The sequence below is a fragment of the Deinococcus misasensis DSM 22328 genome, assembly GCF_000745915.1.
Classification (GTDB): Bacteria; Deinococcota; Deinococci; order Deinococcales; family Deinococcaceae; genus Deinococcus_C; species Deinococcus_C misasensis.
The window spans coordinates 59404-174746 of the sequence record NZ_JQKG01000001.1 but is presented as its reverse complement, the minus strand read 5'-3'; the positions used below and the strand labels follow the sequence as shown (position 1 = coordinate 174746).

General features: G+C 55.2%; 100 protein-coding genes (1 of these 100 running past the window's edge). 61 read left to right on the top strand and 39 right to left on the bottom strand.

All coding sequences use genetic code 11. The features are described 5' to 3' along the window. Nucleotides 1–1616, top strand: partial view of a ferrous iron transport protein B gene (gene feoB / locus Q371_RS00755; RefSeq protein WP_034334835.1) — the 3' portion only. Its footprint begins 550 nt before the window's first position; 1616 of the gene's 2166 nt are visible here — the last part of the coding sequence; its start codon lies beyond the left edge, outside the window; its stop codon occupies nt 1614–1616. Next, nucleotides 1613–1882, top strand: a complete 270-nt coding sequence (locus Q371_RS00750; protein WP_034334832.1) for a hypothetical protein — start codon at nt 1613–1615, stop codon at nt 1880–1882. The genes feoB and Q371_RS00750 overlap by 4 nt, the downstream gene beginning before the upstream one ends. Before the next feature lie 47 nt (nt 1883–1929). On the opposite strand, the gene Q371_RS00745 is transcribed toward Q371_RS00750, so the two are convergent. The 4 genes from Q371_RS00745 to Q371_RS00730 form a co-directional block, all read right to left on the bottom strand. Then, nucleotides 1930–2928: an isocitrate/isopropylmalate dehydrogenase family protein gene (locus Q371_RS00745; protein WP_034334830.1), complete on the bottom strand. Its 999-nt coding sequence runs from the start codon at nt 2926–2928 to the stop codon at nt 1930–1932. Nucleotides 2929–3038: 110 nt separating this feature from the next. After that, nucleotides 3039–3998 carry an NAD(P)/FAD-dependent oxidoreductase gene (locus Q371_RS00740; protein WP_034334829.1) on the bottom strand — a complete coding sequence of 320 codons (960 nt, stop codon included), beginning with the start codon at nt 3996–3998 and terminating at the stop codon, nt 3039–3041. Beyond that, nucleotides 3995–4648, bottom strand: a complete 654-nt coding sequence (mnmC2, locus tag Q371_RS00735) for a tRNA (5-methylaminomethyl-2-thiouridine)(34)-methyltransferase MnmC2 (RefSeq protein WP_245618173.1) — start codon at nt 4646–4648, stop codon at nt 3995–3997. Before mnmC2 ends, Q371_RS00740 begins: the two co-directional genes overlap by 4 nt. Further along, complete coding sequence (locus tag Q371_RS00730; RefSeq protein WP_051963038.1) at nt 4626–5639, bottom strand: PIG-L deacetylase family protein; 1014 nt, start codon at nt 5637–5639, stop codon at nt 4626–4628. The genes mnmC2 and Q371_RS00730 overlap by 23 nt, the downstream gene beginning before the upstream one ends. Nucleotides 5640–5754: 115 nt before the next feature. Here Q371_RS00730 and Q371_RS00725 point away from each other — a divergent pair, with 115 nt between their 5' ends. The 15 genes from Q371_RS00725 to malQ all read left to right on the top strand — a co-directional run bounded on the left by Q371_RS00725 (nt 5755) and on the right by malQ (nt 23261). Continuing rightward, nucleotides 5755–6762 carry a hypothetical protein gene (locus tag Q371_RS00725; protein WP_157442427.1) on the top strand — a complete coding sequence of 336 codons (1008 nt, stop codon included), beginning with the start codon at nt 5755–5757 and terminating at the stop codon, nt 6760–6762. Between the two features lie 210 nt (nt 6763–6972). Next, complete coding sequence (locus tag Q371_RS00720; RefSeq protein WP_034334825.1) at nt 6973–7677, top strand: phosphatidylserine decarboxylase; 705 nt, start codon at nt 6973–6975, stop codon at nt 7675–7677. 90 nt (nt 7678–7767) lie between these two features. Next, nucleotides 7768–8373 (top strand): DedA family protein, encoded by a 606-nt coding sequence (locus Q371_RS00715; RefSeq protein ID WP_051963036.1) that lies wholly within the window; start codon nt 7768–7770, stop codon nt 8371–8373. Between the two features lie 18 nt (nt 8374–8391). Continuing rightward, nucleotides 8392–10674: an endonuclease MutS2 gene (locus Q371_RS00710; protein WP_084571143.1), complete on the top strand. Its 2283-nt coding sequence runs from the start codon at nt 8392–8394 to the stop codon at nt 10672–10674. Between the two features lie 176 nt (nt 10675–10850). Then, entirely contained in the window at nt 10851–11879 is a 1029-nt protein-coding gene (gene rlmN / locus Q371_RS00705; RefSeq protein ID WP_034334819.1) for a dual-specificity RNA methyltransferase RlmN, read from the top strand. Nucleotides 11880–11964: 85 nt separating this feature from the next. After that, nucleotides 11965–13485, top strand: a complete 1521-nt coding sequence (locus Q371_RS00700) for a tetratricopeptide repeat protein (RefSeq protein ID WP_084571142.1) — start codon at nt 11965–11967, stop codon at nt 13483–13485. After that, entirely contained in the window at nt 13482–14510 is a 1029-nt protein-coding gene (locus tag Q371_RS00695) for an SPOR domain-containing protein (protein WP_034334814.1), read from the top strand. Before Q371_RS00700 ends, Q371_RS00695 begins: the two co-directional genes overlap by 4 nt. Before the next feature lie 4 nt (nt 14511–14514). Then, nucleotides 14515–15216: a redox-sensing transcriptional repressor Rex gene (locus tag Q371_RS00690; protein ID WP_034334812.1), complete on the top strand. Its 702-nt coding sequence runs from the start codon at nt 14515–14517 to the stop codon at nt 15214–15216. 62 nt (nt 15217–15278) lie between these two features. Next, on the top strand, nt 15279–15854 hold the full coding sequence (locus tag Q371_RS00685; RefSeq protein WP_157442426.1) for a hypothetical protein: 576 nt from the start codon (nt 15279–15281) through the stop codon (nt 15852–15854). A gap of 14 nt (nt 15855–15868) precedes the next feature. Further along, nucleotides 15869–17920, top strand: coding sequence for an Ig-like domain-containing protein (locus Q371_RS00680; RefSeq protein ID WP_034334807.1), 2052 nt, complete (start codon nt 15869–15871; stop codon nt 17918–17920). A 74-nt stretch (nt 17921–17994) separates the two neighbouring features. After that, nucleotides 17995–19554, top strand: coding sequence for an Rqc2 family fibronectin-binding protein (locus tag Q371_RS00675; RefSeq protein WP_034334805.1), 1560 nt, complete (start codon nt 17995–17997; stop codon nt 19552–19554). A 73-nt stretch (nt 19555–19627) separates the two neighbouring features. Then, nucleotides 19628–19987: an aspartate 1-decarboxylase gene (gene panD, locus Q371_RS00670; protein ID WP_157442425.1), complete on the top strand. Its 360-nt coding sequence runs from the start codon at nt 19628–19630 to the stop codon at nt 19985–19987. A gap of 54 nt (nt 19988–20041) precedes the next feature. Further along, on the top strand, nt 20042–20602 hold the full coding sequence (locus Q371_RS00665) for a GNAT family N-acetyltransferase (RefSeq protein ID WP_034334803.1): 561 nt from the start codon (nt 20042–20044) through the stop codon (nt 20600–20602). Further along, nucleotides 20599–21525 carry a D-2-hydroxyacid dehydrogenase gene (locus tag Q371_RS00660; RefSeq protein ID WP_034334801.1) on the top strand — a complete coding sequence of 309 codons (927 nt, stop codon included), beginning with the start codon at nt 20599–20601 and terminating at the stop codon, nt 21523–21525. Before Q371_RS00665 ends, Q371_RS00660 begins: the two co-directional genes overlap by 4 nt. Nucleotides 21526–21734: 209 nt before the next feature. Continuing rightward, entirely contained in the window at nt 21735–23261 is a 1527-nt protein-coding gene (gene malQ / locus Q371_RS00655; protein ID WP_034334798.1) for a 4-alpha-glucanotransferase, read from the top strand. 51 nt (nt 23262–23312) lie between these two features. On the opposite strand, the gene Q371_RS00650 is transcribed toward malQ, so the two are convergent. After that, nucleotides 23313–24089: a TatD family hydrolase gene (locus Q371_RS00650; protein WP_034334795.1), complete on the bottom strand. Its 777-nt coding sequence runs from the start codon at nt 24087–24089 to the stop codon at nt 23313–23315. A 109-nt stretch (nt 24090–24198) separates the two neighbouring features. Between Q371_RS00650 and Q371_RS00645 the strand changes: the two genes are divergently transcribed. After that, entirely contained in the window at nt 24199–24756 is a 558-nt protein-coding gene (locus Q371_RS00645; protein WP_034334793.1) for a cob(I)yrinic acid a,c-diamide adenosyltransferase, read from the top strand. Between the two features lie 57 nt (nt 24757–24813). On the opposite strand, the gene Q371_RS00640 is transcribed toward Q371_RS00645, so the two are convergent. After that, nucleotides 24814–25941 carry an N-acetylmuramoyl-L-alanine amidase family protein gene (locus Q371_RS00640; RefSeq protein ID WP_034334791.1) on the bottom strand — a complete coding sequence of 376 codons (1128 nt, stop codon included), beginning with the start codon at nt 25939–25941 and terminating at the stop codon, nt 24814–24816. Between the two features lie 96 nt (nt 25942–26037). Here Q371_RS00640 and Q371_RS00635 point away from each other — a divergent pair, with 96 nt between their 5' ends. After that, complete coding sequence (locus tag Q371_RS00635; protein WP_034334788.1) at nt 26038–26667, top strand: hypothetical protein; 630 nt, start codon at nt 26038–26040, stop codon at nt 26665–26667. A gap of 52 nt (nt 26668–26719) precedes the next feature. Here Q371_RS00635 and Q371_RS00630 read toward each other — a convergent pair whose 3' ends face one another. Next, nucleotides 26720–27925: a serine hydrolase gene (locus Q371_RS00630; RefSeq protein WP_051963035.1), complete on the bottom strand. Its 1206-nt coding sequence runs from the start codon at nt 27923–27925 to the stop codon at nt 26720–26722. A gap of 77 nt (nt 27926–28002) precedes the next feature. Then, nucleotides 28003–28845 carry a DegV family protein gene (locus tag Q371_RS00625; RefSeq protein WP_034334786.1) on the bottom strand — a complete coding sequence of 281 codons (843 nt, stop codon included), beginning with the start codon at nt 28843–28845 and terminating at the stop codon, nt 28003–28005. 447 nt (nt 28846–29292) lie between these two features. Here Q371_RS00625 and aspS point away from each other — a divergent pair, with 447 nt between their 5' ends. Further along, the gene (gene aspS, locus Q371_RS00620; protein ID WP_034334784.1) at nt 29293–30591 is read left to right on the top strand and encodes an aspartate--tRNA(Asn) ligase; all 1299 of its coding nucleotides are present in this window, start codon (nt 29293–29295) and stop codon (nt 30589–30591) included. A gap of 63 nt (nt 30592–30654) precedes the next feature. Here the strand turns inward: aspS and Q371_RS00615 are convergent, their stop codons facing one another. Beyond that, entirely contained in the window at nt 30655–31230 is a 576-nt protein-coding gene (locus Q371_RS00615; protein WP_034334782.1) for a hypothetical protein, read from the bottom strand. Between the two features lie 189 nt (nt 31231–31419). Between Q371_RS00615 and Q371_RS00610 the strand changes: the two genes are divergently transcribed. Further along, complete coding sequence (locus Q371_RS00610) at nt 31420–32154, top strand: alpha/beta hydrolase (protein ID WP_034334780.1); 735 nt, start codon at nt 31420–31422, stop codon at nt 32152–32154. A 57-nt stretch (nt 32155–32211) separates the two neighbouring features. Here the strand turns inward: Q371_RS00610 and Q371_RS00605 are convergent, their stop codons facing one another. Continuing rightward, nucleotides 32212–35124, bottom strand: a complete 2913-nt coding sequence (locus Q371_RS00605; RefSeq protein WP_051963034.1) for an insulinase family protein — start codon at nt 35122–35124, stop codon at nt 32212–32214. 344 nt (nt 35125–35468) lie between these two features. Here Q371_RS00605 and Q371_RS25025 point away from each other — a divergent pair, with 344 nt between their 5' ends. From Q371_RS25025 to Q371_RS00580, 5 genes are all read left to right on the top strand, one after another. After that, nucleotides 35469–36575, top strand: coding sequence for an Ig domain-containing protein (locus Q371_RS25025; RefSeq protein WP_051963033.1), 1107 nt, complete (start codon nt 35469–35471; stop codon nt 36573–36575). Then, nucleotides 36575–37054: a hypothetical protein gene (locus tag Q371_RS00595; RefSeq protein WP_051963032.1), complete on the top strand. Its 480-nt coding sequence runs from the start codon at nt 36575–36577 to the stop codon at nt 37052–37054. Before Q371_RS25025 ends, Q371_RS00595 begins: the two co-directional genes overlap by 1 nt. Beyond that, the gene (locus Q371_RS00590; protein ID WP_034334777.1) at nt 37051–37770 is read left to right on the top strand and encodes a dockerin type I domain-containing protein; all 720 of its coding nucleotides are present in this window, start codon (nt 37051–37053) and stop codon (nt 37768–37770) included. Before Q371_RS00595 ends, Q371_RS00590 begins: the two co-directional genes overlap by 4 nt. 169 nt (nt 37771–37939) lie before the next feature. Next, nucleotides 37940–38131, top strand: a complete 192-nt coding sequence (locus tag Q371_RS00585; protein WP_245618171.1) for an RNA-binding S4 domain-containing protein — start codon at nt 37940–37942, stop codon at nt 38129–38131. Beyond that, nucleotides 38128–38637: a DUF1684 domain-containing protein gene (locus tag Q371_RS00580; RefSeq protein ID WP_034334772.1), complete on the top strand. Its 510-nt coding sequence runs from the start codon at nt 38128–38130 to the stop codon at nt 38635–38637. Before Q371_RS00585 ends, Q371_RS00580 begins: the two co-directional genes overlap by 4 nt. Nucleotides 38638–38705: 68 nt before the next feature. On the opposite strand, the gene Q371_RS00575 is transcribed toward Q371_RS00580, so the two are convergent. Then, entirely contained in the window at nt 38706–39449 is a 744-nt protein-coding gene (locus Q371_RS00575; protein WP_051963031.1) for a DUF4344 domain-containing metallopeptidase, read from the bottom strand. A gap of 26 nt (nt 39450–39475) precedes the next feature. Then, a complete protein-coding gene (locus Q371_RS00570; RefSeq protein ID WP_034334770.1) occupies nt 39476–40093 on the bottom strand; it encodes a ComF family protein in 618 nt (205 codons plus the stop codon). A 43-nt stretch (nt 40094–40136) separates the two neighbouring features. On the opposite strand from Q371_RS00570, the gene Q371_RS00565 reads away from it, so the two are divergent. Continuing rightward, on the top strand, nt 40137–40889 hold the full coding sequence (locus Q371_RS00565; protein WP_169743759.1) for a VC0807 family protein: 753 nt from the start codon (nt 40137–40139) through the stop codon (nt 40887–40889). A gap of 56 nt (nt 40890–40945) precedes the next feature. On the opposite strand, the gene Q371_RS00560 is transcribed toward Q371_RS00565, so the two are convergent. Both Q371_RS00560 and Q371_RS00555 read right to left on the bottom strand, forming a co-directional pair. Continuing rightward, a complete protein-coding gene (locus Q371_RS00560) occupies nt 40946–41821 on the bottom strand; it encodes an aldo/keto reductase (protein WP_034334764.1) in 876 nt (291 codons plus the stop codon). A gap of 88 nt (nt 41822–41909) precedes the next feature. Continuing rightward, on the bottom strand, nt 41910–43535 hold the full coding sequence (locus Q371_RS00555) for an adenine deaminase (RefSeq protein WP_245618170.1): 1626 nt from the start codon (nt 43533–43535) through the stop codon (nt 41910–41912). Nucleotides 43536–43746: 211 nt separating this feature from the next. Here Q371_RS00555 and Q371_RS26715 point away from each other — a divergent pair, with 211 nt between their 5' ends. Beyond that, a complete protein-coding gene (locus Q371_RS26715) occupies nt 43747–43896 on the top strand; it encodes a hypothetical protein (protein WP_157442422.1) in 150 nt (49 codons plus the stop codon). A gap of 170 nt (nt 43897–44066) precedes the next feature. On the opposite strand, the gene Q371_RS00550 is transcribed toward Q371_RS26715, so the two are convergent. Both Q371_RS00550 and Q371_RS00545 read right to left on the bottom strand, forming a co-directional pair. Continuing rightward, nucleotides 44067–44738: a M48 family metallopeptidase gene (locus Q371_RS00550; RefSeq protein ID WP_169743758.1), complete on the bottom strand. Its 672-nt coding sequence runs from the start codon at nt 44736–44738 to the stop codon at nt 44067–44069. Nucleotides 44739–44815: 77 nt separating this feature from the next. Beyond that, nucleotides 44816–45349 carry a PI-PLC domain-containing protein gene (locus Q371_RS00545; protein ID WP_034334758.1) on the bottom strand — a complete coding sequence of 178 codons (534 nt, stop codon included), beginning with the start codon at nt 45347–45349 and terminating at the stop codon, nt 44816–44818. A gap of 422 nt (nt 45350–45771) precedes the next feature. Here Q371_RS00545 and pyrR point away from each other — a divergent pair, with 422 nt between their 5' ends. The 6 genes from pyrR to Q371_RS00515 all read left to right on the top strand — a co-directional run bounded on the left by pyrR (nt 45772) and on the right by Q371_RS00515 (nt 51105). Continuing rightward, nucleotides 45772–46311: a bifunctional pyr operon transcriptional regulator/uracil phosphoribosyltransferase PyrR gene (pyrR, locus tag Q371_RS00540; RefSeq protein WP_034334755.1), complete on the top strand. Its 540-nt coding sequence runs from the start codon at nt 45772–45774 to the stop codon at nt 46309–46311. Next, nucleotides 46296–47219: an aspartate carbamoyltransferase catalytic subunit gene (locus Q371_RS00535; RefSeq protein WP_034334753.1), complete on the top strand. Its 924-nt coding sequence runs from the start codon at nt 46296–46298 to the stop codon at nt 47217–47219. The genes pyrR and Q371_RS00535 overlap by 16 nt, the downstream gene beginning before the upstream one ends. A gap of 62 nt (nt 47220–47281) precedes the next feature. Next, nucleotides 47282–48535, top strand: a complete 1254-nt coding sequence (locus Q371_RS00530; RefSeq protein WP_034334751.1) for a dihydroorotase — start codon at nt 47282–47284, stop codon at nt 48533–48535. Nucleotides 48536–48716: 181 nt separating this feature from the next. Further along, complete coding sequence (gene galE / locus Q371_RS00525) at nt 48717–49724, top strand: UDP-glucose 4-epimerase GalE (protein WP_034335269.1); 1008 nt, start codon at nt 48717–48719, stop codon at nt 49722–49724. 140 nt (nt 49725–49864) lie between these two features. Beyond that, nucleotides 49865–50203, top strand: a complete 339-nt coding sequence (locus Q371_RS00520) for a PadR family transcriptional regulator (protein ID WP_034334749.1) — start codon at nt 49865–49867, stop codon at nt 50201–50203. Beyond that, nucleotides 50200–51105: a hypothetical protein gene (locus Q371_RS00515; RefSeq protein WP_034334747.1), complete on the top strand. Its 906-nt coding sequence runs from the start codon at nt 50200–50202 to the stop codon at nt 51103–51105. Before Q371_RS00520 ends, Q371_RS00515 begins: the two co-directional genes overlap by 4 nt. 207 nt (nt 51106–51312) lie before the next feature. Here the strand turns inward: Q371_RS00515 and Q371_RS27825 are convergent, their stop codons facing one another. From Q371_RS27825 to recG, 7 genes are all read right to left on the bottom strand, one after another. Then, the gene (locus tag Q371_RS27825; RefSeq protein WP_051963030.1) at nt 51313–52092 is read right to left on the bottom strand and encodes a disulfide oxidoreductase; all 780 of its coding nucleotides are present in this window, start codon (nt 52090–52092) and stop codon (nt 51313–51315) included. Nucleotides 52093–52202: 110 nt separating this feature from the next. Continuing rightward, nucleotides 52203–52916: a DsbA family protein gene (locus Q371_RS00505; protein WP_051963029.1), complete on the bottom strand. Its 714-nt coding sequence runs from the start codon at nt 52914–52916 to the stop codon at nt 52203–52205. Nucleotides 52917–52944: 28 nt separating this feature from the next. After that, nucleotides 52945–53427 (bottom strand): hypothetical protein, encoded by a 483-nt coding sequence (locus Q371_RS00500; RefSeq protein ID WP_034334743.1) that lies wholly within the window; start codon nt 53425–53427, stop codon nt 52945–52947. Further along, nucleotides 53424–56390: an excinuclease ABC subunit UvrA gene (uvrA, locus tag Q371_RS00495; protein WP_051963028.1), complete on the bottom strand. Its 2967-nt coding sequence runs from the start codon at nt 56388–56390 to the stop codon at nt 53424–53426. The genes Q371_RS00500 and uvrA overlap by 4 nt, the downstream gene beginning before the upstream one ends. 326 nt (nt 56391–56716) lie before the next feature. Next, on the bottom strand, nt 56717–58429 hold the full coding sequence (locus Q371_RS26360; protein ID WP_084571137.1) for an HD domain-containing phosphohydrolase: 1713 nt from the start codon (nt 58427–58429) through the stop codon (nt 56717–56719). A gap of 252 nt (nt 58430–58681) precedes the next feature. Beyond that, the gene (locus Q371_RS00485; protein WP_051963027.1) at nt 58682–59560 is read right to left on the bottom strand and encodes an alpha/beta hydrolase family protein; all 879 of its coding nucleotides are present in this window, start codon (nt 59558–59560) and stop codon (nt 58682–58684) included. Nucleotides 59561–59754: 194 nt separating this feature from the next. Further along, nucleotides 59755–62091, bottom strand: a complete 2337-nt coding sequence (recG, locus tag Q371_RS00480) for an ATP-dependent DNA helicase RecG (RefSeq protein ID WP_034334740.1) — start codon at nt 62089–62091, stop codon at nt 59755–59757. 232 nt (nt 62092–62323) lie between these two features. On the opposite strand from recG, the gene cax reads away from it, so the two are divergent. Both cax and Q371_RS00470 read left to right on the top strand, forming a co-directional pair. Next, on the top strand, nt 62324–63406 hold the full coding sequence (gene cax, locus Q371_RS00475; RefSeq protein ID WP_034334738.1) for a calcium/proton exchanger: 1083 nt from the start codon (nt 62324–62326) through the stop codon (nt 63404–63406). 194 nt (nt 63407–63600) lie between these two features. Further along, the gene (locus Q371_RS00470) at nt 63601–65199 is read left to right on the top strand and encodes a hypothetical protein (RefSeq protein WP_157442420.1); all 1599 of its coding nucleotides are present in this window, start codon (nt 63601–63603) and stop codon (nt 65197–65199) included. Nucleotides 65200–65337: 138 nt separating this feature from the next. Here Q371_RS00470 and cdd read toward each other — a convergent pair whose 3' ends face one another. The 7 genes from cdd to Q371_RS00425 all read right to left on the bottom strand — a co-directional run bounded on the left by cdd (nt 65338) and on the right by Q371_RS00425 (nt 71429). Further along, nucleotides 65338–65730 carry a cytidine deaminase gene (gene cdd / locus Q371_RS00465; RefSeq protein ID WP_034334732.1) on the bottom strand — a complete coding sequence of 131 codons (393 nt, stop codon included), beginning with the start codon at nt 65728–65730 and terminating at the stop codon, nt 65338–65340. Continuing rightward, a complete protein-coding gene (locus tag Q371_RS00460) occupies nt 65727–66125 on the bottom strand; it encodes a diacylglycerol kinase family protein (RefSeq protein ID WP_051963026.1) in 399 nt (132 codons plus the stop codon). Before Q371_RS00460 ends, cdd begins: the two co-directional genes overlap by 4 nt. Nucleotides 66126–66130: 5 nt before the next feature. Then, nucleotides 66131–66601, bottom strand: a complete 471-nt coding sequence (gene ybeY / locus Q371_RS00455) for an rRNA maturation RNase YbeY (RefSeq protein ID WP_051963025.1) — start codon at nt 66599–66601, stop codon at nt 66131–66133. A gap of 206 nt (nt 66602–66807) precedes the next feature. Then, a complete protein-coding gene (locus Q371_RS00450; RefSeq protein WP_034334730.1) occupies nt 66808–67842 on the bottom strand; it encodes a PhoH family protein in 1035 nt (344 codons plus the stop codon). Nucleotides 67843–68179: 337 nt separating this feature from the next. Further along, nucleotides 68180–69370 (bottom strand): alpha/beta fold hydrolase, encoded by a 1191-nt coding sequence (locus Q371_RS00440; protein ID WP_051963024.1) that lies wholly within the window; start codon nt 69368–69370, stop codon nt 68180–68182. A gap of 404 nt (nt 69371–69774) precedes the next feature. Further along, on the bottom strand, nt 69775–70464 hold the full coding sequence (locus Q371_RS00430; RefSeq protein WP_034334712.1) for a class I SAM-dependent methyltransferase: 690 nt from the start codon (nt 70462–70464) through the stop codon (nt 69775–69777). Then, on the bottom strand, nt 70461–71429 hold the full coding sequence (locus Q371_RS00425) for an asparaginase (RefSeq protein WP_034334709.1): 969 nt from the start codon (nt 71427–71429) through the stop codon (nt 70461–70463). The genes Q371_RS00430 and Q371_RS00425 overlap by 4 nt, the downstream gene beginning before the upstream one ends. A gap of 96 nt (nt 71430–71525) precedes the next feature. On the opposite strand from Q371_RS00425, the gene Q371_RS25015 reads away from it, so the two are divergent. The 4 genes from Q371_RS25015 (at nt 71526) to Q371_RS00405 (ending at nt 74105) form a co-directional block, all read left to right on the top strand. Beyond that, nucleotides 71526–72125 (top strand): alpha/beta hydrolase, encoded by a 600-nt coding sequence (locus Q371_RS25015; RefSeq protein ID WP_169743757.1) that lies wholly within the window; start codon nt 71526–71528, stop codon nt 72123–72125. A gap of 7 nt (nt 72126–72132) precedes the next feature. Beyond that, the gene (locus tag Q371_RS00415) at nt 72133–73023 is read left to right on the top strand and encodes a ribokinase (protein ID WP_051963022.1); all 891 of its coding nucleotides are present in this window, start codon (nt 72133–72135) and stop codon (nt 73021–73023) included. Nucleotides 73024–73161: 138 nt separating this feature from the next. Then, nucleotides 73162–73794, top strand: a complete 633-nt coding sequence (gene pdxH / locus Q371_RS00410; RefSeq protein ID WP_034334704.1) for a pyridoxamine 5'-phosphate oxidase — start codon at nt 73162–73164, stop codon at nt 73792–73794. 80 nt (nt 73795–73874) lie between these two features. Then, nucleotides 73875–74105 carry a hypothetical protein gene (locus Q371_RS00405; protein ID WP_034334702.1) on the top strand — a complete coding sequence of 77 codons (231 nt, stop codon included), beginning with the start codon at nt 73875–73877 and terminating at the stop codon, nt 74103–74105. Between the two features lie 80 nt (nt 74106–74185). On the opposite strand, the gene Q371_RS00400 is transcribed toward Q371_RS00405, so the two are convergent. Then, on the bottom strand, nt 74186–76693 hold the full coding sequence (locus Q371_RS00400; RefSeq protein WP_051963021.1) for a transglycosylase domain-containing protein: 2508 nt from the start codon (nt 76691–76693) through the stop codon (nt 74186–74188). Nucleotides 76694–77154: 461 nt separating this feature from the next. Between Q371_RS00400 and aroE the strand changes: the two genes are divergently transcribed. The 6 genes from aroE (at nt 77155) to cynS (ending at nt 88137) form a co-directional block, all read left to right on the top strand. Next, the gene (gene aroE / locus Q371_RS00395) at nt 77155–77967 is read left to right on the top strand and encodes a shikimate dehydrogenase (protein ID WP_051963020.1); all 813 of its coding nucleotides are present in this window, start codon (nt 77155–77157) and stop codon (nt 77965–77967) included. Nucleotides 77968–78204: 237 nt separating this feature from the next. Continuing rightward, complete coding sequence (locus tag Q371_RS00390) at nt 78205–78939, top strand: SDR family oxidoreductase (protein ID WP_034334699.1); 735 nt, start codon at nt 78205–78207, stop codon at nt 78937–78939. A gap of 222 nt (nt 78940–79161) precedes the next feature. After that, nucleotides 79162–82308 (top strand): DEAD/DEAH box helicase, encoded by a 3147-nt coding sequence (locus Q371_RS00385; RefSeq protein WP_051963019.1) that lies wholly within the window; start codon nt 79162–79164, stop codon nt 82306–82308. A gap of 190 nt (nt 82309–82498) precedes the next feature. Next, entirely contained in the window at nt 82499–85576 is a 3078-nt protein-coding gene (locus tag Q371_RS25010) for a sensor domain-containing protein (protein WP_051963018.1), read from the top strand. A 377-nt stretch (nt 85577–85953) separates the two neighbouring features. Beyond that, nucleotides 85954–87546, top strand: coding sequence for an ABC-F family ATP-binding cassette domain-containing protein (locus tag Q371_RS00375; protein ID WP_034334696.1), 1593 nt, complete (start codon nt 85954–85956; stop codon nt 87544–87546). Between the two features lie 147 nt (nt 87547–87693). Next, entirely contained in the window at nt 87694–88137 is a 444-nt protein-coding gene (gene cynS, locus Q371_RS00370) for a cyanase (protein ID WP_034334694.1), read from the top strand. Between the two features lie 74 nt (nt 88138–88211). Here cynS and Q371_RS00365 read toward each other — a convergent pair whose 3' ends face one another. After that, entirely contained in the window at nt 88212–89000 is a 789-nt protein-coding gene (locus Q371_RS00365; protein ID WP_034334691.1) for a PIG-L deacetylase family protein, read from the bottom strand. Nucleotides 89001–89103: 103 nt separating this feature from the next. Next, nucleotides 89104–91989 (bottom strand): AAA family ATPase, encoded by a 2886-nt coding sequence (locus tag Q371_RS00360; RefSeq protein WP_034334688.1) that lies wholly within the window; start codon nt 91987–91989, stop codon nt 89104–89106. A gap of 149 nt (nt 91990–92138) precedes the next feature. Between Q371_RS00360 and ispG the strand changes: the two genes are divergently transcribed. Beyond that, on the top strand, nt 92139–93359 hold the full coding sequence (gene ispG, locus Q371_RS00355; RefSeq protein WP_034334685.1) for a flavodoxin-dependent (E)-4-hydroxy-3-methylbut-2-enyl-diphosphate synthase: 1221 nt from the start codon (nt 92139–92141) through the stop codon (nt 93357–93359). 56 nt (nt 93360–93415) lie between these two features. On the opposite strand, the gene Q371_RS00350 is transcribed toward ispG, so the two are convergent. Both Q371_RS00350 and Q371_RS26710 read right to left on the bottom strand, forming a co-directional pair. Next, nucleotides 93416–94105: a hypothetical protein gene (locus Q371_RS00350; RefSeq protein ID WP_157442419.1), complete on the bottom strand. Its 690-nt coding sequence runs from the start codon at nt 94103–94105 to the stop codon at nt 93416–93418. Between the two features lie 61 nt (nt 94106–94166). After that, complete coding sequence (locus Q371_RS26710) at nt 94167–94307, bottom strand: hypothetical protein (protein ID WP_157442418.1); 141 nt, start codon at nt 94305–94307, stop codon at nt 94167–94169. A gap of 284 nt (nt 94308–94591) precedes the next feature. On the opposite strand from Q371_RS26710, the gene Q371_RS00345 reads away from it, so the two are divergent. The 10 genes from Q371_RS00345 (at nt 94592) to Q371_RS00300 (ending at nt 106350) form a co-directional block, all read left to right on the top strand. Further along, entirely contained in the window at nt 94592–96085 is a 1494-nt protein-coding gene (locus Q371_RS00345; RefSeq protein ID WP_034334682.1) for a PucR family transcriptional regulator, read from the top strand. Between the two features lie 80 nt (nt 96086–96165). After that, entirely contained in the window at nt 96166–97455 is a 1290-nt protein-coding gene (gabT, locus tag Q371_RS00340; protein WP_034334679.1) for a 4-aminobutyrate--2-oxoglutarate transaminase, read from the top strand. A 1-nt stretch (nt 97456) separates the two neighbouring features. Further along, nucleotides 97457–98494, top strand: coding sequence for an ABC transporter ATP-binding protein (locus tag Q371_RS00335; protein ID WP_034334677.1), 1038 nt, complete (start codon nt 97457–97459; stop codon nt 98492–98494). Continuing rightward, nucleotides 98491–99396 carry an ABC transporter permease gene (locus tag Q371_RS00330; RefSeq protein ID WP_034334676.1) on the top strand — a complete coding sequence of 302 codons (906 nt, stop codon included), beginning with the start codon at nt 98491–98493 and terminating at the stop codon, nt 99394–99396. Before Q371_RS00335 ends, Q371_RS00330 begins: the two co-directional genes overlap by 4 nt. Beyond that, complete coding sequence (locus tag Q371_RS00325; RefSeq protein ID WP_034334672.1) at nt 99393–100184, top strand: ABC transporter permease; 792 nt, start codon at nt 99393–99395, stop codon at nt 100182–100184. Before Q371_RS00330 ends, Q371_RS00325 begins: the two co-directional genes overlap by 4 nt. Next, entirely contained in the window at nt 100181–101215 is a 1035-nt protein-coding gene (locus tag Q371_RS00320) for a polyamine ABC transporter substrate-binding protein (RefSeq protein WP_034334669.1), read from the top strand. The genes Q371_RS00325 and Q371_RS00320 overlap by 4 nt, the downstream gene beginning before the upstream one ends. A gap of 222 nt (nt 101216–101437) precedes the next feature. Continuing rightward, nucleotides 101438–102793, top strand: coding sequence for an aspartate aminotransferase family protein (locus Q371_RS00315; RefSeq protein WP_034335236.1), 1356 nt, complete (start codon nt 101438–101440; stop codon nt 102791–102793). After that, nucleotides 102786–103418 (top strand): GNAT family N-acetyltransferase, encoded by a 633-nt coding sequence (locus tag Q371_RS00310; RefSeq protein ID WP_245618167.1) that lies wholly within the window; start codon nt 102786–102788, stop codon nt 103416–103418. Before Q371_RS00315 ends, Q371_RS00310 begins: the two co-directional genes overlap by 8 nt. Further along, nucleotides 103415–104905 carry an amidohydrolase gene (locus Q371_RS00305; protein ID WP_034334667.1) on the top strand — a complete coding sequence of 497 codons (1491 nt, stop codon included), beginning with the start codon at nt 103415–103417 and terminating at the stop codon, nt 104903–104905. The genes Q371_RS00310 and Q371_RS00305 overlap by 4 nt, the downstream gene beginning before the upstream one ends. Then, complete coding sequence (locus Q371_RS00300) at nt 104902–106350, top strand: NAD-dependent succinate-semialdehyde dehydrogenase (RefSeq protein WP_034334666.1); 1449 nt, start codon at nt 104902–104904, stop codon at nt 106348–106350. The genes Q371_RS00305 and Q371_RS00300 overlap by 4 nt, the downstream gene beginning before the upstream one ends. Nucleotides 106351–106639: 289 nt before the next feature. Here Q371_RS00300 and Q371_RS27465 read toward each other — a convergent pair whose 3' ends face one another. After that, entirely contained in the window at nt 106640–107242 is a 603-nt protein-coding gene (locus Q371_RS27465; protein WP_034334662.1) for a phospholipase A2, read from the bottom strand. A gap of 321 nt (nt 107243–107563) precedes the next feature. Here Q371_RS27465 and Q371_RS00290 point away from each other — a divergent pair, with 321 nt between their 5' ends. Then, nucleotides 107564–110479 (top strand): AfsR/SARP family transcriptional regulator, encoded by a 2916-nt coding sequence (locus Q371_RS00290; protein WP_169743756.1) that lies wholly within the window; start codon nt 107564–107566, stop codon nt 110477–110479. A 3-nt stretch (nt 110480–110482) separates the two neighbouring features. Here Q371_RS00290 and Q371_RS00285 read toward each other — a convergent pair whose 3' ends face one another. Continuing rightward, nucleotides 110483–110737: a hypothetical protein gene (locus Q371_RS00285; protein WP_034334656.1), complete on the bottom strand. Its 255-nt coding sequence runs from the start codon at nt 110735–110737 to the stop codon at nt 110483–110485. Next, nucleotides 110734–110973 (bottom strand): hypothetical protein, encoded by a 240-nt coding sequence (locus Q371_RS00280; RefSeq protein WP_157442416.1) that lies wholly within the window; start codon nt 110971–110973, stop codon nt 110734–110736. Before Q371_RS00280 ends, Q371_RS00285 begins: the two co-directional genes overlap by 4 nt. 319 nt (nt 110974–111292) lie before the next feature. Between Q371_RS00280 and Q371_RS00275 the strand changes: the two genes are divergently transcribed. The 3 genes from Q371_RS00275 to Q371_RS00265 all read left to right on the top strand — a co-directional run bounded on the left by Q371_RS00275 (nt 111293) and on the right by Q371_RS00265 (nt 113727). After that, complete coding sequence (locus tag Q371_RS00275) at nt 111293–111676, top strand: Hsp20/alpha crystallin family protein (protein WP_051963017.1); 384 nt, start codon at nt 111293–111295, stop codon at nt 111674–111676. A gap of 82 nt (nt 111677–111758) precedes the next feature. Further along, nucleotides 111759–112844 carry a carbohydrate kinase gene (locus Q371_RS00270; protein WP_034334651.1) on the top strand — a complete coding sequence of 362 codons (1086 nt, stop codon included), beginning with the start codon at nt 111759–111761 and terminating at the stop codon, nt 112842–112844. Continuing rightward, entirely contained in the window at nt 112825–113727 is a 903-nt protein-coding gene (locus Q371_RS00265; RefSeq protein WP_051963016.1) for a pseudouridine-5'-phosphate glycosidase, read from the top strand. The genes Q371_RS00270 and Q371_RS00265 overlap by 20 nt, the downstream gene beginning before the upstream one ends. A gap of 78 nt (nt 113728–113805) precedes the next feature. Here Q371_RS00265 and Q371_RS00260 read toward each other — a convergent pair whose 3' ends face one another. Next, a complete protein-coding gene (locus tag Q371_RS00260; RefSeq protein WP_034334648.1) occupies nt 113806–114867 on the bottom strand; it encodes a 3-deoxy-7-phosphoheptulonate synthase in 1062 nt (353 codons plus the stop codon). Between the last annotated feature and the right edge of the window lie 476 nt (nt 114868–115343).

The following is a 115343-nucleotide window of genomic DNA, read 5'->3' as shown; positions in this document are numbered from 1 at the left end:
TCCAGCACCTGTGTGAGGCCATGGCTCCCCATCCCAAACTCTTGCCTTACTCCCGGCCGTTTCTGGCTTCCATGCTCTTGGAGGGGGACACCACCTTGCGTTCCCGTCTGACCATCACAGGTCACCAGAAAGTGGTTCAGGAAGCAGATCGCCTTTTGGAACAGTGCACTGCACAGGGGATGGATCCCTTCATGGACCTTGCCGATGTGCGCTATGCAGAAGCGCACCGCATTGCACAAGCCACCATCGTGACCCACGAAAAACGCCGTACCCTCACAGAGGTTTTGGATGGCGTTTTGCTGAACAGGGCTCTGGGGATCCCGGTGTTCTTGCTTCTGATGCTTGGGGTGTTCAGACTGACTTTCAGCGTTGCCCAGCCTTTTGTGGATTTCATCGGAGGACCCCTGCAAGACACGGTCTCTGGCTGGACCACGGCCATTTTGAATGTGCTGCATGCCCCATCCACCATTTCCTCAGTGCTTGTGGGAGCAGTGATTCCTGGGGTGGGTACGGTGCTGGCCTTCTTGCCCACCTTGCTGGTCCTTTATCTGGCCATGAGTTTCCTTGAAGACAGCGGTTACATGGCCAGAGCGGCTTTCCTGATGGACCGTTTGATGCGCTCCGTGGGTCTGGATGGCAAGGCCTTCATTCCCATGATTCTGGGGTTTGGATGCAATGTGCCTGCAGTGTACGCCACCCGCACGCTGGAGAACCCCAGAGCCCGACTGGTGACCAGCATGATTTTGCCTTTCATGTCCTGCTCGGCGCGCTTGCCAGTATATGCGGTCTTCAGTGCTGCGCTTTTTCCCAAAATGGCTAGTTGGGTGGTCTGGAGCATGTACGTGCTGGGTCTGGTGGTGGCGCTGGCTTTTGCGGCTTTTATTACCCGGCTGCTGCCCACCGCAGGCTCTGTGACGGTGCTGGAGCTGCCTCCTTACCGCCTGCCTTCCAGACAGGTGCTCTGGAAACAGGGCTCCAGACGAACCACCTCTTTTGTGAAACGTGCAGGAACCACCGTACTGACCGCAGTGGTGGTGGTGTGGTTCACCCTTTCCATACCAGTTCAGCTTGGCGGACACTTTGCCAGCGTTGCACCAGAGCAATCCCTGTTTGGCTGGGTCAGTTCCCTGATTGCGCCCATTTTCAGCTGGGCAGGCTTTGACACCTGGCAGGCCACTGGGGCACTGATTCCCGGTTTTGTGGCCAAAGAAGTGGTGATTGGCACGCTGGGGCAGATTTACCTTGGGCAGCAGGCTGGAACGGCCCTGTCTTTTGGGCTGCTGGACGGTTTGCAAAACCTGTTCTCTGGATTGTGGATTGCCCTTCAGCAGGCTGTGGCAGCCATCCCCGGACTGATTGCCCTTCCTTCCTTCTCGGTGGCTGCTCCAGACAGCTCGCAAAACAACCTGATTGCGGCTTTGCGTCAGGGTTTCACACCTGCAGCAGGACTGGCCTATCTGGTGTTTGTGCTGCTGTACACCCCCTGCGTGGCCACCATCACCGCCATTGCCAATGAGCAGGGGCGCAAGGTGGCATGGATCACCGTGGCTTACCAGATCCTGACCGCATGGCTGCTGGCGGTCCTCACTTACCAGCTTTTTAAAGGACTGTTGTGAAACCCCTCGACCAGATCCTTCACCACTTAAAAACCGGACCCAAAAAACCCGAGGATCTGGCCTTGCAGCTTCAGGTGTCTCTGGAAGCCCTGCTGGGGATGGTCCAGATGCTGGAAACCAGAGGATACCTTCAGTGGGTGACCAGCAAGCAAATCGGATGTCAGAAATGTGCCGTTAAAGGCTGGTGTGCCCTGCCCACCGATGAAGGGTGTGACAGCCTCGGGCTGACGGGTCGGGGTTTTGAACGGGCATCGACTTCAGGATGAACAAAAAAACCTCCTCTTGAGTGAGGAGGTTGAATGGTTTTTGAACTTCAGCCCAGAGCTTTGACAACAGCGTCGGTGAACTGCTGGGTGTTGGCGGTGCCACCCAGATCTCCGGTGCGGGGACCTTCGGTGAGCACGGTGTCAATGGCGTTGGAAATGCGACCAGCCACTTCGTATTCACCGAGGTGCTCCAGCATCATCACGGCACTCAGGATGGTTGCGGTTGGGTTAGAGATGCCTTTGCCAGCAATGTCTGGGGCAGAGCCGTGCACGCTTTCGAAGATGGCATGCTTGTCGCCGATGTTGCCCGAGGCAGCGATGCCCAGACCGCCCACCAGTCCGGCAGCCAGGTCAGACAGGATGTCACCGAACATGTTGGTGGCGACCAGCACGTCGTACTGGCTGGGGTTGCGGACCAGTTGCATGGCGCAGTTGTCCACGATCACGTCCCAGCTTTGCAGGCCGTCCACCTGTTTGGCTTCTTCCATGATGGTGTTCAGGAACAGGCCCTGGGTCAGGGGCAGCACGTTGGCTTTGTGCACCACGGCCAGTTTTTTGCGGCGTTTCATGGCCAGATCAATGGCGTATTTGCCGATGCGCTCAGAAGCACGTTTGGAGATGTGGGCTTCTGCGATGGCCCTGTCGCCTTCCACACGCTCTTTTTCCACGTACAGGCCTTCGGTGTTTTCACGCACCAGAATCAGGTCCACGTTCTGGTAGGCACCAGCCACAGGACGGGTTTTGGTGGGACGCACGTTGGCGTACAGGTCAAAGTGACGGCGCATGAAGCGGATGGCCCCTTTGAAGCCCTCCACTTTTTTGCTGGGGCTGGTGGCAGCGCCGAACAGGGTGGCGTCGGTGTTGGCCACGGCCTCAAGGGTGGCTTCTGGCACGGTGGTTCCGTGATCCAAGAAGTATTCATAGCCTGCGTGGGCTTCAACGAATTCAAAATCAAGCCCGGTGGCTTCCAGAACGCGCACGGCAGCAGGGATCACTTCGTGTCCAATGCCGTCGCCTTCAATGATGCAGATGCGGTGTTTCGCCATGGTGGTGTACCTCCTCAAACTTCCTTATGTTAATGCGGTGTACACTCCTGACCATGTCACTGGATAGGGAACGGCTGGGGTGTGACACAAGGGCTTTTTTTGTTTCCCCTTTACTGGTGTAGTAACGGAATAAGTGTATTTTGGACCAAATCACTCGCCAGCTTTGGACCCAGCAAGAACCCCTTGGATCCCAGAGCAGTCAGGCTGAGCACTTCCCTTGGAAGGGTGGCCCCTGAGAACCGAACACCCGTCCAGAGTCCCTGAAATTGAGGGTCCAGTGTGCTGAAAGTCTGGTGGGCTTTGTCCATCAGCCAGTGAAGGGATTTGAGGGGCAAACCTGAAGGTCTGAATTGGGTCTCGGGGGTTTCAAAGGTGGATCCCAGCACACCTCCTTTGCGGGCCGGAGTGGCATAAATGCCAAAACTGACCGGTTTTTCTGAAAGGGTCTCTTTGAGCAGCAGCAGACTTCCCCTCCGATGGGTTCCAGCAATTCCGGCCAGAGTGGCTCCGTAACTGCCCCCACAAAACACCACAGTGCCTTCCAGTTCAGTTTGATCTTGCAAGACCACACGGTGTGCAGTGAAGGACACCGCCGTCTGACGGATCACCTGCACGTTGCTTGCTTCTTGCAAAGCCGTGCAGAATGCCTGACCATCCACCCATCCGCCCACAGGCAGATACAGCACTTTGTGCCAGTGGGATTGCAGATGAACTTCTTCAGGGGCCTGCTCCAGCCACGCATGGGGATAATCTGGAGGTAAGTTCTTAACCCATTTCAGGTGGGTTTTCTCGTCAGGCACCGGGCGGTAAACCCCATCTCTGGCATGTGGAATGTTGTACCCGAGCTTTTCCAGCTTTGCCAGCAATTCAAAAGTGAATTGTGCCCCTTCCAGCCCATCTTCCACCACATGACCGTTTTGACCGCGCACCGGATTGATGAGGGCACTTGGGACATCGCTGGCGGCGTGTTTGCCTGCATCAACCAGCACGGTTTTGATGCCTGCCTGAGTGGCAAAATATGCCAGAGCACTTCCTGCAATGCCCCCCCCAATCACGATCAGGGGTTTCATGAAGTGACCTTTTCAGCGGTGACAAATTCCCGTTTTCCAGTCAGGCCTTTGTGTTTGGTGACTTGCAGTCCGGCGTCCTGCAAAGCCCTGCGTACAGCCCCTGCTGCGCTATAGGTGGCCAGATGGGCGCCCACTTGCATGCTGGAGGCCACTTTCTGACAGAATTCAGGGGTCCAGACCTCGGGGTTGACGGCAATGGAAAATCCGTCCAGATAAAATCCAGAGGCCCAAGTCAAAGGAAACTCAGCCTGTGTGACATCTTCCACCCGCACATCCACAGTGACTTCTCCAAGGGTGAATGCAAAAGAAGATCCCCACACAGAGAGCAGTTTTTGCCAGACCTCATGTTCAAACATCGGATGTTGGCGGGTGTATTCCCTGAGGGTTTCGGTGGCGATGGGATCAAATTCATAGGCCAGATAGTGCAAAGGCACCCCTCTGGAAACGGTGTCTTGCAAGGTGGTCAGGAAGTTCATGGCCACTCCAAAACCGACCTCCAGCACTTTTGGAGCAAGATGCAAGTGGGTTCTGGAACCTTGCAGGTACACCACTCTGGCCTGCGTTTGTGCACCATGGCTGGAATGGTAATGCTGCTGGTATTTTTCGCTGAAAACGGTCAGGCTGCCATCAGGGGTTTTTTCGATCATCATGCACATCCACAACAGGAGGGAGGACCAGTTCATTTTCGCGGTTGAAGGCCAGCATGTAACGCCCGAGAATCTGCAACTGGGATTTGTAATACAGCATGGCCTTGTGTTTCTGCTTTTGCTGCTTGTCGGTCAGGGGATACCTGCGCCATTCGATGCCCTGACTGGTCTCCGCAGGTGGGCTGAGGGGCAACTCGGGATGGTTGCCTTTGGGAAGAGGCCATTCCACCCCGCCGTGCACAATGTAGTACAGAATTTTGGCGTGTGGAAATTCACTGAGGATTCTGCTGGACAGGTAACTGGTCGCCTGATGGTCGGGATGCTGGTCCAGAGGGGTGGGGGCCAGAATCACATCAGGGTTGAATTTCTGGGCAATTTCCAGAATTTGCTTTTCCAGCTCCTGACCGGTGTAAGGACTGCCTGGACGGTAGGTGTTGTTGTAAGGCACATGGTCCACCCGGGTGAATTTGCTTTTGTAAGGAATCAGGTAGTTCGTCAGGTAAACGCTCCTCAGGCCCCGGTCTGGAAAGCCCAGAAAGTACACGTTCTTGGCTGGAACACCCAGAGCATTGGTGGCCAGTGTGGCTTCGGTTTGCCGATCCCGGCCCATTTTCAGGAACACCCGGGGTTCCACGCTCCATTTTCGTGTGGAGTAGCGTGCTTCCCATGGGAAACCGTCTCCATTGGTCAGGAAGACCACGGCCACTTCGCCGTTGTTTTGCAGAACATCCTGAATCAAGCCTCCAGTGGCAAGGGTTTCATCGTCCGGGTGAGGGGAAAGCACCAGCACCTTGCCACGGATCGGGGTGTGCTCTGGAAGCTGTTGGGCGGCATGCTCCACGCCAGCCACCACCCACTTTCCGGTGAACAAAAAGCCCCATCCATTGATGCCCGCGGCCAGAAAAAGCGCAAAGATGACCAGAAAAATCAGGGTGTTCAACGGATTCCAGCGGTCCCGTTCGATGCGAATTTTGAACCTGCTGAACCTCTTCACGACTCTGATTTATAACAGATCTTGCAGGTCTCTCGCATGAAATCGATGGCATCCCCTCAAAGCCAGAGAAATCCCATTTCAGCGGTTCGGACTTCAGAGGTATACTCTCAGGTGCATGATGCCCACCTTAGGACTGGAAGAAGAGTTTTTTGTGCTGTATCAGGGGAAACCCAACATGGTGGGCCTCACCCACCTGGCAAGGTTGCTGCGCAAAGATCCAGCGTTTTACTTCACACACACGGCCAGCAATTTTTCCAGAGGTGAAGGGGCCAAAGAGGGCCTGATGAGCGCTCTGGAGGTGTCCACACCGGTTTGCACCTCGGTGCCTGACCTGCTGCAATCCCTCAAACGCCTCAGGTCCGAGGTGAGCGTGGTCATTCCCACAGGACTGATTGCCACCACAGGCATGTTCCAGAGGGACGACATCAACAACACCGCAGGTTTGCACATCCACCTCGGGGTTGAGAGGCAAAACCGGGAACGCATTTACCAGAACATTGCCTATTTTTTGCCCGTGCTGGCCCTTGCCACTGCGTCCAGTCCGTTCAAAGGCACGGAAGTGTTCGGCCAGAGTTACCGGATGCATGCGTCTTATGCCCTAGGGGGCCTGACCAGCGATCCGTTCAAGCGGTTTCAGGACCTGATCATCACCCGCAGGCTGGGCACCATTGAAGTGCGCGTTTTTGATCCTGTGTGGGATCTGGAGCGTTTGCAGGCCATTCTGGAAGCTCTGGTGCAAGTGGCGGTCTCCACAGAAACCTTTCCTTACCGGGAGCAGGAGTACAACACCCTCCGGGCACAATGGACCCGCGAGGGCCTCACCCCAGCCATGCTTCAAAGGGCCAGAGAACTGCAGGACACCACGGGCTTCGATCTCAAATGGACCGAACACACCGTCAGCGATGACCTCATTGACCTGACCCGGAAACACGGTTACCAGCATGCCCTCAGGCATCTGGACTCTGGATACCGGACTGGAATCTGGCAGCCTTCCAGCACCTTGGATGTGCCCCCTTCAAGGCGTCACAGTGTAGAAGGTTGGCTGACCTATTATTTGCCCCGGTTTCCATACATTGCTTATAAGGGGATCAAGGAGAACATGAAGGGGCCGAAGGAACGGTAATTTGCCGAGGGCTGAGGGCTTTGCAGTGCTTAAGCTTGAGCAAGGCAGACAACAGGGTGGCGTTTGTAAAACCCGGGTCAGGTGCTCTTATTGCCCTCGGCTCTCGGCCCTTGGCTTTGAAGCATCCACATGTTTGTCCACCCAAACATCCCCGACCACCCCTGATTTTCCCGATGAATTCTCAGCATCGGAGGGGTACAATGTGTGGGTATGAAACTCAAACGCATCCTGAAGATTTTGATTCCTGTCGCGGCCATCTGGGGACTGGTGGTGCTGTTCCTGCAGAAAATCTGGTTTTACCGTGACCCCATCCGGGTTTCGCCCAACGATCCCAACCTGATCATCAGTCCCTGTGACGGACAGGTGGTGTACATCCGCCGCATCGAAGACGGCAAAGTGTACAGCGAGAAACTCGGTCAAAAAATCGACATCACCGAAATCACCAAAACCGACATCCCCGAGGGCACCGGTTGGCTGATTGGCATCTACATGAGCCCTCTGGACGTGCACTTCAACTACGCTCCCATTTCGGGCTCTGTGGACCGCATCGTGCACACCCAGACCAACCTGAACCTTCCCATGGTGGACCTCTGGGAGTACATCCAACTGACCTACCTGAGAAAAGCCGTGGACCTGTTCGCCAAGCGTTATGAACTGGAGAACGAGCGTCAGACCATCTTCATGCACAACGAGCGGATCCATCTGGCCATGGTGGAAATTGCCGACAAATTCGTCAACAAGATCAGCACCTATGTCTCTGAAGGTGAGAGAACCCGTGCAGGTCAGAAAGTGTCTTTCATTGAGCGCGGTTCTCAGGTGGATCTGGTGCTGTTCGGCGAAGATTTCGAATTCCTCGCCAAAGTGGGCGATCAGGTGTATGGTGCCCTCACCCCCATCGCTCGCCTGAAAAAATAAACCCGGTTCATTCAAGAGGCGAGGGGAATCCTCGTCTCTTTTCATTTGGGAACCTCTGGTATGTTGAGGGCGTAAGGTCAAAGGATACACGTGGAACAATTTCAAGACTGGTTGCTGAATCTTCCCCCCCTTTTGGTGCATGTCCTGCTGTTTTTGCTTTTGCTGGTCGAAGGCATTGGAACCCCCGGCCTGCCTTTTGAAGTCCTGTGGATCGTCGAAGGCATTTTCATCCATGAAGGCAAAACCACCCTGCTGGCTGCAATCCTCTGGGGCACTGTGGGCAACTGGTTGGGAAACCTCATTGGGTACAAGCTGGGAGGCCGACTGGCACGGTACCTGCCACCCAAAGCCCGCAATTCTCTGGGCATCGAAGAAGTCCGTCAACTCTTCCAGAGGTGGGGTGTGGGTGTGGTGCTGTTCAGCCGCTGGATGGGCCTGATTCGAACCCCCACCATCCTGTATGCCGGAGCAGTGGGCATGCCGTTCTGGAAGTATGCCCTCTGGAGTTTTGTGGGTGCACTGTCCTGGGTGGGCATCTGGCAATTGGGTTGCTGGTACTTTGGAAAATTGATTCTGGAATGGTGGGACCAGTACAAAATTTACATTGTGCTGGGAGGAATTTTGATCGGGATTTTTGGCGTATGGACGGTGATCCGCAAGCGTAAGCCAAACGATGCACCCTCAAATACCCCCTGAGATTATATACTCGTATGCGTGTTATTCGACCCGCATACCCTTCAAACCTTGGACTTTGCCAGAATCCGCTCTGCAGTGGCGGATTGCTGCGCCAGCAGTCTGGGCATCGAAAGGGCAGCCAGCCTGACACCGTCAACGGATGAAGACTTCATCCGCTATCAATTGGATTGTGTAGAAGACGCCCTCTTCAGTGTGAGTCTCAATCTGGGAGGCATTCAGGACATCCGCCCGAGCGTCGAGCGCTCCCGAGAAGGCAAACAATTGGACGGCAAGGAAATTCTGGAAGTGGCCTACACTCTGGATGCTGCCCTGACCCTGAAACGCTCCATCGGCATGAACTCCAGAGGACCCCTGCTGGATGTGTCCAGCAGCATCGGCTCTCACCTCAATCTGGTGCGCAGTGCACTGGAGAAACTGGACCGGGATGGCTCGGTCCGCGACGATGCCAGTCCCAAACTCCGCCAGATCCGCCGCCGCCTCAATCCCCTTCGCAATGAAATCCGCCAGAAGATGCAGGATGTCCTTGAGCGCTGGGGTGAAATGTTGCAGGAAAACCTGATCACCATCCGCCGGGACCGTTTCGTGGTGCCCATCAAGGCCAGTTACGTGAATCAGGTGCAAGGCATCATCATTGATGCGTCTGCCTCTGGACAAACCTATTTTGTGGAGCCCGGTTCTGTGGTTCCCCTCAACAACGAACTCGCCCGCCTGCTGATTGAAGAAGATCAAGAAGTCAGGCGGATTTTGATGGAACTCTCCGGGTTGGTGGCGCTGGAAGAAGGCCTCGACATGACCCTCTGGGCGCTTGGTGAACTGGACCTGATTGCCGCCAAGGCCAGATTGGCCCGAGATTGGGAGCTTTCCCGCCCCGAGCACTCCGAAGAAGGCACCTACCATCTGGAGCAAGCCCGCCACCCCCTCATCGAAAAACCTGTTTCCAACGATCTGCATCTGGACGCCAGCACACGCATTTTGCTCATCACCGGTCCCAACATGGGGGGGAAAACCGCCACCCTCAAAACGTTGGGACTGATTGTTTTGATGCACCAGTGCGGAATGTACGTGCCTGCCCGCATTGCCAAATTGCCCGTCGCAGATGGCATTCTGGTGGACATCGGTGATGAACAGAGCATTCAGGAAAGCCTGTCCACCTTTGCCTCCCACCTCAAACACCTGAAATACGTGCTGGACCATGCCAGTTCCAACACCCTGATCCTCATTGACGAGTTGGGCTCAGGCACCGATCCCACAGAAGGTGCGGCTCTGGCACAGGCGCTCATTTCTGAGTTGCTCAAAAAAGACACCCGTGGCATCATCACCAGTCACCTGGCTCCCCTGAAGCTTTACGCCATGGAAACCCCCGGCTTGCAAAACGCCAGCATGGGGTTTTCTCTGGAAAACCTCGGTCCCACCTACCGTTTGCAGGTGGGGCAACCCGGACGGTCTTACGCTCTGGCCATCGCCAGACGCATGGGCATTCCAGAAGTGGTCCTTGAGCAGGCCACAGAAGTGCTGGGTCCAGAGGGCAACAAAGTGGAGCAACTGCTTGAAAACCTTGAGCAGGAACGTGAAACCATCCGCAACCAGCGGGAACAACTGGAAAGTTTGCGTCAGGAAGCCAACCTGATCCGCAACCAGCTTGCTTTTGACCGGGACCGCATCCACGAAGAGCGCGATGAATTGCTCCTGAAGGCCAGAGAGCAAGCAGACCGCATCTACCGTGAAGCCATCGAAACGGTGCGCAAAATGCGTTCCAAAGCGCAAGATGATGTTTCCCGTCCCAAAGTGCTCGAAGAACTCAAAGAGCTTCGCCGGGCCAGCATGGCCGAAAGACCCCAGCCCAAAGTCGAACCTGCTCTGGAGCAGGTCAGACCGGGCAGCATTGTGGATGTGCCTGCTTATGGGGCCTCCGGTCAGGTCCTCGAAGTGCGTGGCGATGAACTGGTGGTGCAACTCGGGGTGCTCAAGATCACGGTGCGTCGTCGGGATGTGCGCCTGAAACAGCAGGAAAAGCAAAAAGTGGCTTCCCTGATGACGGCTGGTTTTTCAAGGTTCAACAAGGAAATCAACCTGAGGGGCAAGAGTGGGGAAGAAGCCCTTGAAGAATTGCGCTCTTATGTTGCAGAAGCCTATGCCCTGAAAGAAACCCCCTTGCGTGTGGTGCACGGCAAAGGACAGGGTGTGCTGCGCCGCATGATCCGTGATTTCCTCAAGAACGAAAAAACCGTGGAGTCTTTCCACGATGCAGAGCCTTACAACGGCGGTCACGGTGTAACCATCGTGCATGTCCGCACCAAATAACACACACTCCAACACAAGAATTTGAAAAGCAGGGAAACGGTCCCTGCTTTTCTTGATTTTTTCTTTTCCAGAGTCAAAAATTGAGAAACTTCATTAAGGCCCACAGGCCATCGGGTTTGGATGTGTCTTCTCATCTTGAATTGTAATCAACCATGCAACTGACCTAAAATACTCGGGTGAAGGTTTTACTTCTGGACTTACAACCCGACCAGTACCCCCTGGAGGGTTACCGCAAAAAGCAGTTGCTGTCGTGGGTTTTTGAACATGCTGCCCCGGATTTTGACAGCATGACCAACCTCCCCCTCAAACTGCGTTCCGAATTGCAAGAGGCTTATGAGCTCAGCCCATTCACCAAAGTGGACACTTTCGCCTCCACCGATGGCAGCGTGAAATACCTGTTCACCCTGCGAGATGGTCGCCAGATGGAAGCCGTGTTCATGCCCTATGAAGACCGCAAGACCATCTGTGTTTCCACCATGGTGGGCTGTCCGGCCAAGTGTGCCTTTTGTGCCACTGGCGCTCTGGGCTTTGGGCGCAACCTGACCCCCGGAGAGATCATCGGGCAGATCCTTTATGCTGCCAGAGATCAAGGAATTCCCCCCAAAGAGATTCGCAATCTGGTGTTCATGGGCATGGGTGAGCCTTTGCTCAACTACGAGAACACCATGAATGCAGCCCGCATCATGCTCAGTCCAGAGGCCCTGAACATGAGCCAGCGTCGGGTGACCCTCAGCACGGTGGGTCTGGCCAAAGGCATTCGCAAACTGGCCACCGAAGACATCGAACTCAAACTGGCGATCAGCTTGCATGCCCCTGATGAAGAGACCCGTCAAAAAATCATTCCCACGGGTCAGGCCAACAGCATTCCAGAGATCATGGATGCCGCCAGGGATTATCAGGCCAAAACCGGTCGGCGCATCACCATGGAGTACGCCATGCTGAAGGGGGTCAATGACCACCTCTGGCAAGCAGACCTGCTGGCCGATTTGTTGAGGGGCATGGTCAGTCACGTCAACCTGATCCCCATGAACCCATGGGATGGCAGCGGTTTTGAAGAAAGCAGTGAAGCCCAGATTCAGGCCTTTTATGACCGCCTTGAAGATCGGGGGATCCCCGTCAGTGTTCGGCGTTCAAGGGGTCGGGATGCAGGCGCAGCATGTGGCCAGTTGGCCCTGCAGAAGCCTTCATTAAGGTCTTCTGTATGAAATATGTAAAGATTGTGAAGTCGTGATAGGATAGTGCAAAGTCGCACGCAAAGCATGGAATACTCTAGGAGGGTAGCAGTACACAATGAGAAACCTTAGGCGCGTCCTGTTAACTGCACTACTGACTGTCCCTGTATTGGGCTTTCAACTGTCCAGTGCCCAGAGCACTGACTTGACGGTTCTGGAAACCCAATTCACACAAAATCCCACCCTTGAAAACTCAGTTCTGCTCGGACAAGCATACCTGAATGCAGGTCGCACCGCTGATGCCGTCAAAGCATTTGAAGAAGCCATACGCAAAAGCTACAACAGTTACGAAGCCCACTTTGGCCTCGGGGTGGCTTTGTTTCAGCTGAACAACCTGTCGGGTGCCCAGTTTGAATTCCAGCAACTGACTGCCATCAATCCCAACCTGATTCAGGGGTATTACAACCTGGGCGCGGTGTATACCAGACAGGGCAAAACCACCGAGGCTCTGGCAACATACCAGAAGGCCATTGAGGTGGGCAAAGCCAACAGTGCCAGCCCTGAAGAACTCACGCTGGCTTACACCCAGTTGGCCCGTTTGCAGTCCACAGAAGGCAAGCACACAGAAGCCAGAACGGCCTATGAAGAAGCCTTGAAACTGAACCCCCAGAGCGAATCCCTGATGCTCTCCATTGCTCAGGAAGCTCTGGCTGCAAGTGCATCCAGTCCAGATCCTCTGGCGGCCACCATTTCACTCAGCTATGCCTACCAGATTCTGGCCAAAAACCCTGCTCAAGCAGACGCAACATTGGTTGTTGCAGACAACTTTGTCAATCAAGGCTTGAGCGACCGCGCACTGCGCGAACTGGACAAAGGATTGGCCGCTTCCAAAGACAATGCTTCACGTGTGAAATTGTTGATCCGCAAAGCAGAACTGCAAGAGCGCACCAGTGTCAAAGAGGCCCTCAGCACCTATGCAGAGGTGGTCTCTCTGGACTCCCGCAGCCCAGCACGTTACAACTACGCTCGCTTGCTGCTTGCCTCCAAAAAACCTCAAGAGGCCCAAAAGCTTTACCAGCAACTCGTCAACGAAAACCCCACCGATGTGGCTTATCTGGGACTTGCACAGTCCCAAGAAGCCCTGAAGCAATACGCGCTTGCTTATGATGCTGCTCTGAACGCTGCACGCCTCAGCAAAGATGTTGCCTTTCAGGCCAATGCCAGAACCCTTGCTGCACGCAATGCATACCGTGCCAAGCAGTACAAGCAGGCCATCACCAGTGTGCAAGGCATTCCAACTCCCAATGCTGAAGCCCTCAACTGGGCAGGGCTCAGTGCGTATGTGCTCAAAGATTACGCCAAAGCCGTTGAGTTTCTGGATGCAGCCCTCAAGCTCGATCCCCAGAACCAGACGGTGATGTTGAATCTTGGGGCATCTTACCTGATCCTCAAACGCTACAACGAAGCCGAACAGGTGCTGTCCAGCCTCGTTGCTGCCAACGACAAAAATGCTGAAGGCTGGTACAACTATGGCATTGCTCTGCGTGCTCTGGGCGATGAGACCAGTGCCAAACTGGCTTTCCAGCGGGCATTGAACCTGGGTTACACCAGAGCAAAAGGAGCATTGGGCGGTAAATGACTTGGTTCCGTAAACACTGGCCAGACTTACTCATCCTCTTTTTCATCGTGCTGATTCTGGCAGGAGCAGTCCTGATCCTTTTTGGTGGAACCAAAAGGCTGTTCAACCTGTCTTCGGACCAGCCTTCCATGCCAGTTGAACAAAGTGCCCCAGAAGTCCAAGAAATTCCACTGAACCCTCCGCCTCAAACGGAAACGGTGGAGCCTGTTCCCACAGAACCCCAGACCCAGACCAGCGAACTTTCACAGCAACCTGAGCCTGAGTCTGCTGCAACACAGGGCACCACAGAAACTGAGAACCCAGCAGAAACCACCCAATCTGTGCCAGTGATTCCTGCTGAACCTCAAACCAGCACCACAGAGAAGCCTGCTGCAAATCCAGAAACTGCACAAACCACAGACCCTCAAAAACCTGCTGCCACCCAGCCTTCTGAACCACAGAAGCCTGCTCAGCAGACTCCAGAGGTCACCAAACCTGCGGTACAGGCCATCTCTGGACGTGCGCCCACCAAGCAGGATTACCGCATCAGTGCAGGTTTGTTTGACACAGAAGCGCAAGCGGGTGTGGTCGCAGAAAAAATCAAAGCCCTGGGTTATCCCACCTATGTTTTTCCCAGCAAAGATGAAACCTTTGTGGTGTTGGTCGGTCCTTTTGTGAACCGCGCAGATGCAGACACTGCTGTGTCGCAGATTCAACCTGCACACCAGAACCTTTTCGTTTATGCCCCTCAGAATGCTCCTGCAAGCACTTCAACAGCCACCCCTGCAACCACCCCTTCTCCAACCACATCAGCAAACACCACCACCAATGGTCCGGTGTACTTGCAGGTGGGGGCCTACAAACGTGCAGACAGTGCCATGCCGGCGGTAGAACAGTTGAGGGGTCTGGGTCTCAATCCCAGCCTCAGAAGCGATACAGGTGGCATGGTGCGTGTGGTTGTGGGTCCCATTGGTGCAGCAGAATTGCAAGCAGTGCAATCCAAACTCAATGCGGCGGGCTATACAGACGCCTTTCAGGTCCGGTGAAACCATGTCCCAGTCTTTGAACATACCCAGCGCTGCCATCTCCAGACTGGTCACCTACCTGAGGATTCTGGAAAAACTGGAATCTCAGGGCATCAACCGCACCAGCAGCAACGACCTTGCTGAACGTGCACAGGTCAGCGCTTTCCAGGTGCGCAAAGACCTGGCTTATTTTGGCCGTTTTGGTACCCGAGGCATGGGTTACACGGTGGCGGTTCTCAAACGTGAACTGAGACGCATCCTGGGCCTGACCCGGCCCTGGAATGTGGTGATCATGGGGATGGGACGGCTTGGGCAGGCCATTGCCCACTATCCTGGAGCCAGTGATTATGAATTCAGTTTTGTGGGTCTCTTCGACCCCGATCCCAGCAAAGTGGGTTTACAGATCAGAAATCTGGAGGTGATGCATCCGGACCACCTGAAAGACTTCGTGCGCTCCCATCAGGTGGACATGGGATTTATTGCGGTTCCAGCAGAGCGGGCCCAGGACGTGGCACAAACTCTGGTGGAAGCTGGAGTGAAAGGCATCTTGAATTTCGCTCCGGTGGTGATTCAACCCAAGATGGTTGAGCGCCCTGGTCTTGAACCCGAGAAGGAAGAGGAGTGGGAGGGAGTGATCGTGGAAAACATCGATTTTCTGGCAGGCATGAAACGTTTGGCGTTTTACATCCTGAACCCTGGCTTAAGAGAACTTGAGGAGGTAGGTTAATGAAGAAGATTTTGGGATTGGTCAGTTCTTTCACAGTGTTAATGGCTGTTTCCTGTAACAGCATGAATGCTCCGTTGCTTGAAGCTTCTATTCTGGCACCCCAACTGAAGGTGAACATTGTGTACAAGGTCTCCACAAAGACCTACAGCAGTGCCATCTCTTATCAACAGGGAAGTGCAGTGTTCCGGGTTCAGCCTGGTGCTCCTCAAATGCAAGTTCTGGGTTTCGAGGCTCAGATCGTGGATGAAGACAATTCCACCTACACCATCTCAACACAGGGAGGATTGGAAGAAGGTGCATCTCTGCCCCAGGGATTTGTTTGCCCTGCAGACAAATCTACGATTGGACAAGAAACAGAAGACCTGTATTACTGCAAACCAGAAGACAAAGCCGCCAAAGCCATCACCCGCACTGTGGATTTGCAGCCCAGCATCGTTCCAGACATCAGCAAAAAGTTGACCAACGATTGCCTGTCCAGTCTGGCCAATCAGACACCCATTGACGGCGTTTGCCCCAACCTGAAAATTCGGGTCAACTTCACCGTGAAAAACCTGAGCACCGGAAACACTTTTGTGGTCAAAGCCTTTCCCGAATTCACCAATTTGGATGTCAAAGGCTCTTTGAGCGTGGAAGATTAAAGGAGTCTTGACTGATGCAACCTGTCCAAAAAACCAGCGTTTTGCTGCTCGGCATGAGCATGATCATGGTGGCCTGTAATTCCACAACCACCACTGTTACCCCTGCTGCCACCGTTCCCAGCATCAATTTGAACTACCTCAGTCTGGGGCAGGGAATTCCACTGGCCAACAACGCAAAGGTTGCAGTGGTTCCCAACCCAACTTTCCGTGCCAAAGCCACTCCAGCAGGCAGCAACACCATTGCAGAATTCAAATACCAGATTGGCGATGGTGCTCTGGTTGACATCCAGAACAACAACCTGTTTGTGGTTCCTCTCAATGCCACAGGTGAGTATGAACTCAAACTGTTTGCCAAAGACAGCAAAGGCTTGAGTTCCAACCCTTACAAAGTCACGTTGTTTGTGGATGCATCTCCTGCAACTGTCAACTTCGCCACCCCCACAGAAGGCCAGACCATCAATGGCAAGGCTGTGAAGTTTTCCATTGCTGCAGAGGACCTGGACACTGGCATTGCACAAGTCGTGCTGAAAGACCCTCAGGGCACTGTGCTGTCCAACTGTAAACCTGTGGTGACAGGCAACAAAGCCACTGTGGATTGCACAGTGGATGTCAGTGGATATGCAGATGGAGCAGCAGCATTCACCGTTGAAGTGACCAACCGGGTGGGGGCAACGTCCACCAAGACCATCAACACGATGGTCAAGAACAATCCCGATGAGGTTCCTCCCACCGTCAAAATCAACAAGATTGACAACCTCTTGACCGACGCTCTGGGCGGCAAAACCTTCTCTGGTACCATTCAGGTGGATGTGGATGCCCAGGACATCAATGGCGTGAAATCCGTGGAATTGCTGGTCAACGGCAATCCCCTCCCTGCCAAAACCAGTACCCCCTTCATTTTCAGTGTGAACACCACAGATTATGACAACGGCCCTCTGGTGATTTCTGCCAAAGCCACCAACACCCTGAACAAAACGGCTGTTGCGAATTCTGTCACCATCAACATTGACAACGTGATTCCTCCGCTGTTTGTCATTGCATCTCCCACCAACAATGCACAGGTCTCTGGAAGCCAGTCTGTCAAAGTGTTGCTGACCCGTCGCAACTCGAATTTTGACGTGCTGACAGATTCCATCAAAGTGGACTTCTATGACTACCGTGGTGATCTGGTGGCCACCCGCACCATCACGGGTGTCAAAGACGGAGTCAACGGAGATTACGACACCCTCCCCTTTGATTTCTCTGGTCTGATTGATGACTGGTATACCCTGCGGGCCACAGCTCAGGTCAATGTTCTGAAAGCCGATGGCTCTGTTGCGAACGCTACCCCCCTGAACCTCACTTCTGAAGTTCGTGTGACAGCCACCACGGCCAGCAACAACCCACCTGCTGTGGTCATCTTGACCCCTGTCCGTCTGGTTGCTGATCAAAGCTTCTTGCCCTCTTTTGTCAACACCCTCAAAGGCAATGTGCTGGTTCAATTGAGCGATGACAAGGGACTGGCTTCTGCTGAACTGCGCATGACCTGTGATGACTGCGTGGGTGGTGGCCCCCAGAATGCCCTGATGGAGCACAAGAACCTGAGCAACACTTCTTCTACCGTGGCGCTGTTCCGTTTTGACTACAACGGAACCCCTTACCTCCCCAACGGAACTTACACCCTTCGCATCAAAGCCGAAGACAATGAAGGCAAGTCCAACATTCAAGAAGTCAAAGTGAAAATTGACCGTACCTTGGATGCCATCCTCAATTCTTTTACAACGACCACAGCCAAAGCTCCCGACGGAGTCAAGCAAAAATTTGCTCCCTATTCAGGGACGTACAATCCCATTGGAACATCTGACAATTCACACACCTACATGGTCTTTTATTACTTCATCAATCCCAACAATCAGCTGTTCTACTCTCAAGCCCAAGTGGTGGGAAATGCCGTGATGGGTACAGGCTATACAGTCGTCTTCAATCTGGCTGGCACCTGGACTTTTGGTGGCCAGATTCAGGACATGACCACCGGTCAGATTTACCCTTTGAACCAGACTTTTGTGAATGTGGTGTCTGCAGAATAAAAACTTGCATCCACACAAGATCTTGACTGAACGGCGTATGTACGCCGTTCAGTTTTTTCGGTAAGGTGACACATATGGAAGGTCTTTTTCTCTCTCATCTTCTGGAGCAGCTTTCTGCCCGGGTTCCCACCTCCACCAGAGGCTGGGTGTTCCCGAGCGAGACCTCTGCTGCGCTCTTTCTGGAGGAAATGGGCTTTCTGGTGCTGGATTATGCTCCTCCCACTCCGGCCCTGTATTTCTCCAGAGACAAATTGCAAGGCGAGCCTCGCAATCCTTTTCAGCGCTTTTTGGCTTCCAAAGTGCAGGGCAACCTGACATTGGCCGAGCAACTCAAGCTGGACCGGGTGGTGACATTGCATTTCTCGGGGGCCAGAGGGTTCATCGATTCCCCAGCAACCCGCTTGCTTTTTGAGGTGACGGGCCGCAATGCCAACCTCTTGATTCTGGAAGCAGGAGAGGGTTTCTCTGGCAAGATTTTGATGGCTGCCCGCGAAATCACCAGCAGCCGGAACCGTTTTCGCACCGTGCGTTCAGGAGGACTGTACACGCCTCCTCCACCTTATGAAAAGCTGGATCCCAGAGCTTTGCAAGAATCCGATTTGCAGGTGCTTCAGGAGCAGCCCTTGGTGAAGGCCAGAGACCTTCTGGATGGCATTGGACCCACCTTGCTTTCCGAACTCAGCAGGCGTTCTGGGATAGGCCTTTCCGAAGTGGTGGGAGACCGAATCCCACAAGTGCATCAGGCGGTCAAATCTCTGGTGAAAGATCCCAGTGTGGCGCAAGGTTCCCTTTCTGAACAGGCAAGAGAAGCTTCTCAGGCCGAGCAGGCAGATGCTTTGCGCAAAACCTTGCGTGAGGCACTTCAGAAGCGCTTGAAGGTCTTGTCAGAGCAGTTGCAGGATGTGCACAGGGCAGAGGTGGGCATTCAAACCGCGGCCACCGAACGTGCATGGGCAGACCTTTTGATGGCCTATCAACATCAGGTGCCTGAAGGGGCCAGTGAAGTGGAGCTTCCCGACTTTGAAACAGGTGAGCCTGTGCAAATCACCCTGAAGCCCGATCAGAAGGTCTGGCAAAACGCAGACCGCATGTATGCCCGCGCCCGCAAGCGTGAAGACGTGTATTTGCGCCTGATGGAACGCGAACCCCAGTTGCTGCAAGAGCAACAACACTTGCAAAGCACCCTGAGTCAGGTGCAGCAGGCAGAGTTGCCCGAGTTGAAACGTCTGGAAAACGTGCTCGGGACAGAAACGCCAGACAAGGGTGCTGTGCAGGTGGGTGGACGTTACCGCGTCGGGGGTTTTGATGTGCTGGTCGGACGCAATTCCACAGAGAATGAACTCTTGACCCACCGAATCGGAAAAAGCATGGACCACTGGTTTCACGCGCAGGGGTATCCGGGCTCACATGTGCTGGTGCGTTCAGGCGGAAAAGAACTGCCGTTTGATGTGGTCTTGAAGGTGGCTGCTCTGGCCGCGTTTTATTCCAAAGCACGCAATTCAGGGAACGTGCCTGTGGATTACACCCGCATCAAGCATGTCTGGAGGCCCAGAGGTGCAGGAAAAGGGCAGGTGCATTACACCCAGCAGAAAACCGTGTATGTGGATCCGGCCCTGCCTGAACCAGTGGTGTAGTGCTGGTTGAAAGTGGGTGTGGTGTAAGTTGACCTCACGTTTACTTTGTGCACACTGGAGTAGAATGCCTTTCGTGGAACGCATCATGTTTCGAGCCAAAATTCACCGGGCCACCGTCACCCAGGCCGATCTGGATTACGTGGGCTCCATCACCATCGATCAGGACCTGCTGGATCTGGCAGACATTCTGCCCAACGAGCGGGTGGACATTTACAACATCACCAATGGCAACCGCCTTTCCACCTATGCGCTCTCTGGAGCCAGAGGAAGTGGGGTCATTGGCATCAATGGGGCCGCAGCCCATCTGGTTCAACCCGGCGATCTGGTGATCATTGCTGCTTACGGCAACTTCACCGAGGAAGAAGCCCGAACCCTCACCCCCCATGTGGTTCATGTGGACCGCAACAACCGTCCCTTGCTGGTTGGGGTCTGACTTCAAGCCCTTGAAAAGCCCTTTGCAGGGGCTTTTCTTTCTTCAGGAGAAACCATGCAGATTGCCCATCAGCGGGTGGTTTTGAAACGCATTGCCGAACTGTCAGTTGCAGACTGGCGTTTGATGCATGCTTTTTTTCGCGACCGTGAGCTGGCCGACTGGAACGGAGCCAAACCGGTGCGTTTGCCCCTCTGGTTGTTCAAGCGCATCCTGCTGGAAGAAGAACAGGCTGGAGACAAGTGGGGATTTGGCATTTACACCGAAAACCGCCTGATTGGATCGGTAGAACTGTACCACCTGCAACCTGCTTTCCCTTTGCGCCCCACACAGGGGACTCTGGGGATCATGATTGGAGATCGGGAACTGCTCGGGCAGGGGTATGGAAGGGAAGCCCTGATGGCCCTTGCCATGCATGCGTTTGAGCAACTGGATCCTCCGCTGGAACGCATCCGGCTCACCACGTTTCTGCACAATGTGCGTGCCCAGAGGTGCTTTGCCAGGGTGGGATTTCAGGTCAAAAGCCATGCACAAAAAGGAGACGCCACCAGCGTGAACATGGAACTCACCCGCACCGATTACTTCAGGCATGGGTTTTCTGAAAGGGACGAGCCATGAAAGTGATGGTCTCTGGTCATGTGGAATTGCCCGCACTCTCAGGCATGGAATGGATCAAAGTTCACCCGGACCGTCCGTTGCCTCCAGAGGTGCAGGAGGCGGAAGGTCTGGTGCTCTGGACCCTCAACCGTGATTTTGTCCGGCGTTTGCTGGAGGCTGCTCCGAATTTGCGCTGGATTCAGACCCTCACGGCAGGGGTGGACCATGTCTTGGCCATGAATTTGCCTGAGCACATCGACCTGTACCGTGCACCCAATCTGCATGAAGAACTGGTCACCGAGCACACCCTTGCTCTGCTATTAAGCATTGCTCGTAAGCTGCATGTGCTGCGCGACCAACAAAGAGAGGGTCGCTGGTTTGTGCCCCATCCTTTTGGGTCCATTCACTCCAAGCATGTGTTGATCTGGGGTTATGGCAACATTGGCAGGTCTCTGGCGCAGGTCTTGCAGGTTCTGGGGGCCAGAGTGACCGGGGTTCGCACCTCTGCTGGCTTGGATGATGAGGTGCCCATCATCACCACTGCTGATTTTGAACGGGTGTTGCCAGAGGTGGACCATCTGGTGATGGTGCTTCCAAGCACACCAGATACCCGAGGTGTCCTGAACCAAAAAGTGCTGGATTTGCTGCCTGAGCGTTGCTGGGTGGTCAATGTGGGCAGGGGAGATGCGGTCAACCAACCTGATCTGCTTCAAGCATTGCAGAAAGGGCAGATTGCTGGGGCCGCTCTGGATGTGATGACCCCTGAGCCCCTTCCTGCAGATCATCCTTTCTGGAGCATGGAAAACGTGATTCTGACGCCCCATGTGGCTTCCCAGAGCGACCGTCTGCAAACCAAGATGCGCGAATTCATGCTGGAAAATTTGGGTCGGCTTTCCAGCGGAGAGCCCATGTTGGGCAGAATCGAGCGGTCTCGGGGGTATTGATTCCAGTTTTTCATTGCGTTGTGCGTTATCTTTGAGAAGATGGACTTCAAATCCATCTTCTTGTTTTTGAGGGCTGGAAAGACCACCTGAGCAGGACCGTGTGAAGCTGTCTGCATGTTTTGAGGCAAAAAGGGCTTGCCCTATTCTCAGTTGCAATGGTTTTTGTTACCATGTTGTTTAATGGAAGCAATTCCAAATTGGAGGTTGTGATGAAGTTACCCCGCAGCAGCGGCATCCTGCTCCATCCCACGTCATTTCCGGGTCGGTATGGCGTAGGAGAGCTTGGTGCAAGTGCATATGCTTTCTTAGATTGGCTCCATGAAGCCGGACAGCAGTGGTGGCAGGTGCTGCCCCTCGGGCCAACCGGTTACGGCGACAGCCCTTATCAATCTTTCAGTGCTTTTGCTGGCAACCCTTACCTGATCAGCTTCGATGACCTCCAGAAAGAGGGCCTGCTCACCGCAGATGACCTTGCCGACACCCCGGACTTCCCACCCGGCAAAGTGGATTACGGCTGGATTTACATCTGGAAATTTCAGAAACTGCAAGCCGCTTACGGCAACTTCAAAAAAGGCGATTTCGCATCCCTGAAAGCCGAATTTGAAACCTTCAAGGGGCAAGAGGCCAGCTGGCTGGAAGACTACGCCCTGTTCACTGCCTTGAAAGACGAAAACAAAGGTCTGCCCTGGAACGAATGGGACCTCCCCATTCGTCGCCGTGAAGCAGATGCCATGGAAGCCGCCAAAGTGCGTCTGTCTGACGACATCCAGCGCATCAGCTTCTACCAGTTCCTGTTTTTCCGTGCATGGAATCAGGTGCGTGCCTACGCCCACAGCAAAGGCATCCAGATCATCGGAGACATCCCGATTTTTGTGGCCATGGACTCCGCAGACGCATGGGCCAACCCCGACCAGTTCTACTTCGATGACCTCGGGCAACCGACCGTTGTTGCAGGTGTGCCACCAGACTACTTCTCCGAAACCGGACAACTCTGGGGCAACCCCCTGTACCGCTGGGATGTCATGCAAGAGCGCAAGTTCGACTGGTGGATCGAGCGCATCAAAGGCTGCCTGAAGCTGTACGATCTGGTCCGCATCGACCACTTCCGGGGTTTTGAAGCCTACTGGGAAATCCAGTACCCTGCAGAAAATGCCATCAACGGCGAGTGGGTCAAAGCGCCCGGTCAGGAACTGTTCCAGACCATCCGGGATGCTCTGGGTGAAATCCCCATCATCGCTGAAGACCTTGGTGTGATCACCCCAGAGGTCGAAGACTTGCGTGATTCCTTCGGGTTCCCTGGCATGGCCATCTTGCAGTTCGCTTTTGGTGGCGGAGACTGGTCTTCCAACGCTTTCCTTCCAGAGAACCTCAAAGAAAACCAGATCGTCTACAGTGGCACCCACGACAACGACACCACACGTGGTTGGTTCGTGACCGCCAAAGAAGACGAGAAATCCCACCTCAATCAGGTGGCTGGAACCGAAGTCACCGAAGACCGGGTGGCCTGGATCCTCACCGAGATGGCCTGGCGTTCCAGAGCCAAAGTCGCCATCGTGCCCTTGCAGGATGTGCTGAACCTCGGCACCGACGCCCGCATGAACTTGCCCGGCAGTCTGTCAGACAAGAACTGGTCATGGCGCTACACACAAGGCACCCTGAGCCCTTTCACGGCCAAGCGAATCAAGGCCCTGACACAAGATGCTGGACGCTATGTCCAACCTCCTGTGAAAGCCTGAACCTGCTTACAGCCAAAGCCTTGCCCCCGAAAGGGGGCTTTTTGATTGCTTTTATTGCCACTCCAGAGCAAAGAACCTTTCGGTGTTCTGCCTGCTGATGGTTTGGATCTCCCGCTCTGGTTTTCCCACCAGTCTGGCCACTTCTTTGACCACAAAGGGCAAATAAGCAGGTTCGTTTCGGCTGGCCCTGAAAGGCAGATTCTTGGGGGTCAGAAAAGGGGCGTCGGTTTCGACCATCAAACGGTCCAGAGGCAAATGGGGGAGGGCGTCACGCAGGTCCTGCCCGCGTTTCAGGTCTGTGATCCATCCGGTGATCCCGATGAAACACCCGAGCTCCAGATAGGCTTCCATCTGCTTGCGGTTCCCTGTGAAGCAGTGCACCACGGTTCTGGGCAAATGGTTCTGGTGGCGCTTCAGGATCTCCAGAAAAGCCGGATGTGCAGCCCTTTCATGGGTGAACAGGGGCAACTGGTGCCCGATGGCCAGTTCGATTTGCCCTTCAAAACAACGGATCTGGTCTTTGGGTTCAGAGAAATTGCGGTCAAAATCCAGACCACATTCTCCAACGGCCACCACTTCAGGGGACTTGAGCAGGCTTTGCAAAGCCTTGTGGGCCTCTGGATGGTAAGTGCGGGCCTCATGAGGATGGATGCCTGCTGTGCACACTTGCCCGTGGGTCTGGGCCAGTTTTAATGCTTGCTGACTTGCCTGAATGCTGGTGCCGGTCAAAATCAAAAGTTCCACGCCTGCTTCCAAAGCCCGGTCCAGCACCTCAGGCCTGTCCTGTGCAAAACGCTTGTGGTGAAAATTCACGCCAATGTCAATCATGGGTGTATTGTTTCAGAACCAGAGGGCAGGCATCAGGGCAAAATGGTGTACTTGCACTCACTGTCTTTGCTTACCCTCTGGTGGCATCGAACAGGTTAAACTGCAGCAGATGAAAATTTACACCCGCACTGGAGATCAGGGAGAAACCGGACTGTACGGCGCAGACCGGGTTTCCAAAAGCCACCCCCGAGTGGAAGCTTACGGCACCGTGGACGAAGTGAATTCCCTGCTGGGCTTGGTGCGCGCCCAGAGTCAGGATGCGGCTCTGGATCAGGATCTGGCATACCTGCAAAACGCCCTGTTCGATGTGGGGGCAGATCTGGCCACCCGTTCTGACAGCCCTTATGCCAAAAACGTCAGTCGGATGGATGCAGAGGATGTCTCCACACTGGAGGCCATGATTGACCGTCTGGAAGCCGAATGTGAGCCCCTGCGGAACTTCATTCATCCGGGTGGAACGGTGGCCTCTGCAACCCTGCAGGTGGCACGCAGTGTGGCCCGCCGTGCAGAACGTGAAGTGGTGGCCCTCCAGCAACTCGAAGAGGTCAACCCTCAGGTGCGGATGTACCTGAACCGCCTGTCTGACCTGTTGTTTGTGATGGCACGGGCCGTCAATGCCAGAGCAGGCCTCAGCGAAACCCAGTGGCATGTGAAGGGGCGCAAGTAACAGCCATACCGCAAGAAAAAAGCTTCAGCACTGCGCTGAAGCTTTTTGGTTTTGGATTCACTTGACGTGCAAGAAATTCATCACGCCAAAAGCGATGCTTTCTGCAATTTGTTGCCGGTAAGCAGGGTTCCCGAGTTTTCGGCCTTCCACAGGATGGGTGCCAAACCCAATTTCCACCAGAATGGCCGGGGTGCGGGCAACCCGCAGAACCATCAGAGGAGCGGCTTTGATTCCACGGTTGGAGGCATTGAGTTGTTGAACCATGGCATTTTGCACTTTGTCTGCAAGTTGCTTTGACAGGGTCAGGTTGGCCTGCACCAGAATGTCCCCGAGGATGCTCTGGGCATAGCTGCTGGCCTGTTTGGTGATGCTTTCCCCCACAGAGCCACCCCCGTTTTCTTTCACGGCCAGAGCGCGGGTCTGGGGCCCCTGAGGTTCACCGAAGATGAAGGTTTCGATGCCCTGAGCGCTCTCTGGTCCAGAGTTGACGTGAATGGACACAAACACATTGACGGTGCCTGCATTGGCCATGTTGGCACGCGCAGTCAGGTCGGCGCGTTTGTCTGCATTGAGGGCTTCGTCTTCGTCGCGGGTGAGGATCACCTCGACATCGTTTTTCCTGAGCAGGTCGCGCAATTTGAGGGCCACATCCAGGGTGACCTCCTCTTCGACGATGTAACCCACCATGCCGGGATCGTGGCCTCCGTGTCCAGCATCAATCACCACACGCAGTCTGGGTTTTTTGGGAGCAGGAGGTGCTTTGACTGTTTTTGCGGAGGTGGTTTTGGCAGCAGCCGGTTGCACACTGCTCTGGCCTCCGGTGCTCTTGTCTCCCAGATCGAGCACCAGCCGAACCCCTTTTCCGTCGGTGCCATCCAACCAGAAAGCGGTGTATTTCTTTTGCAGGGGACGCAGCAATTGCAGGGTCCACAGGGTGTCTTTGCCTGAGGGTTTGATCTCGTAACTTTTGATTTCGTTGGAAGACACCTGTGACGAGGATGCAGGTAGGGTGATCCCAGTCAGGCGCACCGTCAAGGTGGTTTTTTGCTCGTTGATGAAGTATTTGACCTCCTTTGGAAGGTCGAGCACCAGTCGGGTGTACCCGTCGTACTGTCCAACCCGAGGTGCAGCAGAAGCCCAGTTTAATGCAAAGAGGACCAGCAAGAGAACGCGAAAAAGGCTCATCTAGCCGAGTTTAACAGAGTTGTGTGAAATGAAACAATGACCGTGACTTTAGACGGGATTCACGCTTCTAAGTGCCGTTGGTTTACGATGGTTCTCATGAAACGGAAGTTTGTTTTGATCTCCGCCCTGTGCGGCATCACCTTTGCCGCCAGCTTTTCTGGATTTGACATCAAGCCCAAGGGCAATCAGGATGTCGATCTGGTGACTGGCATCACCACCCTGCCTCAGGGGGGCACAGTGTCTGACAGCAAGAACGGCATCAAAATCGATGCTCAGTTCATCGAGATGAAAGAAGGCGACTTTTTGAAAGCCAAAACTGCTCGCCTCACCACCACAGATGGTGGATTGCTGACCGCCAGCAACGTGGAATACTCCGTCAAGAACAACAACCTGACGGCCACCGGCAAAATCAACTACAAAGACGACAACATCAAAAACCTGGGCGCAGACAAAGTGGTGGTGAACACCAGAGACAAAATCATTGTCGCCTCGGGTGGCGTTGAAGCCGAGACCCCAAACATCAAGGCCAACATGATCCTGGCCGATTATGAAAAAAACACAGCTGTTCTGTATGGAAATTATGCTTTCCAGAGCGGTAAACAGAAGCTGAGCAACAAATCCAGCACCGGCCTTTTGTACGTCAAGTTCAACACCAAAGGGGAGGCCACCGCCACCACCAAACCCACTTCAGAGCAATTGGCTGCTTTTAAGCCTTACCTGAAATAAACCCATCTGACCCAAAAACACCCCAAATGGGGTGTTTTTGTTTGGGTTGTTCTTATTGCTGGGTGCTGCTGGCGGGAATGGTCTGGGGTTCGGCCTGCGTGGGTTTTGACTCTGGAAGGGTTTGCAGGGTTTTGAAAGCGGCATTGATCCACTGGAAGGCTGCGCCGGTATCGCGGATGGTGTAGGTGTGGCCACTTTCCTGATTCATGAAGGCATACACATAATGTTTGCCGTCTTTGCCCAGCAGGTAACCGCTGTAGGTCAGGATGCGCCAACCGTTGCCTCCTTTGCCTCCAAAGTAATGGTGGGGCAGGGAAAGGTGGCCTCCATTGGGTGCAGTGGCCATCACGTCCCTGAACCAGCGGTCTTTTTCAGGAGACAGGCCATTGTTCAGGAACTCGTGGGACAGAAACACCGCCAGTTCTGCGGGAGTGCTGGCATTGTGCGTGTGCTGGTCAATGCGTGGATCGTACCGGTCCGATTCAAAATAGGCGGTGATTTCGCGGTTGAGGTCCAGCCAGTGCACTTTCTGGGCATCTGCATCCAGAGCTTCTGCTTTCTGGTACAGGGCTTCACCTTTGAGTCTGGCAAATTCCTCGGCGGCTTTGGAGAGCTCTGCATGGTTTTTGGGGAACATCGGACTCATGCTGGACTGGGCAGTCCACCAGGCTTTGGTGGTCAGGATCATGCGGGTGTTGCACAGGTTCAAAGCATCAATGTTGTGTTGGACATTGCGCAAACCCACCCTGCGTTGCAGGATGTCGGTGGCGGTGTTGTCGCTGTTCTTGATCATGCGCACAGCCAGGGTTTGCAAATTGCTGTGGTCAAAAGGAAATTCCCCCAGGCTCTGGTTGCTCTGGGTCACTTCAAACACTTCGTTCAGGGAAACTTTCCCGGCGTCCATCTGGCGGGCCACCTCGTACAGCACGGCTTGTTTGTAGGTGCTGGCCAGAGGGTACTGGCTGTTGGCATCTCTGGACACCACCCGTTTGAATTTCAGGGTGAGGGGGTCCACTTCTGCCACAAATAGGCCCAGTTTGCCTTGCAGTCTGGATGGGGGGGTGGGTGCTGAAGCATGCGGAATGGATGTGGGCTGGAAGGCATAACAAATGGGCTCAGGCTTTTTCACTTCGGCGGCTTGTGCCACAGGTGGAAGCTGAACCTCTGGGGACTTGTGCTGACCACCCATCGGGGTCAGCGTCCATGAGAGTGAGATCAGGGTGAGGGCAAGCACCCCATAGGTGAGTTTGGTCCACATCAGGCTTTCATCATATCGAAAAATCACAAAAAGAACACAGCAGAGAAAATCCTCTCTGCTGTGCGGGGTTCTGGCTGTTACAAATTGATGGGTTCGATGCCGTATCCGATGGTACCGGGACCTGCGTGGGTGGCCACCACGGCCCCCAGTTGATTCACGCCCACCACTTCCACTCCAGTGGCACGAAGGGCTTCTGCCATGGTGCGGGCTTCTTCTTCAGCTCCAGGGGTGTCAATCATGCACAGGCGGCTCGGGCCATTTTCCTGCACGTATTTGGCCACATGGTTTTGCAGCTCTTTGAGGGCCTGTGGACGCCCACGCACCCGCCCTGCAGCTTCCACGCGGCCTGCTTTGACCGCCAGCAGGGGTTTGATGTTGAGCAAGCTGCCAAGCAGGGCCTGTGCTCCACCAATGCGACCATTCAAGCGCAAAAATTCCAGGGTGTCGACGGTAAACCGGATGCTTTGCTTCTGGCGGATTTTTTCAAGGGTGGCCACGATGTCTTCAAGGCGACCACCCATCCAGGCCATGTCGCTGGCCCGCATGGCCATCATGCCCAGACCCACAGAAACGGTTTCAGAATCAAAAACCGTGACTTTGCCAGGAAATTCTTTGGCCGCAATGGTGGCACTCTGGGCGGTGCCAGACATTTTGCTGGAGATGTGCACCGACAGCACATGGTCTGAAAGCATCAGGGCATTGTCATAAACCGCTTTGAAATCCTCTGGGGAGGGTTGGCTGGTGGAGGGGATTTTTTTGCCTGCCTTGACCCCATTGAAGATGTCAGGGGTGTTGATTTCCAGACGGTCTTTGTGAAGTTTTCCGTCGAAGTTCACGTACAGGGGAACCACGGTCAGGTGGTGGGCTTCTACCTGTTCTGGAAGAAGATCACAGGTCGAATCGGTGATGACTTTGAGCATGGTCTAAGATTACTTGATTTTGACCTGAAAAGGGTATGCTGTACGCTTCAATCCAACCCTGATTGTGCCATAAAAACAATAAAATTTTCACAAGCATTGAAACACATCTCAAACACCACCTTTGTCCAGCAAAGGCAAAATCACAACAGGATGTTTCTGGATCGCCAGCTTGATTCAGCGAAAGCATTCATTGCTCAAAAGGTTTGGTCTGGTCAGAGAGGGTCAGGTTTGTCGCTTCCATGAAGGCTTTTGCTTTGCCTGAAGCGCCCTCTGTCTAGTTTGCTCTCTTGACGCCAGCACCCTGAATTCTTTACTGTACCCGTTAAGTGAAATGCCTTGCCGCCACCGTGAATAATGATGATAATCGTCACCACCGGGTGGCGTAGGCAGTGTTTTGAGCTGAAGCCCCCCGTATCAAACGGGGGGTTTTTCGTGGAGGAGACAACCATGCCCGAGACTGCAGTCGAACAACTTCAGAGAACCCTGGTTCAGGACCTCAGCCAGCACAACGGAGAAACCGTGCTGCTCAAAGGCTGGGTGTACTCCCGACGTGACCTCGGGGGGGTGCAATTCCTGACCCTCAGGGACCGCACGGGCATCGTGCAGTGTGTGGGTTCTCAACTGGAGATTCCCATTGCCGAATCGGTGGTGCAAGTGAAGGGCAAAGTCGTCCAGCACCCCAAAGCCCCCGGCGGTTACGAAATCCAGATTTCCGAACTGGAAGTGCTCTCCAGAGCCGTGGAACCCAGCCCCGTTGAGCTGCCCAAAGTGCAGTGGCACGTCAACCCCGAGACCCTCCTGGATTACCGTTACGTCAGCGTGCGTGGCCTCAAAGAGCGGGCCTCACTGAAGGTTCAGGCTGTGCTGGTGCAGTCTTTCCGTGAAGCACTGATTGATGCAGGCTTCACCGAGATTTTCACCCCCAAAATTGTGTCTGCAGGTGCAGAGGGCGGTTCCAACCTCTTTGAGGTGGATTACTTCGGAGAGCGGGCTTACCTGGCCCAGAGCCCCCAGCTTTACAAACAAATCATGGTTGGGGTGTACGAACGGGTGTTTGAAACCGCTCCGGTGTACCGCGCCGAAGAGCACGCCACCAGTCGCCACCTGAACGAATACCTCTCTCTGGACGTGGAGTTGGGCTTCATCGAGTCTGAAGAAGACGTGATGCAAATCGAAGAGATGGTGCTTCAGCGCATCTGCAGCAACCTCGCTGAGAAGTGCCAGAAAGAGTTTGAGCTGTTCAAAATGGAGGCCCCCAAAGCCCCAGAGCGTTTTCCCAGAATTCCTCTCTTGGAAGCCCGCCAGCTGATCAAGGACCACTTTGGTTACAGTGTGGGTGGCAAGGACCTCGACCCTGAAGGGGAGCGCTTGCTCAGCCAGTACTTTCAGGAAAAAGAGGGCAGCGATTTTGTGTTCGTCACCGACTTCCCCAAAAACGCCCGTCCTTTTTATGCCTATTACGAGGCAAACGGCCTGACCCGCAGCTTCGATTTGCTGTACAGGGGCATCGAAATCACCTCTGGAGGACAGCGCATCCACGAGTACCCCATGCTGCTCGAAAGCCTGAAAGACCGCAACATGAAAGTGGACGGCTTTGAAGGCTACCTTGAGGTCTTCAAGCACGGCATGCCCCCACACGGTGGTTTCGCCATTGGTGCAGAGCGACTGACGGCCAAATTCCTGGGCATTCAGAACGTGCGTTACGCCCGTGCGTTCCCCAGAGACCGCCACCGTTTGCTGCCCTGATTCCATCCAGACCAACCACAAAACAAAAGACCGGGAACATGCCCGGTCTTTTTGATTTTGGAGTCAGGAGTTGCGGTCCACGTCTGGCAGGGGAGAGACACTGGTGGCCACCCACTGGCCATCCAGAAAATAGGTGCTGTAAGGGTCTCTGGCCCGCTTGAAGTAATCTTCCAGCACATCGTCTCTGGAGGCCAGAGAAGCCGGAGTGATTTCATGGGCACGGAACCCCGAGGCCAGCAGGAATCCTCCGGCCAGTTTGATTTTGTTCTTGATGTGCACCGAGAAGTCCACTTCCAGCAGGGTGTCTCCGTCTTTGTCCAGCACAGTCAGCAGGTCTTTTTGGTCATCGCTCTGGTCGTACACCACGGTCAAACCGGAAGGATTGGCCCAGTTGAGGCTTTTTCCGTCGATGCTCAGGGCCAGACGCTCTGGGGAGAAGTACCACAACCCCTGTGAACGGGATTCTCCAAAGCCAGAGAAATGCACCGTGATGCGGGTGTGGGATCTGGCCTCATCAAGGTTGCTGAACAGCACCACGCCGTGCAGGGTTTCGAGGGGGTAGCGGCGTTGAAAGCTCTGGTACTGCTGGACCCATTGTGCTTTCCATGGACTGGAGGCTTTGTTGTGCAAGACGAACATGGACTTTCCCTTTCTGCTCCCGAGTGGTGCTGTGCCAGCAGGGTGAGGTGCTGGGCTTTGACAGAGAACAACTTTGTTCTTTGACCGTATTTTGCTCCCCCAAATCTGACAAGACTCTTTCAGTTTGGGCTCAGCCGGTGAATTCGGGCAAAACGGGTGTTTTCATGGTCTGGGTGTAAACTGAACCCCATGGAAACTTGGGCAACGTTTACGGTTGGCGGCCAGAAAATCCATGGCATGCTGCATCTTCCCGACACCCCCAAACCTGAGCAAGGTTACCCCTCAGTGGTCTTTTTGCACGGGTTCACCGGTTCCAAAAGCGAACACCACCGCCTGTTTGTGTTGATGGCGCGCAAATTGGCACAGGTCGGTGTGGCTGCTCTGCGTTTCGATTACCGGGGCAACGGAGACAGCGAAGGCGACTTCAGCGAAATGACCACCACCCGCAACATCGAAGATGCGGTGGCCGCCGCAGATTACCTGAGAAACTATCCGGGCATCGACCCCACCCGCTTGATGGTGCTGGGATTCTCCATGGGTGGCATGACCGCCATTCTTTCGGCAGCAGGGATGAAACCCGAGCGGATGCTGCTCTGGGCTCCTGCTGCTCCAGAACGCATGTTGAAAATGCTGAATGGCAAAATTCCCACAGGCACCACCGATTTTGGAGGGTGGCCTGTGGGTCGGAATCATTTTCTGGACCTCGCCCAGCACGATGCCCGCAAAGCCCTTGCCCAGTACAAAGGACGGGTCCGCATCATTCAGGGCGAAAAAGATCAGGCGGTGCCTTTGCAGACCGCCGTCGAATATGCAGAAAGCTCTGGGGCAGAGTTGATTGTCCTTCCAGAGGCAGACCACGTGTTTGGCTCTTTCCAGTGGACCGATTGGGTCTTTGAAAAAAGCCTTGAATTTCTGCTGCATTGAGCTTTGAAACGAATCAACCCCCTCTGAAGATCCAGAGGGGGTTCTTTGCAGTAAAGGTCAGATGTTTTGCTCAACAAAAGGCACAGGCAAGTCGCTCTGGGCATGCAGGAGGGTGCTGCTGGTCACAGTGGCGTAAGCAGCCAATTCTGGTTTCAGGTAAGTCTGGGCCACACGGGCCAGATCCTCAAGGGTGGTGGAGACCACGCTGGCCCGGAAAGCCTCCTGCCTGTCACGGGTGAAGCCGCCCAGATCGCCGAACACTCTGGCACTGCCAATGATGTCTGGAGAGGTGAGGGGATCCAGAGCACTGCAAGCACTCAGGATGCCCTCTTTGAGGTGGCGGGCTTCCAGTTCTCCGGCATGCACTTTTTCCAGCACCTCTTTGAACACCCGGTACGAACGGCTGAGTTGTGGGTCCCGGTAGGTGGCCAGAGAGAACATCCCCACCTGCGCATCGTAGCTGCTGAAAGCCCCGTAAGCCCCGCCTTTTTCGCGGATCTCGGGGATCAGGTAGGCATCGGTGAGGATTTGCCCCAGCACATACAGCGCACCAGAGTCAGGATGGGTGTAGGGCACCCCTTTGAAGCTCATGGCATTGAAAGACACCAGCGATTCGGTGAGGCGGGCCACAGGTTGCAAAGGCTGGGTCTGCAGAGGGGTCGCCTGAACATCTTGGGCTTCCACAGTGAAAAGCTGCTGGGCTTCTTGCAACAACTCGGGCAACTGGCTTTCTTCGGCGGTGATGCAGATGTGCAGACCGGATTTCAGGGCCTCCTGCAGCATCTGTTGGAATTCTGACAGCAGGGTTTCCAGTTCTGTATCGGTGGCAGAGGTGTATTTCCGCAGAACCTCCAGCTGGCTGAGGCCCAATTGACGTTCACGCAGGGCCACCACCGGGCTGAGCTGGCTGGCAGCCACCCGTGTCGCAAAAGCATGACCTGAGCGGGTGATGCCCGATTCCAGAGCCACCAGTTGCTGTTTCACCAGTTGGCGCAGGCGGGCTGGAGTGAAGCGAGGGGCGAAAAGCATGTCCCGGATCACGGACAGCAGGGCGCTCTGGTTGCGAACCAGTGCTTTGCCACTCAGGGTGAGGGTTTCTGCAGCATCGAAGCTGTTCTCTGGACGGGCATTGACCCCCAGAGTGGCAGACACTCCGCCGGTCACGGCCTCCAGATGGCGGGCCAGTTCCACATCGTCGCGGTCTCCGGCCCCAGAGCGGGTGACCGCAGTGGACAGCACATTCAGAAGGTCTTTCTGGGCGTCGCTCAGGTGGTTGGTGTGCAAGAGCACATCCACGTACACCAGACCGTTGGTGGGTTGAGGCACCAGAGCCACCGTGGTGCCTGCTTGCTGTACCGTCTGGTAAGGGACCTCTGGAACCTGTGTGTTCACATCCGAGAGTTCAAGGTCAGGGAGCACGCTGATGTCGCCGGGATCGTCTTGCAAGGACAGCACTTGCAGGGCCTCATCCACAATCTGCTGTTGCTTCTCTGGATTCAGCGCAGACTTTGCCTGCTCAATGTATGCCTGTTCAATGGCAGCTTCCTCCTGAGCCTGCGTGGTGCTGGCTTCCAGCACAATCAGGGCACGGTGGGGGTTGTCCAGCAGTTCACTCTGGATCAGGTTTTCCAGCACCGGGCCACTCTGGCGGTCTTGCTGCAAGCGCTCCATGTGATGGTTGAAGTTGAGGGCCTCCACAGGATCAGCGCCATACATCCACTCGGACAGGAAGCTGAACACCACTTTCAGGCTGTAAGGGTAGCCAGAGTTGGAGACGTGTTTGCGGTACAGCTCAATTTTGTGGATGGCACTGTCCACCAGTTCAGCAGGGATGCCCTCTTTGACCAGATTTTGCAGCACCTCCAGCACCAGAGCTTCGATGGCTGGGGCATCCTCTGGGTTGGTGCCCCTGAGTCCGGCTGCGAAGCGGGTCTGTGAGAAACTTCCATTGAACCCTGAGCCGGGTGCAAGGGCTTGACCCAGACCAGAATCGATCAGGGCTTTCTGCAAGGGGGCTGCACTGTTGCCCAGCAGCACACTGGACAGCACCGAAAGCTTCAGGGTGGTGTACAGGTCGGTGGCTGGAGCGGTCATCCATGCCACGGCCACAATGGACTTGTGGTCGGTGTCGCTGCTCGGGTAAGCACCGCGCACGGTGACAGGGGTTTCAAAAGGCTTTTGCACTCCGATTTCGGCCTCGAAAGGCTCTGCCTGAAAGCGTCCGAGTGCCCACGCATCGATGTTTTTCAGGATTTCGGTCAGGTCGCTGTTGCCATAGGTGTAAAAGTAAGCGTTGCTCGGGTGGTAGTACCGGGCATGGAAGCTTTTCAGTTGCTCGTAGGTGAGGTTCACAATGGCAGCGGGATCTCCGCCAGAGTCCTTGGAATAGGTGAGGTCCGGGTACAAAGCCTTGCCCAGCAGGTTGTTGAACTGGGAGTTGGCGTCGGCGCGGGTGCCTTTCATCTCGTTGTACACCACGCCCTGAACGGTCAAATCCGACTCTGGATTGGAGGGGTCGCTGTACTCAAAACGGTGGGCTTCCCGTTTGAATTTGAGGGGGTCCAGATTGGGGAAAAACACCGCATCCAGATACAGGGACAGCAAATTGAAGAAATCCTTGTGGTTGCGGGTCGAGAACGGATACATGGTGAGGTCGTCCCCGGTCAGGGCGTTCATGAAGGTGTTCAGGGAACGGGGCAACATCATGAAGAAAGGGTCTTTGACCGGATATTTCTCGCTGCCACCCAGCACAAGGTGCTCCAGAATGTGCGCCACCCCAGTGTCGTCGGTGGGAATGGTTTTGAAGCTCACCATGAAAGTGAGGTTGGGATCGTCCCGTTCAATGTGAATGTGCTTGGCCCCAGAGGCATGGCGCAATTCGATCAGGGTGCCATGCAAATCGGGAACCGGTGTGATGCGAGTGACTTGATAACCATAAAGGTCCTGTCCAACCTTCCAACTTGTGATCATGGCGGAATTATATCCTCTTAAAAGCCGTTGCAACAGAGAACAGGCACCTTTTGACAGGGTCACCGCAAAGCCCTGCTTTTGGCATGTCATTTGAGAAAGCGTTCAGCGATCAGCCGTCAGGAGTCAGCAAAAAGCTCATCCAGCAGCTCTTGCTTTCGACAACAGCAAAACAAAAAGATGAAAAGTGAATGTCCATTCCGAGTTGAGGCTCAAAAGGCAGCCAGAAAACTTTCTTTCTGGTTGATGGCTGATCGCTTGAAGGGGAATTCCCTCCTCCAGCACTCCTTCATGCGGGTCTTGTTTTTTCTCCCGGAACCCTCAGAAAAAACAGGTACACTGTTCCCATGCGAAATTGGATTCTGGGCGCAAGCCTGGTTTTGATGGTGGCCTGCTCTGGTGCAGAGAACACCGCAGGTTTGCCCAAAGACACCGTGCGGATCGGCAACCCCTCTCTGGGAACCGCCATTGTGGGCGAAAACTATTCTGCCAGTCTGGGTGTGCTGGGTGGGGTATCCCCCTACATCTTTACAGTGGTGGATGGCAAACTGCCTGCTGGCCTCAACCTGTCCACCGGAGACCGGGGTACCATCTCTGGCACCCCCACTGAAAAAGGCGCATTCACATTTACGGTGCAGGTGACGGATGCCAACCTGTCCACCAAAATTCAAAAATACACCCTCTCGGTGACCGACAAACCCCCACCCGAGATGTCTTTTGAACTGCCCGGAACCCCGGTCAAGTCCAGCACCCGCATTCCAGTGGTGATCAAAAACGCTGAGAAAGTCGCCGGTGGTCGCTTCACCATGTCCGTCCCAGAGGGATTGGTGGTCAAGAATGTCCTGCCTGTGACCGGAAAGCCTCTGGTGATCTGGAATGTCAAGAACAACATCCTGACCGTGGATTTTGCCTTCACCCAGAAGTTCTTCCGCGACAACAAAGCCCTGTTTCTGGAGGTGGAGTCCAGCAAAGAAGCCGGGGTGTTCGTGCCTGCCCTCACCAGCAGCAATTACGACCTCAGGGATGGGGCGTCCAAAAAGCTGGCTGGAACAGATTTGCTGACCCCTGCACCCAAGCCCAAACCTGCTGACCCACCGGCATCCCCCAAAACCGAACAACCCAAACAGGAGCCTGCCAAGCCTGCGAACACCCCTCCAGCAGAACCGACCGACCCAGAACAGACCCCACCCTCTGGAACGGAAGCTCCCACTGGAAACCCCACCACGCCTGAAACGACTGAAAACCCCACTGAAAATCCAGAGGGCACAGATCAGACCGCTCCGGGCGAAGGGGAGACCCCTGAAAACCCTGACGGTTCAGTGCAAGAAACCCCTTCTCCAGAGCCCGGCACAGAAAACCCTGATCCGAGCGACACCGAGATTCCCGAGAACCCCGAAAACCCTCAGAATCCCGAAAATCCAGAACCTTCTGATGGTTCTCAAGGACAGCCATGATGTCAAACACCCCACTGTTCAGAACCTTGGTGTTGGGTGCCCTGCTCTGGAGCACCGCACAGGCCACCACGGTCAACCCTCTGGCCTTTGAAGACCAGATCAAGAAAGCCGATGTGATCGTGCATGTGCGCATTCTGGATGTGAAAACCATCCAGAGCAAAAATTACCCCTGGCAGCAGTACACCCTGAATGTCAGAGAGGTGCTCAAAGGGGACCCCAAAACCCTCACCCAGGTTGGCGATGTGCCTGCTTTCAATGTGCTCGGGGGGGGTGACTGGCAAATGGAGGGTGCCCCTTCATTCAAAAAAGATGAAGAATGGGTGCTGTTCCTGTACAAAACCCCATACGACAGTCCTGTTGTGGGCTTCAATCAGGGAATGTACCGCATTCAGGACAGCCGTGTGCTGGGCATCGAAAGCCTGAGCCTGCAAAACAACGAATTGAGCACCTTCAAAACCCACATCCGGGAGAAACTGTGAAAGCTTTCCTGACCCTGTTCTTGCTTGCCGGGACAGCTCTGGCCCAGTCCACAGGGACGGATCAAACACCGACACCTCCGACCCAGACTGCACCAGCAACCCAACCTGCAGAGCAACCCAAAACCGAACCCACCACTCCAGAGCAGCCCAAAACAACCCCTGCTGCTCCTGTGACCCCATCCACACCTGCAGAACCAGAGTTTCCGATTGTGAAAGTGCAGGTCACAGTCCCAGAGGCTTTGCAAGGTCAGTTTCAGGAAGCCCTCAAGGTGTTTTCCCACGAACGGGTGCCCTTTCAAGCGGAATTTGTGCAGAACGCAGACCAGCGTTTCCTGACCGAAACCGACATCCCTTTCAACCCAGATGCAGGAAGCCGCACTTTGATCTTTGGAAACCGCAGGTGGATCTGGATCAACACCTCCACCACCTTGTCCCAGAGCGTGATCTGGCGTGTGGAGACCGCCAAAGTCCTCAAGCTCTCTGATGGTGTGTTGCTTCCCAAAGAACGCACCTTGACGGAATCCGACAAGCAGACCCTCAAGACCCTGTATGCCAGCAAGGGGGACTTCAACAGCGATGACCGTGTGGACCTCCTCGACCTGATCATTCTGGCCAGCAACATGGGTGTGGAAAACCCCTCCAAAGGGGACCTGAATCAGGATGGTCAGGTGAATGAACAGGATTACAACCTGTTCCGCGAGCTGTACCAGAAGTAAAAGCACGCCGAGATCAAATTCAAAACATGCAAGAGGGGCATCCTAAGTTGAGTGGATGCCCCTCTCTGCTTTTGGCTCTGGTTGTCTGAAGGTTCGAAGGCCCTGTTGGGCTCAAAGAAGTGACTTTGCTTTCCATGTGCGTTTCGGAGAGTGTGCTAGGATGGGCAGAATGGAAGGCACCATAGACCTGCAAGATTGGCTGAAGCTGCAAGATTGGGTGCAGACCGGAGGCCACGCCAAGTTCGTCATTCAGGGCGGCGAGGTGAAGGTCAACGGTGAAATCGAAACCCGCAGACGCAAAAAGCTGCGTGAGGGCGACACCGTCACCTATCAGGGCAGAAGTGCCACCGTACACTTATGACTGACATCGAACATTACCGGGAACGCAAAGACACGCACTTCAAAGGCCCGCACAGTCCCTTGAGTTCAGAGAAAAAACAGGGCTTCACAGGCTTGAAGTATTTCCCTATTCAGGAGGAGTACCAGTTCCAGTTGCCTGCCCTGCACGATGAGTCCATGAGAATCATCGAAATCCAGACCAACACCGGAGAAATCCGCGAGTATCAGGTGTGGGGTTATGTGGATGTGCCTTTCGCAAAGGGCATGCATCGTCTTGAACTGTATGTTCCTGTGGAAGAAGACGACCCTCAACGCCTGTTCATTCCGTTCAAAGACAAAACCAATGGCCAGAGCACCTATGGAGGCGGGCGTTACATCGATGCCCCTCTGGATGGCGATGAGGTTTTGTTGGATTTCAACATGGCCTACAACCCCTACTGTGCTTACGATGAAGCATGGTCCTGCCCGTTGCCCCCTGCGGCCAACTGGATTCCTTTCGATGTTCCAGCTGGAGAAAAAGCCCTGTAAAGGCCTGTCAACCTCCTGAAGACCAGAACCCCCAGAGCACTCTGGGGGTTTTTGTAGACCATGGCAAATCACAGCAAAGCTTTTTTGGGATTTCTCTGGTGGGGTTTCAAAAGGGTGTTCCAGGCGTAAAGGGCATCCTGAAATTCTTCAGGGCAAAGGGCCACCCGATTTGAGGGAATCTTGAACTGCTTCAGTAGGTCCTGGTGTTTGTTCTTGTTGCTTCCATACAGCAGGCACACCAGATTGTACAGACGCTGTGCACTCAGGGCGTGGGCGTCTGCGAAGCCGTCCGATGGAGCTTCTGCCTCTGTGGCGGCTTCCCGGGCGAACTGGGCCAGACCGCTCAGCAAAGCGTCATCGTCTTTCAGGTTCAGCAAGGCAAGGGTGGCAAACTGGTCTGCTGCATCTTCTTCTCGACCGGTGGCTGGAAGTTTGAACTGGTCAATCAGGGCATGGGAAAGCTCATGGAGCAGGGTGAACATGACGGCACTGAGCATGCCTTTTTCGGTGTTTTTGTTTTGGTTTTCCAGTTCAAGGTATTCGTCAATCAGTTCATAGCACATCTGGACTTGCAGTTTTTTGGGGTCGTAAAAGGCATTGGCTTTTTTGCACTCCAGAAAGACCACCGTGATTTTGCGGGGCCATTTCAGACTTTCAGAAAATTCACGCAGGGTGTTTCGGAGGTACTGGCTTTTGGACAACACCTGAAAGGTGAGTTGATGGGTTTTGGCCTCGGGGGTCTGAAAATCCAGCACAATTTGAGCCTGCGCCACGCCGCCCAGTAACACCATTCCCAGCAACCACTTTCGCATGTTTCTCCTGTGTGCACCTTAAGACCTCAACGTGCAACAACCAGAAAATACACGGCTCTGGCCCCTCCTCGCTGTAAGATTTGAGCCGATGCCCGCAAGGTGGCTCCCGTGCTGAGCACATCGTCCACCAGCAAAATGGATTTTCCATGTGCTGGAGCTTGCAGATCGAACACCCCCTCCAGATTGCTCTGCCTTTCCAGATGGTGCAATTTGGCCTGCTGCGCTGTGTAAACTGTGCGTTTCAGCAGGTCCAGCGTAGGCAGCCTGAGCTTTTTACCCACCGCTTCGGCCAGCACCCGACTCTGGTTGTAGCCCCTTTGTTGCAGCCGTCTCGGGTGTAAGGGCACCGGACATAAGCAGTCCAGTTGCCATGAAGCAGGCACCTTCGAGGCCAGAGCCTCAGCAAGGCTGTCTGCCACTCTGGCATTTCCGTGGTATTTCAGGGCATGCACCATGCGCCTGATTTTGCCTTCAGGGGCACCCAGATACACCAGATGGGGTTCTTGGGTGTCTTTCAGAACGCTCTGGTGAGTTAAGAATGCAGTTTTGGGGGTGCAGGTGGGACAAAGGGCAGCATGGGTTTTCAAAGCCTGATGGCAGCCAGGACAGGTTTGTGGAAACAAAGTTCGAAAAAAAGTGTGCACGGCATTCAGTGTAAACTTAAGCTTTTCGGATATTCTAGGATACGTGAAAGTACCTAAGATCGTCTGGGATTTGTTCTTTTCGGCAGGTGTGCCGCTCATGCTCCTGAGTTCAGACCTGTTCAAAACGGGATTCAGTTTCAAAAGCATTCTGGGGCCGGTGTGGGTGATTGTCCTTGCCAGCCTGATTCCAGCCATTTACATCATCTGGGATTTTGTCCGCAACAAAGTCTTCAACCCCGTGACCATGGTGGTTGCTGCTGGGGCCATTGTGCAGGGGATGCTGTCTTTCTGGCAGGTGTCCGGATGGCAGTATGCCCTCAAGGATTCCTACACCCCGGCCTTCATTGCTCTGGTGATGCTGGTGTCTTTGATCATCAACCGGCCCTTTTTCACGGCCTTCATCCGGTTTACTTTGAACCCCGACACCCCCGAGCGCAAAAGCCTGTTTGATCGGTACCTGAACCATCCCGCCATCAAAAAGATGCTGTTCTGGGGCACGGTGGTGATTTTCATCGAGTCCACCATCAATGCAGGGGTGAACTTTCTGGTGCACAAGCAGCTCTTGACCGATCCCTTTGGCACCGATGCGTTCATCAAGCAACTGGAGACGGCCACAGCCACCATGCGACCCATCAGCATCATCTCCACATTGATCGGGTATGGATTGGCGTTTTACATGCTGAATTGGGCCAGCAAAAACGAGTTTGGAGACAAAGCAAGCCCTCTGGAAGACCACTTCTGGGAGGCTCTGGAACAGCACCACAATCCGCAGCCCACCCCCAATTCTGCTGATTGAGCTTGCAAAAGACTGCAGAAATCAAAAACCCTCGCTTTTGCGAGGGTTTTTTGAGGTCAAACCTGTCCGATCCAGTCCTCATCGTGGGCCTGAAAAACAGCTCTGGCCTGCTGGTACAGGTCTTCGGGCAAGGGGCCTTGTTGCACAATCTCGATGTTTCTGCGGATGTTTTCCAGATTTCTGGAGCCCACAATGGCACTGCTGACCCCCGGAGTGAACACCGAAAACCGCAAGGTGAATTCCTCCCACGCCAGAGGTGGAGTGAAATCCATGGCTTTCATGCGCAGCCAGTATTCCTCGGCGTACTGGCCTGAGGGACGCTCCTCGTAAGTCCAGGGCACATTGCCCAGAGGTCGCTTGGCGATCACGCCCATGCCTTTTTGCTGGGCCTGTGCAATCCAAGGGATGCTTCTCTGGTCGAAGGGATTCACGCTGCACTGCACGCTGTCAAATACGCCAGAGTCCAGAGCCCACTGCAAGGCTTCGTTCTCGCCCGAGTAAGCGATGGCCCGGACTTTTCCTTGCAGCTTGACCTCTTGCAGGGCTTTGAGCAGTTTTTCGTCTTGTAGGGTGCCCAGAGGGCAGGAATGCAGGTGGAAGATGTCGAGGTAATCGGTGCGCATGGTGTGCAGGGCACGGTCCATGCCCCTGTGGATGTTCTCGGGGGTCCAGTCTTTGACCCCCTCTACGCCGTAGCCGCCTTTGCTGGACAGGATGAAATCTTTTCTGCGCCATGAGAGGTGCCGTCCGATGCGTTCTTCGGAGAGGTCATAGCCTCGGGCGGTGTCGATCAGGGTGATGCCTGCATTGACCACTTCGTTGAGCAGGGAGCCCACGAAGTTTTCGTCCAGTTTGTCCCAGCCAATGTGTCCAGCCCCAAACCCGAGTGCCGAAACCTTGAAGTCGGCGTTGCCAAAATCGCGGAAAACCATCTGTACCTCCAGCCCTGATCTGGTGTGCCACCTGTGCACAATTCGTACTTTGGTTCGAAAAAACAGACCAGAGTTTGTTTTCTTCAGTTTACTCGATCAGGCTGAAGCTTGCCACATCAAAAAGCCCTTTTGGGGTCAACTTCAGGGCTGGAATCACACTCAGGCCCAGAAAGGCCAGCGTCATGATCGGATGGGGCAGACCACAACCCAACTGGTGGGTGGCCCGTTCCACGTCATCTTGCAGGGCTGCAACACGCTCTGGAGCATCCGCAGACATCAAACCTGCAATGGGCAAAGGCAAGCGGGCCAGCACCTCGCCCCCATCCACCACAGCCACCCCTCCCTGCATCTCCTCAAGAACACGGGCACACAGGCGGATGTCCTCATCTGAACGACCTGCCACCATCAGGTTGTGGGCATCGTGCTGGATGCTGCATCCGAACGCCCCTCTGGACAGTCCAATGCCAGAGGTCCATGCGGTGGCGTACTGCAAAGCATGCAGGTGCCGTTCGATGGACACCAGTTTGACCCCATCGCTGCTGCCTGCTGCCAACTTGACGGTTTCAATCTGGGTGGGTTGAACGCCAATCACAGGGAAATGCTCTGGCACTTCAAAAGTTGCTGTGTCCCAGCCCTCTCCGAGCGTCACTCCACCCCCAGAGAGGGGGGGCACAAACTGGCCTCCTTTGGCGGGTTGGCCCCCCACAAACGTGTCCAGTACCCTGAAGTTTTCAAGGTCTTCCAGCAACACAAAGTCCGCATGGTAACCGGGTGCAATGGCCCCGAGGTCGTGCAAACCCCAGTATTCTGCTGGATTGCAGGTCACGAGGCTCAGGGCATAAATGGGGTCCAGACCTTCCTGAACGGCCAGACGCAAAACCCGGTCCAGATGTCCGAGGGCTAACAGGTCTTTGACATCCACATCATCGGTGACGCACATGGCCCGGCGCGGGTGGCGTTTTAAAACCGGGATCAGGTCTTTCAGGTTGCGGGCAGCGCTGCCTTCCCGGACCATCAACCACATGCCTGCACGCAAGCGGTCCATGGCCTGCTCGGGGGTGACGGCCTCATGGTCAGAATGGATGCCTGCACTGGCATAAGCTTGCAGGCTCTGGCCGGAAAGTCCGGCTGCGTGGCCATCAATTCTGCGTCCCCTCGCTGCTTCCAGAATGGCCCACACATCCTTGTCTCCGGTCAGGACCCCCGGATAATTCATCATCTCTGCGAGGCCAAGCACACCCGGAACCTGCAAGGTCTTCTTCACTTCCACAGCCTGCAAGTGCTGGCATCCAGCTTCAAAAGCACTTGCAGGCACACATGAGGGTGCAGAAGCATACACTCGCATTCCAGAGCTTTTTCCAGCCTCCAGCATCCAGTGCAGTCCCTGAATGCCCAGCACATTCACGATTTCGTGGGGTTCGGCCACCACCGTGGTGGTTCCTCTGGGCAACACTGCGGCAGCAAAGCTGGACGGACACAGCATGCTGGATTCGATGTGCACATGGGCATCGATGAAACCGGGTGCAAGGTAAGCCCCTCTGGCATCGAGGGTGTCGTTGGCGGTGTACTGGCCCCCAAAGCCCACAAATCGGCCTTGATGCACCGCCACATCCACCTCCAGAATTTCATGGGTGAGCACACTGACCATGCGGGCATTGCGAATCAAAAGATCAACGTTTTCCTGTCCCAGAGCGGCTTTGATGTGTGTGTTCATGTGAACCCCCTGCATGGTGAAAACCACAAAAAGCAGAATGAAGGAAAGCAGTCTTTGCCCTTCCAGCCAATTTGTCCCATTATGCAGATGAATAGACAAATTGGAAAGGGGGAGCCACAATGCTGTTTTTTGACCCACCTGTGATTCAGAACCCTTTCAGAGACACCTCATGGGCAAAAGTCCCGGCCATGCTAGAGTAAACAAGATACATATGACGACCCTGGAAGTGATCATCACCATCATTGCCGTGTTGTTTGGCGGCTACTTCGGAACGCTCGGTCTGGTGCGTGCCATTCAAGTTGGCGACCGGGCCGAAACCGACACCGACCACACCCACGGCCATGGACACGGCCACCACTGAATTTGAGTTTCAAGCCCATAAAAGCACACCTCTGGATGTTGTTCCAGAGGTGTTTTCTTTGAACCTTGCTTTTGTTGCGTTGATCCGTGACCCAGAAGAATTTCTTTGAATCCTCTGGTGCCAAACAAGGTTTCCAGAGAGAAAATCTCTTGTTCTTCGGTCAAATGCTTTCAGAACAGTCCGGTCAGGACGCCACCCTGCTGCTTGACCCGCTCATGCAAAGCCTCAAAGTCAGGCAGGAAGCGTTCCACGCACTCCCAGTACTCTGCACTGTGGTTCAGGTGGTGCATGTGGCACAACTCATGCACAATCACATAGTCCAGCAGGTCTGGTTCCAGCAACAAGGTGCCCACCGAAAGGGCCAGCACCCCTTTGGCGTTCATGCTGCCCCACCTGCGCTGTGCCCGGGTGATGCGAATGCTCTGGGGTTTGACCCCAATTTTCTGGGCCCACCCATGCACCCGATCCTGCACCAGAGCGGACCCTTTGCGGATCAGGTGTGTTCTGAGGGCTTCTCGGGGTTGGGCCTCTGGAACCAGCACTTTGCCTTCTTTCAGGATCACTTGTGGGCCTGAATGGAATTCAAAGACCACTGCTTCGCCTGCCAGATGGCCTTGCAAGCCATGGCGCAATTCCCAGTGGGCAGAGAGGGTTTCTTGCAGTTTCTGCAAAATCCACTCTTGGCGCTCTTGCAGCACCTGTTCAATGAATTTGATGGTGAGCCTGTCGGGCACGGACACTTCAAGTTGACCGCTTGCCACCCTCAGGCCGATGGTTTTGCGTTTGGATCGTTTGAGCACGTAAGAAATCTGCTGCCCTTGCAGCAATATGGCCCGGGTCATGGGGGTCATTTTACCGGATGGACTTCAACAAAAAAGTGGGTCAGCGCAGGGCTTCCCACCCACTGTTGTTTTTGCTTTTACTTGCCGAGTTCCTTGATTTTTCGGCTGAGGGCGACCACTTCCTCTGGGGTGAAGATTTTGCGTGTGTAGGTGAGGATGTAAGCCCTGAGGCTTTCCCAGGTGACCACCTTGACGTTTTCCACTTCCCATTCACGGGTGACCGACTGTGAAAGTGCTCTGGCTTTGAGTTCTTCAGGTTCCACCAGTTGCTTGAACAGCATCACGGCATGAACCCTCTGGTTGAGCATGCGGGAAAGCATGGTGGCGCTTTGCTGTGCCATTTGCAGTTGGGGGTTGAGGTTTTGCTCAGAAACAATCAGGGAACGGGGGTTGTGCAGGATCACACCACAGATGTCCTGAGGGTAGAGCACAAAGATGCCCACTTCTGAAACCAGCACGGTGCAACCGGGAACATGTCCGATTTGCAGGTTTTCACGGACTTGCCAGTTGTCTGGCAGGTTGAACAGCACGTCATGCAGACGCGAGTTCTTGGGAAGAAAGTGGGCAGGTAAAGCAGTATCCGGCTGCTTGGCTTTGCGGTTAAAAAACATATTCCCCCTGGGCGAGAAAGGCATGTTTGCATGAAGATCAGATGATGTGATGCCTGAAAAGAGCGGACCTGTATAGGCCTTTTTGACACTTGACTGTACAAATGTATCGTAAAACAGCACCTCTTACAAACATCTGTTCAAAAGGTTTTGATCTGATTTTGATGAAAAGAACATGAAGCCCTCTGAAACACCACAAAAAAGTGGTAAATCATACAAACTGTTGCATAAAATCTCGAAAAATGCTGTCTGAAAGCAGGACTTCTCAGTTGGCAGGTGGCGTGTTATCCTGTGTTGACCTTTAATGCAGTCCTGTGAGGCTGCCATCGTCCAGAGAGGCGAAAAGGAGGACAATGTGAAACCACACCCTAGACCACGCCGGGCATGCAGCCCAGGCGCGTTTTTTTGTGCCGACGGAGGACAGGATGCACTATAAAGCACAGATTCTGGATGCCCACGAAATGAAACGGGCCATGACCCGCATCGCCCACGAAATTCTGGAGCGCAACAAAGGTGCAACCGATCTGGCACTGGTGGGCATTCACACCAGAGGCATCCCGCTTGCAGAGCAACTGGCCCAAAAAATTGCTGAACTGGAAGGAATTCAGGTGCCCACCGGCAAACTGGACATCACCCTTTATCGGGACGACCTTTCCGAAATCAGCCGCCAGCCGATCATCCGTCGCACCGAAATCAACTTCGACATTGGCACCCGCAAGATTGTGCTGCTGGACGATGTGCTCTTCACCGGACGCACCATCCGGGCGGCTCTGGACGCCCTCACCGATCTGGGCCGTCCCAAGAGCATCCAGCTTGCTGTGATGGTGGACCGTGGACACCGCGAACTGCCGATCCGTGCCGATTACGTTGGAAAAAACCTGCCGACCAGCAAAACCGAGGTCGTGAAAGTCAAACTTGCCGAAACCGATGGCGAGGATGTGGTGGAATTATGGGAAATGGAGTAAAACACCTGCTGGACTTCCAGGGCTGGACCGTGGAAGCCATCGAAGGCATTCTGGAAACCGCAGATGTCATGAAAGAAGTGCTGGAACGTCCGGTCAAAAAAGTGCCTGCCCTGCAAGGCATCACCGTTTGCACCGCGTTCTTCGAGAACTCCACCCGCACCCGCACCAGTTTTGAACTGGCCGCCAGACGCATGAGCGCCGATGTGCTGACTTTCGCTGCCGGAGCAAGCAGCCTGTCCAAAGGTGAATCCCTGCGCGACACCATCGAAACCCTCAATGCCTACAAAGTGGACGCCTTCATCGTGCGCCACCACGCCTCTGGGGCTGCACATCAGGTGGCCAGATTCAGTGGCAAATCCACCATCAATGCCGGAGATGGACGCCGTGCCCACCCCACCCAAGCCCTGCTGGATGCCTACACCATGCTCAAAGAGTTTGGCAAACTGGAAGGCCTGAAAGTCACCATCATCGGAGACATCCTGCACTCCAGGGTGGCCCGCAGCAACGCTGAACTCCTCAGCCTGATGGGTGCACAGGTGACCCTGTGTGGTCCTGCAACCCTGCTCCCCAGAGAACTGGCCAGAGACAACGTGAAAGTCACCACCGACATTCAGGAAGCCGTGACTGGTGCCGATGTGGTGATGGCCCTGCGCCTGCAACAGGAGCGCATGAACGGTGGTTTCCTGCCCAGCATGAGTGAATACGCCCTGACCTATCAGGTCAATGAAAGCCTGCTGGAACGGGCCAAGGACCATGCGATTGTGCTGCACCCCGGCCCCATGAACCGCGATCTGGAAATCTCGGGCAGCCTTGCCGACAGTGCCAGAAGCCGCATCATCGCACAGGTGGAATACGGTCAGGCCGTACGCATGAGCGTGCTGTACCACTTGCTGGTTGGCAAGAAGTGACCTCACCTCGGGCAGAACCCTGTTTCTGCCCCTGAATTTGAGAAGTGTAGGAGACAACATTCATGCTGGAAATCAAAAACGTCAAACGTGTGGGCAGCGACCAACTGGAAAGCCTCTTCATTGCAGAAGGCAAAATCAAAGGCTGGAACCTGTCTGAAGCCGCCACCGAAACCATTGACGGCAAAGGGGCAACGGTTGCGCCTGCCCTGATCGAGCTGCACGCCCACCTGCGTGAGCCCGGTCAGGAACAAAAAGAAGACCTGGCCTCTGGCCTCGCTGCTGCTGCTGCTGGCGGTTACGGCACCGTGGTGAGCATGCCCAACACCAGTCCTGTGGTGGATGAACCCGGCATCGTGGCCACCCTGATCCAGAAAGCCGAGAAACTGGGTTTTGCCCGTCTGAAACCTGCTGCTGCCCTCACCAGAGGTCAGAAAGGGGAGACCCTTGCAGATCTGGCTGCCCTCAAAGAGGCTGGCGCATCCATGTTCACCGATGATGGACGCACCAATGAAAACGCCAACGTGCTGCGCCGGGGCATGGAATATGCCAGCGGTCTGGGTTTGCTGGTCAGTGTTCACGCCGAAGACGCCACCTTGCGTCAGGATGGTGTGATGAACGAGGGCGTGGTGTCCCATGAACTGGGCCTGCCCGGAAACCCCGCTGCCGCCGAAGCTGCCCGGGTCGCCCGAGATGTGGAAATTGCCCTGCTGACCGGAGCCCGTTTGCACATCCAGCACCTGTCCACCGCCCGCGCTCTGGAAATCGTGCGTCAGGGCAAGAAAGCAGGTGCTCCAGTCACCTGTGAAGTGTGCCCCCACCACCTGACCCTCACCGATGAAAGCCTGCGTGGCTTTGATGCCATGTATAAAGTTGCACCTCCCTTGCGCACCCAGCAGGATGCAGAAGCGTTGCTGGAAGGTTTGCTGGATGGCACCGTGGACTGTCTCGCCACCGACCATGCTCCCCACACCCAGGCTGAAAAAGAAAAAGACCTGCTGGAAGCCCCTTTCGGGATTCCCAGCATTGAAGTGGCTTTCCCCCTGATGTACACCCGTTTTGTGAAGACCGGCAAGATTTCTCTGGAGAAAGTGCTGGACCTGTTCACGGTTGGATGTGCAAAAGTCATGAACTGGGAAACCCCATCTCTGGAGGCAGGCTCTGTTGCCGATGTGGTCCTGCTGGATCTGGATCAGGCCAGAGCCGTGGACCCCAAAACCTTCAAGAGCAAGGCCAAATTCAGCCCTTGGGCTGGCGAAGAACTGTATGGCTGGCCCACCTTGACCTTGGTGGCTGGCAAAGTGGCATTTCAGAACTGAACCTTGAAGTTTGAAAGCGGAAGGGTGGCTTGACTGCACAGCCACCCTTCCGCTTTGTTGTGTCATAAAATGCTTTGCAAAGCTGGGTTTGCCTGCCTTGATGGGGTGTAACGAACAAATCCCTTGAGTTGACCTTCACCCCCTGCTATACTTTTGGTAAGAAACGAAGGAAGTGAAAGAAATGAAAGTATTGGTCACCGGAGGCGCAGGTTACATTGGCAGCACCATCTGTTCCGCTCTGCTCGATCAGGGGCACACCCCGATTGTTCTGGACTCCCTGATCCGTGGACGCCAGGAATTCGTGCAGGACCGCATCTTCTATCAAGGCGACATCAGCGACCAGAGCCTGATCAAACAGATTTTCACCGATCACCCCGAGATTTACGCCACCATCCACTGTGCAGCCCTCATTCTGGTCCCAGAGTCCACCGAAAATCCACTCGGGTATTACCGGGCCAACGTGCAAAAATCTCTGGACCTGTTTGATGCCCTGATGCAGAACGGCTGCAAAAGGGTGATTTTTTCATCCACCGCTTCGCTGTATGACGTGGTGGAAGGCTTCTCTGTGGATGAGTCTGCCCCCCTGAAGCCCAGCAGCCCCTATTCCCGGACCAAACTGTGCATGGAACTGGCGCTCGAAGATTTCACCCGGGCTTACGACTTCAGGGCCATCACCCTGCGGTACTTCAACCCGATTGGAGCAGATCCAGAGCTTCGCACGGGTCAGCAACTGGAACGGGTTTCACACGCTCTGGACAAGATCATCGAGGCCCACACCCTCGGGCAGACCTTCAACATCACCGGCACCGAATGGCCCACCAGAGACGGCTCGGGCATCCGGGATTACATCCATGTGTGGGATCTGGCCAAAGCCCACATCAAAGCGGTGCTGGAATTTGATCGGGTGTTCTCGGAATTCACCACCGAGAAGTACCGTGTTTTCAATCTGGGCACCGGAAATGGCACCACGGTCTTTGAACTGGTGCAAGCCTTCGAGAACGTGATTGGCCGTCCCATCCTGAAACAACTGGCGCCTCCTCGACCTGGTGATGTGGCTGGAGCCTATGCCAACCCCACCCGAGCCAACACCGAACTGGGCTGGTATCCCGAGAGTTCTCTGGAAACCGCCATTGAACTGGGCCTGAAGTGGTTTGCCAAACGCAAGGAATTCCTCGGGCTGGATTTCTGAAAGCACTCCTGTCTCTGCTGCCCCCGTTTGGGGGCTTTTTGTTTGGAATGCCTCTGAGGCCACATGTCATCAAAGCCATTGACGTACTGTGTGGCGCACTGTACTGTGTAATAAACAGCATGAGGTGATGCACAGTGAAGATGGATGAAGGTCCCCCTCCCAAATTTGAACTGGAAATGCGCAGAGGCGTGTTGGTGTTGGCGGTGCTTTCCCAATTGAGAAGACCCCAATACGGTTACTCGTTGCGTCAAGCCCTCACCCAGCAGAATTTGCCCATTGAAGAAGGCACCCTTTACCCTCTGTTGCGTCGTCTGGAAAGCCAAGGCCATTTGATTTCCGAATGGCGCACCGACGATGGTCAACCCAGACGGTATTACCAGTTGAATGCACAGGGCGAAATTTTACTCAAACAACTCACCCAATCGTGGAATGCCTTGAATGCATCGTTGACCTGTTTGCTGAAGGAGGAAACCCCATGAACCCACAAGAGACCATCGAAGCCTACGTGCGTGATGTGATCCGGCATCTGCCCCTCAAAGACCGCAACGAAACCGGATTTGAGTTGCGTGGCCTCCTGACGGAAATGTTGCAGGAAGAGTCCCAACAGCATGGAACCGCCCCAACAGCTTCCATGACCCTGAACATGCTCAGGCGTTTTGGACATCCCTCCGAAGTGGCCCAGAGATATCTGCCTTCTGTCCCGGCTTTCCTGCCCGGAAACCAGATCCGACCTTTTCTGACAGTTTCCCTTGTGGGCATGGCGTTGCAATGGGCTTTGACCTTGCCTTCGGTCTTTGCAGGACAATCCCTTGCCAGTTGGTGGTTTGGGGCTGGATTGGGGGCTTTCTGGATTCCGGGCTTCGTGGTGATGTTTTCCTTGCTGGAACGTTCCTTGAGGTTGCAGGGTTTTTTGAAGTCCCAATGGTCACCTCGGGCCATTCAGGTAGATCGGGTGTCCAGACCCCTGTGGGCTGCTGGACTGGTGGGTTTTGCTCTGGCGGTGGGCCTGATGGTTGTTTTGCCCACCTTGATCCAATCTTTGCCCGGTGCTTTGCCGATGGTGCTGGCTTTCCACCCGGATTTCCTGCCTGTGCAGGGTCTGCTGGTTGTGGGGCTTTGGACGGCTTCTTTTGCCAGTTGTGTGGCCGTGTGGCGTGAAGGACGCTGGACTTCCCTGACGCGCAAGATGGATCTGGTCATCGGTGCAGGCTTTGTGCTGCTCCTGACGTCATGGGTGGTCAAAGGCAACATCTTTGTGCAACCTGCCACCGATGAAGGGGCCCGCTTCTGGTTGGTGTTGGTGATCCTTCTGCTCCTCTGGGACATGCTGCAAAAAACCATCCGACCGCCGGCACTCCGCCCTCCAAAAGCAGTCAAATGATTTTGATCATTCCGCGATGACCAGAAACTCCAGCGAACACCCGCTGGGGTTTCTGATTGAAAAACTCGGAATGCGTCTGGAAACCCATTTTGTACACAATGCAATTTCAAGGACCAGTGGGGGATGAGGTGCATGATGCCATCTTGCATCCCGAGTGGCAAGAAAAAAAGGCAGGGAACCCAACCCTGCCTTGAAGCCTGCAAAACTTCAGGCTTTTTTCTGTTGGCGGTTGGCCACAACCACACACACCGTGATGATCAGGAACGCGGTCAAACTCATCACGGGAATGGTGATGAAGCCAAAGTAATTCACCCATGGGGTGGTGCAGGGATTGTCTGGAGCGCACACCTGAATGGGATTGAAGCCTGGAATTTTCTCCTCCATGACATGGTAAGTGGCGATCAAAATGCCTGGAAGGGTCAGGAACAAGGCCAGGGTCTGCACCTTGGCATTCTTGAAGATCACCCCTGCAGGCAGCAAGAAAGCCAGAGGATACATGAACACCCTCTGGTACCAGCAGAGGGTGCAAGGAATGAAGTGCTTGACCTCACTGTAGTAAAGGCTGGCAAGGGTGGCAACCACAGCCGTCAGGGCTGCCAGACCCAGAGCAGGATGGGTGGGGATGGGCTCTGGGTGGTCGGTCTGGCCGAATTGCAGCACAGAGAGCACACCGAACACCAACAGCAGAATGGCCGAGGCTGGAACACCCATCACAGTGGGGTAGAGGCCAGTGGCCAGACTGACCAGACCCATGATGCATCCGATCAAACTGAGGGGCAGGCTGTAACGCAAGGTCCATCCCCAGTTCTGGAAGGCTCCCACACCCAGCACCACTGCCTGAAAGCCCAGACACACCACCTGCAACCAGAGCCATTTGGCCTGCAAGGGTTTGAACAGGTAACTGCTGGTCTCTGGCACGAAAGCCACCCCGATCAGGGCGACCACGGCCAGCAACCAAGCGAAATAAAGTCGATTTGCAATGCTCATTGCTGCTCCTTGGATGAAACTGTCGTCCAAATTGTGACATGGGCAAACATTAGAAAAAGGAACTGCCCGCTTGAGGCAGTTCCTTTGGCATCAAGTTCAAACCTCTGGATTCACTGACCGGCTTTGGCCAGAGCTTCATCGATGGCTTTGACGAGGCTGCCGGGGGTGGTTGCCCCTTCCACTTTGACCCCATTCACAAACACGGTGGGGGTGCCATTCACGCCAGCGTTGTTGCCCACCGACTGGTCGTTCATGACTTCTTCTTCGTAACGCTTGTCGTCGATGCACTTGCCCAGTTCATCGTTGTTGATTTTTTCGCCGTTGGGACCAGACACGTAACTGGCCACTTCCAGGATCCGTTGTTTGGTGGCCCATGCGGTGCTTTCGTCACCCTGAGCCCGGTACATCAGGTGTGAGAAAGGGAAGAACAGCTCTTTGTTCTGGTTGTACACACACTCGCCAGCCATGGCAGCAGTCTTGCTGTCTCCATCAGGAGAAATCACCATGAAGTTGCGGAAACCATACTGGATTTTGCCCGTCTTGATGTATTTTTCTTCGATCTCTGGGACGATGGTCTGGTCAAAGTATTTGCAGACCGGGCACTTGAAATCTTCGAAGACGATCACGGTGACTTTGGCATCCTTGCTGCCCATGGTGGGTTGCCCATTCAGGTCAAGGGTTTTGGGTGCACTGCCCCGCAAACCTTGAAGGACGGCCAGAGCCACCACGGCCAGAATCACCACGCCAATGGTCATGAGGATGCGCATCTGGGATTTGTTTTGTTCCTGCTCCAGACGCTTGAAATTCTGTGATTTTTTTGTCATGTCAACCTCTTGCCACAATATAGCAAGTTTAGGCGGCTGAAGTCTGCGGGGTGTTTGTCCTGCTGGCGAAATACACCCACACATGGAAGATGCTGGAAATCAGGAAGGCCACCAGAGCAGGCATCATGAAGCTGTTGCTGGTCAGCAGCTTCAGCTCTGGATCCATCAGGGGAACCGCAATCTTCAGGGCAGCAAACACTGCAAACACCATCAAAAGACCAAGCACCACCCCATACACCCTCAGGGTGTGCTTGAGCACCAGAAAAGCCCAAGTGACAAAGAGCATGAGGGGAAAGGTGGTCCACCATGCGTCGGTGGGGTTGAAGAAGCCCAAACCTCCCAGCAAGAGGCCCAGATAAGCGAACCAGCGCCCCCCCAGATCTCCGGTGATGTTCAGAAGCACCACCCAGAGCACCAGTTTGTACTCCCACGGAAGGGGAGCAAAGGCCACCAGCCCTGCTCCTCCCAGCCCGATCAGCCCGAACAACCATGCCCGAGCGGCTGCGTTCATGCTTTCACCTTGCCTGCGCTTTTCTTGAGGCGTTTTTGGATGTCGGGGATGCGCTTCAGGTAAGCGCCCGTGTGGCTGGTGGGGTGCTCGGCCAGTTGCTCAGGGGTGCCGATGGCCACAATTTCACCTCCACGAATGCCTCCCTCTGGGCCAAGGTCAATCACCCAGTCGGCGCTCTTGATCACATCGAGGTTGTGTTCGATGATCACCAGAGAGTTGCCTGCTTCCACGAGGCGTTCCAGCACCAGCATCAGTTTGCGGGTGTCTTCGAAGTGCAGACCGGTGGTGGGTTCGTCCAGAATGTAGATGGTCCTTCCGGTGGCCCGTTTGGACAGTTCGGTGGCCAGTTTGATGCGTTGTGCCTCCCCCCCAGAGAGGGTGGTGGAGGGCTGCCCGATCTTCATGTACCCGAGGCCCACATCTTGCAGCACCTGCATTTTCTTCTGGATGTTGGGAATGTTCTGGAAGAACTCACAGGCGGTTTCCACAGTCATGTCCAGCACGTCTGCAATGCTCTTGCCCTGGTATTTCACTTCAAGGGTTTCGCGGTTGTAGCGTGCCCCTTTGCACACCTCGCAGGGCACATAAATGTCCGGCAGGAAGTTCATTTCGATCTTCACCACCCCGTCCCCTTTGCAGGCCTCACAGCGTCCGCCTTTGACGTTGAAGCTGAAGCGTCCAGCTTCATAACCCCGCCTGCGGGCTTCGGTGGTGCGGGTGAACAGGTCGCGGATGTCCGTGAAAACCCCGGTGTAGGTGGCCGGGTTGGACCTCGGGGTGCGTCCGATGGGGCTCTGGTCAATCTCGATGACCTTGTCCAGATGTTCAATGCCGTCCAGACCATCAAACTTGCCCGGATGGGTTTTTGCGCGGTTGAGGTCTCGGGCCAGAGTGGCATGCAGGATGTCGTGAATCAGGGTGCTCTTGCCTGATCCAGAAGGACCGGTGATCACGGTCATGGTGCCCAGAGGAATCTCGATGGTGACGTTCCTGAGGTTGTGTTCCCGGGCGTTGCGGATGCGCAGCTTTTTGCCGTTCCCCAGACGCCGGTTTTGAGGCATCTCGATTTTGAGGTCGCCCCGCAGGTACTTGCCGGTCAGGCTGTTTTCATCTTTCATGATATCTGCGGGAGTGCCTTCAGACACCACCATGCCCCCGTGCACCCCTGCGCCGGGTCCCATGTCCACGATGTGGTCGGACTCCATCATGGTTTCTTCGTCGTGCTCAACGACCAAGAGGGTGTTCCCGAGGTCACGCAGGTTTTTGAGGGTGCGGATCAACCTCTGGTTGTCTTTGGGGTGCAGACCGATGGAAGGTTCGTCCAGCACGTAAAGCACCCCGGTCAGCCCAGAGCCGACCTGTGTGGCCAGACGGATGCGTTGTGCTTCACCGCCTGACAGGGTGTTGGCACTGCGGTCCAGCGAGAGGTAATCGAGGCCCACATCCACCAGAAAAGACAGACGGGTGAGCACCGCTTTGATGATTGGCGGAGCCACTTGCGCCTCAAAGCCACCAAGGTTGAAGTTGGGATTGAGGGCCGGAGCCACTTTGGCCGTTCCACCCAAACCGGACTGGGTGTAAGGGGCCACATCTTCTTTCAGCAGGTTGCCTTCGCCCATTTTGCGGAAGAAGGTTTGGGCTTCCAGCACACTCAGGTTGCTGGCCTGAGCGATGTTGAGTCCAGCCACCCGAACAGCCAGAATCTCGGGTTTGTAACGGGTGCCTCCGCAGGTGGGGCACACGTTGAACTCCATCAGTTCTTCCATCTTCTGGCGGATGTACTCCGAGTCCGACTCTTTGTAACGGCGTTCCAGATTGGGAATCACCCCTTCAAAGTCGGTGCTGAACTTCATGGTTTCCTTGCCTGCCCGGCGCAAAGTCACCTCGAAGGAGTCTTCTACGCCATGCAGAATGGCTTTTTTGACATCCTCTGGCAGGTCACGCCAGGGGGCTTTCAGGTCAAACTTCAGGTGCTCGGCAAGCATGCGAAGCTTCTCCCAGTAGTAAACCCCTCCGCCCGTTCCTTTTTTGCTCCAAGGGGCGATGGCCCCTTCAGCAATCGAGATGGACTCGTCTGGAATGAGCAAGGCCGGAGAGAACTCCAGTTTGTTGCCCAGACCCGAGCAGTCACCGCAAGCCCCATAAGGACTGTTGAACGAGAAAGAACGGGGTTCCATCTCTTCCAGCACGCTGCCGTGCTCCACGCAGGCGAATTTCTCGGAGAACAGTTCTTCCTCGTTGGTGTCCGGGAACAGCACCCGCAGGAGACCTTCACCTCTGCGCAAACCCAGTTCCACACTTTCGGCAATGCGGCCCCGGTCGTCTTCGCGCAGCACCAGACGGTCGATCACCACATCGATGTCGTGCTTCTCGAATTTTTCCAGTTTGAGTTTTTCGGCCTCGTCGAGATCGTAGATGGTGCCGTCCACACGGGCACGGGCGAACCCTTCACGCTTGAGGTCCCCGAGCATCTTTTTGTACTCGCCTTTGCGCCCACGCACAATGGGGGCCAGCAGCATGGCACGCCGCTCCTGATGCACCTGAACCAGCTTTTCGGTGATTTCACTGGCGCTCTGGCGTTCAATTTTGCGTCCGCAGATCGGGCAGTAAGGGGTCCCGACCCGGGCGTACATCAGACGCAGGTAATCGTGGATTTCCGTGACGGTGCCCACCGTGGAACGGGGGTTGTGGGAAGTGGTTTTCTGGTCAATGGAAATGGCAGGGGAGAGGCCCTCAATGGACTCCACCTCGGGCTTTTCCATCAGGCCCAGAAATTGCCGTGCATATGCAGAGAGGCTTTCCACGTAACGGCGTTGCCCTTCGGCATAAATGGTGTCGAAAGCCAGCGTGCTTTTCCCACTGCCCGAGACCCCGGTGATCACGATGAATTTGTTGCGTGGAAGCTCCACGGTGATGTTTTTCAGGTTGTGTTCTCTGGCGCCCTTAACAATGATGTTGTGCACTGCTGCCACTCCTTTGATCCCTTGCGTCTACGTTGAAAGCAGAAAGGCGAATTGCCATTTCGCCATTCTAACATCCCTGTATGGGATTTCGCTTAGGTGCAGTGGCGTAGTGGAGGGTCAATGCAAAGTCCGACTGTTGGCATGCCGACTGGGAAAGCGGTCAGCTTTCAGCAGTCAGCCGTCAGTGAAGAAGAAAGTTTTCTTTCACACCAGTGCCATGAAAACAGAAAAATCCCGTCCTGTTTTGGGTTGCTTGTTCACTGTCTGTTCCAGTCATGCCGAGAGCTGGGGTCTTTGCCCTCAGCCCTCGGCTCTGTGCCCTCGGCTTACTTCTCCACCACGTCCAGAAAAGCCTTGACCACCCACGGATCAAACTGGCTGCCAGAGGATTTCTGGATTTCTGCAATGGCGTCTTCAGTGGACCATGCCCGTTTGTAGGGTCGGACGTGGGTCAGGGCATCGAACACATCGGCAATGGAGACGATGCGTGCCTCAATGGGAATGTGCTCCCCAAAAAGGCCGTTGGGGTAACCCCGGCCATCCCAGCGTTCGTGGTGCGAAAGGGCAATCTGACAGGCCAGACGAAGCATGATCGAAGTGCTTTTGGAGAGGATTTGTGCCCCGAGCAGGGTGTGCTGCTTCATGTGGGCGTATTCCTCTTCGGTCAGTTTGCCCGGTTTGAGCAGGATCTCGTCAGGGATGGCAATTTTCCCGATGTCGTGCAACTTGGAGGCCACCCGCACCCGTTCTGCCAGCACTTCGGACATCCCGAGCCGCAAGGCAATCTTCTTGGAGAGTTCCCCCACCCGTTCGGTGTGCTGGGCAGTTTCGCCGTCGCGGTGTTCTCCGGCGGTGGTCAGGGCTTCGAGCATCTCCAGTTGGCTGCGTTCCAGAGCTTCGGTGCGTTGCTGCACGAGGTCCTTGAGCATCTGGTTGCGGCCTTTGAGCCATTCCCGTTCCTTTTCGGCCTGCTCTTTTTCGCGCATGGCCAGCTCGGTGCGGTATTTGACTTCCAGCTCCTGAAAACGGTCATCGTTTTGTTTGCTGGTGAGGTCCCGTTCCAACTGGATGCTTTCTTCGTGGCGCTTCAGGGCCTGTTCAAAATCCCCGAGTTGCTTGTGCAGGGCAATCAGGTCCTGATAGGCCCTCTGGGTTTCGTAGTGGGTCTGGTATTTGGGATCAATGGCGGCTTCCAGCAGGGGGATGGCTTCGCGGGGCTGGCCGTATTGAACCTGAACTTTGCCCAGCCCGAAGTAACAGCTTTGCTGCGTGACCGGATCTTCAATTTCGGTGCTGAGCTTGAGGGCTTCCAGCAAAGCCTGCTCTGCTGCTTGAGGTTCCTGCAACTCGACCAAGAGGAAGCCTTTTTGCAGCAAGGCTGCGGCCATGCGCTTTTCGCTTCCGGTCTGGCGAGCCAGTTCCACGGCAGTGTCTGCGGGGAGCACGGCTTCCTGCACTTTTCCCATCATTTGCAGGGTGACCGACAGGTTGTAATTGAGCATGCTCACCGAGTCCCGAGAGATCTCTGGCCTGCCTGCTGCCACTTCCAGGGCTTTGCGGAAGTGGTCTGCCCCCTCCTGCAAATCTCCCACATCCACGTAATTGGCCCCAATTCCGTTCAGGACACGGAATTCCAGACTGTGGTCTTCGCGTTCACGGGACAGTTCAAGGCTCTGCATCAGGTAGGACATGCCTTCAGAATGCAAACTGAGCAAGGTGGTGGAGGCCCCGAGGCTCATGAGCAACCGGGGGTACTCGGGGTGGTGCTCGGACATCAGGGCAAGGGCCCGTTTGGCCACATCCACACTGCTCTGGAATTGCCCGATTCCGCGGTAACTGTCGGACAGATGGACCAGCGTTTCTGCAATCAGAATGCCGGTCTGTTCGGCCAGAGTCAGGGCTTCTTGTGCTCTGGACAGCGAGTGGGCAGGGTGTTTTTCGAGGAGGCTTCTGGACGCCCTGAGCAGGGTCTCGATCTGGGCTTGATGGGTGTAAGCAGAACCGTTCTGGCGGGGGACAGCAGCAGGGTTGTGATCCATTCTTGAGACCTTTGCAGAGAACACAGGCGTTGACAGCAGACCATCCACAGCCAACAGCTTTTGAACATCATACCTGATGTTGTACTTTCTGTGATCATGATCACAGAAAATGCTGATTCAAGTCTGATGATGGTCAGATCTGGGTTGCAGGGGGCAAACGGGTTTGCCTGTCAAACTGTTGCTCTGGAATACGCAGGTCTCTGGTGAAAGGTTTCTGAAAAGCCTCCCACTTTCAAACGGTTTTCAAAGGGGTTAAAGGTGTTGTTTGAAGAACAGCTTCACATCTGCCCGGAAAGCCTGATCCGTTTTGCCAGAGAAAAGGTGTCCTGCATTGGCATAACTGGTGCAACGGATGTACAACCCGAGGCCTTTGGATTTTTCGCACAACTCTTTGCTCCAGAGGTACGGCACCTCCTGATCTTTCGTGCCATGGTAGACCCGGATGGCGGTGGACACGTTTTCCAGATGGTTCAGGGCAGAGTGTTGTGCAAGGGTTTTGCTGGGCACCCTGGACAGTTCTTTGCCTCGGGTGCCACCCGACCACATCTGGATGCGTTTGAGGTTTTTGGCTTCATCTCCACTCATGGGGGCATAAAGCACCGCAGCCTTGATGCGAGGATCGGTCACCAGGGTTTTCAGGGCCACCCCTCCACCCATGCTGTGGCCCCAGAGTCCAATGTTTCCATTGAAGTTTTTCAGGATGCCTTTGCCTTTTTGCTTGCGGATCTGGCCCACCAGATTGAGGGTGTCCCGCACGTAATCTGACCGGAAAGCATCCGAATCGGCTTTGCCCTCTGAGCTTCCGTGCCCCCTGAAATTGGGATGGAACACGATGAACCCAGAGCGGGCCAGATCGTCTGCATAACGGGTGGTGTAGGTCAGCAGTTTGTAGCCAGAGGGGTTCACATAACCGTGCAGCATGATGACCACCTGATGGGCGGTTTTGTTGGGCACATTCACGAAGCCTTGCAGTTTCAGGCCCTCAGAAGGATATTCGATCAGGTAACGGGTGAACTGGCTGTTTTTCTCAAGGGTTTTGACCACCTTGAAAGCACCAGAGCCAAATTGCTGGTCCCACATCTGGGGGATGGTGGTGGCTGCCTGTGCCTGAGAAGCCAGCACAAGCACCATGGAACACACCACTGAACCCACCATTGAACACAAAGACGCACGCAAACCTGCAGGTGCGTTTGAACGTGAAGAGAAAAACACACAGACCTCCTGATCTTCCACCATAGGAAACCTGTGTGAGTTTGCTGTTGTCTTTGCTTGAGAAGTTCCCTGTTCAGGTGAGGTTTTTTTAAGAAATCCTTGCTGACTGCAATTCAGATCACTTCACGGACGGCCACATGGGAACTGCGTGCCCGGAGTTCCTGTTTGAGGCGGTTGCTCTGGGGTTTTTCAAGGGTGGGATCAAACTCCAGAATCCTTTTGGCCAGATTGCGGGCCTGCTCGATGATGTCTGCATCGCTGGTGAGGTCCCCGAGTTGCAGGTCAGGAATGCCGCTCTGGCGGGTGCCACGCAATTCGCCGGGGCCACGGATTTTCAGGTCTGCTTCTGCAATTTTGAAACCATCGGTGGAATCTTCAATGACCTTCAGGCGTTTGCGGGTTTTCTGGCTGGTGTCTCCAGCAATCAGGATGCAGTAACTCTTGTTGCTGCCCCGTCCGACACGCCCGCGAAGCTGGTGCAGTTGGGCCAGACCAAAACGTTCGGCGTTCTCGATGACCATGACCGTGGAGTTGGGCACATCTACGCCCACTTCAATCACGGTGGTGGACACCAGCAAATCGAATTCATGCCGACGGAAACGGTCCATGATCTCTTCTTTTTCCTGAGCAGACATTTTGCCGTGCAGCAGATCAATGCGGGCCTCTGGGAGGATTTCTTTGAGGTTGTCGGCAAGCTGGGTGGCGGCCAGCAGTTCGGTCAGGGTTTCGGATTCCTCGATCAGGCTGGTGACCGCGTAAGCCTGCCTGCCTTCACGGATTTGCTGCATCACAAAACTGTAAGCCTGCAAACGGCTGGAATCGTGCAGCAACTTGGTGGCAATGGGGGTGCGTCCGGGGGGCAACTCATCGATGATGGACAGTTCCAGATCGCCATACAGGGTGAGGGCCAGAGACCTCGGGATGGGGGTTGCACTCATCACGATCACGTCTGGACGGTCTTTGAGCAGGGCGCGCCTCTGGGCCACCCCGAAACGGTGCTCCTCGTCGATGACCGCAAGCCCGAGGTTGTTGAACTGCACGGCCTCCTGAATCAGGGCCTGTGTGCCCACCACCACATCCACTTCGCCGGTGGCAATGCGCTGCAAGTTTTCCCGTTTCTCTTTGGCACCCATGGCACCAATCAGGAGGCAAGACCGCACCCCCAGAGGAAAGAGGTATTTGGTCAGGTTGGCGTAGTGCTGTTTGGCCAGAATTTCCGTGGGGGCCATCAAAGCACCCTGATACTGGTCTCTGGTCGCAAGGTACAGGGCACAGGCGGCCACAGCGGTTTTCCCTGAGCCCACATCCCCCTGCACCAGACGGGCCATTTGCTTCTCGTTGCGCATGTCCGAGGCCAGTTCGTGCACCACGCGCCTCTGGGCACCTGTAAACTGGAACGGCAAAGACCCTTCAAAGACATCAATGTCTTCCCGTTTGGCTGTGAACCGTTTTCCCAGCAGGGAATTTTGCCCCCCTTGCAGCAGCATCCGGAGTTCCAGAAACAGGTACTCATCGAAGCGCAGTCGGTCGGTGGCCTTGGTCAGATGGACTTCATCTCTGGGAAAGTGGATGCCGTTCAGGGCATCGGGCAGGTTGATCAGACCGTGTTCCTGCAAGGTTTTGCTGCCCAGATAATCGTGGATGGGCGTGTGCGTGACCACATCGTGCACGGTTTTGCGCATGAATGCCTGCGAGATGCCCTCTTTGAGGTCGTAGACCCCCACGATGCGGCCTGTGGAGAGGCTGGATTCGGAGTCCTCTTCCATGTATTCCACGTTCACCTGAAGCTGCCGACCAAACTTTTTGGCCCGACCCGTCACGATCACATGGGCACCGACCTTCAGGCTGCGCTCGATCCACGGTTGCTGAAACCAGGTGCATTTCACCTTGTGGCCGTAAGCGTTTTGCACCACCGCTTCCAGAATCAGCATGCCGGGTTTGGGGGCACGGCGGTTTTTGGACATGATCACCCCTTCCACGGTGACTTTCTGTCCATCTTCGATGTCGTACAGGTTGGGCAGGGCACGGCGGTCTTCGTGCTTGCGTGGATAGTTGTGCAGGATGTCCCGCAGGCTTCTGAGGCCCAGAGCATGCAGTTTCTTGACGGCCTGTGTGGGTAGGGCGATGTGCTCCACAGAGGTGTCTTCCTGCCAGTTTTTGGGCACCACCACCTCCACTTCCTTGCTCACTTTCATGGTCGGTTTGGGTGGAGGGTCGCTTTTGGAGGGAGCAGTCAACAGTTGCAGGGCCTGCCTGAGTTTGGTTTCCCGTTCCTCCACAGGCAGGGTTTCATAATGCCTGAGCACTTCGCGCACTTTAGGGAAAGGTTTCCCGAGGTTGTCGAGCAGTTTCTCCAGACCTCCAGCCACCACCTTGTTCTGGCATCCCATCAGCAGTTCGCGTTCCAGCGGTTTTCTCAATTTGTCTTGCAATTCTTGAAGCGTAGCCACTGTTCAACAGTGTACATTATGCCAGTAGCGTAATGGCGCACCTGAGGCCCTGGAAGGTGGGCTGGAACATCCATTCCACAACATCATCCCCATCCTTGATCCTGTGCTGACCCTGCTCCAGAGAATCCAAATCATGATCTTTTCTTCATCAATCGCTCATGATTGGGGTCAAATCAGGATTTGTTTGACATTCACACCATCTCACCGGAAATTCATCGGGTAAGCTACTCGCATGTTGAATTGGCTTCTCATCTTCATTCCCATTGCGGTGTTCCTGGAGTTCACACATGGAGATCCAGTGTGGATTTTCATTTGCAGCATGCTGGCCATCCTGCCTCTGGCAGGCATCATGGGCAAAGCCACCGAAGAACTGGCCATTCGGGCAGGCAGCACCATCGGCGGCCTCCTGAACGCCACATTTGGCAACGCCACCGAGTTGATCATTGCTTTCTTCGCCCTGAAGGCCGGAAAACTGGAAGTGGTCAAGGCCAGCATCACCGGTTCCATCCTTGGGAACATTCTGCTGGTGCTGGGCCTTGCAGTGTTTCTGGGCGGTTTGAAACACAAAACGCAGGTGTTCAATGCCAAAAATGCTGGCATTCTGACCTCACTGCTGACCCTTTCGGTGCTGGGCCTGATGATTCCAGCGGTTTTTGACCTTGCCTCGGTGAACTTTGCCAACGTCGCACAGCCTGCCGATCTGGATTTCCGGCTCAGTGTGGCCGTCGCCATCGTGCTGATCCTGATCTACCTCGGGAATGTGTATTTCTCTCTGGTGACCCACAAAGACATCCTCTCTGCCCACGACGATGAAGAGCACGGAGCTGCCAAATGGAGTGTCCCTGTGGCCGTCGGTGTTCTGCTGGCCAGCACCGTGGCCGTGGGCTTCATGTCCGAATTTCTGGTGGGAAGCCTCGAAGAAGCCTCCAGCGCTCTGGGCCTCAGCGAATTCTTTGTGGGGATCATCCTGATTCCCATCATCGGCAACGCAGCCGAACACGCCAGTGCAGTGATGTTCGCCATGAAAAACAAAATGGATCTGGCCGTCACCATTGCCATTGGTTCAACCATTCAAGTGGCCTTGCTGGTGGCTCCACTGCTGGTCCTGATGGGCCTTGCTGTGGGACAGAGAATGGACCTCGTGCTGCACAACCCTCTGGAACTGGTGGCGGTGGTTGCAGGCATTGTGATTGCCAATTCCATCGCCAGAGATGGAGAAACCAACTGGTTGGAAGGGATGATGTTGCTGGGCATTTACATCATTCTGGGCTTTGCCTTTTTCTATTTCCCCACTGTTGCTGCTGCTGCACACTGAACCCAACGTGGTGATTTCATCAGGGAGAACCTTCTCCCTGATTTTTTGTTGCCTTGATTTTGCAGTGGGATGGCACTCCCAGCATGGTGGTGAATTCAGATGGCTTTGTTGACAGAGAACTTGATGAACCCGCTTCTGTTTTCACCTTGAAAAAATGCAACCTTTTCATCTGTGCTCTCGTAAAATAAAAGCGTATGAAGAAGCTCCTGATGACCAGTGCAGCCCTGGTGCTTGGCACCACATTTGCTGCCCCTCTTTCCCAATCTGTCCCAGATGATGCCCTCTTGACCCTCGAAGTCAGAGACCTGAAAGGCGCACTCAACCGCATGGGAGCTTTCCGTCCTGTTCTGGTGAAGGCCATTCAGGATGCCGTGGGTGCCACCAATGCAGCAGCCGTCAAAACCGAAAAAGACGTGCTGGAATTTCTGGGCACCGATGGAGTGATCAGCGTCCATATCAACAAAAAGACCTTCCAGCCTGCCGTGCTGTTCGTGACCAGCACCTCGGGTTCTGCCGTTGCAAAACGCATGATGGACAGCACCCTTGCCGCTGACAAAAAAGCAGGAAAAGTCAGCACCGTCAAGGAAGGCAAATACAGCTTCAATCAGACCAAAGACAGTGCTTATGGCTTCCAGAACAACGTGGCTTACCTGTCCACGGACCCCACCACCTTGCGGGCTTTCCTGCGCAAACTCTCGGGTTCAGCAGGCAGCAGCCTGAGTGCCAGTGTAGCCTACAAAGGTGTGATGGGCAACGTCCAGAACAGCAACTTCAAGTTTTATGTCAACTTTAATGCTGCCGGAGACTGGATCAAAGCCTTCGCAGGTTCAGACCCCCTCATCAATGCTGCCGTGGACGCCGTCAAAACCCTCGGGCAGTGGGGGGCTGGAGCCAGTGTCACCGCTCAGGGCATGGAAAGCACCAGTGTGTTCTTCCCCAACAAGAGCACCAAAGACAAAGCCCTGTACAGCCTGCTCACCTACAACAAAGCAGACCTGAATGCCGCCACAGTGGTTCCTGCCAATGTGCTGTCCTTCAGCACCTCTGCCGCAGACCTGCCCGGCTTTGCCCGTTACCTCGATGGCTGGCTGAACCGCGTGGGAGACAGCAACGATCCCAGCGTCCCTGCCGAACTGATCCCAGAGTTGGCCCTCAGCAAAAACGCTGCATGGCTGGGCAAAGAAGTGGCCGTGGTGACCTTGCCCAGTGCTTCCACCGTCAAACTGAACAGCCCTGATCCCCTCGAATCCCTGACCGGAACCGCTCTGGTGCTGGAAGTCCAGAGCCAGAGCGCAGCCAGCAAAGGCATGCAGGACCTGCTCTCCCAGCTCACCCAGAGCAGTGAAGCCCCCATTGACCAGCAGTCCCTGACGGTCAATGGCAGCACCGTCACGGTCCTGAAAGATCAGGATTTCAGCGTTTACTACACCTTCAAGAACAACTTCATGCTGCTGGCCTTCAGCGAAGCCGACATCAAAGCCTTGACCGCAGGCGGAATGCGCCTCTCGGACAGCACCCCCTTCAAGAACGCCAAATACCCCAGAGGTGCCCAGTCCATCGAATTCTCGGCCAAGCCCCCTCTGCAAACCCGCGAATCCTTGCGCAGCACCTTGGAACTGGCTCTGGCCACCGGAGCCACCGACATGAAACCCAAAGACCAGGAAAAACTGGTGACCTCTCTGGTGAACGTCATGGACAACATGCAAAAACGCACTGGAGGATCTCAGGGCTACACCCAGTTCCAGAACGGCAAAATCATCAGCAAGAGCGTCCAGTTCGTCAACTGGAAGTAAACCCCCTGCTTCTCGCATGCTCGAAGCGGTCCCCCTGATTTCAGGGGGACTTTTTGTGTTTTTGGCATTCGGACCAGTCAAAATCCCCCTTTTGAACAAAGGGGGACATCCTCAAGCAAAATGGAAATGCAGGTCAGATCAACGGTCAGGGTTCAAGCGGAAACCGTGTGGCAGAAAGTCCTGCACCGTGCCCTCAATGACCTCCCCGAGGTGGTTGTAACAGTACACTTTTGCCTCTGGAGAGAACTCGAAAAGGATCTGACGACAGGCCCCACAAGGAGAAGCAGGAGGGGAGGATTCCGAGTAAACCACCACTTCGGTGAATTCGCGTTCACCGTTGCTGGCCATGCTCTGGACCGCGCTTTGCTCGGCGCAACGGGCAAGGCCATAACTGCTGTTCTCAACGTTGGCCCCAAAAAACACTTTGCCGGATTTGGTTCTGAGGGCACTTCCCACATGGAAGCGGGAAAAAGGAGCGTAAGCCTGTTTGAAGGCCACTTTGGCCTGTTCTGCAAGGACGGGATCCATCATGTCAGTTTCTCCAGAAGGGGGGGAATCAGGGTGACCGCCCCGATCAGGGCAGCCCCCAGAGAAGCCACCAGCACCGCGCCAGCAGCCACATCTTTTGCAATTCTTGCCAGAGGATGATACTCCTCGGTGACCAGATCCACAACCGCCTCGATGGCGGTGTTGAGCATTTCCAGCACCAGCACACTCACGATGCAGGCCACGATGGTTGCGATGCCGGTTTTGAGCCACAAACTCAGGGACAGGGCCACCACGGCCATGCCCAGTTCAATCCTGAAATTTCGTTGCGTGCGAATGCAGTACATGATCCCCTCGTAAGCGAACTTGAAAGCTTCAAGCTGGGTGTGGGGATGTTGTTTGAACCGCGTGCGTTTGAACGAAGTTTCATCTGTGGACATGGTTTTTACCGGGTTTGCTGGTCAATCACACGGTAGGCGATTCTGGAGGCTTCAATGAAAGGTTGCCACGCTGGATCGCTGGTGGTTTCATCGAACCCAAAATCTTCGCTGTGGGGATGGTCAAATCCCATGATGTGGGTCAGGCCATGTGACACCAGCAAAGCCACTTCACGCACCACAGGGTGGCCTCGGGCCTCGGCCTGCTGTGCAGCGGTGTCCAGACTGATCACAATGTCTCCAAGGTGCGGAGGCATGAAAGGATCGTCTGGATGCCACGTTGGAAAGGTGAGCACATCGGTGGCCTGATCTTCGCCCCAGTGCTCTTTTTTCAGGGCACGGATTTCATCGTCACCGGTCAGGACCAGCGTGACGCTTTTCCTGTCGATGTTGTAATGCTGCATCACGGCTCTGGTGGCCTGACGCACTTTTGTCTTCAAACCTCTGGGAGGTTCCTGATTCACCACCAGTTCAATCACGCTTTCAACATACCCCAGATCCCCCTGCCCTCGCTACGCTTGGGGTTTATGCCTTAGAGAAGAGGGACAAGATCCCCCTTTGCATCGCTTCGCTTTGCACTGTTCCCCTTTGTTAAGGGGGACTCATTTCGATGGTTTTGCCTCGGGAAATGCAAAAGTCCCCCTTTGTTAAGGGGGACCACTTCAAGCCTGCGAGAAGCAGGGGGTTACTCTCCGAAAGTTTCTGTTGCGCTGACCTGAGGGCTTGCAGCCCGTTCAGCGGCTTTCTGCTCACGGATGGCCTGCGCTTCGTCTTCGGCGACCTCATAGGCACGGACAATTTTGCCGACCAGAGGGTGACGGACCACATCGGACTCTGCGAAGTGGTGGAAGTGGATGCCCTCGATGTTCTCAAGGGTTTTGCGGGCCACGGCCAGACCGCTTTTCACGTTGCGGGGAAGGTCCACCTGGGTCACGTCCCCGGTCACCACGACTTTGCTGGAGAAACCCATGCGGGTCAGGAACATCTTCATCTGTTCTGGGGTGGTGTTTTGGGCCTCGTCCAGAATGATGAAAGCATCGTTCAGGGTGCGCCCACGCATGAAGGCCAGAGGGGCCACTTCAATGACGCCACTTTGCAGGTAGCTTTCAAAGCGGTCGCTGTCCAGCATGTCGTACAGGGCATCGTAAAGGGGTCTCAGGTAAGGGTCAATCTTGGCTTGCAGGTCACCGGGCAGGAAGCCCAGACGTTCGCCAGCCTCGACGGCAGGGCGGGTCAGGATGATGCGTTTGACTTTGCGGGCTTTGAGGGCAGCCACAGCCATGGCCACTGCCAGATAGGTTTTACCGGTTCCGGCAGGACCGATCCCGAACACAATGTCGCTCTGGTTGATGGCTTCCAGATAACGGGCCTGATTCGGGGTTTTGGGACGGAGTTTGTTGGGAAGCACCAGGTCACCGGAAACGGTGGTCTCCTGTGACAGACTTTTGCCCTGACCGGACAGTTCGTTCGCGCGTTCGAGGGTGTCTTCAATCTGGCCCCCCTGACGGATGATGGCAAGGAGGTCGCGAATGAAGTTCTCGGTCTGCTGAACCTGTTCCGTGTCGCCGCTGATGGTGATGGTGTCGCCCCGAGCGATGATCTTGGCACTGCTCAAGGTGCGGATCCGCTTGAGGGTCTTGTCGTTCTCACCAAAAAGCTGGATGGCTTCTTGCTGGTTCTTCAGACGGATGGTGCTTTGGATCAGGGTTTCTTTCAACATTTACCGCCTTCATTGTGCAGGATGGAACGACGTGGCGCGTCAGCATCATGCCTGAGCGCCGTTACAAGAATTGGCTTACCGGACGGTTTGACGGTGCAGTTCAAACGGCCACTCCCTGCAAGGACATCACGCTCCGGACCTTTCGGAGAAGGGGTGTCCTTGCGGCGCACAGCCAGAGACACATCCCGAGCAGGGTCCGTTTGGACCTGGCCTTTTGGGGTTGTGTTCCAGTCTTGCATGCGTTTTCTGCACACCTTCATTTTAATCCTTTTTGTCAGGAAACGTGGCAACCATGAACACCATCTCAAGGCCGAATGCGTCGCAGAAAAGCTGGGGCTCATGACCCGGTGACACCACGGGGTTTGTGGGCTGCTTTCAGGTCCTTTTGACTGTAAGACCGGGCACGAAAAGAGGCATCGAAGCACTCTCTGGAAAAAGCCTTCACTTCATTGAGCCAGAATGGATGTTTCTCGATCAACCCGAGGTGCCCCCCCGGATTCAGCACCACTTCTCTGGACTGCGGAATGTGTCTCGCAATGTGGTGGTTGGCCTCTGGTACCGTCACCACATCGTCTTGCCCTGCAATCACCAGAGCAGGCACAGGAATCTTGCCCAGCACCTCTTCGGCATCGTATTTCATCATGCCAAACATGCCCCGTACCGAAACCGCAGGGGAGGCCAGCACATTGTAGAGACTCGCAAATTCCAGTTGCCCTCGGGTCTCGGATTTCCCGAACTGGGTGAGGTGGTTCAGCAGGTGCAAACCGCCATTCAGGTAGCTCAGAAAGTTCATCGCCCAACTGATCGGCCAGGTCCAGAGGGTCAGGTGACAGATGGGTTTCAGCACAGGCCCCTGAATGGCCCGCCAGAAACCTCCTCCCCGGGCGGTTTTGACCGGATTGGTGAACGTGGTGTGGTTCAGAACCAGACCCACCACCCGGCTTTGCAGATGCTCTGGGAACAGTTCACAGAACTTGAGGGTGATCATGCCCCCGATGCTGTGACCCACCAGCACCACTTTGCGGTCTTCCAGAAAGTCCAGCACGGCTTCCAGATCGCGGGCCATTTTTTCGATGCTCCAGTCCCGGTCTTTTGGGCCTCTGGAGTTGCCCAGTCCCGGCAAATCCCACATCACCAGACGGTAACTGTCGGTCAGGTGCTTTTTCGCATAAAACCACTCGGTGGCATTCATGCCCCAACCGTGCGTCATGAGCAGCACAGGTGCGTTCTCTGGCCCCGCCATCTCGATGAACAACTCGGTGCCGTCTGGCCTTGCAAGCAAATGGGTTTCTCTGGAACGCTCCATGCGAGGCTCTTGCTCTGGATGCTCAGGACGCTTGCCCAACAAGGGAACCAGCAGAAAACGGCCCAACAAAGCAAAGGCCAGAAACACCACGCCCAGAACCAGAGGCCACGTGCATTCTATTTCCTGTGTGTACCACGCCCAGAGGTAATATCCACCCCCATAAACAATGGCCACCGACACCAAACCCATCAACCACATGAACAGCAAAGTGACAGGGAACATCTCGGGCCTCCTTTGGCAATGAACGGTGAATTTTGCAGTGTGTCTTGCACATGGTGTTTCACACATGCCCTGCAAGTACCCTCAGCCTAGACCCTCAAGATGACAGGCATGTGTCTTAAACCTGTGCTGAAGCTGTGTTTTTGGAGGTGCACTCTGATTTGATGAAGTATTCTTAAAGCCATGGCATTGATGGGTTTTTACCCATTGGGTGTGGTGGCGGTCTTTGGTGTGCTGGTGTATATTGCAATGTTGATTGAGACAATTTTTTGGCACGGTAAGGCACCCTCCCAGAGATCCAGAGGAATTTTTGTTGGATTGGTTGTTGTGGGTCTGGTGGGAGGATGGGGCTTGTGGTGGCTGTGGAGGGCTTACATTGTTTACTCCAACTGTTCCAGTTGCTGACCCTACTTCAAATACACATCAAATCTTGTGGTTTTCCCCTTGAATTGCAGTGATGCAGGCTGAATCACTGGTGCATGGATGGGCCGTTTGACCACCACCCGTTTTCTGGCCTGTTCCAGAGCCACCTGCAACAGTTCCTGCTCGTTTTGTTCGGCCCCGAGCAGGGCATGGAACACCTGCATTTCCAGTTTGGGCAGGGCGTCTTTTTTGCGGGCAGGATACATCGGGTCCAGATACACCACCTCAGGTTGATGGTTTCTCAGGGCCTGCATGCTGTCTGCATGAATCAGGGTCATGCGCTGGACCGCTTCCAGATCCTGTGCCCGTTGCAAACCATCTTCCAACAAGGCATGGATGATGGGGTTTTTCTCCAGAACCGTCACCTTGCATCCTGCTCTGGCCAGTGTGAAAGCATCCCGACCCAGGCCCCCTGTGGCATCCAGCACGGTTTTGTGGACTCGGGTGTTCACGGCTTTGGTCAGGTCTCCGCCAGAGCGTTCGGCATTCAGTTGGTGAAAATCCACCCGCACCGGGCGTTGTTTTTTGTGGAGGTCCACGATTTCAAGGCCACCTGCTGCCACCCTCAGACCGTATTGAACACCTTGAGGATCTTGCAGCAATGGAAGGCCCAGTTTTTCAGAGAGGGCGTGGGCCTGATCCTGAAATCCATCTTCAAAAGTGACCTGAATCAAGCAACCACCTTTTTGAAGGCGTCCATCATCTGTTCATGGGAATACCCCAGACTCAGCAGCACAATCAGCAGAATGCGGGCTTTGTGGGCGCTCAGGAAACTGGCCGGAATGCATCCCGCATCCAGCAAGGTTTTGAAGCCACCGGGATAGCCGTACACGGGCAGCACAGGGCCAGCGTGGGTTCGGGTGGCCACCACCACAGGCTTGCCTGAATGGGCCACCAGTGGCAGCACTTCGGCAGGCACATTTCCGGTGCCCATCGCAGCAATCACCAGACCGTCGCTGCGCTCCAGAGCTTCTTTGACCCCTTCGCCTTTCCAGCCTGCATAGGTGTAAAGGATTTCCACATGGGCATCTGCGTGGGGCGGATCGAAGGCCTGCATGCGCTCGGGTTTGTTGAAGTAATGCAGCTCCGGAGAGACCCCATTGGAATCCACGCGGCCAATCGGGCCGGGATAACCTCCGAAACTGTCCAGAGCCGTGGAGTGGGTTTTGGTGACGGTGCGGGCATCGAAGACATCCCCTCCGAAGACCACCAGAGGACCCCGTCCACGGCTCAGGGGATGGGTGGCGGCCACGGCTGCACCCCACAGGTTGCCGGGACCGTCCCATGAGGGTTCCAGAGCATGTCGCATGCTGCCGGTCAGGGCCACACTGACCTCCTCGCGCAGGGTCAAGTGCAGGTAAAAAGCGGTTTCTTCAAGGGTGTCGGTGCCGTGCGTGATCACGATTCCGTCGTTTTGGGGGGCCAGTTCCAGCACCAGATTGCGCAGGGTGTGCATGTGCTGGGGGGTGATGTGGGGGCTGGGCAACTGGTACGGTTGATGCACACTCAGGCTGTACTGTTCCAGCTCTGGAAGCGTGTGGATCAGGTCCAGAGGGCTGGCTTGAGGGGCCACCCCCCCGGAGGCCACGGGCTTGGAGGCAATGGTTCCTCCGGTGTGAATGATGGCAAGGCGGGTCATGATGGGAAAGTATAACTTTTCAGAACGCAACTGACCATGAAAAACAAGCCAGCATGCTTACATTCACCGGGTGCAAAACCCTGAATAATGCCCCTGATGTGGACGGAATTTTTTGCACCCAACCGGTCTTCCAGAGCCACGCGACCTGTGCTGGTTTTGTTGCATGGCCGCAACCGGCCTGCGCTCAGCATGCTGCCTCTGGCAGAAGAACTTTCCCTCAATCATGAAGCCCTGATCACCCCTGAAGCCGAAGGGGGCAGTTGGTACCCTTACAGCACCCTCGCTCCAAGGGCCATGAATGAACCGGCCCTTTCCCAATCTCTGGAACAGATGGAAACCCTCATGCAGGAGGTGTTGCAGAAACATCCCCCCGAGCAGGTGATCCTGTCTGGTTTTGCACAGGGGGCCTGTCTGGCTCTGGAATACGCCATGCGTCACCCCAGACCTTACCGTGCTGTGCTGTCGTTTCATGGGGTCCTGATGGATGAAACACCTTCCCTTCCTCACAAAGACACCCAGTACTTCTTTTGTTCCAGCGAAAACGATCCCCTCATCCCAGCGTGGAAGGTGCGTGCAAGCCATGAAAAGCTGTGTTTGCTGGGTGCAAAATCCAGCTTGCGGCTGTATGCAGGCATGCATGAGAAAATTCCTCCAGAGGAATTGATTCACATTCGAGAGGCTCTCGGGGTAGATTAAACACATCATGATTCTGGTTGCTGGTTCCGCAAACTTGGATTTCGTCGTGCGTGCAAGCCACATTCCTGCCCCCGGAGAAACCGTGCTCGGAGAAAACTTCGAGACGTTTGCAGGGGGCAAAGGTGCCAATCAAGCCGTTGCCTGTGCCAGAGCCGGAGGGAAAGTGGCTTTTCTGGGGGCTCTGGGCAGGGATTTGTACGGAGACATGCTGCTCCATTCGTTGCAGGCCGATGGGGTCAACACCCGTTACCTGAAACGGGTCACCGAACCCACAGGGGCCGCTTTCATCACCGTTTCTCCAGAAGGGGAGAATGCCATCACCGTGGCTTCCGGGGCCAACAACACCCTCAAACCTGAGCACCTGCCGGACCTCAAAGGCTTCAAGGCTCTGGTGATGCCTCTGGAAACCCCCATGCCCACGGTGCTCTCCTATTACACCCGTGCCAAAGCTGCCGGGCTCAAAACGGTCTTGAATGCTGCCCCAGCCACCCGCCTCCCAGAAGAGCTTTTCCCCCAATTGGATGTGATGGTCACCAACCAGCACGAGATTTTCATCAATGCCCCAGCGCACACCGATTTTGCAGATGCGGCACAGTCCATTTTGCAAAAAGGGGTGGGCATGGTGATCATCACCCTCGGGTCTGACGGTTGCCTGCTGGTGACGCAGGAGAAAACGGTCACTGTACCTGCCATTCCCATCGAAGCCGTAGACACCACAGGTGCAGGAGACACCTTTGTGGGTGCCTTCCTTGCCGAATGGATGCGAGGCAGCAACGTGGAAGTGGCAGCCCGTTTTGCTGTGGTGGCCTCGGGTCTGGCCTGCACCAAAGTGGGGGCACAGGCCAGCATGCCTAGAAAAGACGAGATTCTGGAGGCCCTCCAAGGCCAAAAGCCCTGAGCAGACCTTCTACACTGGCCTCAAGAGGTTTTGCTGAAAGGGCAGGGCTGACTCCAAAAACCACTTTGGGAGATCGCCTTGGAAAATCACCTTGCCAAAAACAGTCTGCTTCCACATGCACCAGCAAGAGGTGAGCTTATGAACGACTCCATCCGTGACCTGCGCACAGATTACACCGCAGCCAGCCTGTCTGCCGTTCTCGCCGACCCCGTCGAGCAGTTTGAAGAGTGGCTCCACGAGGCCATCGACGCCAAGCTCCCAGAGCCCAATGGAATGACCCTCAGCACCGTGAATGCACAGGGCAGACCTTCCAGTCGGGTGGTGTTGCTGCGTGGCTTCAACACCGAAGGTTTCGTGTTTTACACCAATTACCTGAGCCGCAAAGGGCAGGACATCTCAGAGCATCCTGTGGCTTGCATCAACTTCTGGTGGCCTGTGCTGGAACGTCAGGTGCGCATTGAAGGGCGCATCGAGAAAGTCAGCCCGGAAGATTCGGACGCCTATTTTGCTTCCCGTCCCAGAGACAGCCAGCTTTCTGCCGCCAGCAGCCCCCAATCTCAGGTGATAGAAAACAAAGACGTTTTGCTGGAACGCATTTCTGAACTGCAAGCCCAGTACCCTGAAGACATGCCGCGTCCAGAGCACTGGGGGGGGTACCGTCTGGTTCCAGAGTATTTTGAATTCTGGCAGGGGGGACCTGCCCGCCTGCACGACCGGTTTGTTTATGTGCTTCAAGATGGAAGCTGGACCACCCAGCGTCTGGCACCCTGAGGCCCATCCAGAGCCTTCTCCTTTGTGTGATATAAACACTTTCCTTGATTGCCCAAATCCCACTACAGTAACTTATGGGAATGGCAGTCACCCTGCAATCTGTTTATTTTCGTGCCCTGGAGGCGCTGGACCGTTTCACCCATTATGTCGAACAGACCGGAGACGACCGTCTGGAATCTCTGGTTGGAGAACTGACGGTGGTGATTGGCACCGCCTACGCCCTCAAAGACATGGCGACCCTTGAAGATGCTGAACTCAGTTGCCTCACCTGTGGCGATGAACTTGAACGCAAATTGAGTGCCCTGGACTAGCCCATCCAAACCCTCTGCACCATCAAATGCAGCCATCAAAACAAAAACAGCCTCTCCATGAGGCTGTTTTTGTTTCAAGATCACTCTCCCGTGAATCCAGAGCCTTCTGAAGGAGGGGCCTGACCCGCTGGATTCTCAAAAGCAGGATCAGGTTGTCCCTGCTCCAGAGGAACTTCTTCCACTGTTGGGTCTGGTGCTGTGGAATCCTCTGGATAGACAGTGGGATCTTCGATGGGCACCTCTTCTACAGAAGGCTCCGGTTGGGTGCTGGGATCTGTACTGGGATCGGGTTGAACCTCTTGAGGTTTCACGAAACTGTCCAGATCCTCTTTGCGGATGCGCCGTTCCACACGGTTTTCCACAGGGGTGGAGGCGTCCGCAAGGTAACCGGTGGTTTTGTCCAGAATCACCAGCATGGTTCCGTCGTCGGCGTTGGGATCGGTGTCCGGTGTGGGGGTGGTTTCCTGTGTGGTGGCATCAGGCACGGTTTCCTGAGGAGGGGTTTCCTCGGTCTGGACTTGCGTGTTGTTGTTCTGCTGCGGTGGAGGAATGTCCTTCACCACGGCCATCCGGTACCCTGCATGGGACTCAAAAACCACCCCAGAGGGACGCACCACATTCTTGTAAGGTTTGCCCCTGAGCGCACCTGCCATCATGTCGCGCCAGATGGGAGCAGCAATCACGCCACTGTAGGAATTCTCGGGCATGGCTCCACCTTCTTCTTTGCCGACCCACACTGCCCCGGCAAGCTCGGGGGTGACGCCCACGAACCAGAGGTCTTTCACATCGTTGGTGGTTCCGGTTTTTCCGCCCACCAGACGACCGGAAATCTGGGCATTGCGGGCCAGTCCACCTGTGCGGTCATACACCACACCACGCAGCATGTCCCACATCACAAAGGCGGTTTGTTCCTTCCAGACCCGTTTGCCGTCGGTGCGGTGGTTTTCGGCATCGTAGAGCACCTGACCGTTGCTGTTTTCCACTTTCAGCACGTAATTGGGCTCGTGCAGTTTGCCACCGTTCACAAAACTGGCGTACACCAGAGCCATCTTCAGCGGATTGGATTCCAGGGTTCCAATCGAAAGGCTCAAACCTTCATTGCCCTGCACTTCAAATCCGAGGTCCCGCAACTTGTCTTTGAAGGTGTCAATGCCGATGCGGTCCGCAAGGCGCACGGTGGGCAGGTTGAGGCTCTGGTCCAGACTGGAACGCAAGGTGGTTTCTTGACCCGTCGAGGTCTGGCTGAAGTTTTTCGGGCTGTACACCCCGTTGGGGCATCCTGCACATTTGAAACTGACCGGAGCATCGAGTTCGGTGTGGAACTGCTGGTAGCCTTCCTCAATGGCAGTTGCGTACAGCAAAGGTTTGATGCTGGAACCCACCTGACGTTTCGACTGGGCAGCGTTGTTCCACTCCCGACTGAACACATCCAGTTTCTGACCCACCATGGCCCGCACATCACCGGTGTAAGGGTCCACGATGGCTGCACCCATGGTCGCCCCAGAGGGCACTCTGGCATTTCTGGAAGCCTGCTCGATGGACTCCTGCGCCTGTTTGTCCATGGCAGTGATCACCTTCAGACCTCCGGTTCCTGTGAAGGCACTGGAAGGCAGGATGTCACGCAGTTGTTTCTCAAGTTGCTGCAGGTAATGGCTGGCAAAAGTGTTGCGGTTGGGACGGATGTTTTTGGCCTTGTCGTTGACCAGTTCAGCGGCCAGCAAGTTGCCCTCACGGTCGTAACGGACCCTCCATCCAGCAGGCCGGATTTGCTCTTTCCATGCTGCATCGGCCTGCTGCTGGGTGATGCGCCCATCTTCCACCATGCGGTTCAGGAGGCTTTTCATCAGGGGGCGGTAGGCTTCGTAATCAAAATAACGCCGTGCAGAAGGCACCAGAGTGGCAATGTACACGCTCTCTGCAAGGGACAGGTTTTTGGCAGGCTTTCCAAAGTAACCTCTGGCGGCCATGTCCACGCCAATCAGGTCGGTGTACCCACCACTGCCCAGATAAATCAGGTTCAGGTAATCAATCAGGATCTCGTCTTTGGAGAAATACCGTTCGACCTGCACGCTCAAAATCCACTCTTTGTACTTGCGTTCAAGTGTGCGGCCACCGCTCAGTTCAGAAAGCAGGGTGTTTTTGATCACCTGATTGGTGATGGTGGATCCGCCCTCCAAACGCTCACCCATCACCATTTTCAGCAAACTGCGACCCAGACCAATGAAATCCAGACCATAATGCTGAAAAAACCTGCGGTCTTCGCTGGTGACAATCGCCATGGGGAGGTAAGGGCTCATGTCTTCGAGGCCCACGATGTTGCGGTCAATCTTGACCCCGGTGGGCAAAGTCACAGGCAAAGTCCCGAGGTATTGCAGGTTGCGGTCCAGCACCTTGGTGTTGCTGGCCAACTTGATGCGTTCCAGCTCACGGTAATTTGGCAATTCGAGGGTCCATTTGACCACGAAAATCAAAGGGAAAATCAATGCAATTCCAGCCACCATCCAGAACACTTTCCACTTGCTGGCTTTCTTTCTGGGAGGTGGCGTGGGACCCGGTTTACGACGCACATTCTTTTTTGCAGACGACATTGGACCTCATCACATGCTGGCCCCAAGGAGCCAGAGATTCTGTTACGGTCACAGTTTAAAGGATTTGATTTGTGAAAAAAGGCGAGAATCATGAAAAAACCCTAAGGAATCTGTTGGAGGTGCCTTTGACTTCAAGCCACTTGATGGACCGAGGTCAGTTCAAAGGTTCAAATCTGGCATGGCGTTCAAGAAGCCGTCAGCCATCAGCGTTCAGTCATCAGCACAAAACCCACTTCTACGCTTTGGCTCAAACAAATGGCTTGCAAGAAAAGCCAATCCATATGGGGTTGTTCCGTTTTCATGTCTGTGGTTTCACAGCAGACGTTCCTTCTTGCTGACTGCTGAAAGCTGACCGCTGATGGCTCTCGCTGTTTGCATTGTCCAAACAGCGACTTTGCATGTGCCCACTTGATAGACACCCTCACTGACAGACCCACATGCCAGCCGATATGGTAAAAGGCATGAAACGTGCCTTTCTGTTTGCCCACCCTGCTGGACACTCCCTGTCCCCAAGAATGCACAATGCTGCATTTCAATCGATTGGTGTGGATGGGGTGTATCAGGCTGTAGACATCGAACCCACCTGTCTGGGCAAAGCCCTGCTGCGCCTGAGGGAACCCGAGGTGATCGGTGCCAACCTGAGCCTTCCCCACAAAGAAGCCGTGATTCCCTTGCTGGATGAAATTGAGCCTGTGGCCCGCAAAATCGGTGCAGTCAACACCATCATTCCCAGAAATGGCAAGCTGCTGGGCACCAACACCGATGCAGACGGTTTTTACCAGAGCCTCCTTGAGGGAGGATATCGCCCAGAAGGTGTTGCGCTGGTCCTCGGGGCCGGAGGGGCAGCCAGAGCCGCTGTGTACGCCCTGCATCAGGCTGGCCTCGAAATCTGGATTCAGAACCGCACCCCTGAACGCGCACAGCAACTGCTGGACAGCATGCAAATTCCCGGCAAAGTGTACGCCACACAGGACCAGATTCCTTTTGAGCAGGTGGGTCTCCTGGTGAATTCTTCTTCTGCTGGGCTCAGCAACCCTCTGGAAAGCCCCCTCACCCTGGCTTTCCCTGACCTCAAAGCAGGGGCCACCGTGTATGACATGGTGTACAAACCCCTCCACACCAAACTGCTGCTGGACGCTCGGGCCAAAGGGTACAACGCAGTGACAGGCATCGGAATGCTGGTCCATCAGGCCAGATTGGCATTTGAACGCTGGACCGGTCAGAGCGTCCCTGCTCAGGTGATGTTTGATGCGGTGAAAGACACGTTGCAGTAAAGCAGAAGGGTCTGCGACCCGCCGAGGGCCAAGCGACTCAGCGCGAAGCGGGCCGTCCCGCAAGCGCGTATTGGAGTCAAGACAGGGCCGAGAGCCAAGGGCCAAAAGCAGAAACACACCGTTGCCATCAACGTAGGGGCGTGCAAGTTCACCACAACTTGGTGAACTGTTCTGCACAAGAAGCGTGCTGCGCCCTGTATTGCTGTGGCATGGCCTTCTGCGCTTTAAAATGTCCCCATGCACACCCTCTTTGACCTCACAGGAAAACAGGCTCTGGTGACCGGAGCCAGCAAAGGCATTGGATACGCTTCGGCCAAACTGCTCCATGAACTCGGGGCAGAAGTGACTCTGGTGGCCCGCAATGAAGAAGCGTTGCAGCAGGCGCAAAACACCCTGAAAGGCAGCCGGTACATCGTGGCAGATCTGGCTTCCAGAGCAGGGGTGGACCTCGTGCTGGAGAAGGTGGGGGCTGTGGACATTCTGGTCAGCAATGCAGGAGGTCCCAAGCCCGGCACACCCACCCAGATCACCGAGGAGGGGTGGCTCTCGGGTTTCGAGCTGACCCTGATGTCCACCATCCGACTGGCCAGAGGGGTTCTGCCTCACATGATGGGGGAGAAGTGGGGCCGGATCATTGCCATCACCAGCCTGAGCGTCACCCGGCCTGTGCCCAACCTGACCGTGTCCAACACCCTGAGGGCTGGCGTGGAAAACTACCTGAAGACCTTGGCTCTGGAGGTCGCCCCTTACGGCATCACCGCCAATGCAGTGGCTCCCGGTTACACCCTCACAGAGCGTCTGGAACAACTGCACCCCAACCCCGAGGATCTGGAGAAAATCGCTGCCCGCATTCCAGCCCGTCGGGTGGGACTGGCAGAAGAGGTGGCCTCAGCGGTGGCGTATCTGGCCTCGCCGGGTGCGGCTTATGTGACGGGACAGAGCATTCTGGTGGATGGAGGGGTGTGCATTTGATTGCCGAGGGCACAGAGCCGAGGGCGCAGGGCAAAGAAGGCTTTGGCTGAAGCTTTGGGCGAGGCATGCCTCGCCCCTACAAGTCCCCTTGTATTTGCTGAAGGTATCGCAAGATGCCCTCGGCTCTGTGCCCTCGGCCCTCGGCCCCTTTGTATTAGATGCTTTGGCGTACCCAGCATCCAGAGCAGTACAATATCCCCCGTGACGCGAATTCGAGATCTCATGCCTGCCAGTTTTCCGGGGACCTTGCAGGGGGTGCCGCAGGTGGCGCGGCAGCTCTTGTTTTCTGCACATGACGGCAAAGCGGTGCTGCTGACCACCCCGGAGCGTCTGGCGGTTTACCAGACTCTGGGGCTCTGGGGTGCAGAGGTGTCCATCAATCCCGGCATTCCCGAGTGGGCCATCAAAGGGGACAAGGTGGTGCTGGATGTGTCCACCGCTCTGGATTTGTTCCCCAGGGATCCAGAAAGCCTGACCGTGAATTTGCAGATTGGGCGGGATTATCCGCGGGACCGTCTGCTGGACCAGTTGATCTCTCTGGGTTACCAGAGGGAAGAGGAACCGGGTTACACCGTGCAGGGGGACACCCTCTCCATCCACCTGAATGGCGAACAGACCCTGCGTGCCGAGTTTTTTGGCGATGAACTCGACACCCTTCGGGACAACGAGGGCAACAAAATCCGCTCTTTCATCGTGCCGCCTGCTGAAGGGTTTCTGCCGCCCACCCGCTGGGATGCGACCCGTCTGGAATTGCTGGAAGGGTACCGGGTGTATCTGGATGCCCCAGAGCTGTACAACAGCGTGCTGGAGCCGAACACCGGGCAACTCTGGCAGTTGTTGATGTCCAGAGAGGTGGTGTCTTTTGGGCGTACCCCTCTGGAATTGCCGGATCTGGTGGCTCCGGTCAAAGCCCTGCCTTTTTACCGGGCGCAATTGACGGTGTTTGCCAGAGATCTGGAACGCTGGCTGGAAGCCGGGCAGCAGGTGCTGTTGCTGCTTCGCCATGAACGGACAGGCAAGTATTTGCAGGAAAAACTCTTGACCAACCTGAACATCAAATGGGTGAAAAACCCTGTGATGGTGCCGGGTCAGGTCAGTTTTCTGGTGGGCATCGGTGAGGGTGGTTTTGAGGTTCCAGACCAGAAAACCGTGGTGCTCACCGAGGACCTGCTGTACGGTTTTCAGGGAGGATCGGCTTTAAGGAGCAAAAAGCTGTCCGGGAAGCCGGTCACGGACGCTCTGGGTTTGCAAATTGGGGATTACCTGATCCATCCAGAGCACGGCATCGGGCAATTTCTGGGCATTGAAACCCGTGAAGTGCTGGGCGTAAAAAGGGATTACTTGAACCTGCAATATGGCGGAGGGGCCAAGATTTATCTGCCCATCGAGCTGCTGCCCATCATGCGCAGGCATCCCGGCACCACCGACGATCCGCCCAGCCTGTCCCGTTTTGAAAAGCAGGAATGGCAGAAAGCCAGAGAGAAAGCCCGCCAGAGTGCCGAGGCCCTTGCCGCCAGATTGCTGGTGCAGTACGCAGCCCGGCAGGTGACACCCGGTTATGGGTTCACGCCTCTGGAAGACTGGGACCCCCTGATCGAAAAGAATTTCGAGTATGAACTCACTTTTGACCAGAAGCGGGCTCTCCGGGAAACCCTGAACGATCTGGAAAAAACCTACCCGATGGACCGCCTGATCTCGGGGGATGTGGGGTTCGGGAAAACCGAGGTGGCTTTGCGGGCTGCACACCGGGTGGTCGGTCACGGCAAACAGGTGGCGGTTCTGGTCCCCACCACCTTGCTGGCTGAGCAGCACGCCAGCACCTTCGTGGCAAGGTTCAAGGATCTGCCTGTCAGGATTGAGGGCCTGAGCCGTTTCACCAGTCCAGCCAAATCCAGAGAGATTCTGGAAGGCATCAAGGCCGGTTCCGTGGACATCGTGATCGGAACGCACCGTTTGCTTTCGCAGGACATCCAGTTCAAGAACCTCGGGCTGATCATCGTGGACGAAGAGCACCGTTTTGGGGTGCTGCAAAAAGAAAAACTCAAAGCCCTCAAGGCGTTTGGCAAACTGGAAGGTCTGCCAGAACCCGAGCCCGCTCAGGCCACGGACACCTCTCCCAGAAGGCGCGGGCGGCCCAAAAAACAGGAGCAGGCTTCCCTGAACACGGCTGCCAAAGACGCTCTGGAGGAACTGAAAAATCAGGTGTCCATCGATGTGCTTTCCATGTCTGCCACGCCGATTCCCAGAACCCTGTACATGAGCATGGTGGGCCTGAGGGACATGTCCAGCATCCAGACGCCACCCAAAGGCAGGAAGCCCATCCAGACCATCCTCTCGCCTTACGATCCGACGGTGGTGCGCCATGCGATCATTTCGGAGTTGGAGCGTGGAGGCAAAGTCTTTTACATCCATGACCGCATCGCCTCGATTGGGGCCAGAGCCCTGTACCTGAAAAACATCGTTCCAGAAGCGCGAGTCGCCGTTGCCCACGGACGCATGGACGAGGAGCAGCTTGAAGAGATCATGCTTGGGTTTGAGGAGGGGGCCTTTGATGTGCTCCTTTCCACCACCATCGTGGAAACCGGGCTGGACATCCCAGAAGCGAACACCATCCTGATTGAGCGTGCAGACCGTCTGGGTCTGGCACAGCTTTACCAGCTTCGTGGACGGGTGGGACGGCGCAGCCGCGAGGCCTACGCTTACATGTTCTATCCTCCACGCCTGACCGGAAATGCCAGTCGCAGGTTGTGGGCCATTGCAGACCTTCAGGACCTCGGCTCGGGTCACCGTCTGGCCGAGAAGGACATGGAAATCCGTGGGGTGGGAAACATCCTTGGAAGCGAACAGCACGGTCAGATTCAGGCGGTTTCCATCGAGGTGTACACCGAACTGCTGGCAGAAGCCGTCGCGAAACTCAAAGGGGATGTGCTCCCAGAGCCCACCCAGATCACCATTGATTTGCCGGTCAATGCCCGCCTGACCGCAGAATACTTCGGTGATGAGGCTGCAAGGATTCAGGCTTACGGTTTGCTTTCGGAAGCCACCACCCTGCCTGCCATTTCGAGGGTCGAAAAAGAATTCCGCAAGCGGTTTGGGATGCCCCCTCTGGAAGTCCAGCATTTTCTGGACCTTGCCAAACTCCGGATCATTGCCCTCAACAAGCGGGCACTCAGCATCACCGAGAACTTCACCCATCTGGTGGTCAGCTTCAGTTACAAAGGGCTGGATTTCGATGCGGCTTCCCTCAAGAAATTTCCACACAAAACCGAAGTGGCCCAGTTTCCCCCGAGCGTCAAAATCGACAAAAAGGGCCTCAAACCAGACGATTATCCGGCGGTCCTGATGGACGTTCTGACCTACTTTGGTTGACCCGACCTCCACCAGAGAAGTTTTTCCCATGCTCCTGCAAAGGAGCATTTTTTTGGGCTTGATTCAACCCACACAGTCATACTCTGGTGAGGGTTGTGCATTAAACTGAGAAAGGTAAACCTGAGATGTGTTGCAGCTGAGGATGGTTGCACGTTCCAGAATGCAGTTGGGCAGAAGTTGAGGTTATTTGATGACTGAGCACCACGTGGACTCCCAGCAAGAACTGAACCACTTACGCAACCGTGTGGGTGAGCTTGAAAGTGCTGCTCGTTTTCTGGAACTGAATTTCTCCCAGACCGCTCTGGGCATCGTGGTGCTGGACCACCGCCAGAGGCTGGTTCGGGCCAACCAGAAGTTCTGCGATTTTCTGGGTTATTCAGAAGAAGAACTCAAAGGCCTCCACTGGGAAGACGTGTCCCATCCTTCCAGCGTGCCAGAGAATTCCCGTTTGTATCAGGACCTTCTGGACGGCAAAATGGACCACTTCACCATTGAAAAACGCTATGTGCGCAAAGATGGCCGGGTGGTCTGGGGCATGCTGTCGGTGTACAACCTCAAAATTGCTCTGGGCGAACTGGGCAGCATGATCGCCGTGATTCAGGACTTGCAGCCTGTCAAAGAAGCCCAGACCGCACTTGTGCATTCCGAAGCCAACCTCAAAGCCATCGTGGACAACACCCATCAGGCTTTTGTGCTGCTGGACCCTTACCGCAAATTGCTGGTGTTCAACACCTACGCCCAGTATGCGCTTGCTGCCATGTCCCAGAAAGAACTGGTCCTTGGCGAAGACATGTTTCACTATGTGCCAGAGCAACTCAATGCAGCTTTCCTCAAGCACTTTCAGAAAGCTCTGGATGGGGACCACAGCCTCACTGAAGCAAAAATTGAAGGCAAAGAACCCCGCTGGTTTGAGTTCACATTTGTTCCGGTCAAAGACAGTGTCTCGGGCACCAACCGGGTGCTGGTGACGGCGCAGGACATCACCCGCCGCAAAGATTCAGAACGGCGTTTCCTGAACCTGAACGCCGAACTGGAAATGAAAGTTGCAGAGCAGAAGAACCGTCTGGAGCAGGAGGAGGCTTGGAACGCTCAGGCCGCTGAGCGCATCAAGGACACCGAATCGCGCACCAATGCGGTGCTCCGTGCCCTGCCCGACCTGATGCTGGTGATTGACCGCAATGGTCGCTTTCTGGATTACAGTTTGCAGGACGAGCGGGATTTGCACGGCATGCCCCACCAGTTTCTGGGCCTCACCCCCAGAGAAGTCTTTCCTGAGCACCTCGCCCACCTGTTCATGGAGGCCATCGAAACGGTCCATCAGGACGGCGAGCCCGAGGTGCTGGAATATGCCCTCGACCAGTACTCCGAAAGGCGTTATTTCGAGGCGCGTTTCGTGCCTTACACCCGCGAAAAAGTGCTGGCCATTGTTCGGGACACCACCGAACGCAAACAAATCGAGCAACTGAACGCCATCCAGCAGCACATCCTGTACTTGACTGCCCGTTCAGAGAACACCCGTGAAATCCTGCTGGGCCTGTGTTCCATGATCGAAGACATCAACCCCGGAGCCCTGTGTTCGGTGCTGCGCTACGACGCCCGAAACCAGACCCTCTGGCACCTTGCTGCCCCCAGTTTGCCCACGGCTTACATGAATGCCGTCAATGGCCTGAATGCTGGGCCACAGGCTGGATCTTGTGGCACTGCAGCTTACATTGGCCGCACCGTGATTGTGGCAGACATCGAGACCGATCCGCTCTGGGAGAATTACCGGACGCTGGCCCGGACCCACCACCTGCGGGCCTGCTGGTCCAACCCGGTGCAAGACCGCTCTGGGACGGTGCTGGCCACCTTCGCCATTTATTACCGTCAGCCCAAAGCCCCGAGTTCTTTCCAGCGGCGCATGATTGACACCTGCGTGGATCTGGTCAGGATCGTGCTGGAACGGGAAGCTTCAGAAGCGCGCATCCGCAAACTGGCGTTTTACGATGCCCTGACCGGCCTTCCCAACCGGGTGGCCATCGAAAATCAGGTCACGGAACTGCTGAAAGTCTCGGAGCAGACCGGCAAACAGTTGGCCTTTCTGTACATGGACATGGACAACTTCAAGAACGTCAACGACTCGCTCGGGCATGCTGCTGGAGACAAACTGCTCATTCAGGTGGCGGCCCGCATCCGCCAGAGTTTGCCCTCCAAGGGTCTGGTGGCCCGCCAGAGTGGCGACGAGTTCATTGTGGTGATTCCAGACACCTCCTACCCTGAAACCACCGAAGTGGCCAGACGCCTGATCCACGATTCTCTGGCCCCTTTTCAGATCGATGGTCACGAATTGATCGCTGCACACTCCATCGGCATCAGCCTGTTCCCCGAGGATGCCACCAGCTTTGAGCTGCTGCGCAAGCATGCCGACACGGCCCTGTACCACGCCAAACATGCAGGTCGCAACCAGTTTTCTTTTTTCACCGAAGACATGCGCCTGAAGGCCATGGACCGTTTGCGCATCGAAACCGCCCTGCGCTCTGTGCTGCACCGCCATGAACTGCAACTCCATTACCAGCCGATCATGGATTTGCAGACCTCCAGGGTCATGGGTGTGGAGGCCCTGATGCGCTGGACCTCAGCAGAACTTGGTGAAGTCCCTCCTGCACGTTTCATTCCCATTGCGGAAGAAATGGGCATCATTGAGGACATGACCCGTTGGGTGCTTTTGGAAGTCTGCCAGATGAACCAGAGGCTCGAAGATGCCGGTGTGGGCAAAATTCCGGTGTCGGTCAACCTCAGTGACATCCATTTCCGCAGCCGTTCCCTGATCGAAGCGGTGGCCGAAACCCTGAAAGAAACCGGAATGGAACCGCATTATCTTGATCTGGAAGTCACCGAGAGCCTGTTGATGAGCAACCTCGACACTGCCATTGACCTCCTGGGAGAACTCAGTGATCTGGGGGTTACGGTGTCTCTGGACGATTTCGGCACTGGATACTCCAGCCTGACCTACCTCCAGAGGCTCCCTCTGGACCGCCTGAAGGTGGACCGCTCTTTCATGACCAATCTGGTGGCAGACCAGAGGGGACAGGCCGTCACCCGAGCCGTGATTGCCCTCGGGCACAGCCTTGGCCTGATGGTGGTCGCTGAAGGGGTCGAAGACAAAGCCCAGCACGACTGGCTTCGCAAGCTCAACTGTGATGGGGTACAGGGTTTCCTGATGGCCCATCCTTTGCAGGAAGCCCAGTTGGTGGAGTTTTTGAAAGAACACCCTGCTCTGGGGGATTGAATCAAGAGAGCAGTGTCAAGGCTGTGTCAGCCCAAATTCTGAATTTTGGCCCATCCACTGAAAAAGCAGTCAGCCATCAGCATTCAGCAAAAAGCGCACCCAGGGACTTTTGCTGTAGGAACAGCCAGACCAAACAGCAAAGTTGACTTGATTTTTCAAACTCAAAGGAGATCAAACAGATGTTCCTTACGGGCTGAGGGCTGATTGCTTTCACCCAATAAGCCTTTTGAACCATCCTGATTCGGTCCATCATCTGCTAACCTGAGAACTGACCCGCTCAGGTTTCCTGAGGTCAGGCTTTTCCTCGATTCAGCAAAGGACGTGACATGAGACAGCAGCAATCCCTTTAAATTCCCACATTTAAAAAGGAGTTGCTGATGCACATTCATGTCATGAACGTGTCCCATTTTCTGGGACAAAAACAAGTGCTGGACCGGGTGTCTCTGGAAATCGAGCCCCACCAGAAAGTCGCCCTGATCGGCAAAAACGGCAGTGGCAAGAGCACCTTGCTGAAACTCATCTCTGGCGAAATCCAGCCCGATGCTGGAACGGTTTCGTGCAGCGGTCGTGTGGCGATGGTGCAACAATTGCCTCCAGACCTGCACCTGCCCATCGCAAAGCATCTGACCCCTTCTGTTCTCAGGCAGGCCAGAGCCGCTCTGGACCATGCCGAAACCCTGCTGTCTGATCCCACCGATGAACACCTCGCCCAATATGCCCGAGCAGAAGAACAGTTCCGCGCTCTGGGAGGCTGGGATTTTGCTGCACGCATGGAGCAGTTGCTGGCAGAAATGGACCTCCCCGAAAGGCAAAGTTTGCACCAACTTTCTGGAGGCCAACTCCGCAGGGTGATGCTGGCCCGCGTGATGCTGGAAGCCGCAGACATCTACCTGCTCGATGAGCCCACCAACCACCTGGACCGCAAAGGCAAGAAAGCTCTGGCAGAGTGGATTCGCGCCACACCTGCCACCGTGTTGATGGCGTCCCATGACCGGGCGTTCATGGATGAGGTGATCACCCGCACGGTCTTGATCGAGCGCGGAAAAATCGAGGTGTATGCAGGAGGATACTCCAGAGCCATGGAGCAAAAGCAGGAACTCGAAGCGGCCCGCATGCGGGATTTCCAGTCCCAGAGCCGGAAACTGGAAGCCCTGTCTTCTGAGGTGGGTTCCCTGAAAAGTTCTGCCCGTTCCAGCAACACCTTCAACCACAAAAGGGCAGGCAATCAGGCATTGATTCTGGCCAAGAACAAGGCCGAACACGCTGGAAATCAGGCCGACAAACAGGCCCGTGCCCTTGAGAAACGCATGGAACGCATGCGGGAACAGATGCCAGACAAGCCCTTTCAGGACCGGCACCATCTGGTCATTCCCGAGTCCCTGCCCATCCTGTACCCCAATGACCTGTTGCGTACCGAGAACCTGAGCACCCACTGCACGCAAAACATCAGTGTCTTTTTGCGCAAAGGGATGCGGGTGGCTCTGGTGGGAGACAACGGTACAGGCAAAACCACCCTGATGAAGGCTTTTCTTTCTGAAGATCCTGCTGTGCAGCGCGGTTTGCATGTCAAAACCTACTTCTGTGGACAGCACCATGAGGAATTGGGCCAGCACCTCACCATCAAAGATGCCCTGCTTTACAGCAATCCCGGCCTGAAAATGGCTGAGATGTACCAGATTCTGGGCCATCTGGATCTCCCCAGAGACCCCACTTCCCGAATCGAAGACCTCTCAGGGGGAGAGCAAACCCGGCTTTCTCTGGCCTGCCTGAGCGTCACAGATGCCCACCTGTTGCTGCTGGATGAGCCCACCAACCATCTGGATGTCCAGAGCATTGAGGCCCTTGAAGATTTTCTGTTGGATTTTGGTGGAGGCATGGTGTTTGCCAGTCACGACCAGCGTTTGATTGAAAACGTGGCCACCCACCTGTTGCTCCTGAAAGATTCAGGATTTGAGTTTCTGGAAATTTAAGCCATTCATCAAAATTCCAATGCGATTTCAGGAAAGAGGTTCCTCTGGTGCCGCTTTCCTGGCTTTTGAATTGTCTGGGAGATCTGAAAATTTGCCCTGTATAAAAATTCATGTTTGTGCTAAAGTATCCACTCAAAAGGAGCACCCATGACCAGAGATGAAGTGACCCAATTGATTCTGCAGGCCAAACTCCGCGAAAACCTCAGCTGGCAAGACCTTGCATCTGCCATTGGACACAGCAAGGAATGGAGCACTGCCGCCCTGCTCGGGCAGATGACCTTGACCAAGGAGCAGGCCGAAAAAGTGGGCGCCCTGCTGAACCTCCCTGAAGAAGCCATCCTGCAACTGCAAGTGGTGCCCTACAAAGGGTCGCTTCCTTCGGGAGTGCCCACCGATCCCCTGATTTACCGTTTCTACGAACTCATTCAGGTGTACGGAACCACCTTCAAAGCCCTGATCCACGAAGAGTTTGGAGATGGCATCATGAGCGCCATCGATTTTTCCATGGACCTCTCCAGAGAAGCAGACCCCAAAGGGGACCGGGTCAAAATCGTGATGAGTGGCAAGTTTCTGCCGTACAAAACCTACTGAACCTCAAAAAAGAACCTCCACCTCCACATTGCGGTGGAGGTGGAGGTTCTTCTGTCTGATCCATTTCTGTCTGATCAACGGAGCAACCGGAACATCTCTGCATACTCCACCCCGAGCCTGCGTCCCTGCCCCCTGAAGGATTCCTGCATGCGGCCTCCATTGCTGTCCTGCTCGCCAAATTGGCTGCGGTGTTGCATCAGGGCTCTGGCTTTGGTTTCAATCACGGTGCTGATGTCAATGGCGGTGTCGGGCCTGCGGGTCTGGAACAGGTAAACCGGAGGGCGGTTGTCTGGCAGGGTTTCCCAGAATTTCAGAAATTCCCTTGCTGTTCCCTGATGGTCCACATGCAGATAAGGCAAAGAAGGCAGTGACGCATCAAAGGCCAGCACAGCATCGGGTTTCAAACGGTTGTAGATCTGAATCACCTCTGGCATGAATTTCGGATCTGCAGCAACCCCCCGATCTGGCAGACGCAAAAAGTAAATGTCAGAGTAGCCATTGATTGCCCCAGCAGCACGTTGTTCCTGCTCACGGACCTCTGCAAGGTTGGGCACATCAAAATGGTTGGGTCCTTTTTCGCCCGAGGTCCCCACAATCACATGCACTTCTGCGCCCAGATCGGCCAGGCGTTTCAGGGTGCCGCCAATGTACCATTCGGCATCGTCAGGATGCCCCACCACCACCAGCACATTGCGTTTTTTGAGCAGTTCATCTCCAGAGGAAAAAGCATCAGCAGGCCCAACAGTCAACACCGTGCGAAAAATCCAGTACAGCACTCCAAAAATCAGGCCAAGAGCCACAAGAAAAGGGACAGAACGTTTCAGACGGTTGGCTCTGGGGTGGGCTGTGGGTTGCTGGGTCATCTTGCACAGGAGTTTACAAGAAAGTGGTCTTTTTTGGAGAAGCTCACTTTACAATCCTGTTTGTTGGAGTATATGCAGGTTCATCGCCTGATCAGGACAACCATCAAACAAGAAATGTGGTTGGAGGATGTTGAACAGACAATTGTTGAAAATATGCGTGCAATGCAGTTGCTTCTGGATGGAGTTCCAACCCTTTTCGCACCAGACCCAAAGTGGCTGGATCATCGCTTGGCAGTGAAAGCAGCAAGTGAATGTGGTGAAATTTACATTGTTGTCTCCATTTTTCGGCCCATTCAGATGAAATGGTGGGTAAAATCACTTCGCTGTAATGCAACAAAGCTGCTGTAGAGGTTGTGCAGTTTGAGGAGGTGAGCCCAAGAAAATCTGCAACATCAAATTCTACTTTGACAGATGGGTCCAGAGAGTACATTCCATTCTGGTATGGGACGAGGTCTAGAGACGTGTCAAAAGCTTTGGAGAGATCGCTTCTCAGCTTTCGGATCAAAACCCGAAAATGATCTTGGATCTTCTCGTGGTTTTTTCCATCCCACAACTGATCGATCAACTGGTCTCGGGTTTGTTTTTTTCGCAAAGCCAACAGGACCAACAGTTCCAAGCTTTTTTTGAGGGACACCTTGAGTCTTTTGCTGGAAGAAGTGACACTCAACCTGTTGAACCCTTGGATGTGTATCTCGTAACAAGAAGTGAAAGGATTTACGAAATCATCTCTCTGTTTGATGATGGGTTTCAATCTTTCTGTATACCAATCGTTTTGAATACAGTGAAGCATGAGATCATAAAACGATCGATTTATTGCATACAATGGGGCATCGCTTTTGATGTTGTCTAATCGTTCAAAAGCATTTTGGATTTCTTTAAAATGGAGTGTGCCTTGACGTCGCGATATTTCTGCCAGAAAAAAAGGAATCTGGGACCTTTCCCAATCTGTCAGTGCGGGAGTATCCATTGCAACAAAGGCTTCTCTGGCCTTTTCCAATTTATTGATGGCAAGATTGTAAAGACCTAGGCATTGATTATAATATGCGGCGTATGATTCTTCGTTTTGATTCAATTTTATCTCAACCAGAGCAAGATTTTTGCGAGCCAGATCAACATTGTTGGACATGGATGCACTGATCACGATTGCCATGGTATGCCTGAGGACGGCATCTTGCATGCCGTATTTCTCAGCCAGTTCAATTGTTTTTTTGTAATCCTGAATGGCCAATTCGAACAGTCCCATGTACTCGTAAAGAGCGCCTCGCATTCCAAAGAGGCTGGGTTCCCAGATGAGAAGGATCTCGGAAGGTATTTCGAGTGCTTCATTCAGCAAAGCGATTCCTTCAGTAGGTCTGTTGGCTTCCATTAAATTTGGAGCGAAATTTTGGGCAATTTGAGCTATTATTGTATCAAACTGATGAATACGTGATATTTCAAGGGCTTTCCGATAATATTCCTCGTCAATCTGGCTGTGGCCTAATTCAAAATATATGTTCGCATAATAAATATACAGACGCGCGGTTTCCCAATGGTTTTGTGATTCTATGGCAGATTGCAGTAAAAAATTGCATTCTGACAGGGCTTCTTGGTACCTTTTAACTCGAATCAGGACAAAAGCCCTGAGTCTACGCAAACGACCCCGGTCTTGATCGTTTTCTGCTATTTCCAATCCGCGTTCAAGCCAAAAGAGAACCTCATGTGAGTTGCTCTGTTTCAGAGCAATGGTTGCTTTGCCAAAACAAAACACGGCGTTGTCAATGCCACGTTGCTCCAAATCTTCCAAAATTTGAAAGCCTTCTTTGTGATTTTGTGTATCCAGATAAGCAATGGCAAGGTACGCTTGAAGCCTGTCCGTCAAATCTGTCACTTTGAACTTTTGCAAGACACCACGCAAAGCACTGAGGTTGGGTCTCTGTAACAATGCAGGCAACAGATGATCCAGAACACGCAAGGCATCGTCAATGTTGTTGGCTTTGAGGTGATGCTCCAGTGCTTGCAACCAGAGCCCTTTGGATTCGTGCTTTTGTGCATGGTGCAGGTGGACACTTCGGTGCAGAACAGGATCTCTGGACAACAGTTTTTCCAATGCTTGCAACAAGAGGGTGTGAGGAACATATTGATGGTTTTCCATGTGGGCAAGTGGTAAACCACAAGCCCGCACTTGATCAAGCCATTGAGATGGCATGGGGGTGCCATCCAACAGAGTTGAATCTGTATTCCAAACGGGTGTTCCTACCAATTGCATCAGTCCTGTTTTGACGTCCTGAGGCAATTCCTCCATTGCATGCAAAACCAAATCGATGGCATCCAAGTCATGTGTGTTGCTGGAAAGCTTGAGGGCCAAGCCCACCGGCCACCCTTGGGTTTGCTCAAACCATCTGTTGCTCCAAGTCAGCTTGTTTTTGGAGGTGAACTCTTTGGCTTCCTGTTCAGTAAAGGCCAACGATTCAATGCCCAGCACAAGGACATGCGTGCTGTCTTTCCATTGTTGGACAGGCAATGCAGAAGTGTCATAACCAGAGAGCAGGATTTGGTGACCTTCTGGCAAACGAACCATGAAACTTTGCAGCCATTTGACGGATTCTTCAGAAAGGTGCTCGGTTTTGTCAAAGATGATCTTGATGTTTTCGCGCAGATCAGACAAATGCTGCAAGATCAACAATTGCAATTGATTGAAGGACAGAGAATGCATGTTTGAGAATTGGAATTTGAGGGTGGGAAACACCTTGTGGTTTTGTAGCGCTTGAATCAGTTTTTGCACAAAAGGAGCAATGTCGGAATCTTCGATGCCCAGAGACACCCAGATGGTTTTTTGTTTGGACAGACGGGCAAATTGGGCGAGCAGTGTGGTTTTCCCAAACCCAGATGGTGCCAACAAGGCAATCATTTTCAGGTGTGATGCCTCTCGCAGTTTTTGGATGAGAAGGGGTCTTTTGATCTCTTGTGGCAAGGCACTCGGAATGGAAAAGACGTTCACGGATTGAGTCATCAAAATCCATTTTAGGAATTTTAAAGGGGTTTGCTGAAGATTGTTTCAGCATTCTGAACAAAAGGATCAATCGTGTGATTCGATCACATAGGTGCCATCGTTCCCCAGACCCCTAATTCCCACCCCCACCCCGAGTACAATGGACCCGTATGATCAAGCGTCGCAAGACCGTAAACGTAAACGTGGGTGGCGTGTGGGTCGGCTCAGATTACCCGGTGCGGGTCCAGAGCATGACCAACACCGACACCGCCGATGCCGAAGCCACCGCCATTCAGGTGGCCCAGCTTTACAACGCTGGCAGCGAAGTGGTGCGCATCACCGTCAACAACAAACAGAGTGCTGCTGCGGTTCCAGAGATCGTGCAGCGCCTTTCCGACATCGGGATTTCTGTGCCCATCGTGGGAGACTTCCACTACAACGGCCACATCCTGCTTCGGGAATTTCCCAGAACTGCGGAATTGCTGGCCAAGTACCGCATCAACCCCGGAAACGTTGGCGTGGGGGACCGCCACGATGAGAACTTCGCCACCATGATCGAAGTCGCCAAAGACTTTGACAAGCCCGTGCGAATCGGAGTCAACTGGGGAAGCCTCGACCAGAGCGTGCTGGCCCGCATGATGGACGAGAACGTCAAACTGCCAGAACCCCGCTCTGGCACCGACGTGATGATCGATGCCATGATCGTGTCGGCTCTGGAAAGTGCCCACTACGCAGAAAGTCTAGGCTTGGCCCACGACAAAATCATCATTTCGGCGAAAGTGTCCAGTGCGCCGGAACTCTGGCAGGTGTACCGCTTGCTGGCTGGTAAATGCGATTACCCCCTCCACCTTGGCCTGACCGAGGCCGGAATGGGAGACAAGGGTGTGGTGGCCTCCACTGCAGGTCTGTCGGTGCTTCTGGCGGAAGGCATCGGGGACACCATTCGGGTGTCCATCACCCCAGAGCCCGGTGCTCCCCGCAAAAAAGAAGTGGAGGTGGCCCAGCAGATCCTGCAAAGTCTGGGTTTGCGCCAGTTCCTGCCTCAGGTGACCGCATGCCCCGGCTGCGGACGCACCACCAGCACGCTCTTTCAGGAAATGGCCCGAGACATTCAGGATTACATCCGTGAACGCATGCCCGAGTGGAAAAAAGCCTACTCTGGCGTGGAAACCATGCAGGTGGCGGTGATGGGCTGCATCGTGAACGGCCCCGGCGAATCCAAGCACGCCAACATCGGAATTTCCCTGCCCGGCACCGGAGAGGATCCCAGAGCCCCGGTGTATCAGGATGGCAAACTGCTCACCACCCTGAAAGGTCCCCGCATTGTGGAGGAGTTTCAGGAACTTCTGGAAAATTACGTGCAGAAGACCTACGGCAACGTGGTGTCGTAAAAGCCTTCAGCCATCAGCAAAAACCATCACCTCCTGAGCAAGCCTCGGGAGGTTTTTCATGGATTGTCTTCTGTTGGGGCTTCCATTTCAGGTTCGGCAGCGTCATTTGCGCCAGATTCCGAGGTTTCATTGAAAGGGACCCCCTCATCTGAAGGGGTGTCCTGATTTTCCACGGTCTCGCCTGCGGAAGGGTTCATCTCGGGTTCGACTGAAGGGGTGGGGGCTGTGGTGATTTCCATGTCGTTGGGTTTCACCTGTGCGGCCACCACATCTGCCACCACCGTTCCGGCTTCCAGAGTGGCAAGGGTCAGGCAATTCTCATGGGTTTGCACAAAGACAATGCGTTTGGATGCATCCTGAGACACCAGAAATTGACTGCTGGACACTGAATTTCTGAATGCAGCCTCCAGAGGTCGAAAGTTCTGGTTTTGCAGCGTTTTGGTCAATGTTTTGAGGTTGGCTGGAGCGGTCAGCAAGAAACTTTTGCGAACGTGGTCCTTGCCGTTGGTTTGCAGGACAGAAAGCAGTTTTGCCTGCTCATCTTCTTCGAACAGGCTGCACTTCCCAGAGTTGTTTTTTTGAACATCCAGCACTTTGAAGACCTCGTTCGGGCTCCATTTCTGGCTGCTGGATGTGGCTCTGGAGGGCTTGCCAACCGTGGTGATGGCGACAGCAAAAACAGCCACCACCGCAGCCATGCCCAGCACTGCTGGGACCATGCTTTTGGGTTTCTGGGGTTCGGTCATGACCCTGTGATACCAGAGGGCCTCTGGCTTTTCGGCCTGCATTGTTGCAGTGTTGGACGGTTCAATCTGCTTGGGCTTGAGAAGGCACCTGAGAGACAGGTTCTCTGGGCAAAACCTGTCTTCCGGGGGCTGGTTTTTCCAGATGTCCCAGCCACAGGTTGACCAGAGGCAAAATCAGCAAAAGCAGCACAAGCCATTCCATGCTTTCTTTATCGCAGGCGGGTGTGAGGTGCACATCAGGGCTGGATGAAAAAGGCTCGGGTGGCTGAAGGGAATGAAGTCTGCTGAGGGCTGAGGGCAAAGGCAATGAAGGGCGCAGCACACTACACCCCTACAATTTCCCTTGACCATTTTTGCTGTGTAACACATGATGCTCTCGGCTCTCGGCTCTCGGCTCTCGGCTCTCGGCTCTCGGCTCTCGGCTCTCGGCTCTCGGCTCTCGGCAATTGGGCGCCCCTACAAGGCCCTCGGCATACAATAAACCCAATGAAGCTCTCCCACCTGCTGGACCTGAGTGCTTTTCACTTCAAGCCTGTCACTGCTGTGTCTCTGGATCAGGAGATCCGCTGGGTGGCAGTGATTGACATCCCCAATGCCTTCAACTGGATTCAGGAGGGGCAACTCCTCCTCACCACCGGATACACCTGGCCCCATGACCCCGAGGAGTTGCGCCTGTTCATTCGGCAGATTGCGGAGAAAAAGCCGGTGGGGATTGCTCTGGCGGTGCCCCATTTCTTTGAGCAATTCCCCGAGGCTGCCCGCGAGGAGGCCGAAAACTGTGGTCTTGCAGCTTTTGAGTTGCCGTGGGAAATCCCTTTTGGGGTCCTGACCGAGGCCATCCACAAAGAGCTTTTGCGTGAACATTATGTTTTGCTGGAGCGCTCAGAGCAGATTCACCGTGCCCTGACGCAGGCCGTGGCAACACTGGCCGGATTTGGGGAACTGGCGCGGGTGCTCTCTGAACGGCTTTCTCGGGAGGTGATTTTTGCAGGGGCTGCCTCGGAAGTTCTGGGTGCACATCCCAGAACCGAGCACTTTAAATTGCCCGAGTTTGCCCACAGCCTGAAAGGGGCAGTTTTAAGAAAAGACTGTGTGGTGGCTCCCATCCGCGTGGGGGATCAACTGGCAGGCTGGGTGGTGATCCGGGGTGGGGAAGGACCTCTCACGGAACTGGATGTGCGTGCTGCCGAGCATGCCTCGGTGGTGGCGGCGTTGCAGATTGTTCACGAACGGGCGCTCAGTTTGCAGGAGGCCCGCCTCGGGTATGCATTCTTTGAGTCTTTGCTGGACGCTTCAGAGGGGATGTCGGCCCATGTGATCGAACGGGCTGCCCGTCTGGGCTTCCGGGAAAATTTGCGGTTCCGACTGGGTGTGTTTCAGTTGCACACTCCGGTTCCCCTGTCTGAAGGGGCGTTCAAGGCCAGAGAAACCCTCGCTGCCGATTTGCGAGATGCCCTCAAAAGGCTGGGTGCCCCTCAACTGCTGTCTTTGCAGCAAAACCATGTGGTTTTTGTGCTGCCAGAAAGGGACCATCCAGAGCAACTCTGGGTCCGATTGAACAGGGGAGGGGCCAGTGTGGGTTTTTCAAGGGTGTTCTCTGGACTGCAAGAAGTGGGGGCAGCCTATCAGGACCTGCAAAGGATGCTGCCTTACCTGAAAGAGGGTCAACTCCACCATTACGAGGCCCTGATCATCCCGAGGGTGCTGGAAGGAGACAAAGGGGCCAAAGAAGCGTTTCTGGAGGACCTCTTTCAGCGGATTCCTCGCGAGGAGTTGCAAGACACGGTGCTGGCTTTTGTGCGCTGTGGGTTCCATTTGCGCAAAACCTCAGAGCACTTGAAAGTCCACATCAACACACTCCGTTATCGTCTGGAACGGGTGTCTGAGCAAACAGGGTGGGATCTGGACGATCCACAAATCCGCTTCAAGTTGCAACTGGCCAGTTACCTGTTGTTGGAAAACCACAAAAAATACGTCTAGTTTTGTTTGAAAAATCCATAGCATGTAACCCTTCTGCGGTTTAACTTGATGGTCATAAAAGTGACATTTGGAGGTGTCCTTTGACCCGAGCTGAATCACGCACCGGACATTTGCTGGATTTGAGGGCCAAACACGTTCCCAGAGGGGTCAGCAACGCGCACCCCATTTTCGCAGCCCGCGCACAGGGGGCCAAAATCTGGGATGTGGACGGCAAGGAGTATCTGGACTTTGTGGGCGGAATTGGGGTTCAGAACATCGGGCACAGCCATCCACGGGTGGTGCAGGCCGTGCAGGCCCAGTTGGAGCGTTACTCCCACACCTGCTTTCAGGTGACCATGTACGAGCCTTACGTCAAACTGGCAGAGCGCCTCAATGGTCTGGCCCCCGGCGACTTCGAGAAGAAAACCATCTTCCTGACCACCGGAGCCGAAGCCGTCGAGAATGCCGTCAAGATTGCCAGAGCCTATACCAACCGTCCGGCCATCGTCAGCCTGACCAGTTCGTTTCACGGACGGACACTCTTGGGCATGAGCCTGACTGGGAAAGCCTCGTACTACAAACAGAATTTTGGCCCCTACGCACCAGAGGTTTACCATGCTCCCGTTCCCCACGCTTACCGGGGATGGAGCACCGAGAAAGCTCTGGAAGCCTTAAAAGAGTTGTTTCAGACCACCATCGACCCTTCGCGCATCGCTGCCATCATCTTCGAACCCGTGCTGGGTGAAGGAGGGTTCATTCCGCTTCCCACGGAATACCTGCAGGGCCTGCGTGCCCTTGCCGATCAGCATGGCTTCCTCTTGATTGCAGACGAGATCCAGTCCGGGTTTGGTCGCACCGGAAAAGTGTTCGCCATCGAGCACTCGGGTGTGGTGCCAGACCTGATCACCATCGCCAAGAGCCTTGCCGGAGGGCTTCCCCTCTCTGGCGTGACGGGCCGTGCCGAGGTGATGGACGCCCCTGCCCCCGGAGGTCTCGGGGGAACTTATGCCGGAAATCCGCTGGCCTGCGCTGCCGGACTTGCGGTGCTGGACATTCTGGAAGAGGAGGCCCTGACGCAGGCCGACACCCTCGGACAGGTTTTGAAAGAAGCCTTCGAAAATCTTGCCGAAAAACACCCCTTCATCGGCGAGGTGCGCGGTCTCGGGGCCATGATGGCTCTGGAAATCGTGCAGAATAGAGAAAGCCGTTCCCCTGACGCGGCCCTCACCCAGCGGATTGTGGAAATCGCCCGGGAAAAGGGTCTTCTCCTGCTCAAAGCGGGCATGCATGGCTCGGTGATCCGGGTCCTGGTGCCGGTCACAGCAGACTTAAAGGATGTACAGCGTGGTTTAAACCTTCTTAACGAAGCCATGACGGCAGCCGTGGGGTGACATGAGCGCACAGGGACTCAGCTTACAGGGGATCCACAAAAGTTATGCCGGGGTCGAAGCCCTCGGAGACATTCACATCGACATTCAGGCCGGAGAGTTTTTCACTTTGCTGGGGCCTTCCGGGTGTGGCAAGACCACGCTTCTGAGGATCATTGCCGGGTTTGAGGTCCCAGACCGGGGCAAAGTGGTCTTGCACGGCAATGACATCTCGGGAAGAAGTGCCATGCAAAGGCCGGTCAACACGGTGTTCCAGTCGTATGCGCTTTTTCCGCATTTGAATGTCTACGAAAATGTGGCCTTCGGACTGCGCAGCAAAAAAGTGTCTGGCCCAGAGGTGGACCGCCGGGTCAAGAACGCTCTGGAAATGCTGCGCCTTTCGGAATTCAGCAAACGCTTCTCGCACCAGATGTCTGGTGGGCAGCAGCAACGGGTGGCCCTTGCCAGAGCACTGGTCAACGAGCCTGAAGTGCTGCTGCTGGACGAGCCTTTAAGCGCTCTGGATGCCAAACTCCGCACCGAAGTGCAGGTGGAATTGCGCCGTTTGCAACACCAGCTCGGGACCACCTTCATTCTGGTGACCCACGATCAGGACGAGGCCATGAGCGTGTCAGACCGCATTGCAGTGATGCGCAAAGGGGCCATCGAGCAGGTGGGGGTGCCCAGAGAAGTCTACGCCACCCCCAGAAGCCGTTTTGTCGCGGAATTTCTGGGCCTCGCCAACCTGATTCAGGCCAGAATCGAGGACCGCACTGCCACCACCTCATTTGGTCGTTTGCACCTCTCCAACGCCCCTTCTTGGCAGGAGGGCCTCTTGGTGATCCGCCCCGAAAGCGTGCAGCTTTGCGAAGATCCCCCTCTGGTCAACACTTTTCCCTCCAAAGTGCGGGATGTGGTGTACCGGGGGTCTTACCTTGAGGTGTGGCTGGACCGTGAAGACCTGCGGGTGCGCACCCCTCCACACCAGCACCTGACCGTGGGGCAGGACATTTACGTGCATTTCCCCAGAGAGGCACTGGTCCCTCTGGAGGCCTCCTCATGAAAAACGTGCTGGTCTGGTACGGCGAACTGACCTCTGCCGGAAGCCTGCGGCGCAGAGGACTGGTTTTTCTGCTTCCGGCCCTGCTCTGGTTGCTGGGTTTCCTGATCTTGCCGGGCCTCCTCCTGATTGCAGTCAGTTTTGCGGAACGGGGAACCTACGGCGATGTGGTCTGGAACCTGAGCATCGAAAACTACAAACGGGCCATGGGCTTCGGGCTGTTTGGCTGGAGCCCGGATTACCTGCTGATCCTGTGGCGTTCGGTGGTGGTGGCCGGGGTGACCAGTCTGGTGTCGGTGATGCTGGCTTACCCTCTGGCCTTTTTCATTGCCACCCGACCAGAGCGCACCCGTTACCTGTGGCTCACCCTCGTGATCATTCCCTTCTGGACCAATCTGGTGATCCGCACCTACGCATGGTTTCTCTTGTTGGCCCCCGAGTCGCCTTTCGTGCGCCTGATGGCCTCTCTGGGACTGGTGCAACCCGGTGACGCCCTTTACCCGAGCGCCTTTGCGGTGTACCTCGGGATGGTGTCGGCCTTTTTGCCGTTTGTGGTGCTGCCCCTCTACAGCAGTGTAGAGCGCCTCAACTGGCGTCTGGTGGAAGCCGCTCAGGACCTGTACGCCAACCCCATCCGGGTGTTCATGCAGGCGATTTTGCCCCAGACCCTGCCCGGTCTGACCGTGGGGGTCATCCTGACGTTTATTCCTGCGATGGGGATGTTTGTGGTGCCGGACCTGCTGGGCGGGGCCAAATACCTGCTGGTGGGCAACCTGATTCAGCAACAGTTCGGGGCCAGTCGGGATTGGCCTTTTGCAGCTGCCATTGCACTGGGCCTGATGGTCATGACCCTGTTTGCTTTAAGGATTTACCGCACCAGAGCCAAGGACGTGGACCTCGTATGAGGAAACACCTGCTGTCCATCATCGCTCTGGGCACACTGGCCTTTTTGTACCTGCCCATGCTGGCGGTTGCGGTTTACTCGGTCAATCAGGCCAAATACGGTCTGGTCTGGCAGGGTTTCACCTGGGACTGGTACCGGATGCTCTTTCAAAACGAAGCCATTCTGGAGGCGGCAAGAAACACCCTCTTTCTGGCAGTCACCTCCACCCTGATTGCCACCGTGCTGGGCACCATGCTGGCGATTGCGCTGGAACGCTACCCATGGGGCAAACGGGCACAGGGCTTTTTCAGCACCGTGCTGTATTTGCCGGTGGTCACCCCGGACATCATTCTGGCGGCCTCTCTGGTGGTGGGGTTCAGCCTGATCCGACTGGTGTTCAGCAACTTTGAACTGGGCATGCCTGCCATGGTCATCGGACACGTCACTTTTCAGGTGGCCTTTGTGACCCTGGTCGTGCAAGGTCGCATGAAGGTGTTTTCTCGTGATCTTGAAGAGGCTGCCAGAGACCTTTATGCCAGCAACCTCGATGTACTCAAACGGGTCCTCTTGCCCCTTCTGGCCCCCGGCATTGTGGCCGGAGCGATGCTGGCCTTCACCCTCTCTCTGGACGATTTCGTGATCAGCTTTTTCACCTCTGGACCGACCAGCACCACTTTGCCCCTGTTCATTTACGCCTCGGTGCGCCGTGGGGTCACCCCCGAGATTCATGCCCTGTCCACACTGATTTTTCTGGCCACCGTCATTCTGGTCCTCGTGGCCGAACGCCTGTCAAGGAGGAAGTCGCAATGAAACAAAAATGGATGCTCACACTGGCCCTCATGTCCGGTCTCTCTCTGGGTGCAGGAAAAGAACTGAGGATTTACAACTGGTCCGAATACATGGACCCCAAAATCCTCACCGACTTTGAAAAGAAAACCGGCATCAAGGTCCGCACCGACTTCTACGAATCCAATGAAGAGATGGTCGCGAAACTGCAAGCCGGAGGGGTCAACCAGTACGACATCATTGTGCCTTCCAACTTCATTGTGCCCACCCTGATCAACCTGAAACTGGTGCAGCCTCTGGACCTGAAAAAAATCCCCAACATCAAAAACCTCGATCCGCAGTTCACCAAACTGCCGTTTGATCCGGCCAACAAATACTCGGTGGCCTACCAGTGGGGCACCATCGGCATCGTGTACAACAAAGACCTGATCAAAACCCCACCCACCACTTGGGCGGTGATTTTCGATCCCAAACAGAACAAAAACAAGTTCGTGATGTTCGATTCCATCCGCGAGATGATGTCCATTGCTCTGGCCTATCAGGGGGCAGACATCAACACCAAGGACCCGGCCAAAGTGAAAGCTGCCGGAAAACTTCTGCTGGACACCAAAAAGAACCCCAATTTCCTGGGATTTGATGCCGGAGTGGTGGGCAAGAACAAGGTGCTTGCGGGCACCGTGCAGATGGCCATTGCCTACAACGGTGATGCGGTCCGAGCCATGGACGAAAGCAAGAAAGTGGGCTTTGTGCTGCCCAAAGAGGGGGGAAGCATCTGGGTGGATTCACTGATGGTCCCGGCCAAAGCACCCAACAAAGACGCTGCAATGCAGTTCATCAATTACCTTTTGGAGCCCAAAGTGGGAGCGCAACTCTCCAATTTCATCCGGTACGCCACCCCCAACAAAGCCTCCATGCAGTTCATCACCCCCAAAGACCGCAACAACAAAGCGATTTATCCGAGTGCAGCAGAACTGAAGGGCCTCAAGTACATTGTGGACCTCGGCAAAGACAACCGCCTGTACGACGAAGTCTGGACCGAAGTGAAGTCAAGGTGATGCAGGGGTGAAGGTGCCGTTGACGGCGTGTATTCCGCCCCCCAGCCTCAATTGGGCGGCTTGCTGAAGAAAGTCAGAAGTGCCGAGGGCCCAGAGCCGAGGGCCAAGGGCAACCACCATGCTTTTTCTTCAGCCCAACCAGAAATGCAGGTCAGAGCAGGTGCTGCTTTTGGCTCTCGGCCCTATGCTCTCGGCCCTCGGCAAAACAGGAGACTCCACTTCATGCCCCACATCCAACTGAACACCCCCATCCCCGGTCCCAAAAGCACAGAAGTCATGAAACGCCGCGCAGATGCGGTCACCAGTGCCCTCGGGCAGGCCATGCCCATTTCAGTCAAGAAAGCAAAAGGTTCTCTGGTCGAAGATGTGGATGGAAACACCTTCATCGATCTGGCCGGAGGGATTGGCACCCTCGGGGTGGGACATGCCCCGGATTTTGTGGTGAAAGCCATTCAGGAGCAGGCCGAAAACCTGATCCACATGTGCTCGATTGTGGCCACCTACGAGCCTTATGTCGAGCTGTGTGAGGAACTCAACCGCATCACCCCCGGCGATTTCAAGAAGAAAACCCTGCTGGCCAACGGCGGTTCTGAAGCCGTGGAAAATGCAGTGAAGTTTGCCCGCCGTTTCACCGGACGGCAAGGGGTGATTGTCTTTGAAGGGGCTTACCACGGTCGCACCAACCTGACCATGAGCATGACCAGCAAGTACGCCCTGTTCAAAAAGGGCTTTGGTCCGTTTGCCTCCGAGATTTACCGGGTTCCGGTGCCCAACTTTTACCGCACCCCCAAAGGGATGACCCCAGAGGCTTATCTGGAGTGGTGCTGCAGCAACCTCGAAAACGCGCTGGTGGCCCATGTGGACGGAAGCGCTCTGGCTGCCATCGTGATTGAACCTGTGCTGGGTGAAGGGGGATTCATCCCCATGCCCGAGCCTTTCCTGCGCAAAATCCGTGAAATCTGCACCCGCGAAGGGGCCGTGATGATCGCAGACGAAATCCAGTCCGGTTCTGGGCGCACCGGCAAGCTGTATGCCATCGAGCACTCTGGCGTGATTCCTGATCTGGTGATCAGTGCCAAGAGCCTCGGGGGAGGAATGCCCATCAGTGCGGTCACCGGACGTGCGGAAATTCTGGATGCCCCACACACCGGAGGGGTGGGTTCAACTTACGGGGGCAACCCGGTGGCCTGCGTGGCTGCTCTGGCTGCCATCCGTCACATCAACACCCCGGAGGTGCTGGCTCAGGCAGCCCGGATTGAGGGTGTGGTCCGTGAAATTTTTGAGCCCCTGAAAGGCAAAGTCCAGGCCATTGGAGATGTGCGCGGGGTCGGGGCCATGATGGCTGTCGAATTCGTCAAGGACCATGACACGCTGGAACCGTGGTCGGATTTTGTGCTGGAAGTGGTGAAACGCAGCCTCCAGAGGGGCGTCATCGTGATCCGCGCAGGTCTGTACACCAACTGCATCCGGTTCCTGCCCCAGCTTGACATCCCTGAAGACCAGCTTCGGGAAGCCCTGCAGATCGTGGCAGAGGTGGTCCAGCAGGTGGATCAGGACCTCGGGGTGGTTCGTGTCTGAACGTTTTGTGGTGGTGCAGTCCTCTACGGAAATGGCGGTCAGGCTCGCGGAAATCCAGCGGGCCTGCTTCCCGGACCTCAGCGAGGAAGAATTGATGCGCCCCGAGCACTACCTGTCCCATCAAAAGGTCTTTCCAGAAGGACAACACGCCGTTCTGGACACCGAAACCAACGAAGTGGTGGCCTCCAGCAGTGACCTGCGTCTGAATGTGGATTTTGACCACATCCAGCACCGCTACATGGACGCCGTGGACAACAATTACCTCACCAACCATGATCCAGCAGGGGAGTGGCTGTATGGGGCAGACATCGCGGTGCATCCCGATTACCGCGGGCATGGCCTGAGCACCCTGCTGTACGACGCAAGGCATCGCCTGATCCGTAAGCTGGGTCTGAAAGGCCATGTGGCCGGAGCAATGCCCAAGGGTTATCACCTGCACCCAGAGCTTTCCATCGAAGAGTACGTGCAGAAGGTGATGGCAGGCGACCTCAGGGATCCAGTCCTGAGCGTACAACTGAAAAGGGGATACCAGGTACACGGCATCATCCATGATTACCTTGAAGACCCCACCTGCGGAAATTATGGCGTTTTCATTTGCTGGCTGAACCCCGAGAGGCAACCATGAGCACCCTATACACCAACGCAAAACTCTGGGGTCGCAGCGAAACCTCTGTGCTGGTGAAAGACGGCCTCATTGCGCAGTTTGGTTTTGAAGGAGAGGCAGACCAGACCATCGACCTGCAAGGTGCACACCTGCTGCCCGGTTTCAACGATGCCCACGTGCACATCTGGAAGGTGGGGCAGCTTCGCACCACCACGCTGGATTTGCGTGGCATTGGAACCTTGCCAGAGCTTTTCGAGGCCATCAAAACGCGCCTTTTGACCCTCCAGTCCGGAGAGTGGCTGTATGCCAGAGGCTGGAATGAAGCCAGCCTTGCTGAGAAACGCCCTCCACTCAGGACCGAACTGGACGAGGTGGCCCCACACAACCCGATCCTGCTCACCCGAACCTGTGCCCACATCCACGCAGCCAACACCCTTGCGTTTCAGCAGGCTGGGATAGATGCTTCTACGCCCAATCCGCCCGGTGGAGAAGTGCATTACCAAAACGGTTTGCTGCTGGAAACCGCTCTGGGCCTGATCCAGAAGGCCATGCCAAAACCGTCGGTGCAGGATTACGAACGCTGGGTGCTGGCGGGATGTGATTACCTCCGCGAACAGGGCTGCACTTATGCCACCGATCCTGCCGTGGACCCTCCACTCTTGCAGGCATACATCAACCTTGCTGAACAGGGAAAACTGCCCATCCGGGTGAATGTGCTGTACATCCGCAGGCCCGATGGAGGCAAAGACACCTACCCCCTCCCAGAGCCCTACGAGCATCCCTTTTTGCGCGTAAAATCTGTCAAATTCTTTGCAGATGGGGGCCTCTCTGGAGCCACCGCTGCCCTCAGTGTCCCTTACCAGAACACCCCCGAGCCCTCGCAGGGCGTGCTGCGCTTCGACACCGAAGAACTGTATGACCTGATGCTCGAAGCCCACCTTGCAGGTTTCCAGATTGGCACCCACGCCATCGGAGACCGCACCCTGACGCAGGTCCTCGGGATTTACCAGAGGCTGTACACGGAGCACCCAACAGACGTCCGGCACCGCATCGAGCATTTCGGGCTTCCAGACCCCGAGCACCTGAAACTGGCCCACGACCTCGGGGTGGTGGTGGTGCCTCAGGCGATTTTCCTGCGCGAACTCCGGGTCAACTTTGAGCGTTACCTCCCAGAAAGTTTCAAGGCCAGATGTTATAACCTCAGGCAGATGCTGGACGCTGGCCTGACCGTGGCCCTTTCCAGCGATGGTCCAGTCGTCAAAGAACTGCGCATTCTGGAAGGCATCAAAACCGCCATGCACGAAGGCATGCTCCCCGAGAACAACATCTCTTTAACAGAGGCCATCACCGCTTACACGCTCGGGGGTGCGCAGGCCCAGCAACAAGAACACCTTTACGGCACGCTGGAAGTGGGCAAAAAAGCAGACTTTGTGCTGCTCAGCCACCTTCCAGCCCACCCCGAGAGCCAGATCCTGAAAACCATCCTTGCAGAGGAGCACCCTTCATGACCACCCAGATTGCCGAATACCCGACCCAGGCTTACATCAATGGACAGTGGACCTCCACAGGCAAAACCTTTGGCATCACCAACCCGGCCACCGCAGAACGGCTGTTCGAGGTCACCGATTGCGGAGCAGAACAGGCAGAGGCCGCACTGCAAGCTGCTCTGGAGGCTTACCAGAGCTGGAAGCACACCAACCCCTTTGAACGGGGCCGCATCATCGCCAAATGGGCTGCCTTGATGCACCAGAACAGCGAAAAACTGGCCCGCATCATGACCCTCGAAATGGGCAAACCCATCATCGAAACCCGCGGTGAAGTCAAATACGCTGCCAGCTTCGCAGAATGGTACGCCGAAGAAGGCAAACGCCACGCCGGAACCATGCTGCACATGCCTTTCGACCACAAACGGGGCATGGTCCGCTACGATCCAGTGGGCGTGTGTTACGCGGTCACCCCATGGAATTTCCCTGCAGGCATGATCACCCGCAAAGTGGCCCCGGCCCTTGCCGCAGGTTGCGTGATGGTGCTCAAACCCGCCGAACAAAGCCCGGTCACGGCCCTTTACCTTGCCGAACTCTGGGAAGAGGCCGGAGGCCCCAAAGGCACTTTTCAGGTGCTTCCTGCCCTTGATCCCGTTCCGGTCAGCAAACCCTTCATTGACAGCCGGGATTGCCGCAAAATCACCTTCACGGGCAGCACCGAAGTGGGGCGCATCCTGTACACGCAGGCCGCCCAGACCATCAAACGCATTTCTTTTGAGCTGGGTGGACATGCCCCCTTCATCATCTTCCCGGATGCCGACCTCGATCTGGCCGTGAAAGAAGTCATGCTGGCGAAATACCGCAACGCAGGCCAGACCTGCATCTGCGTGAACCGCCTCTACGTGCATGAAAGTGTAGCGGAAGACTTCACCGCCCGACTGGTGGCCAAAGTCAAAACCCTGAAAGTCGGCAACCCCATCGAGCAGACCACCAGCGTGGGACCTCTGGTGGAACAGGCCGGTCTCGACAAAGTCCAGAGGCACGTTCAGGACGCTGTCTCCAAAGGGGCCACCTGTGAAATTGGTGGAGAACACCTCGGCGGACTGTTCTATGCGCCCACAGTGCTCTCTGGCGTCACCAACGACATGGTGATCATGACCGAAGAAACCTTCGGACCCGTGGCCGCCATCACTACTTTCAAAACCACCGAAGAGGCCATTGAACTGGCCAACAACACCCCCTTTGGCCTCGCAGCTTACCTGTGGACCAAAGACATCGCCACCGGATTCAAAGTCTCTGAAGCCTTGGAATACGGCATTGTCGGTGTGAACGATGGGGTCCCCAGTGCTGCAAGCCCACACGTTCCTTTCGGCGGCATGAAGTTCTCTGGTGTGGGCCGCGAAGGGGGAGAGTGGGGCCTGATGGAATATCTGGAGCCCAAACTGATCAGCTACGGGTTGTACGAATGATGGTGCGCAGGTTTTCCCTGACGCAGGTGTGAATCTGAGAAGTTTACAGTGCACAGTTGACAGTGCACAGCAGGATTGAAGACCACACCTTCTGCTGGTCAGATCCAAAAACTTGACCCCCAACTTCAAGTTGGGGGTTTTCAGTTGTTTTGCTGTCTGCTGTGCACTGTAGACTGTGAACCTTACGGTTGAGGGTTCGTTTTGATTTCAGCAGAGCACTGTTGACACCTGATGTGCTGTATGGAGTGATCAAATCTTGATGTCTACTGTGAACTGTAAACTGTGAACCTCAATAGTAGTGGTTCCAGCCCGCAGCGACCACGGCAAGGTAGTACGCTTCAGCGCTCTTGTTGCAGGCATAGCGCAGGGGGTTGTACCAGCTGTAGTTGCTGGAGCAGATGGACAGCATGTTGCTGTAGAACTTGGAATCCACTTTGGCGCGGTTCCATTCATTGGCCATGCCGAACTTGCGGTAGTTGCGGTAACCGAAGTCGTGCTGGTTGCAGGCCGGGCGGAATCGGGTGTTGGCATCTCCAAACAGCTTGGAAACCCAGCTTGGGGCGGAGCACCCGTCGCGGCTCCAGTCGAACTGGGTGTAAGAGCCACGGCGGCTGTAGTGGTTGTTGTAGTTGGACATGCTGCCCAGAGCGATGGACACCATCAGGGTGTTCTGGGGTTCAATGGTGATTTCGCTGTCGGCCTGAGCGGATTGTTTCAGGGCTTCGCGGAAACTCTGGGCCACTTCAGGCTGGTTGGTTTCCAGTTCTTGCAAGAGGGCCTGGTCTTCAGCGCTGATCCCGGTTTCGGTGACAGCGGTGGGGACCTGTGCGGTGGAGCAGGCGGCAAGGGTCAGGGAAAGCAGGGCTGCAGACAGAATCAACTTCAGTTTCATGGATGCCTCCGATGTGCTGGAATGTGTTGACAGAAAAAGGTGGGGTGATCGGGTTGGGTGTGGATCACTTGAGAACATGGTAAAGGACCCCTGTAGATCTGCCGTAAATCGAAAAACCTTGTTCTGTAAATGAAAATACGCCCATTTAAGCATGGTTTCAGTTGGGTCAGGGATAACCCTTAAATCGGTCAGGGGGTGCCTTTTTGTTAGACTGTATCCAGAAAAGTCGCAAGGCAAAGGCATGTTCTGGTGTTTGGGCACAAACACTTGCGCAACAGCACACCAGAAACCCCGCTGACTTGCACCATGAACCATAAAACCATGAAAAGAAAGCATGTTCTCCCCCTGATTTGTTGCCTTGGACAGCCCTCGATGGTGGTCCAGAACAACCGTCAGGTGTTGCCCAATGAACGGGCACTCTGGCTTTTGACCTATCTGGCAGCGCAGGAAAACTGGGTGTCTCGAGAGGAAGTGGCCCGCATCCTCTGGCCTGATGCAGCCAGCAGTGTGGCTCGAACCCGCCTCAGGCAATTGATCCTCAGGATCAAAGACCTCGGGTGGGCCCCTCAAATGGACATCGACCAGAGCAAATTGCGCTGGAGTCAGGGCTGCGACCTGCATGTTTTCCGGGATGCTTACGCCCACCAGCAGTGGAACGTGGTGCATGCAATCTATCAGGGAACGTTGCTCATGGGTTGTGCCACAGACGCTTCAGACGAATTCACCGCGTGGCTGGACATGGAACGTTTCAAATTGCAGTGCCAGTGGCGCATGGCTGCCCACCAGCATGCCTTGCAGCTCATGGGTCAGGGACAGGTGCAGCAGGCCGAGGAGGTCCTCCAGCACATCTTACAGGTGGACCCTCTGGCAGAGGACGTGCTGTGCGACTACCTGCGTCTTGCCTTGCAAAACGGGCATCGGGATGCTGCCTCTGAGCAGTACCTGTTGTTTGCCAGAGAACTCGAAGCCCAGTTGCAGATGAAGCCCAGAGCAGACACGCAAGCCCTTTTTGCTGCCTTGCGTGAACCTCTGGATGTGCCGGTGTCCAGACCTTCACGCACCACCGTTCAGATGAGCACCCCCCTGATGGGCCGGGAGTCAGAATTGCAATCCCTTTTGCAACAACTTGCTGAGCCAGAGTTGCGCATCATCACCTTGACCGGCGTGGGAGGGGCAGGAAAAACCCGTCTGGCTCTGGAAGTGGCCCGCCGGGTGAACCTGAAAACCCATGTGTTGTCTCTGGTGGGGCATCCTGCAGATCAGCCTCTGGTGCTCACACTGGCACAACATTTGCAGTTGCCTCTCTCCCATGCCAGCAGTGCGCCAGAGCAGGTGAAAAGTGTGCTGGGCAAACAGCCCACCTTGCTGGTGCTGGACAACACAGAGCACATCCTTCCTCTGGCCAGAGATTTTGTGTCGTGGGTGCAGGACTGTCCGGGTGTCAAGGTGCTGCTGACCAGTCGCATCTGTCTGGGGGTGCCCGGAGAGAGGGTCCATGCTCTGGCTGGATTGGAGCAGGAAACCGAAGCCCTGAACTTGCTGCTGGAAGCGGCAGACCGTGTGATGCCCCAAACCCCACTCACCGAAGAAGAAAAAACAGCGGCTTTGCAGATCTGTGAACGGGTGCAATTTCTGCCTCTGGGTCTGGAACTGGCCGGTGCATGGCGCAGGATGCTGGGCTGGACCGAAATCCGCGACGAACTGCAAAAAAGTCTGGATTTCCTGACCGGGGCCCTCCCAGGCATTTCCGAAAGACACTCCGGGATGCGGATTGTCTTTGAGCACTCGTGGCGGTTGCTTCCTGCCCATTTGCAGCAGGCTTTGCGAAAATTGATGGTGTTCAGGGGCAGTTTTGAGCGGCTCTCTGCCCTGAGCATCGCAGGCATCAGCAACCGGGATTTGCTGTCCCTGATGGACCACTCTCTGGTGAAACGCATGCGGGGCAGCGACCAGCGTTTCGAGGTGCACGAACTGATCCGGGAGTACGTCACCGAAAAACAGCAAGCCCACCCCGAGGAGATCCGTGAGACCCGTGCCAGACATGCCCATTACTTTCTGGGGTATGTCAACAAGCATGATCCGTATGCCCCTCTGGCGAATCAGCAGATTGCTTTGCAGCACCTGACACAGGAGCAAGAAAACCTGCACATCGCTTTGCAGCACCTTTATGACACCAGAGACACCCCCACGCTTCTGAACCTGCTCACCCCCATGTGCCTGTTGTGGGTGACCCGCAACATGATTTTGCAGGCGTCTGAATGGCTGGGCAAAATCCGGGATTTGCCAGATGTGCAAAACTCGGGGCCGCTTTATGCAGAACTGCTTTTGAATTACGGCAATCTGGCCCGCTTTCAGGGACAGTTTGAGACTGCTGGACAGCACTATCTGGAAACCATCCAGCTGGCCGAACAACACCAGAGCATTCACACTGCTTCGGCAGCGCGAAACAGCCTTGGGGCCATGTGCCTGATTGCGGGACAGATCGAACAGGCCGAAAAACTGTTTCAGGACAACCTGCAAGCGCTGGATTGCTGGAAGGTGGAATGTCGGCACCAGCAAGCCTTCAGCCATCTGGGACTCGGGCATGTGCGCCGCTTGAAAGGAGACCTGCAAGAGGCCGAGCGCCTGATCCAGAGGAGTTTGCAGATCATCCAACCACAAGGGACCCACCACTTCCTGACCTATGTCTATGAAGGCCTCGGGTTGCTGTGCCTCGATCAGGGGCGTCTGGAGGAGGCCTACACTTGGATGACCCGCAGCCTGCTTGAAAAAGAACGGCTGGAAAACACCTTCGAGCGGGCCATCACCTGGTACGACCTCGGGGTGATTCAGTTTCGGCAGCAGGGGTGGGATCTGGCCGCCGACCATTTTGCCCGCAGCCTCAAAACCGCTCTGGACTGGAACCAGCCCCAGACGGTGGCAGCTTCTCTGGAACACCTTGCTGAATGGGCTGCACGCAAAGGACATCCAGAGTCGGCCTGCCTGCTGTGGGGTGCAGCCAGCACCTTCAAAACCCGCATTCAAACCCCATCAGGTCGGCCTTTTCCAGTTCGAGATGGGGCGCTGCAAAAGCAGGTTCAAGAGAGGCTTGGACCCGCTCAGGTCATGCTCCTTGAGCGGGATGGATCCCAACTGTCCCTCAGGGAGGTGGTGGCTCTGGTGCGGAAACTGTGCCCAGAGAAATCCTCTGTTACCAGCGTGCTTTATGGCGGTCCACCCTTGGTTTTCGGAACCTGACCCTCAAAAGAAACTGCTGACCACGAAGCCTGCATAAAGAAGACCTCCCAGAGCGGCCAATTTGCGGGCCAACTCTGGATGGGACGGCCCCAGAAAACAGGCCAGAGCCAGACACACCCACACCAGACTGTGCCCCCACCTCTGCATGAAGAAGCGCAGCCCGGTTGCAGGTTTCTGGGGATGAACAAACCCAAAAACCGTGGCAATGGCAAGGCACACCATCCCCCAGAACCAGAAAGGCAAACCCAAAAGGCTCATTTGGCCCCCCGGAACACCAGAGACGCCAACAGAAGGGCCAAGAGTGCCAGCGATGGAACCACATCTGGAGCCAGAGGGACCAACAGAAAAGCCCCTCCCAGCACCAACAGAAGCAGGCTGAAACCGTATTTGTCTCTGGGATGGGTGATGTGTGGAGGCACCCTCAGGGCAAACCATGCAGCCAGTCCAAAGCACATCAAGGTCCAGAACCAGTTGGGCATTCCGAAAAATTCCATTTGTACAGGGTACGCGTCTGGGTTGGTCAGGGTTTCAAGGGGGGAGAGAGGCCATGCAAGCAAAGAGAGCCATTAGCCATCAGCCAGAAGGAAAGTCTTCTTCTGATTCCTTGAGCTTGAAAAAGCTGAGTCAACTTTGCTGTTTCGTTCTTGCTGTTCCCTACAGCAAAAGCCTCTGGGTGGGCTTTTTGCTGACTGCTGATGGCTGACCGCTGACCGCTTTCTCAGTTGACTTGTCCAAGGTCAGACTTTGCACTTGGCCTGGCACTTTCCTCGACAAGGCCACATTTTGCTTCAGATTTCACGTTAGAATACCCGTATGGATGATCTGGTGCTCAAGCGACTCGGTTCGCTGATGAAGTTGCGTGAAGACATTGAAGTGCTGTCTGGATCAGGCCGCTGGACCCCATCCTCCGATTGGCTGGAAACCGATTCGCATGTGATTCTGGTGATGGATTTGCCGGGCATTGCTCCGGAATCTCTGGAAATTCAAGAAGAGGATGAAATTTTGACGGTGGCTGGAAAGCGCGAAGATCTGGAAATTCCCGGTGTCGTGTTCCATCAAGAGAGGCCCGGTCAGGAGTTTGTGCGGGAATTCCAGATGCCAAGGGACACCACGCCCGGAACCGCGCAGGCCAGATTGCGCAACGGTGTGTTGATCATTTCCTTCGAAAAGAGCAGCAAAGTCATCAATGCTGAATGATTTCAGGGAAAAGTGGTGCTGACATCAAAGGGAGGCCAATGCCTCCCTTTAAATTTATAAGATTTCTTTATATGATTTAAGCATGGCCTTGACCGAGCGGGAACAACAGCTGCTCTCCCTTCTGACCGACAACCCCCTGCTTTCTCCCAAAGAGCTGGCAGACAAACTCAAAACCACACCCAGTGCCATTGCCGTGCACCTTTCCAACCTCACCAAGAAAGGGGTGATCCTCGGGCGGGGCTACATCGTCCGACAGGAAAGCAGTGTGCTGGTGATTGGCGGAGCCAACGTGGACTTCAAAGCCCGCAGTCTGGCCCAACCCGTGATGGGCAGTTCCAACCCCGGACAGACCACCTCCGCTTTCGGAGGGGTGGGACGCAACATTGCGGAAAACCTTGCAAGGCTCGGGGTGCAGGTGAGCCTGATCACCATGTTGGGCCGCGACCCCAGCGGTGAACGCCTGAAAATGCACACCCAGAGCGCCGGAGTGGACTTGCGCCTCAGTTTCTACTCCGACACCCCCACTGGGACCTACACCGCAGTGCTCAATCCAGATGGCAACCTGTTGATTGCCATCAGTGACATGAGCATCATGCAAGAGCTTTCCCCCGATGTGCTCCGGCAACGCGAACAGCACATCAAAGCCGCACCCTATCTGGTGCTGGACGCCAACCTCAGGCAGGACACCCTCGAATACGCCCTGAAAACCGCCCGAGGAAAAGTCATCCTGGAGCCGGTCAGTGTCAGCAAATCCCTGTTCATCAAAAACGTGCTGGGCAGTGCCCCTGTCTTTGCCATCACCCCCAACCTCGACGAGCTTGAGGCCCTGACCGGAACCCGCGACCTGAAAAACGCCTGCCGCATTTTGCACAGCCTGCAAGTGGAGCATGTGGTGGTCACGCTCGGGGAAGAAGGGGTGTATGTCTCTGGCCCCAAAAACAAAATCCAACTCCGGTCCATGCCCGCCCACGTGCAGGATGTCACCGGAGCCGGAGACGCCTTCATCTCGGGGATGTTGTACGCCCTCACCCACAACGAGGACCTCAAAACCGCCTGCGATTACGGCCAGACCGCCGCAGTGCTGACCCTCGAAAGCCCCAACACCGTCAATCCCGAACTGAGCGTCAGTTCACTGGAAAGCAGGAGAAATGATCACGTTACACCCTGAAGTGCAAGAAGCCCTGAACAACAACCAAGCCGTGGTGGCTCTGGAATCCACCATCATCTCCCACGGCATGCCCTACCCCCAGAACGTGCAGACCGCCCGGGAAGTGGAAGACATCATCCGTGAACACGGGGCCGTGCCTGCCACCATCGCCATTCTGGACGGCAGCATCAAAGTGGGCCTTTCAGACGACGAACTCGAAATGCTCGGGTCCCACAAAGACGTGTTGAAGGTCTCCATCCGCGACCTGCCTTACGTGACCGCCATGAAACGCAACGGGGCCACCACCGTCGCCAGCACCATGCGGATTGCCCACCGGGCAGGCATTTCGGTCTTCGTGACCGGCGGGCTTGGAGGGGTACACCGGGGCGCAGAAACCACCTTTGATGTCTCCGCAGACCTCACGGAATTCACCCTGTCCAACGTTGCAGTGATCAGCGCAGGGGTGAAGTCCATTCTGGACATCGGCCTGACCCTTGAAAAACTGGAAACCCTCGGGGTTCCCGTGATTGGTTACGGCACCCCAGAGTTCCCTGCCTTCTACTCCAGAGCCTCTGGTTTCAAGGTGCCCATGCAACTCGACACCCCCACGGACATCGCCAGAGTCATGAAAGACAAGTGGGCTCTGGACCTTGTGGGTGGCCTCAGCATCGCCAACCCGATTCCTCTGGAAGACGAAATTCCGGCCAGCACCATTGACCCCCACATCGAAAAAGCCCTGCAAGAAGCCCACGAAAAAGGCATCAAAGGCAAAGACGTGACCCCCTTCCTGTTGTCTCGCATCGCCGAAATCACCGCAGGCCAGAGCCTGAAATCCAACATCGCTCTGGTGAAAAACAACGCCCACCTCGGGGCACAAATTGCGGTTGAATTCGCCAAGCTCTGAGCATTGAGCACAGCTCAGAAGCAAAAGAAAGATCCCTTGCATGCAAGGGATCTTTTTGAATTTCTCAGGATTCAGGATTTACTTTTGCACCACATCGCGGCTGAGCATCTGGTGTGCAGAGGTCAGCAGGTCTTCGGTGGCTTCCCAACTGATGCAGGCATCGGTGACGCTCACCCCGTACTTGAGCTGAGACAGGTCAGAGGGGATTTTCTGTGCCCCTTCATTCAGGTGGCTTTCCAGCATCACACCCACCAGATCCCGGTCTCCGGCCATGCGTTGTTCGATGACCTCGTTCCAGGCGATGCTCTGCTTGCGGAAATCCTTGTTCGAGTTGGCGTGGGAGCAGTCCACCACGATGGCCGGGTTCAGGCCCGCTTCGCGCATTTCTCTGGCGGCTTCCTGAACGTGCTGGGCAGAGTAATTCGCTCCAGAGCGACCACCCCGCAGAATCACGTGGCCGTAAGGGTTGCCTTCGGTGCCGATCATGGCCGCCTGACCATGCTCGTCGATGCCCAGGAAAGTGTGCCGATTTTGGGCTGCGATGATCGCATCAATTGCCACTTTCACGTTTCCATCGGTGGAATTCTTGAAGCCCACCGGAATGGACACACCACTGGCCATGGTGCGGTGCGTCTGGGATTCGGTGGTTCTGGCCCCAATCGCACCCCACACCAGCAGGTCTGCGATGTACTGGGGAACAAAAGGATCGAGCAATTCGGTGGCCACAGGGATCCCGAGTTCATTCACCTTCAGCATCACTTCACGGGTTTTCCTGAGGCCCAGATTGAAATCGCTCTGGTACTTCATCTCGGGGTCATGGATGAAACCCCTCCAGCCCACGGTGGTGCGGGGTTTGTCCACGTAAACGCGCATCACGATGAACAGTTTGTCTTCCAGTTTGTCTTTGAGGGCTTTCAGGCGTTTGGCGTACTCCACGGCCTGATCGATGTCGTGGATGGAGCAAGGCCCGGTGATCACCAGCAGGCGGGGGTCTTTTTTGGTGAGGATGTCTTCAATGATCTGACGGGACTCGAATACGGTTCTGTCTGCCTTTTCATTGCGGGGCAACTCGGCCTTGAGGTCTTTGGGAGTGATCAGGGGTCGCACCTCTGTGACGTGCAGGTTTTCCAGTTTATGCATCTCGGTCTCCTCAGCATGGATCGGAACGTTCTTGAAAAGCACAAAAAAACTGCGCCCGGTGTCTCCCGAGCGCAGTGATTGCAACAAGCTTAGCGCACCCGGGATTCACCGAGCGAAATAAAAAAAGCAGCTGAAGCCTGGTCTTTGCGTGCTCATCTCCCTTGATGCTAATGGTTCTGGGAGGACGGGTGGAGGTTCAACCTAGACAGCGGAAAGACCAAAGGGTGGATTGCTGTGCATTTTGAGGGCTGTATTTTTTGTGCCAGAGGCCGAGGGCCGAGCGCCGAGGGCAAGGAATGCTTCAGCCAGAGCAATGCAAAGGGCGCAGCACGCTGCGCCCCTACATTGACCCTTGACGTTTTTTGGTGTCTGATACACGATGCTCTCGGCTCTCGGCTCTCGGCTCTCGGCTCTCGGCTCTCGGCTCTCGGCTCTCGGCTCTCGGCTCTCGGCTCTCGGCTCTCGGCTCTCGGCTC

Excerpts from the sequence above, each read along its gene's own strand:
- Q371_RS00745 (WP_034334830.1), bottom strand. The coding sequence starts at position 2,928 with ATGGCGAAACACCGCATCTGCATCATTGAAGGCGACGGCATTGGACAC.
- Q371_RS00740 (WP_034334829.1), bottom strand. The coding sequence starts at position 3,998 with ATGAAACCCCTGATCGTGATTGGGGGGGGCATTGCAGGAAGTGCTCTG.
- mnmC2 (WP_245618173.1), bottom strand. The coding sequence starts at position 4,648 with ATGATGATCGAAAAAACCCCTGATGGCAGCCTGACCGTTTTCAGCGAA.
- Q371_RS00725 (WP_157442427.1), top strand. The coding sequence starts at position 5,755 with ATGATGCCCACCTTAGGACTGGAAGAAGAGTTTTTTGTGCTGTATCAG.
- Q371_RS00720 (WP_034334825.1), top strand. The coding sequence starts at position 6,973 with ATGAAACTCAAACGCATCCTGAAGATTTTGATTCCTGTCGCGGCCATC.
- Q371_RS00700 (WP_084571142.1), top strand. The coding sequence starts at position 11,965 with ATGAGAAACCTTAGGCGCGTCCTGTTAACTGCACTACTGACTGTCCCT.
- Q371_RS00695 (WP_034334814.1), top strand. The coding sequence starts at position 13,482 with ATGACTTGGTTCCGTAAACACTGGCCAGACTTACTCATCCTCTTTTTC.
- Q371_RS00690 (WP_034334812.1), top strand. The coding sequence starts at position 14,515 with ATGTCCCAGTCTTTGAACATACCCAGCGCTGCCATCTCCAGACTGGTC.
- Q371_RS00685 (WP_157442426.1), top strand. The coding sequence starts at position 15,279 with ATGAATGCTCCGTTGCTTGAAGCTTCTATTCTGGCACCCCAACTGAAG.
- Q371_RS00680 (WP_034334807.1), top strand. The coding sequence starts at position 15,869 with ATGCAACCTGTCCAAAAAACCAGCGTTTTGCTGCTCGGCATGAGCATG.
- Q371_RS00675 (WP_034334805.1), top strand. The coding sequence starts at position 17,995 with ATGGAAGGTCTTTTTCTCTCTCATCTTCTGGAGCAGCTTTCTGCCCGG.
- Q371_RS00665 (WP_034334803.1), top strand. The coding sequence starts at position 20,042 with ATGCAGATTGCCCATCAGCGGGTGGTTTTGAAACGCATTGCCGAACTG.
- Q371_RS00660 (WP_034334801.1), top strand. The coding sequence starts at position 20,599 with ATGAAAGTGATGGTCTCTGGTCATGTGGAATTGCCCGCACTCTCAGGC.
- malQ (WP_034334798.1), top strand. The coding sequence starts at position 21,735 with ATGAAGTTACCCCGCAGCAGCGGCATCCTGCTCCATCCCACGTCATTT.
- Q371_RS00650 (WP_034334795.1), bottom strand. The coding sequence starts at position 24,089 with ATGATTGACATTGGCGTGAATTTTCACCACAAGCGTTTTGCACAGGAC.
- Q371_RS00645 (WP_034334793.1), top strand. The coding sequence starts at position 24,199 with ATGAAAATTTACACCCGCACTGGAGATCAGGGAGAAACCGGACTGTAC.
- Q371_RS00640 (WP_034334791.1), bottom strand. The coding sequence starts at position 25,941 with ATGAGCCTTTTTCGCGTTCTCTTGCTGGTCCTCTTTGCATTAAACTGG.
- Q371_RS00635 (WP_034334788.1), top strand. The coding sequence starts at position 26,038 with ATGAAACGGAAGTTTGTTTTGATCTCCGCCCTGTGCGGCATCACCTTT.
- Q371_RS00630 (WP_051963035.1), bottom strand. The coding sequence starts at position 27,925 with ATGTGGACCAAACTCACCTATGGGGTGCTTGCCCTCACCCTGATCTCA.
- Q371_RS00625 (WP_034334786.1), bottom strand. The coding sequence starts at position 28,845 with ATGCTCAAAGTCATCACCGATTCGACCTGTGATCTTCTTCCAGAACAG.
- aspS (WP_034334784.1), top strand. The coding sequence starts at position 29,293 with ATGCCCGAGACTGCAGTCGAACAACTTCAGAGAACCCTGGTTCAGGAC.
- Q371_RS00615 (WP_034334782.1), bottom strand. The coding sequence starts at position 31,230 with ATGTTCGTCTTGCACAACAAAGCCTCCAGTCCATGGAAAGCACAATGG.
- Q371_RS00610 (WP_034334780.1), top strand. The coding sequence starts at position 31,420 with ATGGAAACTTGGGCAACGTTTACGGTTGGCGGCCAGAAAATCCATGGC.
- Q371_RS00605 (WP_051963034.1), bottom strand. The coding sequence starts at position 35,124 with ATGATCACAAGTTGGAAGGTTGGACAGGACCTTTATGGTTATCAAGTC.
- Q371_RS25025 (WP_051963033.1), top strand. The coding sequence starts at position 35,469 with ATGCGAAATTGGATTCTGGGCGCAAGCCTGGTTTTGATGGTGGCCTGC.
- Q371_RS00595 (WP_051963032.1), top strand. The coding sequence starts at position 36,575 with ATGTCAAACACCCCACTGTTCAGAACCTTGGTGTTGGGTGCCCTGCTC.
- Q371_RS00585 (WP_245618171.1), top strand. The coding sequence starts at position 37,940 with ATGGAAGGCACCATAGACCTGCAAGATTGGCTGAAGCTGCAAGATTGG.
- Q371_RS00580 (WP_034334772.1), top strand. The coding sequence starts at position 38,128 with ATGACTGACATCGAACATTACCGGGAACGCAAAGACACGCACTTCAAA.
- Q371_RS00575 (WP_051963031.1), bottom strand. The coding sequence starts at position 39,449 with ATGCGAAAGTGGTTGCTGGGAATGGTGTTACTGGGCGGCGTGGCGCAG.
- Q371_RS00560 (WP_034334764.1), bottom strand. The coding sequence starts at position 41,821 with ATGGTTTTCCGCGATTTTGGCAACGCCGACTTCAAGGTTTCGGCACTC.
- Q371_RS00555 (WP_245618170.1), bottom strand. The coding sequence starts at position 43,535 with ATGAACACACACATCAAAGCCGCTCTGGGACAGGAAAACGTTGATCTT.
- Q371_RS26715 (WP_157442422.1), top strand. The coding sequence starts at position 43,747 with ATGACGACCCTGGAAGTGATCATCACCATCATTGCCGTGTTGTTTGGC.
- Q371_RS00550 (WP_169743758.1), bottom strand. The coding sequence starts at position 44,738 with ATGACCCGGGCCATATTGCTGCAAGGGCAGCAGATTTCTTACGTGCTC.
- Q371_RS00545 (WP_034334758.1), bottom strand. The coding sequence starts at position 45,349 with ATGTTTTTTAACCGCAAAGCCAAGCAGCCGGATACTGCTTTACCTGCC.
- pyrR (WP_034334755.1), top strand. The coding sequence starts at position 45,772 with ATGCACTATAAAGCACAGATTCTGGATGCCCACGAAATGAAACGGGCC.
- Q371_RS00535 (WP_034334753.1), top strand. The coding sequence starts at position 46,296 with ATGGGAAATGGAGTAAAACACCTGCTGGACTTCCAGGGCTGGACCGTG.
- Q371_RS00530 (WP_034334751.1), top strand. The coding sequence starts at position 47,282 with ATGCTGGAAATCAAAAACGTCAAACGTGTGGGCAGCGACCAACTGGAA.
- galE (WP_034335269.1), top strand. The coding sequence starts at position 48,717 with ATGAAAGTATTGGTCACCGGAGGCGCAGGTTACATTGGCAGCACCATC.
- Q371_RS00520 (WP_034334749.1), top strand. The coding sequence starts at position 49,865 with ATGGATGAAGGTCCCCCTCCCAAATTTGAACTGGAAATGCGCAGAGGC.
- Q371_RS00515 (WP_034334747.1), top strand. The coding sequence starts at position 50,200 with ATGAACCCACAAGAGACCATCGAAGCCTACGTGCGTGATGTGATCCGG.
- Q371_RS27825 (WP_051963030.1), bottom strand. The coding sequence starts at position 52,092 with ATGAGCATTGCAAATCGACTTTATTTCGCTTGGTTGCTGGCCGTGGTC.
- Q371_RS00505 (WP_051963029.1), bottom strand. The coding sequence starts at position 52,916 with ATGACAAAAAAATCACAGAATTTCAAGCGTCTGGAGCAGGAACAAAAC.
- Q371_RS00500 (WP_034334743.1), bottom strand. The coding sequence starts at position 53,427 with ATGAACGCAGCCGCTCGGGCATGGTTGTTCGGGCTGATCGGGCTGGGA.
- Q371_RS26360 (WP_084571137.1), bottom strand. The coding sequence starts at position 58,429 with ATGGATCACAACCCTGCTGCTGTCCCCCGCCAGAACGGTTCTGCTTAC.
- Q371_RS00485 (WP_051963027.1), bottom strand. The coding sequence starts at position 59,560 with ATGGTGCTTGTGCTGGCTTCTCAGGCACAGGCAGCCACCACCATCCCC.
- cax (WP_034334738.1), top strand. The coding sequence starts at position 62,324 with ATGTTGAATTGGCTTCTCATCTTCATTCCCATTGCGGTGTTCCTGGAG.
- Q371_RS00470 (WP_157442420.1), top strand. The coding sequence starts at position 63,601 with ATGAAGAAGCTCCTGATGACCAGTGCAGCCCTGGTGCTTGGCACCACA.
- cdd (WP_034334732.1), bottom strand. The coding sequence starts at position 65,730 with ATGATGGATCCCGTCCTTGCAGAACAGGCCAAAGTGGCCTTCAAACAG.
- Q371_RS00460 (WP_051963026.1), bottom strand. The coding sequence starts at position 66,125 with ATGTCCACAGATGAAACTTCGTTCAAACGCACGCGGTTCAAACAACAT.
- Q371_RS00450 (WP_034334730.1), bottom strand. The coding sequence starts at position 67,842 with ATGTTGAAAGAAACCCTGATCCAAAGCACCATCCGTCTGAAGAACCAG.
- Q371_RS00440 (WP_051963024.1), bottom strand. The coding sequence starts at position 69,370 with ATGTTCCCTGTCACTTTGCTGTTCATGTGGTTGATGGGTTTGGTGTCG.
- Q371_RS00425 (WP_034334709.1), bottom strand. The coding sequence starts at position 71,429 with ATGACCCGCCTTGCCATCATTCACACCGGAGGAACCATTGCCTCCAAG.
- Q371_RS25015 (WP_169743757.1), top strand. The coding sequence starts at position 71,526 with ATGTGGACGGAATTTTTTGCACCCAACCGGTCTTCCAGAGCCACGCGA.
- Q371_RS00415 (WP_051963022.1), top strand. The coding sequence starts at position 72,133 with ATGATTCTGGTTGCTGGTTCCGCAAACTTGGATTTCGTCGTGCGTGCA.
- pdxH (WP_034334704.1), top strand. The coding sequence starts at position 73,162 with ATGAACGACTCCATCCGTGACCTGCGCACAGATTACACCGCAGCCAGC.
- Q371_RS00405 (WP_034334702.1), top strand. The coding sequence starts at position 73,875 with ATGGCAGTCACCCTGCAATCTGTTTATTTTCGTGCCCTGGAGGCGCTG.
- Q371_RS00400 (WP_051963021.1), bottom strand. The coding sequence starts at position 76,693 with ATGTCGTCTGCAAAAAAGAATGTGCGTCGTAAACCGGGTCCCACGCCA.
- aroE (WP_051963020.1), top strand. The coding sequence starts at position 77,155 with ATGAAACGTGCCTTTCTGTTTGCCCACCCTGCTGGACACTCCCTGTCC.
- Q371_RS00390 (WP_034334699.1), top strand. The coding sequence starts at position 78,205 with ATGCACACCCTCTTTGACCTCACAGGAAAACAGGCTCTGGTGACCGGA.
- Q371_RS00385 (WP_051963019.1), top strand. The coding sequence starts at position 79,162 with ATGCCTGCCAGTTTTCCGGGGACCTTGCAGGGGGTGCCGCAGGTGGCG.
- Q371_RS25010 (WP_051963018.1), top strand. The coding sequence starts at position 82,499 with ATGACTGAGCACCACGTGGACTCCCAGCAAGAACTGAACCACTTACGC.
- Q371_RS00375 (WP_034334696.1), top strand. The coding sequence starts at position 85,954 with ATGCACATTCATGTCATGAACGTGTCCCATTTTCTGGGACAAAAACAA.
- cynS (WP_034334694.1), top strand. The coding sequence starts at position 87,694 with ATGACCAGAGATGAAGTGACCCAATTGATTCTGCAGGCCAAACTCCGC.
- Q371_RS00365 (WP_034334691.1), bottom strand. The coding sequence starts at position 89,000 with ATGACCCAGCAACCCACAGCCCACCCCAGAGCCAACCGTCTGAAACGT.
- Q371_RS00360 (WP_034334688.1), bottom strand. The coding sequence starts at position 91,989 with ATGACTCAATCCGTGAACGTCTTTTCCATTCCGAGTGCCTTGCCACAA.
- ispG (WP_034334685.1), top strand. The coding sequence starts at position 92,139 with ATGATCAAGCGTCGCAAGACCGTAAACGTAAACGTGGGTGGCGTGTGG.
- Q371_RS00350 (WP_157442419.1), bottom strand. The coding sequence starts at position 94,105 with ATGACCGAACCCCAGAAACCCAAAAGCATGGTCCCAGCAGTGCTGGGC.
- Q371_RS26710 (WP_157442418.1), bottom strand. The coding sequence starts at position 94,307 with ATGGAATGGCTTGTGCTGCTTTTGCTGATTTTGCCTCTGGTCAACCTG.
- Q371_RS00345 (WP_034334682.1), top strand. The coding sequence starts at position 94,592 with ATGAAGCTCTCCCACCTGCTGGACCTGAGTGCTTTTCACTTCAAGCCT.
- Q371_RS00335 (WP_034334677.1), top strand. The coding sequence starts at position 97,457 with ATGAGCGCACAGGGACTCAGCTTACAGGGGATCCACAAAAGTTATGCC.
- Q371_RS00330 (WP_034334676.1), top strand. The coding sequence starts at position 98,491 with ATGAAAAACGTGCTGGTCTGGTACGGCGAACTGACCTCTGCCGGAAGC.
- Q371_RS00325 (WP_034334672.1), top strand. The coding sequence starts at position 99,393 with ATGAGGAAACACCTGCTGTCCATCATCGCTCTGGGCACACTGGCCTTT.
- Q371_RS00320 (WP_034334669.1), top strand. The coding sequence starts at position 100,181 with ATGAAACAAAAATGGATGCTCACACTGGCCCTCATGTCCGGTCTCTCT.
- Q371_RS00315 (WP_034335236.1), top strand. The coding sequence starts at position 101,438 with ATGCCCCACATCCAACTGAACACCCCCATCCCCGGTCCCAAAAGCACA.
- Q371_RS00305 (WP_034334667.1), top strand. The coding sequence starts at position 103,415 with ATGAGCACCCTATACACCAACGCAAAACTCTGGGGTCGCAGCGAAACC.
- Q371_RS00300 (WP_034334666.1), top strand. The coding sequence starts at position 104,902 with ATGACCACCCAGATTGCCGAATACCCGACCCAGGCTTACATCAATGGA.
- Q371_RS27465 (WP_034334662.1), bottom strand. The coding sequence starts at position 107,242 with ATGAAACTGAAGTTGATTCTGTCTGCAGCCCTGCTTTCCCTGACCCTT.
- Q371_RS00290 (WP_169743756.1), top strand. The coding sequence starts at position 107,564 with ATGAAAAGAAAGCATGTTCTCCCCCTGATTTGTTGCCTTGGACAGCCC.
- Q371_RS00285 (WP_034334656.1), bottom strand. The coding sequence starts at position 110,737 with ATGAGCCTTTTGGGTTTGCCTTTCTGGTTCTGGGGGATGGTGTGCCTT.
- Q371_RS00280 (WP_157442416.1), bottom strand. The coding sequence starts at position 110,973 with ATGGAATTTTTCGGAATGCCCAACTGGTTCTGGACCTTGATGTGCTTT.
- Q371_RS00275 (WP_051963017.1), top strand. The coding sequence starts at position 111,293 with ATGGATGATCTGGTGCTCAAGCGACTCGGTTCGCTGATGAAGTTGCGT.
- Q371_RS00270 (WP_034334651.1), top strand. The coding sequence starts at position 111,759 with ATGGCCTTGACCGAGCGGGAACAACAGCTGCTCTCCCTTCTGACCGAC.
- Q371_RS00265 (WP_051963016.1), top strand. The coding sequence starts at position 112,825 with ATGATCACGTTACACCCTGAAGTGCAAGAAGCCCTGAACAACAACCAA.
- Q371_RS00260 (WP_034334648.1), bottom strand. The coding sequence starts at position 114,867 with ATGCATAAACTGGAAAACCTGCACGTCACAGAGGTGCGACCCCTGATC.